We start from the raw sequence: 113148 nt of genomic DNA, 5'->3' as shown, positions 1-113148 counted from the left end.
TTGGAGCCGAGGCCGCTCTCGGGGGAAGCGAAGTCCAGATAGTCGATCGGGGTGTGCTCGATCACCGTGATGTCCCGGGCGGGATCCATCTTGGTGCTGATCGCCCACATCACGTCCTTCCAGTCGCGAGCGTTGATGTCGTCGTCCACGACGATCACCCACTTGGTGTACATGAACTGGCGCAAGTAGCTCCAGACGCCCAGCATCACGCGCTTGGCGTGGCCGGGATAGGCCTTCTTCATCGACACCACGGCGATGCGGTAGCTGCAGCCCTCGGGCGGCAGCCAGAAGTCGACGATCTCGGGGAACTGCTGGCGGATGAGGGGAATGAACACCTCGTTCAGCGCCTCGCCCAGCACCGAGGGCTCGTCCGGCGGCCGGCCGGTGAAGGTCGTCAGGTAGATCGGGTCCTTGCGCATGGTGATCGCCGTCGCCTGGAAGACCGGGAACTTCTCGACGCTGTTGTAGTAGCCGGTGTGGTCGCCGTAGGGGCCTTCGTCCTCGAACTCGTCGAGCAGGACGTGGCCCTCGATGATGATCTCAGCGTGGGCCGGGACCATCAGCGGCACGGTCTTGGCCGGCACGAGATCGACCTTGGCGCCGCGCAGCAGGCCGGCGAACTGGTACTCCGACAGAGTGTCGGGCACCGGCGTCACGGCGGCCAGGATGGTGCCGGGATCGGCCCCCAGTACGGCGCAGGCGGGCAGGGGATCCTTGTTGCCCGCCTTCTTGTGGCGGGCGTAGTGCTGGGCGCCGCCGCGATGGGCCAGCCAGCGCATGATGCACTTGTCCTTGCCGAGGACCTGCATGCGGTAGATGCCGAGGTTGAAGTCGTCCTCGCGGTCCTTGCCCGGACCCTTGGTGACGACCAGCGGCCAGGTGATCAGCGGCGCGGGCTCGCCCGGCCAGCAGGTCTGCACCGGCAGCTTGGTGAGGTCGATCTGGTCGCCGGTCAGGACGACCTCCTGCACGGGGGCCTTCTTCACCGTGCCGGGACGCATGCTCATGACCGTCTTGGCCAGGGGCAGCATGTCGATGGCGTCCTTCAGGCCCTTGGGCGGCTGGGGCTGTCGCAGGAACGCCAGCAGCTCGCCGACCTCGCGCAGCTCGCCGGCCGTCTCGCGCGGTTCGCCGCCCAGCGTCACGCCCATGGCCACGCGCTTGACCGTGCCGAACAGGTTGGCCAGGGCCGGCATTGACGAGCGCGAGCCGTCGGGCAGCAGCACGTGCTCGAACAGCACGGCCGGGCCGCCGGTGGCCAGCAGGCGGGTCTGGATCTCGGTCATCTCCAGCACGCTGGAGACCGGCTCGGTGACGCGCACCAGCTCGCCCTTGGCCTCCAGGACGTCGATGAATTCGCGCAAGGAACGGTAGGCCATGGGGTACTCGCCTATGGGGGTCTAGTTCGCGACGGCCAGGTCGTCGGCGTGGATCATCGGGCCTTCGGTGAAGCCGAGTTCGGCCTCGATAGCGTCGGAGCGCAGGCCGGCGATGCGGTGAGCGTCGGCGCTGTCGTAGCGGACGAGGCCTCGGGCCACTTCCTGGCCGGTCTCGTCGCGGACGCGGACGGCGTCGCCCTTCTCGAACGGGCCCTCGATGGCGCGGACGCCGGCGGCCAGCAGGCTCTTGCCGGCAGCCAGCGCGTTGGCCGCGCCGGCGTCGACCGTCACCCAGCCCTGCGGCGCCAGCGAGCCGGCGATCCAGGCCTTGTAGGCGGCGGCGGGCGAGGCTCCGGCCTCGATCAGGGTGGCCTTCTCGCCGTCGGCGATGGCGGCCAGCGGGCGCGGGCGCGAGCCCAGGGTGATGAGCGTGGCGCAGCCGGCGGCGCGGGCGATGCGGGCGGCGGCGATCTTGGTGGCCATGCCGCCGGTGCCGACGCCGGCGGCGGCGTTGGCGCCCTCGGCCATGCCGGCGATCTCGTTGGTGATCTCGCCGACAAGCGGGATGTGCGCGGCCTTGGGGTTCTTGCGCGGATCGGCGGTGTAGAGGCCGTCGATGTCCGACAGCAGCACCAAGAGGTCGGCGCCGGCCATCTGGGCCACGCGGGCGGCCAGGCGGTCGTTGTCGCCGTAGCGGATTTCTTCGGTGACGACCGTGTCGTTCTCGTTGACCACCGGCACCACGCCTAAGCCCATCAGGGTCTCGGTGGTGGCGCGGGCGTTCAGCCAGCGGCGGCGGGTCTCGGTGTCGTCGCGGGTCAGCAGGATCTGGGCGACGCCGATGCCGTGCGGCTCGAAGGCCTCTTCCCAGGCGCGCATCAGCAGGGACTGGCCGGCGGCCGCGGCGGCCTGCTTCTCGGGCAGGGTCGCCTTGCGGCCGGTCAGGCCGAGGCGCCGGCGGCCCAGGGCGACCGCGCCGGACGAGACCACCAGCACCTGCTTGCCGGCGTCGCGAAGGGCGGCGGCGTCGGCGCAGAACGCCTCCAGCCAGGCGCGGTTGGCCGCGCCCGTCTCGGCGTCGACCAGCAGGGCCGAGCCGACCTTGAACACGATGCGGCGGGCCTTCGAGAAGGCCTCCCTACTACCGCCTAAAGGGGCTTGGCTCACGGCGTCCAGCCCCCGGGGGTCTCCTCGATGTGGTCCTCGTCCTCGTCGATATCCGCCTCGAGCTCGCCGCGACGGATGCGCACCTGCTTGTAGGCGGCGCGCAGCAGCTCGGTGACGCCCTGGCCCGAGACGCCCGACACAAGGAACGGCTTGATCCCGGACACTTCGGTCAGCTCGGCGATCTTCTCGGCGAGGGTTTCCTCGTCGAGGGCGTCGATCTTGTTCAGGGCCAGGATCTCGGCCTTGTCGGCCAGATCCTCGCCATAGGCTTCCAGCTCGCCCCGGATCGTCTCATAGGCGCCGGCGATGTCGTCCTGGGTGCCGTCGATCAGGTGGATCAGCGTGGCCGAGCGCTCGACGTGGCCCAGGAAGCGGGTGCCCAGACCCGCGCCTTCCGACGCGCCCTCGATCAGGCCGGGGATGTCGGCGATGACGAAGCGCTCGTCGGTCGACAGGTCGACGACGCCGAGGTTCGGGGTCAGGGTCGTGAACGGATAGTCGGCGATCTTCGGCTTGGCGGCGCTGGCGGCGGCCAGGAAGGTCGACTTGCCCGCGTTGGGCAGGCCGACCAGGCCGACGTCGGCGATCAGCTTCAGCCGCATCCAGATCCAGCGCTCTTCGCCTTCCTGGCCGGGATTGGCGTATTTCGGGGCCTGGTTCACCGGGCCCTTGAAGTGCAGGTTGCCCCAGCCGCCGTTGCCGCCCTTGGCCAGCAGCAGGCGTGCGCCCGCGTGGTCGAGGTCGGCGATCAGCGTCTCCTTGTCCTCTTCGAGGATCTCGGTGCCCACCGGAACCTTCAGCAGCACGTCCTCGCCGGCGGCGCCGTGGCGCGCGCGGCCCATGCCGTGGATGCCCGTGCCGGCCTTGAAATGTTGCTGATAGCGGTAGTCGATCAGGGTGTTGAGGCCCTCGACGGCCTCGATCCACACGTCGCCGCCGCGACCGCCGTCGCCGCCGTCCGGGCCGCCGTACTCGATGTACTTCTCGCGGCGGAACGACACCGATCCGCCGCCGCCGTTACCGGAGCGGATGTAGATCTTGCATTGGTCCAAGAATTTCATGGCGCTCTTTAGTCCCAAGGGGTCCCGCGCGTCGAGCCAAAATGGCTCCAGGGCTTACGCAACGGCATCCACACCCGTCCTTCGAACTGTGACGCTTGGCCGCTACGAAAAGCGCGACCGCTGTTCGTCGTCGTGACGAAATGTTAAAACACATGGTGCGACAAAGTGTCTTGGCAGCGTAACCGCCGTAATATCTCGGCGGAGTGGGAGGCTGACCTTGGCTACGGCAGAAGACAACAAGGCGATACTGGCGGGGGATCTGCGCGATTTGTCGACGCAGGAGCTTCACCGTAAGTATAGCGCCGAGGCGTCGGTCCACCGCAACATCTTGATCGCCCGGGGCACCGGCGTCGCGCCGCAGTGGCGCGAGTTCAAGACGTTCGTCGCCGAGGTGGGGCTGCGGCCCTCGCCCGATCACAGCCTGGTGCTGGTCAACCGCTATGAGCGCACCTACGGCCCTGGCCGCGCCAAGTGGATGACGGCCGAGGAGCAGGCCGCCCACGAGATCGAATTCGACCGCCTGCGGGCGGAAAAGCAGCGCGAAGAGCAGCTGCTGATGCACAAGACCGCCGCGACCAAGCGGGCCAGCGCGCCGAACGCCCCGTCGTTCGGCCAGTTCACGCCGATGGCCGGCAAGCACGTGGCCTTCACCGACGTCGCCCGCAAGCTGGCCATCCCGGTCAACGCTCTGTCCAAGACCATGCCGGCCGGCACCTCGGCCGACGAGCTGGTCAAGCGCTCGGCCGTGGTCAACGAACTGATCAACGAGCAGGCCACCTGGCTGCCGCCGGATCCGGTGCGCAAGGCCGGCTTCTTCGAGGCCTATCGCATCTGGCACCTGCAGGTGCAGCCGCAGTTCGGCCGCGCCGCCACCCCGACCTTCCTGTTCCTCTACATCGCCCTGCCGGTCATGAAGCAGTGCCGCGACGAGCTGATGGACCTGGACCTGTGGAACCCGCTGGGCCAGCGCGCGATGAGCGCCCGCGACGCCCACATCTCGTGGAAGAAATACACCGAGTTCATGCCGCGGGCTCAGGTGGCGCTGATGGAGATTCCCATCTACGCGACCTACTCGCTGCTGTCGGACCTGGACGCCCTGTGCGAGCGGATCGTCACCGCCGAGAAGCGCTTCCGCGAAGGCCCGCAGAAGGTGATCCACACGCACCGGGCGGCTTAGAGCCCTAAGCCAACCACACCATCATCCGCGTCGCCGCCGGCTCGCCGCGCGCGATCGAGGGCTTGTGCTCGACGACGCCGGTGTACAGGAACCCGGCCTTGACCAGCACGCGGCCCGAGGCGTCGTTGTCGGCGAAGTGGCCGGCCACGACATAGCGCTTCTTCCAGGCCTGCCGGGCCCAGTCCAGCGCGCCGCGCGTCGCCTCGGTGGCGAAGCCCTGGCCCCAGTAGGGGCGGCCGATCCAATAGCCCAGCTCGACCTGGCCGTCGGCCGTGGTGAACATGCCGATGACGCCGACCAGGCCCTCGCCCTCCAGCTCGATAGCGAAGGTGTTGTCGCGCGCGCGGTCCTGCGTGCCGCAGCGGGCCACGAAGTCCTCGGCGTGGTCACGGGTGTAGGGCGAGGGCATGCGCGTGGTCATGCGCGCCACGTCCGGATCGACGCAGAAGCTGGCCACACGCCCGACGTCGGCCTTGGCCGGGGCGCGCAGCGTCAGCCGCTGGGTCGCGATGACGGGTCTTTCTTCGATGACGCACATCGGCGCCTCCCAGAGTTCTCGGCCCCTCGTTTGATCGGGAACCGTGACGCCGCCATGGCGAAGTTCGTATCAGAAGGCGGCGAGACAAAACAAAAGCGGGGAGCCCGGCGTTCCGGACTCCCCGCTAGAGATCGTCTGTCCGGATCGTCTTCTTTGTGAGAAGCACGACCCGAATGAACTCTGGTTCGTGCTTACTCGGCCGGTTGCGCGGCCGGAGTCACCGTCACGTACGTACGGTTATGCTTCTTGGTCACGAAGCCCACGGCGCCTTGCACGAGGGCAAAGAGGGTGTGGTCCTTGCCGATGCCGACGTTGGTGCCCGGATAGAACTTCGTGCCGCGTTGACGCACGAGGATGTTGCCGGCGAGAACCTTCTCGCCGCCGAACTTCTTCACGCCAAGGCGCTTCGATTCCGAGTCGCGACCGTTGCTGGACGAGCCGCCTGATTTCTTGTGAGCCATCTTGCTCTCCTACCTTTAGAAAGCGTCGCCCTTAGGCTTCGCCTTCCTCCGTGGTGGCGGCTGCCTTCTTAGGGGCGGCCTTCTTCTTCGGGGCGGCTTCAGCGGCCGGCTCGACGGCGGCGTCAGCAGCCTTCGGAGCCTTGGCGGCCTTCTTCGGAGCGGCCGGAGCCGCTTCGGTCGAGCCGGTCGGGATGCTGAACGGCACGGCGGCGTCGCCGAGGCCGCGAGCGCGGGCGTCCAGGATGACCTTCGGGGTCAGGTCGATAGCGCCTTCCCACTTGGCTTCCTGACCAGCGCCGACGACCGACGTGACGCGCACGACGGATTCGAACTGGCGGTGACCGCGGGTGCGGCGGTAGCCCTGACGGCGGATCTTCTTGAAGATCTTCACCTTCTCACCCTTGCGGGTTTCGATCAGGGTGCCGGAGACGACAGCGCCGTCCACGAGAGGGGCGCCGACCGTCACGGCCTCGCCTTCGCCAAGCATCAGGACTTCACCGAAGGCCACGGCAGCGCCGGGTTCACCTTCGAGCTTTTCGACCACCAGCAGGTCGCCGGCTTGAACCCGGTACTGCTTGCCGCCGGTTTTGATCACCGCGTACATAGGTTTAGCGCCTTAAAAACGTGCGTTCGCAAAATAGGGAACGCCCGCTCGGAAACCCGGCGGGCGAAGAGGGCGCGACTTATACAGCCAGAAGGGCGGGAGTCAACGCCGTTAGGGCGGATTCAGCCGACCACGGCGCTTAAGTGCGATTAGCGCGCCACGCCCTCTGTGTTGTTACTTTATAACGCGCTATATGCCGTGACGTGAACTCGACCTTCTTCACCTCCATCGCCGTCACCGGTTTCGCCGTGGCCTTCCTGCATGCGGCCCTGCCCACGCACTGGCTGCCGTTCGTGCTGGTCGGCCGCGCCCAGAAGTGGTCGACGGGTCGCACCCTGGGTGTGACCCTGCTGGCGGGCCTGGGCCATGTGGGCCTGACGATCGCGCTGGGCCTTGGCCTGGTGGTCGCGGGCCTGGCGCTGGAGCCCAAGCTGGGCGGCCTGTTCCACTGGGTCGTGGGCGGTCTGATGGTGGCCGTGGGCGTCTTCTATATAGCGCGAGGCCACAACCACGCGCTGCCGGAAGCCGGCCGCAAGGCCTATGCCTCCGACCGCGCCGCGATCATCGCCCTGGTCACCCTGCTGACCCTGTCGCCCTGCGAGGCCTTCCTGCCTTACTACCTGGCCGGCATGCAGCACGGCTGGCAGGCGTTCCTGGTGCTGAGCGGCGTGCTGATGGCCGCCACCTCGGCCGGCATGCTGATCTTCACCAGCCTGTCCCTGGCCGGCTTCAAGCGCCTGGGCCTGCAGTGGGTCGAGCGCTACGAGGAGACCATCCTGGGCGTGGCCCTGGTGCTGGTCGGCCTGGCGGTTGCGTTCTTCAAGACGTAGCCGCTTCCGCTAGGGCCTCGAGGCTCCTAAATAGCGGCCATGACCCAAGCTTCTCCCGCTCCGACCGGCAAGATCCCCGTCACCGTGCTGACCGGCTATCTCGGCGCCGGCAAGACCACGCTGCTCAACCGCATCCTCACCGAGGAGCACGGCAAGCGCTACGCCGTGATCGTCAACGAGTTCGGCGAGGTCGGCATCGACAACGACCTGGTGGTCGGCGCGGACGAGGAAGTGTTCGAGATGAACAACGGCTGCGTCTGCTGCACGGTGCGCGGCGACCTGATCCGCGTCCTCCAGGGCCTGATGAAGCGCAAGGGCGGGTTCGACGCCATCATCGTCGAGACGACCGGCCTGGCCGATCCAGGCCCGGTGGCCCAGACCTTCTTCGTCGATGACGACGTCAAGGCCCGCACGGCCCTCGATTCGGTCACCGCGGTGGTCGACGCCAAGCACATCATGCTGCGCCTCTCCGACAGCAAGGAAGCCGTCGAGCAGATCGCCTTCGCCGACCAGATCGTGCTGAACAAGACCGACCTCGTGTCGGAAGACGATCTGCGCCACGTCGAGGCCCGTATCCGCCGCATCAACCCGCTGGCCCCTATCCACCGCGCCCAGCGTTCGAACGTCCCGCTGGACGCCATCCTGGGCAAGCACAGCTTCGACCTGGAGCGGATCACCGAGCTGGAGCCGTCGTTCCTGAACCCGGCCCACGGCGAGGCCGGTCACGTGCACGACGAGCACTGCGGCCACGACCATCACCACCATGATCACGACCACGGGCACGTCCACGACGAACACTGCGGTCACGACCACCACGACCACGACCATGATCACGGTCACGACCATGGCCACGCCAGCGCCATCCACGACGACGGCGTCAAGGGCATCTCCCTGACCCTGGACAAGCCCGTCGACGGCCAGAAGATCACCGCCTGGCTCAACGACCTGCTGGCCAAGCGCGGCCCCGACATCCTGCGCGCCAAGGGCATCATCGACGTGAAGGGCGAGAACAAGCGTCTCGTCTTCCAGGCCGTCCACATGATCCTGGAAGGCGACTTCCAGCGCGAATGGACCGACAAGGACAAGCGCTACAGCCGCATGGTGTTCATCGGTCGCGACCTGGACGAAGCGGAGCTGCGCGCCGGCTTCGAGGCGACGGCGGCTTAGTCACCCGTTTCCCTCTCCCCTTGCGGGAGAGGGTGGCCCGCGCAGCGGGTCGGGTGAGGGGTTGAAGAACGTATCCGCCGCGACCGGCCCATCGGCTAGTCGCGGCGGTTTTCGTTTGCGCGACCTCTCATCCGTCGCCTCTGGCGACACCTTCTCCCGCAAGGGGAGAAGGGAACGGGCCTAGTGCAGGTCCTCGTTGACGATCCCCACCTTGGTCCAGCCGTTGTCGTGGACTTCGTTGATGACGCCCATCAGCGCCTCGTAGGGCACGTCGGCCTGGGCGCTGATCATCACCCGCTGCTGGCCGCGCGCGAGGGTCTCGCCATTGGCCTTGAAGCTGGCGTTCAGGTCGCCGGCCAGGGTGTCCAGCCGCGTCGCCTGGCCGGCCAGGAACAGCCCGCCGCCATTCTGGATGGCGATCACCACCGGCTTGCTGAGCGAGGCCTCGTTCGAAGACGGCGGCAGGTCCAGCTTGATCGAGGTCACGGCCGTCGGCACGGCGACCATGAAGATGATCAGCAGCACCATCAGGATGTCGACGAAGGGCGTGACGTTGATGTCCGCGTTCTGGCGCACCGCATAACGGCCGCCACCGCCGCCCGAGAGTTTCACCGCCATGGTCTTTCCCTCCTCGTTCCGAAGTTACGTTTGTAGATTGCGCTTGTTTCTACAATTGTAAAGTCGCGAGTGCGTCGTAGGGATTTGGACACGAAAAAGGGGCCCGGCGTCGCCGCCGGGCCCCTGATTTTCGAGATCGTCGAAGCTGCTAGTGCAGGTCTTCGTTGATCAGGCCGACCTTGAACCAGCCCGAGGTCTGGAGTTGGTTCAGGACGCCCATGAAGTCGGCGTACAGCACGTCGGCGTCGGCGCGGATCATGACGCGTTGCTCGTCCTTCGGGCCGGTTTGGCCGGTCGAGGCGAACTTGGCGTTCAGGTCGGCTTCCAGGCCGTCGAGGCTGGTTTGCTTCTCGGCGATGAAGATCGCGCCCGACTTTTGGATCGAGATGAAGACCGGCTCTTTCGGCTTCGGCGCGTTCGGGGGCGGCGGGACCGCCGGGGGCAGATCGATCTTGATGGAGGTCACGGCCATCGGCACGGCGACCATGAAGATGATCAGCAGAACGAGCAGAATGTCCACGAAGGGCGTGACGTTGATTTCGGAATTCTGGCCCAGCGAATAGCGGCCACCACCGCCGCCAGCAAGTTTAGCCGCCATGCCTGACTGTCTCCCAGAAGGTCGCGCCGCTCGGGGCGCGCCTGAAATGTCGTTACCTTGCCACGTCTGGCGCAGACGAGCGCGGAAGTAAAGCCCGAGGACGCGCCGCAATGGCAACCCCCTTTTCGAGTCTTTTTTGCCGAACGCCGTTCGAACGTGCAGCTTCCTGGGTACGGCTTCGCCTGAGGCGCGAAATGAGCCTCGGGGGCGGGCTTTCTGAAAGAGTCTGGTCGTCGGGGCTCTCGTGTCTTATCTCGCGCGCATGATCTTTTCTTTCGACGCCTTCGTCACCGACGCCCTGTTCGACCGCTCCGGCCGCGCCATGTTCGCCCTGGGCGACGGCACCGTCCGCCTCCAGACGCCGGAGGGATTCGTCACGGTCGAGGCCCATGGCGGTCCGATGGGCGGCGCGGTCCTGGCCTCGGCCGTCCACCCCAGCGGCAATGGCGTCGTCACCGGCGGTGACGACGGCAAGGTGGTCTGGAGCCGAATCGAGGGCGGCGAGGTGGTCGCCACCTTGATCGCCGAGGTGAAGAACAAGTGGATCGAGCACGTGGCCGCAAGCGCCGCCTCGGGCCTGATCGCCTTCACGGCCGGCAAGGAGGTCCACGTCCGCGACGTCGCCGATCCGGCCTTCGCCCGCACCTTCACCCATGAGAAGACGGTGTCGGGCCTGGCCTTCGAGCCCAAGGGTCGGCGCCTGGCCAGCGCTTCCTACGGCGGGGCCTATCTCTGGTACGCCCGGATCGCCGACCAGAAGCCGACCGTCCTGAAGTGGGCGGGCAGCCACATCGCCGTGGAATTCAGCCCGGACGGCAAGTTCCTGATCTCGTCGATGCAGGAGAACCAGCTGCACGGCTGGCGGCTGTCGGACAGCAAGGACATGCGGATGGGCGGCTACCCGTCCAAGATCAAGAGCGTGGCCTTCTTCGACAAGGGCGCCCTGCTGACCACGGCCGGCGCCTCGGGCGCGGTCATCTGGCCGTTCGCCGGCGCCAACGGTCCGATGGGCAAGGAAGCCGCCGAGATCGGCTTCTCCCGCGATTCGATGGTTGTCCGCGTGGCGGGTGTCGACGTCCAGCCGGTCTGCCTGGCCGGCCAGGACAACGGCAAGATCTGGGCCGCCCACATGCGCAACGGCCGCATCGAGACCCTGAAGGCCGAAAAGGGCGCGCCGATCAGCGCCCTGTCGACCAGCGCCGACGGCAAGTTCTTCGCCTGGGGCGACGAGAGCGGCGAGGCCGGCGTGATCGAGATCCCGGACCTGAGCGGGCCGAGGCAGTTCGCGGGCGGCTAGAACCCCTTCAGCTCCCCCCACTCCTCGAACGGAGCGCGCTGGGAGCGGAAGTTGTTCACCGGCGCGGCTTCGTCGCGATAGCCCAGGGCCATGCCGGAGAACAGCATATGGCCCTCAGGCAGGCCGACATGGTCGTCGACGATCTTGTTGTAGTGCGACCAGAACTCCTGCGGGCAGGTGTCGAGCCCGCGCTCGACGGCCAGCAGCATGAAGGTCTGCATCAGCATGCCGACATCGCTCCACTGCGGCGGGCCGCAGCGGCGGTCGATCGAGAAGAACAACTGTACCGGCGCCCCGAAGCCCTGGCCGTTGGTCGAGAACCACTGCAGGCGCTGCAGCTTGTCCTCGCGCGGGATGGCCAGCGCTCCGTACATGTCCTCGCCGACCTGGAAGCGGCGGCTGCGCAGCGGCTCCCAGAGGTTGGCCGGATAGACGTCGTATTCGGTCGGGTCGGGCGCGGCCACGCGGGCCAGCATGGTCGCCTTCAGCGCCGCCAGCGGTTCGCCAGCCACCGCCTGCACCCGCCAGGGCTGGAGATTGCCGCCCGACGGCGCGCGGGCGGCGGCTTCCAGCAGCTCGCGGACCACGGCCCCGTCGACCGGATCGGGCTTGAAGGCGCGCACCGACATGCGGCGGTTGACGGCGTCGATCACGTCCATCGAAGGCTCCCTTAACCCGTGTGCATTTATGCCGCGCGACAGCGACGGTCGCTCTGGTTAGCATCCGTCCGCAAGGTCAAGACAAGGGGTGAGCGTACGTGCGGCGGCTTCTGCGGAATATCGCGCTGGCTCTGTTCATCGTGCTGGTGGCCGGGCCGGTGGTGACGGTGATTCTCTATCGCTTCATCCCGCCGCCGGTGACGCCGCTGATGGTCATCCGCGCCGTCGAGGGCCGGGGCCTGGACCACCGCTGGAAGCCGATCGACAAGGTCGCGCCGGCCCTGCCGCGCGCCCTGATCGCCGCCGAGGACGCCCGGTTCTGCGAACACCACGGCTTCGACTTCAACGCCCTGCAGAAGGCCTATGCCAACAACGAGGCCGGCAAGAAGATCCGCGGCGGCTCGACCATCAGTCAGCAGACGGCCAAGAACGTCTTCCTGTGGCCGGGGCGCTCCTACGTCCGCAAGGGCCTGGAGGCCTGGTTCACGGTGCTGATCGAGCTCTTGTGGGGCAAGGAGCGGATCATGGAGGTCTATCTGAACTCCATCGAGTTCGGCTCGGGCATCTATGGCGCCCAGGCCGCCTCGCAGCGCTATTTCGGGGTCGACGCCGACAAGCTGACCCAGGCCCAGGCCTCGCGCCTGGCCGCCATCCTGCCCAGCCCGCTGAAGTGGCGGGTGATCAAGCCGGGCAAGTACGTGGCCAAGCGCACCCAGAAGATCGGCAAGGCCTCGGGGACGGTGCGCCGCACCGGCCTGGCCGAGTGCGTGGGCTAGACACCGACCTGGGTTAGGTAGGCCTCGACCGCCGCCTCATCGCCCGCCTGGCCGACCGTGGCGATGTAGCCGTCCGGGCGGACCAGCACGAAGCCGCCGGGCGGCAGGCCGTAGGCGTCTGCGAACCAACCGTCCGTGTCCGTCAGGTCGGCGACGACAAGGCCTGGGCGCGGCGCGATGGTGCTCTTGCCCAGGAGCGTCCAGTGCGGGCCGGCCAGCACCTCGAATACGCGCCGACCTTGGCACGGGGCGTCCGGGGCGCGGTCGCCCGGCGCCACCTTGGCCTCGACGCCGAGGTCCAGCGATAGCACTGAGCCTTCGTAGCCGAGGTCCAGTTGCCGGGCCTCGCGGCCGCGCTTCATGCCCTGGCGGGTCATGGCCTTGGCCAGCAGGTCTGTGGAGAGGCCCAGCACGCCGGCGGCGATCGGGCGACGCTCGGCCTCATAGGTATCGATCAGGCTTTCCGGCGCGCCGGCCAGCACGGCGGCCAGCTTCCAGCCGAGGTTGTAGGCGTCCTGGATGCTGGTGTTTAGGCCCTGGCCGCCGGTCGGGGGATGGATGTGGGCCGCGTCGCCGGCCAGCAGCACGCGCCCGACCCGGTAGCGGTCGGCCAGGCGGGCGTTGAGGCCGTAGACCGAGGCCCAGAACACCTCCTGGACGACGATGTCGTCGCGACCCGTCCGTTCACGGATCAAGGCGTTGAGGCCCTCGACGGTCAGGCCCGCCTCGCCGTCCTTCGGCGCGTGACCCTGGATCTGGACCATGTCGGTCCCGGCCAGCGGGCAGAACGACACCTGGGCCGTCTCGCGGGTCCCGAACACGTGCCAGGCGTCGCGCGACAGGCCGGTCAGCTTGGTGTCGGCGACCATGGCCTGGCCGGGCATGGTCTTGCCCGGGAAGCCGATGTCCAGCGCGTGGCGCACGAAGCTGCGGCCGCCGTCGGCCCCGACCAGCCAGCGGGTGCGGATGGTCCGGCCGTCAGCCAGGGTCGCGGTGACACCCTCGGCGTCCTGCTCGATCCTGGCCAGTTCGGCGGCGTATTCGGGCGTGTGGCCCAGGTCAGCCAGGCGCTGGCGCAGGATGGTCTCGGTCAGGAACTGCGGCAGCATCAGCGGCGCGGCGTAGGGCTCGGCGGGGGAGGGCGTTGCGCCTTCGCCGATCGCCGTCTCCTCGAAACTGCCGTCCGGGGCGTAGTTGCGCACCGGCGGATAGGGGCCGCCGGTGGCCAGCATTTGCGTGAGCACGCCGAGGTCCTCGAACACCTCCAGGCTGCGCGGCTGGATGCCCTTGCCGCGCGAGCCCTGGAACGCTTGCGGGGACTTGTCGATCAGCCGGAAGGCCACGCCCCGGCGGGCCAGGTCGATGGCCAGGGTCAGGCCGGCGGGCCCGGCGCCGGCGATCAGCACGTCGGTGATGAGGGTCATCTCGGAAATCCTTTCGTGTGCAAGATGCACATAAATCACGTGCAAAAGGCACATAAATCCAGGGCTGGACTGCGTCAACGAAAAACGTGCAAAATGCACGGATGAAATCCGAACTTCGCGACATCCACTCGGCGATGATGGACCTCGCCGGCTTCCTGAACCGGCCCCAGGCTGACGACCTGCTGTTGCGCGAGGCCGGCGTGTCGCTGGACCGGGCCCTGTTCCCGCTGCTGGGGCGGATCGGCAAGAAGGGGCCGATCGGCGTGGTCGAGTTGGCCGACCTCGCCGGCCGCGACCACTCGGTGGTCAGCCGCCAGGTCGCCAAGCTGGAGAGCCTGGGCCTGGTCGAACGCCGCCCCGGCGCGACCGACAAGCGCGTCCGCGAGGCGGCGGTGACGGAGAAGGGGCAGGAACTGGTCGACCGTCTGGACGCGGCGCGTCAGCGGCTGGTGGGCCCGATGATGGCCGACTGGAGCGACCAAGAACTGAAGGACCTGGGCCGGCTGCTGCGTAAGTTCGTCGACGGGGCGAACGCGGCGCTGAAGGGCTAGTCGACGGCCAGGATGATGTCGGCGGCGGCGATGTGGGCCTCCACCCGCGCTCCGACCGCCAGCGCCCACGCAGCGTCTTCCGGCCTCAGCGTCGCCACCAGCGACTTCCCCGCCGAGAGCGCGATGGTCACCTCGGCCGAGGTCTCGCCCGCCTCGCGATCGACGATCTCGCCCGGCAGGCGGTTGTTCCCGTCCCCTTCGCCGATCCGGACGAAGCTGGACTTGATCAGCGCGATGGCCGCGCGGCCGGGCGCGAGGCCCAGGTCCTCGACGCTGCGTTGGGTGATCGAGGCGCGGAGGACGAGGTCCTCGGCCAGCGACAGGGTCACGGTCGCCGTGACGCCATCGCCCTCGACCGCCGTCACCACGCCGCGCAGGGCGTTGCGGGCGCTGGTGCGCAGGCCGAGACTCCAGAGCAGTTCGGCGTCGCCCGACAGGTCCGCCTCCAGCCGCGCGAAGGCCGTCCCGACCTCCCGTTCTGCGGCGCGGAAGGCGCGGATCACCGCTTGGCCGCGCGGGGTGACCTCGGCGGTCCCGCCAGACTTGCCGCCCGGCGCGGCGCTGACCAGGGGCGCGTCGAACAGGTTGTTCAGCGCCTGCACCCCGTCCCAGGCGCCTTTGTACGAGAGCCCGACCTGCTTGGCGGCGGCGCTGATCGAGCCCAGGGCCGCGACGGCTTCCAGCAGGACGATGCGCTCCAGCCCCACCCGGGCTAGGCCGCCACGCTTCAGGATCAGGGAGGCGCTGAAATCGTCTTCGCGAGCCACTGTTTCACCGTTATGTACGAGGGCTACATAACCGCAGCGCCTTGATAGGATTATCAGATGATCGCCCGCCGTCCGATGCTGATCGCCGCGCTTCTGTCGCTGACCCTGGGCGGAACCGCCTTCGCCGGCGAGACCAAGGTGGCGGTGGCCGCCAACTTCACCGAGGCCGCCAAGGAGATCGCCGCCAAGTTCAAGGCCAAGACCGGCCATGACGCGACGTTGAGCTTCGGCTCCTCAGGCCAGTTCTACACCCAGATCGCCAACGGCGCGCCGTTCGAGGTGTTCCTGGCGGCCGACGTCGAGCGCCCGCAGAAGGCCGAGGCCGAGGGCCTGGCGGTCCCGGGTTCGCGCTTCACCTACGCCACCGGCCGCCTGGTGCTCTACAGCAAGACGCCGGGCCTGGTGGACGGCAAGGGGGCTGTCCTGAAGACCGGCAAGTTCGAGAAGCTGTCGATCGCCGACCCCAAGGCCGCGCCCTACGGCCAGGCGGCGGTCGAGACCCTGACCAAGCTCAAGCTCTACGACACGCTGAAGCCGAAGATCGTGCAGGGCACGTCGATCACCCAGGCCTTCCAGTACGTCCAGACCGGCGCGGCCGAGCTGGGCTTCGTGGCCCTGTCGCAGGTGATCACCGAGCAGGGCGGCTCGCGCTGGGTCGTGCCGGCCGCCAACCACACACCGATCGACCAGCAGGCGGTGTTGCTGAAGACCGGCGAGAACAGCGAGGCGGCCAAGGCCTTCCTGAAGTTCCTGAAGAGCTCCGACGCCAAGGCGATCATCAAGCGCTACGGCTACGAGGTCCGCTGATCGTGACCGAGGTTCTGTGGCTGACGGGCAAGCTGGCGGGGATCACCACGATCCTGCTGCTGGCCCTGGCCACGCCGCTGTCCTGGTGGCTGGCGCGCGGGCGCTCGCCCCTGCGCACGCCGGTGACGGCCCTGGTGGCCCTGCCGATCGTGCTGCCGCCGACGGTGCTGGGCTTCTACCTGCTGATCGCCCTGGGGCCGAAGAGCCCGCTGATGCTGCTGTTCCAGCCGTTCGGCATCCGGACCCTGGCCTTCACCTTCGAGGGCCTGGTCATCGGCTCGCTGATCTATTCGCTGCCGTTCGCGGTGCAGCCGCTGCGCAACGCCTTCCTGGCCGTTGGCGACGAGCCGCTGGAGGCCGCCGCCACCCTGGGCGCTACGCCGTGGCAGCGCTTCTGGCGGGTGGCCCTGCCGCTGTCGATCCCGGGCTATGTCGCCGCCGCGATCCTGGTCTTCGCCCATACGGTCGGCGAGTTCGGGGTGGTGATGATGCTGGGCGGCAATATCCCCGGCGAGACCACGGTGCTGTCGACCGAGATCTTCCGCCTGGTCGAGGGACTGGAGTGGGGCGAGGCGCATCGCCTGTCGCTGCTGCTGCTGGCCTTCGCGTTCGTGGTGCTGTTCACCCTGCTGGGGCTTGAGGCCCGGTCGAAGATCCTGCTGCGCACGCGGACGTAAAAAGAAGAGCGCGACGTGGGGACGCCGCGCTCCAGTGACCGAGATCGGGAAAGAACTCAGAACTTCCAGTTCAGCGACGCCCCCCAGGTCGTCGGCTTGCCCGGGAAGCGGACGACGACGTTGGCGTTGCTGCTCACCGCGCTCCAGTAATATTCGTCGGTGATGTTGCGGCCCCAGATCGACAGGTCCCAGCCCTTGTCCGGGTCGCCGATGCCGAGGCTGGCGTTGAGCAGGCCGTAGCTGTCGATCACGAACAGCGGATTGCCGTCGAGATCGGCCTGCGACTTGGACTGGTAGCGGCCGTTCAGGGCCGCGTTCAGCTCCAGCCCACCCCCGATCGGCTGGTGGAAGAGGGCGGTCAGACCGCCCTGGAACTTGGGGCTGTAGAGGAACGGCGCGCCGTCGAAGCTCTGGGCCTGGCCGGCGGCGTTGATGCCGGTATAGCCCTTCACCTCGGTGTGCAGCAGCGTGGCCGAGGCGATGAAGGTCAGGGCCCGGCTGGCCCGCCAGGTGATGTCGCCGTCCAGGCCGTGGGCCTCGGCCTTGGGCACGTTGGCCAGCCGCGCCAGGGCCGTATAGATCGGGTCGGCGAAATAGACCGACAGCTGCTTGTCCTGGTAGTCGTAATAGAAGGCCGACAGGTTGGCCTGGACCCGGCGGTCGAACAGGCCAGCCTTCACCCCCACCTCGTAGGCGGTCAGCATTTCCTGCGTCGCCGGGGCGTTCTGGGTGGCGATGTTGGCGGCGTTGATCGGGGTCGCCCCGGCCTTGGCCCCGCGCGAGATCGAGCCGTAGACCAGCACGTTCTCCGACGCCGTCCAGTCCAGCGCCACGCGCCAGGCCAGGTTGTCCTCGTCCAGCTTGGACTTCACGAGGCCGAAGCTCTTGGTCGCCGGGTCGAAGGTGTTGCAGCCGTTGGTCGTGATCGGCGCCACCAGGCCGTAGGCCCCGGCGAATAGGGCTCGGTTGACGACATTGACGTTGACCAGCATCGAGCCGTTGTAGTCGCGCGAGCAGCCGACATAGTCCTGTTTGTCCTGGCTGTAGCGGATGCCCAGGGTCAGCTTCAGGGCGTCGGTCAGCTTGCGGTCGACATTGGCGAACAGGCTCCAGGTGTCGGTCTCGATATTGCCGACGTCCTCATAGGTGCGGAACGCCTGGCTCATCTGCAGGGCGGTGTAGCCGAAGCTGTTGAACGGCGTGGCCAGCAGGGTCGAGCCGACATAGCGGATCGTGCCGACATTGGCGTTCTGGCCCAGCAGGGTGCGGTTCATGTCCAGGATCTTGTCGTGGGCGACATAGCCCCCGACCAGCCACGAGCCCTTGTCGGTGACGCCTTCCAGATGGAGCTCCTCGGCGGTCGACTCGATCTCGCCATGGGCTTTCTGGATCAGGATCTCGTAGGGCGCGCCGCTCCAGTCGAAGACAGCGTCGCGGGTCAGCTTGTTGTAGCTGGTCAGCGAAACGAGCGTGACGTGGTCGGCGACGTCCCAGGCGATGCGCAGCTTGCCGGCGTCGAACTTGTCGTCCTCGCGGTAGGGGTCACGGATGCCGACCCCGGCCCCCGCATCGGCCCCGCGCACCGACAGCGGCGCCCAGTCGGCCTGGCTGGCCTTGGTCGGCTTGTTGGCGGCGATGTAGCTGACGAGACCGGGCGCGTTGAACGGGCTGGCGGCGGTGGCGGGCGTGAAGCCGATGCCTTGCGCGGCCACGGTGTCGGACTTGTTGCGCCAGCCGGAATAGGAGAGGTCGATGTCGACCTTGTCGGTTGGCTGGAAGGCCAGCGAGGCGCGCCAGCCGTCGCGATGGTTCTCGCCCAGGCGCTCGCCGCGGGTGTTGCTGACCTGCCAGCCCTTGTCGCTGTCCTCGGTGCGGAAGGCCAGGCGGCCCTGGACGCGCTCGCCCAGGGCGCCGCTGACCATGCCCTCGAAATTGTGGGTCTTGTAGTTTCCGACTTCCGCCGTGAGGGAGCCCTCGAACTCCTGGGTCGGCTTGTTGGTCACGAAGTCGATCAGGCCGGCGGTGGTGTTGCGGCCATAGAGCGTGCCTTGCGGGCCTTTCAGCACCTCGACCCGCTCCAGGTCGAAGATCGGGCCGGTGTTCATGAACGGATAGGCGTAGGCGACCTCGTCCCAGTAGGTGCCGACGGTCGAGGTGGCCGACAGGTTGATGGTGTTGAAGCCGATGCCGCGCAGCGTATAGGTCGGCACGCCCTGATAGCTCTGGCTCACCGTGAAGCTGGGGGCCACGCTTGAGAGGTCCTTGGGGTCGGTGACCCGCAGTTGCTGCAAGGCCTGCCCGCTGAAGGCCTGGATCGGCATGCCGATGCTGTTGGCGGTCTCCTCGCGGCGCTGGGCCGTGACCACCAGGGTGTCGATCGTCAGGCTGTCTTCCGGCTTTTGCGGCGTGGTCTGGGCGAGGGCGGGGGCCGCCATCAACAGGGCGAGCGCCGACACGCTCAGGGTCAGGCGCGTGGGTCCTGGCATCCGATTACCTCCCTTTTGGCCGCGCCTGCATTGGGCGTTGGCTCTGAAGGGAGCGTGCGGTTGGGCCTCTCGCGTAACAAGCTATCGGAATCGATAGGTGAGGCGCCGTTACAACCCCCAGCTATAGGCCGAGCACTAGCTTGGCGATGATGTCGCGCTGGATCTCGTTGGAGCCGCCGTAGATCGAAGCCGCTCGGTTGTTGAGATAGCGGGCCATGGTCGTCAGGCCGTGCTCCGGTCCGACGGGCGTCTCGTTCGAGCCAGCCTCTCGGGCACTAGGCTGGTGCGGGGCGATGTAGGTCGCCAGGGCCTCGACGCCCAGTTCGTCCAGGCGCTGGAGCTGCTCGGAGCCCTGGAGCTTCAGGATCGACGAGGCTGGGCCCGGCTTGCCGCCGGCGGCCAGGGCGGAGAGCACCCGGCGCTCGGTGATGTCGATGGCCATGGCCCCGATCTCGGCCTCGGCCAGGCGGCGGCGATGGTGGGGGTCATCGAGGAGGTCCTCGGCCTGCGCCATGCTCCGCAACCGTTCGAGCCCGGCGTGCAGTCCAGCCGCGTAGCCGCCGCCGCGCTCGAATTCCAGCAGGTGCTTGGCGACGGTCCAGCCCTGGTTCTCCGCGCCGAGGCGGTCGGCCTGGGGCGTGCGGACGTCGTCGAAGAACACCTGGTTGACCTCGTGCTCGCCGGCCAGGGTGACGATCGGATCGACCTTGATCCCCTGTCGGTCCATCGCGATCAGCAGGAAGGTGATGCCCGCCTGCGGCTTGCCCTCCGTCGAGGTGCGGACCAGGCAGAACATGTGGCTGGCCCAGTGGGCGTGGGTGGTCCAGATCTTCGAGCCGTTGAGGACGTAGTCGTCGCCGTCGGGGACCGCGCGCATCTGCAGGCTGGCGAGATCGGACCCCGAACCCGGCTCGGAATAGCCCTGGCACCAGTAGTCCTCGCCGGAGAGAATTCGCGGCAGGTAGCGGGCCTTCTGCTCCGGCGTGCCGAACGCCATGATCGCCGGGGCCACCATCCGCAGGCCCATCGGCGCCAGGTTCGGGGCGCCGGCCCGGGCGCACTCGGCGAAGAACACGTGGCGCTGGATGTCGCTCCAGCCGGGGCCGCCGTACTCGACGGGCCAAGTCGGGGCGGCCCAGCCTCTCGCGTGCAGGATCTTCTGCCAGGCCAGGCTGTGGACCTTGTCGCAGAAGACGGAGGTCATCCGCCCGCCGGCCTCGCGCAGCGGCGGCGTCAGGTTCGTATCGAGGAAGGCGCGGACCTCGTCGCGGAAGGCCAGGTCGTCAGGCGACAGTTCCAGATCCACCCGCGTTTCCTTCCGCCAGCATCGTCGGGGAAACTTGCGAAGGGGCGGGGGCGGCGCGCAAGCTATCGGAACCGATAGGGGAAGCGGTCTCGATGCTCAGCAAGGCGGACGATATCGAACGCCTGAAGCGGGTCACGATCCTGGCGCAGCGGGTGCGCGACCTGGGCGCGGCGATCGGCCTGCCCTACGTGGCCGCCAGCGCCGACATCTCCAGCCCCGAGCCGATGCTGGGCGCCGACGGCAAGCCCCTGGCCGAGACGACCTTCGAGTGGCTGGACAACGCGGTGCGCTACTGGCGCGACCGGGCCTTCGCGCTGCGGGCTCCGTTCATCCTGGCCGCGCGCTATTCGGCCGAGCCGTTCTTCTATCACGAGGGCCGGTTCGCCAGCTGGCGGCCCCTGGCGCGGCTGGAGGCGATTGAGGTGCGCGAGGCGGCTCAGGCCTTCGGCATCGAGGCCGCGATCATCGCGCCGACCTACCTGACCGGCGGGGTGATCGGAGCGGTGGTCTGGGCCTCGTCCAAGCCGGTCGCGGACCTGCCGGCGCTCTATGCGGTGCGATCGGATGACCTGCATGGCGCGGCGTTGCGGCTGGTCTGCGCCTATCGCGACGGCCTGGGCGACGACGCCCCGCCCGTGCGGCTGACCAAGCGCGAGGTCCAGTGCCTGAAATGGGCCGCGGCCGGCAAGACCGACGCCGACATCGCCCAGATCATCGGGATTTCAGGTCCGACCGTGCGATTCCACGTCCAGAACGCGGCGCTGAAACTACGGGTGGCCGGCAGAGCCCAGGCGATCCACCGTGCGGCGGGCCTGGGCTATATCGGGGCTGGGCTCTAGTTACAGCCGTCCAGGTGGAACCTGATCAGCGCCTTGGCTGACCGGGCCACGGCCTTGACCGGCCCGCCGGCGCCGAGCGTCACGCGCGCCCCCGAGGCGCCTTCCATCAGCAGCATCAGGGAGTCGGCCAGGTCGTCGTCCTTGGCGCCGGCGGCGCGGGTCAGGGCGTTGATCCGGCGGTACAGCTCTTTCTTGTAGTTGACCGAGACCACCTGGGCCGGGTGGGTCTCCTCGTGCAGCTCGATGGCGGCGTTCGACAGCGGGCAGCCCAGGACGTCGGCGTTGCAGGCCTTGGTCTCGAAGGCGTCGAAAATCGCTTCCAGCTGGGCGCGCGGGTCGCTGCAGCAGCAGGCGGTGATGCTTTCCCACCAGGCCCAGTACTCGCGCTCCTGCTCGCGCAGCACCTCCGCGACCAGCTCGTCCTTGGACGGGAAGTTGCGATACAGCGTCATCTTGGTGGCGTCGGCCTCGGACGCGATGGTCTCGACGCCGACCGCGCGGATGCCGTGCTGATAGAACAGCTCGCGGGCGGTCTCGAAGATCCGGTCCCGCGCGGGACGCTTGGACACGGGCGCTCCGGGGGTAGCCCCCACAGCGGTTTCCGTGTCGCCCCCGACAACGTCCCCAGAATTTCTCGTCGCCATTTTGGCAGTGCTCTCCTTGACGTGGGAGTTACCGGTCAGTATCTCTCGCCTCGTGGCGATGATACCGAACGGTCTCGTCACATCACTAGATCGTCTTTCCGGTCGCCCGGGTCAAGTAACAGCCCTTGCGACATTTACTCCCTTAGACCCCAAAAAAGGAGCGCGCGCCAATGCCCCCGCAAACAAACGTTTACGACGCCGCCGCCCAAGCCAAGCCAGGCAAGGGTTTGATGGGTCTATTTAAATCTCAGGCCGGTCCCAATCGGCGCTGGTTCGGTCGCTTCTCTCATGGGCCGACCGTCCGCGCTTTGGGCGACACCTGGTCGACCACCCGACGCTCCGCCCGGCGGCCCGTCTGGGAATAGCCGACCCGACGCCTCCTCCTCCCCGTTTCTCCGTTCAGGGTCCTCCCCCCATGCGCCTCCAACCCGTCATCACCTCCTTCGCCGGCCTGGCCGCGGTGGCCGTGCTGGCCGCCTGCTCGGCCCAAGCCAAGCAGGAAGCCCCCGCCGCCGCCCCGCCGACCCAGGTCACCGTCGCCGACGTCGCCTTCAAGTCGCTCCGCCAGTGGGACGACTTCACCGGCCGCCTCGAGCCGATCGACACCGTCGAGATCCGCCCGCGCGTCTCGGGCTATGTCGACGGCGCCAAGTTCACCGAGGGCGCGCGCGTCTCGAAGGGCCAGGTGCTCTTCCAGATCGACCCGCGCCCCTACCAGGCCGAGGCCAACCGCGCCCAGGCCGAGGTGGCCCGCGCCAAGGCCCAGCTGGACCTGGCGGTGGTCAACCGCGAGCGCGGCCGTCGCCTGATCGAGCAGAACGCCCTGGCCCAGAGCGAATTCGATCGCCTCTCGGCTGAAGAGAAGGCCGCCCAGGCCAACCTGGCCGCCTCGCAGGCCGCGTATCAGACCGCTCGTCTGAACCTGGAATGGACCCGCGTGACCTCGCCGATCGACGGCCGGATCTCCAAGACCATCATCACCCGCGGCAACCTGGTCACCCAGGCGTCCTTGCTCACGACCGTGGTGTCCGACACCCCGATCTACGCCGAGTTCAACGCCGACGAGCAGACCTTCCTGAAGTACGCCGCCGCCGAACGCGGCAAGGGCAGCCCGGTCTATATGGGCCTGATGACCGAGGACGGTTATCCGCATGAGGGCAAGCTGGCCTTCATCGACAACGCCCTGGACGCCAAGAGCGGCACGATCAACGGTCGGGCGATCTTCGCCAATGCCGACGGTCGCTTCACCCCGGGCCTGTTCGCCCGCATCCGCATGGTCAGCGCCGAGAGCCAGACCGTCGCCCTGGCCCCCGACCGCGCCATCGGCACGGACCTGGGCAAGCGCTTCGTCGTCGTGGTCAACGGCAACAACAAGGCCGAGTACCGCCCGGTCGAGATCGGCCCGCTGGCCGGCAACCTGCGCATCATCCGCTCGGGCCTGAAGCCCGGCGACCGGGTGATCGTCGGCGGCCTGCAGAAGGTCAAGCCGGGCGACACCGTCGCCCCGGTCAAGGTCAAGACCGACCTGGCCGACCTGTCCCAGCTGGAAGTCGGCGGCCGCCAGATCGCGGCGGTCCGGTCCACCGGCCAGAACTAAGTTCAAGCGTAACGCCCGGCTCGCGTGACTGAGCCGGGCGTCTTTTTCCGGGGTTCCCAGGGGTTTCTGTCGTCCGTCGTTTGGCGGGGGAGGGGCCGCTTGTACCCCGCGCGTACCCGTTTTCGCTCTTCCTCCCCGGAACGACCGTCATGTCCTTTTCAAAGTTCTTCGTGAACCGACCGCGTTTCGCGGCCGTGCTCTCGATCATCATCTTCATCGCCGGCCTGGTGTCTCTGCCCCAGCTGCCGATCAGCGAATATCCGGAAGTCGTGCCGCCGACCGTGGTCGTGCGCGCCGCCTATCCGGGCGCCAACCCCGCCGTCATCGGCCAGACCGTCGCCGCTCCGCTGGAGCAGGCGATCAACGGCGTCGAGGGCATGATCTACCAGTCGTCCCAGTCGGCCGCCGACGGCGCCATGGTCCTGACCGTGACCTTCGCCCTGGGCACCGACCTGGATAAGGCCCAGGTGCAGGTCCAGAACCGCGTCGCCCAGGCCCTGCCCAAGCTTCCTCAGGAAGTGCAGCGGGTGGGCGTGACCACCGACAAGGCCTCTCCGGACCTGTCGCTGGTCGTGCACATGATCTCGCCGAACAACCGCTACGACATGCTCTATCTGAGCAACTACGCGCAGCTGAACGTCCGCGACCGCCTGAAGCGGATCGACGGCGTCGGCGACGTGCAGATCTTCGGCGCGGGCTCGTACTCGATGCGCGTCTGGCTGGATCCCGAGAAGCTGGCCGCCCTGTCGATGACCGCCGGTGACGTCGTCCGCGCCCTGCGCGAACAGAACGTCCAGGTCGCCGCCGGCCAGCTGGGCGCTCCGCCTAACGCAGGCAGCGGCGCCGAATTCCAGCTGTCGATCAACGCCCCCGGCCGTCTGACCGACGAGGAGCAGTTCCGCGATGTCATCGTCCGCTCGGGCGAAGACGGCCAGATCACGCGCCTCGGCGACGTGGCCCGGGTCGAACTGGGCGCCAACAACTACGCCCTGCGCAGCTTGCTCGATAACAAGCCCGCCGTGGCCATGCCGATCTTCCAGCGTCCGGGTTCGAACGCCCTGGAGATGGCCGCCAACGTCAAAAAGACGATGAAGGAGCTCAAGAAGGAGTTCCCCGAAGGCGTCGACTACGAGATCATCTACGACACCACGGCCTTCGTGCAGGAAAGCATCGACTCGGTGGTCCACACCCTGATCGAGGCCATCATCCTGGTCGTCATCGTGGTGGTGATCTTCCTGCAGGGTTGGCGCGCCTCGGTGATCCCGCTGATCGCCGTGCCCGTCAGCCTCATCGGCACCTTCGCGATCATGCTGATGCTGGGTTTCGGCCTCAACGCCCTGACCCTGTTCGGCCTGGTCTTGGCCATCGGCATCGTCGTCGACGACGCCATCGTGGTGGTCGAGAACGTCGAGCGGAACATCTCGCTGGGCCTGGCCCCGCCTGACGCCACCCGCAAGGCGATGACCGAGGTGACCGGACCGATCATCTCCACGGCCCTCGTCCTCTGCGCGGTGTTCATCCCCACCGCCTTCATCAGCGGCCTGTCGGGCCAGTTCTACCGTCAGTTCGCCCTGACCATCGCCATCTCGACGGTGATCTCGGCCATCAACTCCCTGACCCTGTCGCCGGCCCTGGCCGCCGTCCTGCTGCGCAGCCACGACGCGCCGAAGGACCGCTTCCAGAAGCTGATCGACGCGGCCCTGGGCTGGCTGTTCAACCCCTTCAACCGCTTCTTCGCCAAGGCCTCGAACGGCTATGTCGGCGGCGTCGCCAAGACCCTGGGCCGCTCCACCGCGGGCCTGGTCGTCTATGGCATCCTGCTGGCCCTGACGATCTTCGCCTTCTCCAAGACCCCGACCGGCTTCGTGCCGCAGCAGGACAAGGCCTATGTGGTCGCCGTCGTGCAGCTGCCCGACGCCGCCTCGCTGGATCGTACGGAGGCGGTGATCCACCAGATGGGCGAGATCGCCAAGGGCGTGCCCGGCGTGAAGCACTCGGTGGCCTTCCCCGGCCTGTCGGTGAACGGCCTGATCAACAGCCCCAACTCCGGCGCTGTGTTCTATCCGCTCGACGACTTCCAGGACCGTCGCAGCAAGGACAAGCAGGCCGGCGCCATCGTGGCCCAGCTGAACCAGAAGTTCGGCGCCATCCCCGACGCCCAGATCGCCGTCTTCCCGCCCCCGTCCGTCCAGGGCCTGGGCACCATCGGCGGCTTCCGCATGCAGATCGTCGACAAGGCGGGCCTTGGCCCCGACGAGCTGAACAAGGCCACCCAGAACCTGATGGACAAGGCGCGGCAGGACCCTGCCCTGGCCGGCATCTTCTCCAGCTATCAAGTGAGCGTTCCGAAGATCCAGGCCGACATCGATCGTGAGAAGGCCCGGGCCCAGGGCGTGTCCCTGACCGACCTGTTCGAGACGATGCAGGTCTATCTGGGCTCGCTGTACGTCAACGACTTCAACCGCTTCGGGCGAACCTACGAGGTCAACGTGCAGGCCGACCAGAACTTCCGCCTGCAGCCGGAGCAGATGCTGCGCCTGCAGACGCGGAATGCTTCGGGCCAGATGATCCCGCTGGGTTCGTTCGTGAACTTCCACGAGACGACCGGTCCCGACCGCGAGAGCCACTACAACGGCATGCTGACCGCCGAGATCAACGGCGGCCCGGCGCCGGGCTACTCGACCGGCCAGGCCCAGGCGGCGCTGGAGAACCTCGCCAAGAAGGAACTGCCTAACGGCATGGGCTTCGAATGGACCGAGCTGACCTACCAGCAGATCCTGGCGGGCAACACGGCGATCTTCATCTTCCCGCTCTGCGTGCTCCTGGCCTTCCTGGTGCTGGTCGCGCAGTACGAAAGCTGGAGCCTGCCGCTGGTCGTGATCCTGATCGTCCCGATGACCCTGCTGTCGGCCCTGGCCGGCGTGTGGATCAGCAAGGGCGACAACAACATCTTCACCCAGATCGGCCTGATCGTGCTGGTGGGGCTGGCGTGTAAGAACGCCATCCTGATCGTGGAGTTCGCCAAGGAACGCGAGGAGCACGGCGACAGCCCGCTCCAGGCGGTCCTGGAGGCCTGCCGCCTGCGCCTGCGTCCGATCCTGATGACCTCGATCGCCTTCATCATGGGGGTCTACCCCCTGGTGGTGTCGCACGGGGCCGGGGCCGAGATGCGCCGCGCCATGGGCGTGGCGGTGTTCTCGGGGATGCTGGGCGTGACCGTGTTCGGCCTGATCCTGACGCCGATCTTCTACTACGTCATCCGTCGCACCACGGCCCGTCGGGCCGCGGCCAAAGCGGCGCGGATTGCGGCGGCTCCGGCCGCGGAGGCTCACTGATGTTTGTCCTTAAACACACCCTGCGCGCCGCGCTGATCGCCGGCGTCGCCCTGACCGCCGCCGCCTGCGCGGTGGGCCCGAACTACAAGGTTCCGGCGACCCCGCCGGCGGCCTTCCAGAACGCCGACCCGGCCGTCTTCACCGCCGCCAATCCCGAGGCGGAGTGGTGGAAGGCGTTTGGCGACCCGGTGCTGGATCAGCTGGTCGGACAGGCCCTCTCGGGCAACCTCGATCTCAAGATCGCGATCGCCCGGGTCGGCGAGGCCCGCGCCCTGTTCACCGAACAGAAGCTGGACCTGCTGCCGCACGTCACGGCTGACGGGACCTATACCAAGAGCAAGCAGCAGCAGCCGGGCTTCACCACCGACCGGGTCGAGAACCAGAGCTACCAGGCCGGCTTCGACGCCGGTTGGGAGATCGACCTGTTCGGCCGCGTCCGTCGCGGCGTGGAAGCGGCTGGCGCTGAAGCCGGGGCGGCGCAAGCCGACCTGCGCGACGCCCAGGTTACCGTCGCGGCCGAGGTGGCCCGCAACTACCTCGAACTGCGCGGCGCCCAGGCCCGCCTGAAGGTCGCCAACCGCAATCTCGAGACCCAGCGCGAGACCGTCCGCCTGACCAAGGTGCGGTTCGACGCCGGGGCCGGCAGCCCGATCGACGTCGCCAGCGCCCAGGCTCGCCTGAACGCCACCGAGGCGGCGATCCCGGGCCTGATCACGGCCGAGAAGCGCGCCAACTACCGCCTGGCCGTGCTGACCGCTCAGCGGCCGGGCGCGCTTGATGCGCTCCTGGTGCCGCGCGAGACCGACACCCGGCCGCTGGTCACCGCCCTGCCGATCGGCGACGCGGGCGACCTGCTGCGCCGTCGTCCGGACGTGCAGGCGGCCGAGCGCCGGCTGGCCGCCCAGACCGCTCAGGTGGGGGTGGCCACGGCCGACCTCTTCCCGCGCGTCTCGGTGACCGGCTTCGTCGGCTTCCTGTCGGGGACCTCGGCCGGCTTCGGCAACGGGGCCAGCAAGGCCTGGTCGGTGGCCCCCAGCGTCAGCTGGCCGGCTCTCGACCTGGGCAGCGCCCACGCCCGCCTCCGCGCAGCAAAGGCTCGCGACGACGCCGCCCTGGCCAACTACGACCAGACGGTGCTGCGCGCGCTGGAGGATCTGGAGAACGCCCTGGTCTCCTACCGCCAGCAGCAGTCCCAGCTGGTCAGCCTGACCAACCAGGCCGCCGCCTCGCGCCGCGCGGCCGAGCTGGCCCGCATCCAGTACAAGGAAGGCGGCATCGACTTCCTCGTCCTGCTGGACGCCGAGCGCACCCTGCTGGCCGCGGAAGACGCCCTCAGCGTCGCCGAGACCGGGGTGAACACCGACGTCGTGGCCATCTACAAGGCCCTGGGCGGCGGCTGGAAAGCTTAGGCCCATCGTGATCCCGGCCGTTCCGACGGCCGGGATCATTAAATTTCACGGCTCCGCTTGCGTTAGTACAGCAAACTCAATACCACTTCCGGCAACATGTGCCGGAGGTTGAGTCATGGCTACGCTTCAAGTTCTGAAATCCGCCTATAGCGACGTCTCCCGTCTGCCGTTCTCGGGCATCCCCGCGGCGGACCTCACGACCCTTCAGACCCTGGCCGGGCGCGTCGACGCCTCGACCCTGACCCTGGCCGACGCCCGGATCGAGATCGCCAAGCTGGTGACCGCGTCCACGACGGTGGCCAATCTGTCGTACAACTTCTTCACGGGCGCGACGCCCAGCGCGCTGGGCCTGGACTATCTGATCTCGCCGACCGGCGGGAACAGCAACAGCCTGAACTCGGCCTACTACCAGTCGTTCTCGGCCGAGAACCGCTTCATCAACTTCTCGGTCAATCTGGGCAAGAACGGCGCCGGCAAGGACGCCTTCACCGCCGCCTATGGCGCGCTCAGCCTGGCCGATGCGGCGACCAAGGCCTACACCGAGATCTTCGGCTTCGCTCCGGCGGCCGGCCTGATCAACACCATCCTGACGGCGCAAGTGCCAAACGGCACGGGCGGGACCTTCGCCCGCGCCGACTACTTCGCCTATTACGGCGGCGACGGCGCCAACGGGGCGGGGACCAAGGCCGCCATGGTCGGCTTCCTGCTGGCGGTGGCCGCCAACGAGCATATCGGCGTCTATGCCAAGGCCAACGACGCCTTCCTGGCCGACCTGGCCAATGACGGCCAGGCCAAGTTCAACACCAGCCTGGTCGGGACCTATGGCGATCAGCCGACCTTCACGGCCGGCGCGACCATCACGGTGACCGACACCCAGAGCGTCGCGCCCGACGCGACCAACGCCGCCCTGCGCTCGACGGCCAACAACGACACGGTGACGGGCACGACCAACAGCGGTTCGATCCTCGTCAGCGGCGGCCATGACACCGTGACCTTCTCGGGCGCGGTCGGCGGCTATATCGACGGCGGCGACGGCAACGACACCATCAGCGTCGGCCAGCTGAACGCGGCGGTGGACGTGCTGGGCGGCGCGCCGAACGGCAAGATCAGCGGCGGCGCGGGCAACGACCTGATCACCGTCGGCAAGATGATCAACGGCGCCGTCGTCGACGGCGGCGCGGGCGACGACACCCTGGTGATGGGCGCCGAAACCGACAGTTTCGACAAGACCAAGATCACCAATGTCGAGCACCTGGTGCTGGATACCTTCAGGATGACGTTCACCGTGCCGGGCACGGGCGAAGTCGTGATCTCGCCCTTGGTGGCCACCGGCTATACCGGTCTGCAGGATATCACCCTGAAGTCGTCGATCTCGACGCGGATCGACAACCTCGCCCAGAACGTGGCGCTGAAGATGGACGGGGTCACCGGCGGTACGCTGGAGGTCAACTACCACGTCGACCTGGTGATCACCGGCATGTCCTCCAAGCAGGTCGGCGCGCCCGTCGTGAACGCCTATCTGAACGGCGTCACCAGCAGCAACGCCACGCCGACCAAGCTGGTGGTGACCGGCAATGACGGGCCGCTGGTCGTCCACGTCCAGAGCGACAGCACGCTGGCCCTCATCGGCTCGCAGACCTCCAACGGGACCAACACCCCCACCAAGGTCGTCGTCGTCGGGACCGGCCATCTGACCACCGACTTCATCGGCAGCCACCGCGGCGTCGGTTACGTGACGCACGACCTGGACGCCTCCAGCTCGGCGGGGATCGACGTCCTGGGGATCGGCGGCTCGGGCGGCGTTCCGAACACCGTCGTGTTGTCGGGCTTCAACGACAGCGTCGCCGCCGACCTGCGAGGGGCGTCCGTGTCGACCTTCACCCTGGGCGCCGGCTCTGACGTCTTCAAGCTGTACCAGGACGGCCTGGCCACGCCGCGCTTCTCGAACCTGAATGTCGAGAACAACAAGGTGACGACCTTCGCCACCATCACCGACTTCGAGAAGGGCGTGGACCACGTCAATCTGGGCGTCGAGATCGCAGCGGTGACGACGGGGATCAACGCCGGTTCGGCCACCACCCTGGAACAGGCGCTGATCAACGCCTCCAGCCAGGTGTCGGCCAACGGCACGGGCGTCTTCGAGTGGAACGGCGACACCTACATCTACCACCAGGACGCCACGGTGGGGGTCAATGCCGGCGACGGCCTGATCAAGCTGGTCGGGGTCACGGGCCTCTCCGTCGGGACCGGCGCGACCGTCGCCGACATCCATTACGGTTAAGGACGGTGCACGCCTCGCGCGTGCGGTGATCTGTCGCAGGAGGGAAGGCTCACGGGTGATCCGGAGAGTTTTCCCTCCTCTCGACATTGAGGGCTCCGAAAATGTCGCCCTCTCGACACGGTTAAGGAATGGATTTCCCTCCGGCGGCCGGCAACGGCCGAACAGGGTTCGATACGCCCGGTTGCGGCGCAGCTTTTGGTTAACGATCACCGGCGCATCTCCCGCTGAAACGACGCGGGAACGACCGATGACCTGGACCATCAAGACGAGACTGCTGGGCTGCCTGGCGGCCCTGGGCGTGGGCATGGCGGCGATCGGCCTGGCCGGCTTCGTGGCCAACAACGTCGCCAACCAGCGCATGCAGTCGGTGATCAGCGACCGCGTCGAGCCGATGCAGCAGCTCAAAGCCGTCAGCGACATGTACGCCGTCAACATCGTCGACAGCGCCCACAAGGCGCGCTCCGGCGAGCTGTCGATGGACAAGGCGCTGGAGCACGTCCAGGCCGCCAAGTCGACGATCACCCAGAACTGGCAGGCCTACGCCGCCACCGACATGACCGACGAGGAGAAGGTGCTGGCCGACAAGGTCACCGCCGCCCTGCCGGCCGCTGACGCCTCGGTCGATACGCTGGAAGGCCTGCTCAAGGCGCATGACGCCGCCGGCCTGCAGGGCTTCGTCGACGGCAAGCTCTATCCCGGCATCGACCCGGTCACCGCCAATGTCGGGGCGCTGGTCGACCTGCAGACCCGCGTGGCGCACGAGGACGGCGCGGCGGCCAAGGCCGCCGGCAACATCGCCACCGCCGTCATGGGCGCGATCGCCCTGATCGCCGCCGGCCTGATGGCCTTCGCCACCAACGTGGTGATCGGCAAGGTCTCGGCGCCGCTGCAAGCCATGACCGCCGCCATGCTGCGCCTGGCCGGCGGCGACAACGCCGTCGCCATCCCCGCCGTGGGCCGCAAGGACGAGCTGGGCCAGATGGCCGGGGCCGTCCAGGTGTTCAAGGACAACGCCATCGCCAAGCTGGCCGCCGACGCCGCGGCCGCCGAGGCCAAGGCCCGCTCGGAAGCCGAGCGCCAGGCCATCGCCGCCAAGGCCATCGCCGAGCAGCAGGAACTGGTCGTCCAGTCGTTCGGCGTCGGCCTGGACCGCCTGGCCGGCGGCGATCTGACCTATCGCGTCAATGACGACCTACCGGTCGAGTACGAGACGCTGCGCGCCAACTTCAACGCCGCCCTGACCCGCCTGCAGGACACCATGACGGTGATCATCGGCAATGCCGACGGCATCCGCGCCGGCAGCCGCGAGATCACCAACGCCTCCGACGACATGGCCAAGCGCACCGAACAGCAGGCGGCCGGCCTGGAAGAGACCGCCGCGGCGCTGGAAGAGATCACCGCCACCGTCAAGCGCACCGCCGAGGGCGCCAAGGAAGCCCGTCGCGTGGTCGGCGCGGCCAAGACCGACGCCGAGACCGGCGGCCAGGTCGTCGCCGACGCTGTCGCGGCCATGGGCGAGATCGAGAAGTCCTCGGCCCAGATCGGCAACATCATCGGGGTGATCGACGAGATCGCCTTCCAGACCAATCTGCTGGCTCTGAACGCCGGGGTCGAAGCCGCCCGCGCTGGCGAGGCTGGCCGTGGTTTCGCGGTCGTCGCTCAAGAGGTGCGGGCCCTGGCCCAGCGCTCGGCCGACGCCGCCAAGGAAATCAAGGCCCTGATCACCGCCTCGACCGATCAGGTGGACGCGGGCGTGGATCTGGTCGGCAAGACCGGCGAGGCCCTGGCGCGCATCGTCGCCCAGGTCGGCCAGATCAACGGCGTCGTCGCCGAGATCGCCGCCTCGGCCCAGGAGCAGGCCACCGGCCTGGAGCAGGTCAATGTCGCCGTCACCCAGATGGACCAGGCCACCCAGCAGAACGCCGCCATGGTCGAGCAGAGCACGGCCGCCAGCCACGCCCTGTCACGCGAGGCCGACAACCTCACCCAGCTGATGGGCCAGTTCAGCGTCGGCCAGACCGCTCGCGCGACGGGCCGCCGCGCCGCCTAGAACCAGCCGGCCGCGCGTAACGCCTTGGCGTAGGCGCGGCTGACCGGGGCCTCGACACCGCCCTTGAGCTGCAGGGTCGCCCGGCCGTCGCCGCGCTGGGCGCCCTCGACCGCGTCCTTGGCCACCCACCACGAGCGGTGGGTCTGGGCCCCCTCGATGCCCTCGAGTTCCGCGACCGCGTCGGACAGCCGCATCAGGATCAGGTCCTGGCCGCGCGAGGTGTGCAGGCGCAGATAGTGGTCTTCGGCCTCGACGGCGTAGAGTTCGGCGCCACGCAGCTTGGCCGGCAGGCGATCGATGAAGCGGGGCGCGGGGGCGCCCACTGGCGCGGCGTGGGTCGCCATCGGCTCGCGCTGGACCAGGAAGTTCAGGCCCGTCATCGCCACGGTCACGATCAGCACCGGGACCAGGTAGAACGGCAGGGCCCCCGGCCGCAGGTGGCCGTAGAACACGTGCTCGCTGACCAGCCAGACCACCACGGTGAAGGGCAGGGTGACGCCGACCACGGTCAGGCCGCCATAGAGCCAGGGCCGGGCATCTGCGCGACCGTCGCGGCCGATGACCTGGCTGACCGCCGTGCCGACGATCGCGCCCGCCACGCACAGCCCCACCCAATAGGCCAGGCGGATCCCGATCGGCAGGCTGCCGGTGCCGAAGCCGCCCAGCAGCGCCAGGAACGTGCCGGCCACGGCCGAGACCGCGAAGCCGCGCAGGGCCTCCTTGCTGGTCATGGTCGTTCGCGAAGCGTGAATGGCGTCCCCCAGCCGTTCACGAAACGAGGCCGGCGACTGGCGCAACGACGATTGAGACACGGACCCGCCCACTCCACTGAAGGTTCTCGACGGCGAGGCGATCGGACGCCCCGCCCGGACCGGGAGTGAAGGACAATGGCCGCGCACGGCAAGACAATTTCGCAGGGCAACCCCTGGGTGCCGCTCCGCACCGGCCTGATCGCCGCCGGCGTGGCCAGTGTGATCGTCGCGACCATCTCGCCGAAGTTCAGCGGCTATGTCGCCCACTTCCAGCCGCACGCTCCGGACTTCGCGCGCATCGCCGAGGCGCCGCTGGTCATCCGCGTCCACCTGTTCGCGGCCCTGACCGCCTTGGCCATCGGCACGGTGCTGATGATGCGGGTGAAGGGCACGACCCTGCACAAGCTGCTGGGCTGGACCTGGGTGATCGCCATGGGGACGACGGCGGTCAGCTCGCTGTTCATCCGCACCATCAATCCCGGCCACTTCAGCTTCATCCACCTGCTGTCGGGCTGGACCATCGTCGGCCTGCCCGGCGCGGTCTACGCGATCAAGCGCGGCAAGGTCGGCATCCACCGCCGGGCCATGACCGGCATGTTCGTCGGCGGCCTGCTGCTGGCGGGCCTGTTCACTCTCATCCCCGGCCGCCTGCTCTGGACCGTGTTCTTCGGCTGACCCCTCCCTTCGAAAGGATCCCACCATGTTCAAGACCCTGACTCTCGCAGCTCTCCTGCTGGCCTCGGCCGCCCACGCCCAGGACGCCGACCTGACCCTGACCTTCCCCGCCCTGGCCTCGAAGTCGGGCAAGGTGATGATCGCTGTCTATGACAGCGCCCAGGGCTGGAGCTCCGGCAAGCCGGCCCGCATCGCCCAGGCCAACGCCGCCGACGCCGAGCCCTCGGCCAAGATCGTCGCCCTGCCGCCGGGGACCTATGCGGTCCGCGCGTTCCAGGACGTCGACGGCGACGGCAAGATGGGGACCAACCCCTTCGGCATGCCGGTCGAGCCCTACGGCTTCTCCAACGACGCCAAGCCGAACATGGGCCCGCCCAGCTTCGACGCCGCCGCCTTCGCGGTGAAGGCCGGCGCGGCCGCCCAAGCCATCCACCTGCACTAGGGAGCGGAAGCGATGAACCGGCGTGACATCCTGCGCGGCGCGGCCCTGCTGGGCGGCGCCAGCCTGCTGACCCCCGAAGCCGTCTGGGCCGCGGCGGCCAATGACTGGGCCCTGGGCCTGGCTGACGTCGAGGCCGACATCGCGCCGACCGGCCTGACCCGTCTGCACGGCAAGGCGCCGGCCGACCTCAGCGGGACCCTGTTCCGCAACGGTCCCGCCAAGTTCCGGCGTCCGGGAGGCTCGGTCGGCCACTGGTTCGACGGCGATGGCATGGTCCGCAAGTTCCAGATCGCCGGCGGCCAGGCGCGGATGTCCGCCCGCTTCGTCGACACGGTGAAGCGCCGCAACGACACCGCCGCCAACGCCGCCATCACCCCTGGCTTCGGCACCCTGCCGGGCAAGGGTTCGGTGATCACCGGCCCCGACGACGCCAACGCCGCCAACACCTCGGTGATGATGGCCGGCGGCGAGTTGTGGGCCCTGTGGGAGAGCGGCTCGGCCACGGCGCTGGACCCCGTCAGCCTGGAGACCAAGGGCTTCAAGACCCTGCGGCCGGACCTGAAGGGCATGCCGTTCTCGGCCCATCCGCGCGTCCAGCCGGACGGCGTGGTGTGGAACATCGGCCTGGGCGGCAAGCAGGCGGTGATCTGGAAGCTGGCCCCCGACGGCGCGCTCCAGAAGGCCGAGATGATCACTCTGCCGCGCGCCAGCTACATGCATGACTTCACCGCCACGGCCCGCCATCTGATCCTGGTGCTGCAGCCCTGGGTGCAGGATCACTTCGCCGTGCCGGTCACCGCCTCCATGACCTGGAAGCCGGAACTGGGGACCCAGGTGCTGGTGCTGGACAAGGACGACCTCAGCAAGCGCCGGGTGTTCGAATTGCCGGCGTTCTTCTTCTTCCACCTGGGCGACGCCTGGGAGGAAAGCGACGGCACGATCCGCTTCGACGCCTGTGTCGACCAGGACCCGTCCGGCACGGCCGCCAACGGCGGGGCGATCCTGCGCGGCGAGCAACTGCGCGCGGCCCCGCCGCGCCGGGCGCTGATCACCTTGCGCGCGGACGGTCGCGGCGAGATCGCCAAGGAGGCCGTCAGCGCCGAGTTTCCGCGTGGCGACGCCCGCTTCGCCGGCCTGGGTCGTCGCTATTCCGTCCACGTCACCAATGAGCGACCCGACCGTCCGCTGTTCCAGGGCGTGGCCGTCCGCGACTGGAAGAAGGACCGCGACCAGGTGTTCGACTTCGGTTCGCGTCATCTCGTCGAGGAGGTGGTGTTCGTCCCGCGTCCGGGGTCTTCAGCGGAGCTGGACGGCTGGCTGGTCGGCACGACCGTCAATCTCGACGCCAAGGCCACCGAGCTGCACGTGTTCGACGCGCGCCTTGTGCAGCAAGGCCCCGTGGTCTCCTGGCGGGCGCCGGTGGCGCTGCCGGTGACCTTCCACGGCGTGTTCGTCTAACGAGGGTCACTTGCCAGGCCCGCCGCGATGCGCCTATCCGAGGACGGAGCGCAACCACGGCGGACCTCCCACTCCATGACCGCAGCCAAGACTCGCGTCAGCGGGCGGGGCCGACCGTCCAAGGCCAAGGGCCTGGATCTGAAGGAAACCATCCTCGACGCCGCCGAGGGGCTGTTCGCCCGTCACGGCTTCCATGGGGTGACGACGCGCCAGGTGGCGGCCGAGGCCGGCGTCGATACGGCGCTGATCCACTACTACTTCGGGGCCAAGCGCGAACTGTTCGACGCGGTGTTCGTGCGTCGGGCCGAGATTCTGAACCAAGCCCGCGAGGCGTCGATGAACGCCTATGTCGCCGCGCACGATGCCTCGTCCATGACGGTGGAAGGCGTGATCGAGGCCTTCATCGATCCGCTGCTGCGCATCTCGCAAGACGGCGGGCCGGGCTGGAAGAGCTACTTCGCCCTGGTCGCCCAGGTGAACAACACGCCGGCCTGGGGCGGCGAGACGATGGCCCGGTTCTTCGATCCGGTGGTCCATCAGCTGGTCGAGACCCTGAAGACCGTCCGTCCCCAGGCCGAGTACCGCGACCTCTACTGGTGCTACCAGTTCCTGACCGGATCGATGATGCTGTCGCTGTCCGAGACCGGACGGATCGACAGTCTGTCGGAGGGCGAGTGCCACTCGTCCGACCTGGAAGCGGTCCGCCAGCGATTGTTCTCGTACTGCGCGGCGGGCTTCGAGGCGGTGATCGCCAAGCACGCCATGGCCTAGTCTCTCTTCCTGACCATCCGCCCACCGCTCTTTTTCATCACTTGATGAAAAAGTTCTGGCGCTCGCCGCCGGTTCGGGTGATGGTGCTTGCAATTCGCTGTTCGATGAAATGGCGAACCCCGAGCACGCGTCCGCACAAGACGGATCCGGCTCGGACGGGCGGAACGCAAGGGAGGGGAATCCCCATGACTTCGATGTGGAAGGCCGCGCTGCTGGCTGGCGCGGCGTGGAGCACGATCGCGAGCGTCGCGTCGGCGCAAGACGCTCCGACGACCAACACCAACGTCTCGGTCGACGAGGTGGTCGTCACCGCCCGTCGTCGCGAGGAAAACCTCAAGGACGTGCCGGTGGCCGTCTCGGCGTTCTCGGCCGAGAAGCTGGAACGCTCGGGCGGCACGGACATCACCGTCCTGTCCCAGACCACCCCCAACATCACGGTGCAGACCGCCCGGGGCTCGAACTCGACCCTGATCAGCTATATCCGCGGCGTCGGCCAGCAGGATCCGCTGTGGGGCTACGAGCCCGGCGTCGGCCTCTATGTCGACGACGTCTACATCTACCGCCCGCAGGGCGCGGTGCTGGACATCTTCGACGTCGAGCGCATCGAAGTGCTGCGCGGCCCGCAGGGCACGCTGTACGGCCGCAACACCATCGGCGGCGCCATCAAGTACGTGACCAAGAAGCTGGGCGACGAAGCCGGCGCCAAGGTCCGCGCCACCTATGGCAGCTACAACCAGACCGACGTGATGGTCTCGGGCCAGACGCCGGTCGGCGGCGGCCTGTCGGTGGGCGGCGCCTACGCCATCTACAAGCGCGATGGCTACGGCACGAACCTGACCACGGGCGCCGAGCACTACGACAAGGACGTCCAGGCCTATCGCCTGAGCGCCGAGTACAAGCCCACCGACGACCTGTTCTTCCGCCTGGCCTATGACAAGGTCACCGACAAATCGAACCCGCGTCACGGCCACCGCGAGACCCTGCCGACGGTCGGCAACTATCCGATCCTGGGCGTCTATGACACCCAAGCCGGCCTGGGCGACAAGAACCGCGTCGAGACCGAGGGCCTGTCGCTGACCGGCCAGTGGGACGCGACCCAGAACCTGACGTTCAAGTCGATCACCGCCAACCGCAAGGGCCACACCCAGACCCTGATCGACTTCGACGGCACCCCGCTGCCGACGCTGGACGTGCCGGCCACCTATGACGACCGGTCGTTCTCGCAGGAACTGCAGGCGGTCTATTCGGACGAGAACGTCCAGGGCGTCTTCGGCCTGTACTACATGAACAGCCAGGCCTCGGGCGAGTTCGACACCATCGCCGGTAACCTGGGCGTCTCGATCGCCGACGGCGGCAAGGTCAACACCCAGAGCTTCGCGGCGTTCTTCGACTTCAGCGCCAACCTGACCGACCGCCTGAAGGTCTCGCTGGGCGCCCGCGCCACCCGCGACCACAAGCGCGCCAACGTGTTCCGCTTCTTCTACCTGGGCGCCACGCCGTCGCCGTATCAGGGCGGCGCCAACCGTCCGATCCTGCAGGTGCGCACCAACTACGACGCCGCTCGCACCTTCGAGCAGTTCACCCCGCGCATCTCGGTCTCGTACGAGCTCTCCGACGACCTGAACACCTACGCCTCGTTCTCGAAGGGCTACAAGTCGGGCGGCTGGGACATGCGCGGCGACGCGTTCATCACCCCGCAGACGACGCAGGGCTACCTGCCGGAAGTCGTGAAGACCTACGAGGCCGGCCTGAAGGGCTACGCCCTGGACCGTCGCGTGTCGTTCTCGTCGGCGATCTTCCTGTCGAAGTACACGAACCAGCAGGTCACGACCCAGGTCGTGGTGCCCTCGGGCATCGCCAGCTCGGTCGACAACGCCGGCGCCTCGACCCTGTACGGCGCCGAGTTCGAAGCCACCGCCAAGTTCAGCCAGTATCTGACCGGCAATGTCGCCCTGGGCTACATCCACGCCAAGTACGACACCTTCAGCCGCTTCGTGCCGGCTGGCGCGCCCAACCCGCTGAACCCATCGACGACCCTGGCCACCGGCCAGGTGATCAACGTCGCCGACCTTTACGGCTTCCAGAACACGCCGGAATTCACGGGCAATGTCAGCCTGACCTGGCGTGCGGACCTGGCGGGCGGCGACATCGCCATCACCCCGATGGTCAGCTACCGCGACAAGTACCAACAGTTCGAACAGCCGCTGCCGGCCCTGGACCAGAAGGCCTTCACCCTGGTGGACCTGACGGCGATCTGGACCGCTCCGGGCGGCAAGTACAAGCTGGCCTTCACGGGCAAGAACCTGACCAACGAGAAGTACCGCACCGGCGGCTACAACTTCGCGGGGGCCACCTACAACAACTCGGTGATCGGCTTCTACGGTCCGCCGCGCACCTTCGCCGGCTCGATCGAGGTGGCGTTCTAATTATCTAGGCGAAAACGCTGGGGCGGGACTTGCTGCAACAAGTCCCGCCCTTTCTTTATGTAGGCAGTGGCGTAACGGGGGCGGGCGATGAGCGAGCAGCAGACGGCGACGAAGACCCAAGGGTCCGGTTATCGCTACGTGGTCCTGGCGATGCTGATCCTCGCCTACACCTTCAACTTCCTGGACCGGCAGATCCTCGGCATCCTCGCCAAGCCGATCAAGGACGAGTTCGGCCTGACCGACGCCCAGTTCGGCCTGATGGGCGGCCTGGCCTTCGCCCTGCTCTACACCACCCTGGCCATCCCGATCGCCTGGCTGGCCGACCGCTTCAGCCGCGTCTGGATCATGACCGCCGCCCTGACCCTGTGGAGCGGCTTCACCGCCCTGTGCGGCGTGGTCGGCAGCTTCTCTCATCTCTTTTTGGCGCGCATGGGCGTGGGCATTGGCGAGGCGGGCGGCGTGGCTCCGGCCTATTCGCTGATCTCGGACTATTTTCCCAAGCACCAGCGAGCGCGGGCGCTCGCGGCCTACGCCTTCGGCATCCCGCTGGGCACGGCGGCCGGCACGCTCGTGGGCGGCCTCTTGGCCGTGCACTACGGCTGGCGGACGGCCTTCATCGTCGTCGGCGCGCTGGGCGTGGTGCTGGCCCCGATCTTCCGCCTGGTGGTCCGCGACCCGCCGCGTGGCGGCGCCGACCGCGCGCCTGACGCGCCGCCGGTCGCCCCGGCGCCGGCCGCGCCAGTGGGCGAGGTGGCCCGCCTGCTGGCGGCCAAGCCCAGCTTCTGGCTGCTGGCCCTGGGCGCGGCCTCATCCTCGGTCTGCGGCTATGGCGTCGCGGCCTGGCTGCCGTCGTTCTTCATGCGCAGCCTGGGCCTGACCCTCTCCCAGACCGCCTGGTACTATTCGGGCATCGCCTTCCTGGGCGGCGTGGTCGGCATCTGGATGGGCGGGGTCATGGCCGACCGCCTGGGGGCCAACTCCAAGGCCGGCTATCCGCTGACCCCGGCCGTGGCCTTCCTGATCTCGGTGCCGTGCTTCCTGCTGGCCATGAACAGCGGATCGCTGGTCGGCGGGCTGGGTGGGACCGCGTCCCTGGCCCTGGCCTTCGTGATCTTCCTGGTCCCCACCGGCCTGAACCTGGCCTGGCTGGGTCCCATCACGGCGGCCGTCCAGCACCTGGCCCCCGCGCCGATGCGGACCACGGCCTCGGCCCTGTTCCTGCTGATCAACAACCTCTTGGGCATCGCCGTCGGGGTCTATTATTTCGGGGCCATGGCCGACTTCCTGAAGCCGACCTTCGGCGCGGAATCCCTGCGCTGGGCGATCTATACCGGCATGGGCTTCTACCTGCTGGCGGCCCTGCTGTTTTTCCTGGCTTCGCGTCGCCTGGACCGGGATTGGGTAGAGTAGGGCGCGCCAACTCGCCGCACCCCAATCACACGCAGGTATAGCGCCACGGTTCGGTCAATTTCGGGTATCAAAGGGCGCGAAACCAGAGCGCCCGAATGACACCCGAAGACCGCCACATCTTTCACGATCCCTCCGGCAAGCGCGAGCGTCGCGCCAAGCTGGTCCTCGGCATTGTCATTTCACTGGTCGCGGCGATCGTGGCCGGTTTCGTCGCCACCCTGGCCTTCGCCCCGCGCCTGCCCGACGCGCCGCTGAAGGATCCGCACATCCTGACGTCGCTGCACCAGGACACGCCGCGCAAGACCAAGGTCGTGAAGTCCTGGCGCCGGGTGCCGCGCCCCAAGGCCGCGCCCAACGACGCCGCCGCTCACCCGCTCTCGGTCGGCTTCTACGTCGCCTGGGATGAGGACAGCCGCGAGAGCCTGCGCCGCAACATCGACAAGCTGGACGTGGTCTCGCCCCAGTGGGTGGCGATCAACGGCGCCAAGGGTGACATCAGCCTGGTCGACGATCCGGAAGGCGTGGCGCGCATCGCCAACGCCCCCAACAAGCCGGCCGTGCTGCCGCTGGTCCACAACTCGGCCAACGCCGCCTTCAACGGCCCGCTGGCCGACACCCTGCTGACCGACCCGGCCGCCCGCGCCAAGCTGATCAACAACCTGAAGGTCCTGGCCGACCAGCACGGCTATGGCGGCTATGTCTTCGACTTCGAGAACCTTTCGGCCAAGGGCCTCAACGCCTATCCGCTGTTCCTGAACGAGGCCCGCGCCGCCCTGTCGGGGACCGGCCGCGAGGTCTGGGTCACCGCCCCGTTCGACGAGGAAGGCTGGCCGCTGAAGCGCCTGGAGCAGGCCTCCGACACCCTGGTGCTGATGGCCTATGACGAGCACTACGCCCTGGGCGATCCTGGCCCCAACGCCGGCCAGGACTGGTACGAGACCGAGCTGGAAAAGCGCTTCGCCAAGCAGCTGGATCCCAACCACACCGTGCTGGCCCTGGGCGCCTACGGCTACGACTGGACGCTGAACAAGGACGGCAGCCGCTCGTCGGGCGCACCGGCCACCTTCCACGAGGCCATGCGTAACGCCCAGGATGCCGGGGCGACGATCCGCATGGACGACAACGCCTTAAACCCGACCTATCAGTACACCGACGACAATGGCGACGAGCACGTCGTCTGGTTCCTGGACGCGGTCACCCTGTTCAACCAGATCAAGGTCTCCGACCCGTGGAAGCCGCGCGGCTACGGCCTGTGGCGGATGGGCATGGAGGATCCGGGCGTCTGGTCGCTGCTGGGCAAGCCCTACGGCCAGGCCCCGGCCGGCGGCCTCACCACGCTGGCCAACGGGCAGGGCGTCGACTTCGACGGCGGCGGCGAGGTGCTGCGCGTGGCCCAGCTGCCGACGCCGGGCAAGCGCTCGCTGGAGTTCGATCCCGACACCGGCCTGGTCTCGGGCGAGAGCTACGACGTCATCCCCAGCAACTATGTGATCGAGCGCTACGGCCAGAAGAAGGGCCTGGTGGCCCTGACCTTCGACGACGGTCCCGACGGCCGCTGGACGCCGAAGATCCTCGACATCCTCAAGAAAAAGAACGCGCCCGCGACCTTCTTCGTGATCGGCCAGAACATGCAGCGCCGCCCCGACCTGGTGCAGCGCGAGGTGGACGAGGGCCACAATGTCGGCGGCCACAGCTGGACCCACCCCAATATCGGCGAGACGCCGCTGCCGCAGGTGCAGGTCGAGCTGAACGCCACCCAGCGCCTGTTCGAGGTGATCACCGGCCGTTCGATGCGCCTGTTCCGGCCGCCGTTCTTCGGCGACGCCGAGCCCTCGACCCCGCACGAGGTGGCTCCGCTCGTGATCGCCCAGACCCTGGGTTACATGACCGTCGGCCTGCGCATCGACCCGGACGACTGGCAGAAGCCGACCCCGCAGCAGATCATCGACCGCACGCTGGATCGCCTGGACAACCCCGGCAACCGGCCGGGCCAGGTGGTGCTGTTGCACGACGCCGGCGGCGACCGTAGCCGCACGGTGGCGGCCCTGCCGGAGCTGATCGACCAGATCCGCGCGCGGGGCTATCGCTTGGTCACCATCGGCGAGCTGGCCGGCATGACCCCGCAGCAGGTGATGCCGCCGACCTCGCGTACGGCCGCCGACCTGTTCCTGGACCGCCTGGGCTTCGACTTCTTCCGCTGGGCCCAGACGGCCATGGTGGCGCTGTTCATCACGGCGATCTTCCTGGGCGTCGCGCGCCTGGTGTTCCTGGCCAGCCTGGCCCTGGTCCACCGCTTCTGGACGCATGAGGAGCCCGCCGATCTCGACAGCGAGAACGGTCCGCTGGTTTCCGTGCTGATCCCCTGCTTCAACGAGGAGAAGGTCATCGCCGCCTCGGTGGCGCGGATCCTGGAGAGCGACTGGAAGAACCTTGAGGTCCTGGTCCTGGACGACGGCTCCAAGGATCGTACCGCGCAGGAGGTCCGCGACCACTTCGCCGATGACCCGCGCGTGACGCTGCTGAGCTTCGAGAACGGCGGCAAGGCGCGGGCGGTCAATCGCGGCCTGGCCGTGGCCAAGGGCGACTATGTCGTGGCCCTGGACGCCGACACCCTGTTCCCGCCCGAGACCATCGGGCGCCTCGCCCGCTGGTTCCAGGACGAGGACGTCGGCGCCGTGGCCGGCAACGCCATCGTCGGCAACCGGGTCAATATCGTCACCCGCTGGCAGGCCCTGGAATATGTCACCGCCCAGAACCTGGAGCGCCGGGCGCTGTCGGCCCTGGGCGCGGTGACCGTGGTGCCGGGCGCCGTCGGCGCGTGGCGCAAGAGCGTGCTCGACGCCCTGGGCGGCTATCCGGCCGACACCCTGGCCGAGGACCAAGACCTGACCATCGCCTGCCAGCGCGCCGGCTGGAAGGTGGCCTTCGACCCCGAGGCCCGCGCCTATACCGAAGCCCCGGACACGGTCGGCGGCCTGCTGAAGCAGCGCTTCCGCTGGTCGTTCGGCACGCTGCAGTGCGTGTGGAAGCACCGCAAGGCGATGTTCAGCGCCAAGACGCCGGTGCTGGGCTTCGTGGCCCTGCCGCAGATCTGGCTGTTCCAGATCATCCTGGCCGTGGCCGCGCCGCTGGTCGACCTGGCGGTGGTCTGGAGTCTGATCGCCGGCCTCTATGGCGCGGTGGCCCACCCGGTGGAGTGGCGTCCCGACGACATGCTGCTGGGCCTGGTCTACTGGGCGGTGTTCATCGCGGTGGACCTCTCGGCCGGCGCCCTGGGCATGGCCCTGGAGAAGCGCGCACCGTGGGCGGACCTGCCGTTCCTGCCCGTGCAGCGGTTCGGTTATCGCCAGCTGATGTACTACGTCGTGGTCAAGTCGGTGGTCATGGCCATCCGCGGCGGCCGGGTCGGCTGGGGCAAGCTGGAGCGGCGCGGGTCGGTGTCCGTGGGCAAGAGCGGCTAGGCTTGCCACGGTCGCGCCGGTAGGGCCAATCTCCGGCCCTGTTTTCAGGGGGAGCGACCATATGCGGGCGATGATCACGGCGGCGATGCTGCTGGCGGCGAATGGGGCCTGGGCGGCCGACGGCCATCCGATCCTGCAGGTCCAGGTCGGGCCTCAGATCCAGGGCCAGGTCTCGGGCCGTCTGCTGGTCTTCGCCCAGCCCCTGGCTGCGGCCAAGGAAGCCGCCAAGGGCGGCGAGATCGAGAGCGTCGAGGCCGATCCGTTCTCGGGCGAAGGCCAGGTCGCGGCGCGCGAGGTCGGCACGATCAAGGCCGGCGCGAGCGTCGACATCGACCTGGACGGCATCGCCGCGCCCAAGCTCTTCTCGCAGCTGCCGCCAGGCCAGTACGCCGTGCAGGCCGTGCTCGATCAGAACCACAGCTACAACTACAACGGCCGGGGCGGCGGCGACCTGATCAGCCCGGTCACCACCGTGACCCTGCCGCTGGCCGCCGGGACCAGGCTGGTCCTCGACAAGGTCGAGCCGGCCTATGACCCGTTCAAACTGCCGGCCGACGCGCCCAAGGAGGCCGTGGCCCGCCTGGCGGCCGCCAAGCCGCATATCGCGCCGATCAATTTCGTCAGCCCGTCGCTCAGCGGCTTCTTCGGTCGGTCGATCGCCATGAAGGGCTGGGTCCTGACCCCGCCCGGCTACGAGGCCGGCAAGGACCGCTATCCGACGGCGTACTACACCCACGGCTTCGGCGGCTCGAACGAGTACCTCGTGAGCCAGGCGACCCGGATGTACGACCTGATGGCCAAGGGCGAAGCCCCGCCGATGATCTGGGTCTATCTGGACGAGAGCAGCGCCACCGGGACCCACGAGTTCGCCGACAGCCTCAACAACGGTCCCTGGGGCAAGGCCCTGACCGAGGAGCTGATCCCGGACCTGGAAAAGCACTGGCGCATGGACGCCAAGGTCGGCGGTCGCTTCCTCAACGGCCACTCGTCGGGCGGCTGGGCCACCCTGTGGCTTCAGACCCGCTATCCCAAGGTGTTCGGCGGCACCTGGTCGACCTCGCCCGACCCCAGCGACTTCCATGACTTCACGGGCGTCGATCTCTACGCCCCCAACGCCAACGTCTACTACAAGCCCGACGGCTCGCTGCGCCCCATCGCCCGCGACCACGACAAGGTCCTGGCCAGCCTGAAGGACATGGTCGCGCTGGAAGAGGTGCTGGGTGAGTACGGCGGCCAGTTCGGCTCGTTCGACTGGGTGTTCTCGCCGCGCGGTCCCGCCGGCCGGCCCGTGCCGATGTTCGACCGGGCGACCGGCGCGGTCGATCCGGCCGTGGTCGCCTACTGGAGCCAGCACTACGACATCGCCGCGCGCCTCAAGGCCAACTGGCCGGCCCTGAAGCCGGACCTGGACGGCAAGGTCCGCCTGATCGTCGGCACGGCCGACACCTTCTATCTGGATGGCGCGGCCCACAAGCTGGAGGCGGTAATGAAGGGCCTCGGGGCCAAGACCGACTTCCGCTACCTGAAGGACAAGACCCACGGCGATCTCTACGCCGTCGGCGACGACCGCCAGGCTCTGATGAAGACGATCGCCTGGGAGATGTACGCGGTGGCCCGTCCGGGCTCGAAGCCACCCGCGCCGATCCCGACCGCGCTGAGAGGTTGAGATAACGCCGATCTGTGGCAAGCTCCGCCGGGTCGCCTAGCCGACGCTCGGGGGAGCTTGCCATGAAGATCATCGCCATCGCCGTTTCGTTCGCCGTCGCCCTGGCGGCTGTCGCTCCGGCCCAGGCCGCGCCGCTGGCCGGGACCGAGAAGATCAAGCTGTCGGGCAAGAAGGGCCCCAGCCTGTTCCGCCCCGGCTTCCAACTGGGCGAGTACGACGGCAACGCCACGGTCAAGAGCAGCAAGAGCTCGGTCACCGGCGTCTTCGAAGGCGGCAAGGCCAGCGTCGAGATGACGGTCAACGGTCCGGGCCTGGGTCCGGTCGAAGTGGCCTGCGGCGGCGGCCAGAGCCGGCTGGGCCTGGGCTGGATCACCTTCGACCGCGACAAGCTGCAGTTCTTCTGCACGCTCACGGGGCCGGGCGCTGGCTCTGATGCGAGCTTCGCCCTGGCCAGTTCCAAGGGCGGCGGGCTACTGAAGAACCTGCAGCAGCCGCAGCGCGCGGCCGAGCTGCGCTTCGGCAACCTCAACATCCGGGCCCGCACCGAGCAGGTCGGCGGCATGCCGATCGGCGGCGGAGCCACGATCGGCTACGTCTTCAGCCGCGACGGCGTCGACATCGGCGGCGTGGACCTGGCCGCCATGCAGCCGACCGCCTACCTGCCGCCCAAGGGCTCCAAGGACCGTGACGCGGTCGCGGTGCTGTCGCTGATCCTGATCTTCTTCAAGGATCCCGGTCGCCAGCGCTGACCTTTGCGTCAACGGCATAGGCGATTTCTGACACCGGTAGACAGCGGTTCAGTCGCCCAAAAGGTGTGACCGGTAACAGTTGGGCGCGGTCAAGGGCTTCCCGTGCCCGGAGCGTGCAGATGCCCGGTCCGGGTGTCTTGTTGGACAAGATAACGGCGCAAGGCCTCACCTTATCGTCTTCGCGCGGTTGCGCCTGCGAAATAGCGCTCCTATAACCCGGCCACATTTCAGAAAGCCGTCGTCGAGACCGGGCCCTCATGAACATCCACGAACATCAAGCCAAAGCCGTACTCGCCGAGTTCGGCGCTCCCGTGCCGCGCGGCTTCGCCGCCTACACGCCCGCCGAAGCCGCGGAAGCCGCCGAGAAGCTCGGCACGCCCGTCTTCGTCGTGAAGAGCCAGATCCACGCCGGTGGCCGTGGCAAGGGCAAGTTCGAGGGCCTGGGCCCCGACGCCAAGGGCGGCGTCCGCGTCGTCAAGTCGGTCGAGGAAGTCCGCACCAACGCCGAGGAAATGCTCGGCCGCGTGCTGGTGACCCACCAGACGGGCCCCAAGGGCAAGCAGGTCAACCGCCTCTACATCGAAGAAGGCGCGGCGATCGCCAAGGAATTCTACCTGTCGCTGCTGGTCGACCGCGCTTCGAGCAAGGTCTCGGTGGTCGCTTCGACCGAAGGCGGCATGGACATCGAAGAGGTCGCCCACGCGACCCCGGAGAAGATCCACACCTTCACCATCGACCCGGCGACCGGCGTGTGGCCGACCCACGCGCGCGCCCTGGCCAACGCTCTCGGCCTGACCGGCGGTCTCGCCAAGGAAGCCGCCACGCTGCTGACGCAGCTCTATACGGCGTTCATGGCCAAGGACATGGCCATGCTGGAGATCAACCCGCTGATCGTGACGGCGGATGATCACCTGCGCGTCCTCGACGCCAAGCTGTCGTTCGACGGCAACAGCCTGTTCCGTCACCCGGACATCAAGGCGCTGCGCGACGAGAGCGAAGAAGACCCCAAGGAAATCGAAGCCTCGAAGTACGACCTGGCCTATATCGCCCTCGACGGCGAAATCGGCTGCATGGTCAACGGCGCTGGCCTGGCCATGGCCACCATGGACATTATCAAGCTGTACGGCGCCGAGCCGGCCAACTTCCTGGATGTCGGCGGCGGCGCCTCGAAGGAGAAGGTCACCGCGGCCTTCAAGATCATCACCGCCGATCCGGCCGTGAAGGGCATCCTGGTCAACATCTTCGGCGGCATCATGCGCTGCGACATCATCGCGGAAGGCGTCATCGCCGCCGTGAAGGAAGTCGGTCTCCAGGTTCCGCTGGTCGTCCGTCTGGAAGGCACCAACGTCGAACTCGGCAAGAAAATCATCTCGGAAAGCGGCCTGAACGTCATCGCCGCCAACGATCTGTCTGACGGCGCCGAGAAGATCGTCGCCGCTGTGAAGGGCGCCCGCTAAATGTCGGTTCTGATCGGTTCGCAAACCAAGGTCATCTGCCAGGGCATCACCGGCGCTCAAGGCACCTTCCACTCGGAACAGGCCATCGCCTACGGCACCAAGATGGTCGGCGGCGTCACCCCGGGTAAGGGCGGCCAGACCCACATCGGCCTGCCGGTGTTCAACACCGTCGCCGAAGCCAAGGACCGCACCGGCGCCGACGCCTCGGTGATCTACGTCCCGCCGCCCTTCGCGGCCGACTCGATCCTGGAAGCCATCGACGCCGAGATTCCGCTGATCATCTGCATCACCGAAGGCATTCCGGTGCTGGACATGGTCAAGGTGAAGAAGGCTCTGGCCGGTTCGCGTTCGCGCCTGATCGGCCCGAACTGCCCGGGCGTCCTGACGCCCAACCAGTGCAAGATCGGCATCATGCCGGGCGGCATCTTCTCGGAAGGCTCGGTCGGCGTCGTGTCGCGTTCGGGCACCCTGACCTATGAAGCCGTGTTCCAGACGACCAACGCTGGCCTGGGCCAGACGACGGCCGTCGGCATCGGCGGCGACCCGGTCAAGGGCACCGAGTTCATCGACGTGCTCGAACTCTTCCTGGCCGACGAAGCCACCAAGTCGATCGTCATGATCGGTGAAATCGGCGGCTCGGCCGAAGAAGAAGCGGCCCAGTTCCTGAAGGACGAAGCCAAGCGCGGTCGCAAGAAGCCCATGGTCGGCTTCATCGCCGGTCGCACGGCTCCTCCCGGTCGTCACATGGGCCACGCCGGCGCCATCGTGTCGGGCGGCAAGGGCGGCGCCGAGGACAAGATCGCGGCGATGGAAGAGGCGGGCATCCGCGTCTCGCCGTCGCCGGCCAAGCTGGGCGAGACCCTGCTGGAAGTCCTGAAGGGCTAACTAGATACCGAAACCCCGCCCCGCGCGGGGCCCAGGTTTTTTGCGACCGCCAGTCGACGATCCGAAAAAATCACCTGGGCCCCGCCAAGCGGCGGGCGCTCGGGTGATTGAGAGACTATATTTACGGGCAGTGCGGTAGCGCTCCCGTAGAGCACCGGATCCGAAGGCACAGAACGATGGCGGACGACGCAGGCATCATCAACCAGGTCTTGACCGAGACCAGCTTCCTCTACGGCGCCAACGCGGCGTTCGTGGAAGACCTCTACGCCCAGTGGGCGGAGAACCCTGGATCGGTCGAACCCTCGTGGAACGCCTTCTTCGCCAGCCTCGCCGAGCAGGCCGACCAGGTTAAGCGCGCCGCGCAGGACCCGGCCTGGACGCCGAAGAAGGTGCCGTCGGTTCGCCCCGACTGGCTGTCGGCCCTGGATGGCCAGTGGGCCAGCGTCGCCCCCGCCGTCGAAGCCAAGATCAGCAAGGCCGTCGAGGGCAAGGCCCCCGGCGCTTCGGCCGAAGCCGTCCGCGCCGCCACGCTGGACAGCCTGCGCGCCATCATGATGATCCGGGCCTACCGGATGCGCGGTCACCTGGCCGCCAATCTCGACCCGCTGGGCCTGGAGCCGCCGAAGGCCGCTCCGGAACTGGATCCGGCCACCTACGGCTTCTCGGAAGCCGACTACGACCGCCCGATCTTCCTGGACTTCGTGCTGGGCATGGAGACCTCGACGATCCGCGAGATCCTGTCGATCCTGCGCCGCACCTACGCCGGCAATGTCGGCGTGCAGTACATGCACATCTCGGACCCGAACGAGAAGGCCTGGCTGCAGGAGCGCATCGAGGGCCGCGACAAGGAAATCACCTTCTCCAAGGAGGGCAAGGTCGCCATCCTGAAGAAGCTGATCGAGACCGAAGGCTTCGAGAAGTTCCTGCACAAGCGCTTCCCCGGCACCAAGCGCTTCGGCCTGGACGGCGGTGAATCCATGGTCCCGGCCATGGAGCAGATCATCAAGCGCGGCGGCGCGCTGGGCGTGAAGGACATCGTCCTGGGCATGCCGCACCGTGGCCGCCTGAACGTGCTGGCCGCCGTGATGGGCAAGCCCTACCACGTGATCTTCCACGAGTTCCAAGGCGGCTCGTCGGTCCCCTCGGACGTCGAGGGCTCGGGCGACGTGAAGTACCACATGGGCGCCTCGTCGGACCGTGAGTTCGACGACAACAAGGTCCACCTGTCGCTGACGGCCAACCCGTCGCACCTGGAAATCGTCAACCCGGTCGTGATCGGCAAGGCCCGCGCCAAGCAGGCCTTCACCCTGCGCGAACAGCCGGACGCCGGCCGTGGCCACGTGCTGCCGCTGCTGCTGCACGGCGACGCCGCCTTCGCCGGCCAGGGCGTGGTGGCCGAGTGCTTCACCCTGTCGGGCCTGAAGGGCTACCGCACGGGCGGCACCATCCACTTCATCGTCAACAACCAGATCGGCTTCACGACCAGCCCGCGCTACTCGCGCAGCTCGCCGTACCCCAGCGACATGGCGCTGATGGTCGAAGCCCCGATCTTCCACGTGAACGGCGACGATCCGGAAGCCGTCGTCTTCGCGGCCAAGGTCTCGACCGAGTACCGCCAGAAGTTCGGCAAGGACGTGGTCATCGACATGGTCTGCTATCGCCGCTTCGGTCACAACGAAGGCGATGATCCGACCATGACGTCGCCGATCATGTACGCCAAGATCAAGGGTCACCCGCCGACCCGCGAGCTCTACGCCAACCGCCTGATCGGCGAGGGCGTGATCACCCAGGAAGAGTCCGACGCCTGGGTCGGCGAGTTCGAGAAGTTCCTCGACGTCGAGTTCGACGCCGGCAAGAGCTACAAGGCCAACAAGGCCGACTGGCTGGACGGCAAGTGGAAGGGCCTGGCCCTGCCGGGCGACGAAGAGCGTCGCGGCAAGACCGCTTTCCCCAAGACCCGCCTGCTGGAAATCGGCCGTCAGATCACCACGGTTCCGGACCGCATCAACGCCCACAAGACCGTCAAGCGCGCGATCGACAACCGCCGCGACGCGATCGAGAAGGGCGAGGGCATCGACTGGGGCCTGGGCGAGCACCTGGCCTTCGCGACCCTGCTCGACGAGGGCTTCCCGGTCCGCCTGTCGGGCCAGGACTCGGTGCGCGGCACCTTCACCCAGCGCCACTCGGACGTCATCGACCAGACGACCGAAGAGCACTACACGCCGCTGAACAACATCCGCCCCGGCCAGGCCCACTATGAAGTGATCGACTCGGCCCTGTCGGAAGAGGCGGTGCTGGGCTTCGAATACGGCTTCTCGCTGGCCGACCCGAACACCCTGACCCTGTGGGAAGGCCAGTTCGGCGACTTCGTGAACGGCGCCCAGGTGGTGATCGACCAGTTCATCAGCTCGGGCGAGCGCAAGTGGCTGCGGATGAGCGGCCTGGTGATGTTGCTGCCGCACGGCTACGAAGGCCAGGGCCCCGAGCACAGCTCGGCGCGCCTCGAGCGCTTCCTGCAGTCGTGCGCGGAAGACAACATGCAGGTCGTCAACTGCACGACGCCGGCGAACTACTTCCACGCCCTGCGTCGCCAGATGAACCGCGAGTTCCGCAAGCCACTGATCGTGATGGCCCCCAAGAGCCTGCTGCGCCACAAGCGCGCCGTCTCGAACATCGCCGACTTCGCCGAAGGCTCGACCTTCCACCGCGTGATGGTGGACGGCGCCGAGGCCGGTTGCGACGTGGGCGGCATCACGCTGAAGAGCGACGATCAGATCAAGCGCGTCATCATCTGCTCGGGCAAGGTCTACTTCGACCTGGTCGACGCTCGCGCCAAGAACGGCCGCGACGACGTCTATCTGCTGCGTCTGGAGCAGTTCTATCCGTGGCCGATGAAGTCGCTGATGAACGTGCTCGGACGGTTCAAGAACGCCGACCTGGTCTGGTGCCAGGAAGAGCCGAAGAACATGGGCGGCTGGACCTTCGTCGATCCGTGGCTCGAGCTGACGCTCGACAAGCTGGACATCAAGGCCAAGCGCGCCCGCTATGTGGGTCGTCCGGCCTCGGCGTCCACCGCCGCGGGCCTGATGAGCCGCCACCTGAAAGAGCTCGAGACCTTCCTCAACGAGGCCTTCGCGTAAGCGTCGCGCCCTCGTTCTAGACATCCGCCGGACCAAACAAGAGAGACCTGGAAAGCCCCATGGCCGACATCAACACCCCCGCCCTCGGCGAATCCGTCACCGAAGCGACGGTCGCCCGTTGGACCAAGAAGGTCGGGGAGGCCGTGAAGAAGGACGAGATCCTCGTCGAGCTGGAAACCGACAAGGTTTCGCTGGAAGTGGCCTCGCCCGCTGACGGCGTGCTGTCGGCCATCGGCGCCGAAGAAGGCGCGACCGTGGTTCCGGGCACGATCCTGGGCGTGGTGACCGAAGGCGGCGCCGCGACCGCTGCTCCGGCCGCGCCGAAGGCCGCTGAAGCGCCGAAGCCGGCTCCGGCTCCCGCCGCCGCCCCGGCGCCCGCGCCGGCCCCGGTCGCCGCCGCTGCTCCGACCGCCGCGCCGGTCAGCCCGGCTCCGGCCCGCATCGCCGCCGAGAACAACCTCGACCTGTCGAAGGTCGCGGGCACCGGCAAGGACGGTCGCGTGACCAAGGGCGACGCTCTCGCCGCCCTGGAAGCCCGCTCGGCCGCCCCGGCTCCGGCCGCCGCGCCGGCCGCGCCGCGTCCGATCCACGAGCGCGAAGAGCGCGTGAAGATGACGCGCCTGCGTCAGACGATCGCCCGTCGCCTGAAGGAAGCCCAGAACACGGCCGCCATGCTGACGACCTTCAACGAGGTCGACATGACGGCGGTCATGGCCCTGCGCGCCCAGTACAAGGACGTGTTCGAGAAGCGCCACGGCGTGAAGCTGGGCTTCATGTCGTTCTTCACCAAGGCCGTCGTGGCCGCGCTGAAGGCGATCCCGGACGTCAACGCCGAGATCGACGGCACCGACATCGTCTACAAGAACCATTACGACGTCGGCGTCGCCGTCGGCACCGACAAGGGCCTGGTGGTTCCGGTCGTCCGTGACGCCGACACGCTGAACCTGGCCGAGATCGAAAAGGCTATCGGCGCTCTGGGCAAGAAGGCCCGCGACGGCCAGCTGTCCATCGAGGACATGCAGGGCGGCACCTTCACGATCACCAACGGCGGCATCTACGGCTCGCTGATGTCGACCCCGATCCTGAACGCGCCGCAGTCGGGCATCCTGGGCATGCACGCGATCAAGGAACGCGCCATGGTCGTCAACGGCAAGATCGAGATCCGCCCGATGATGTACCTGGCCCTGTCCTACGACCACCGCGTCGTCGACGGCGCCGGCGCCGTGACCTTCCTGGTCAAGGTCAAGGAAGCCCTGGAAGACCCGCAGCGCCTGCTGCTGGACCTCTAAGAGACCCTTCTAAGAACCAACGAGAAGCCCGCCCTCACCGGCGGGCTTCTTCGCTTCTGGAGCCGGTGATGGCCAAGGACACCCTCTACCTGCTGGCGATGGGCTTCGACAAAGAAGGCCAGCAGCGCTTCTGCCCCGACTGCGCGATGATGGAAGGCTACCTCGCCGCCTTCCCGCGGTTGCGCGACGTGCTCGACATCGTCCGCGTCGACTACCCCCGCCCGCGCCCGGCCCTGGTCGAGCGCCTCGGCGAAGAGCACCAGAACGCCCCGACCCTGATCCTGGCCGAAGTCTCCGCGGACGCCGGCCCACACGGCGAGATCCAGTCGGCCAACGGCCTGAGCTTCCTCAGCGACGCCCGCCCGATCACCCGCTGGCTGGCGGCGAAATACGGACTGCCGGCGCCGCTCTAGCGGCTGGCCCGCAGCACCGCTTCCCCCAGCGCCGCGTAGTCGCCGTTGAAGTGGTGGCCGCCGGGGAGGCGGACCTTGGCGACCTCCGTGGAGGGCAGGTCGGGGCAGACGTCGTGCCGTTCCTTGTCGCCGTAGACGCAGGTGATCTTCGGACCGTTCAGCGCGGCGATGGCCGGGACGACGGGGAAGGAATCGTGGCTGGCCCGGTTCAGCCAGCTGGCCGGGTGGAACCGTAGGTCGCCGTGCGGGACGGTCCCGATCAGCACCACGTGGCCGATCTCGGCGCGCAGGTCTTCCGGAAGGCGCGGGATGATGGCCGGCAGGGCGGCCGCGCCGAACGAGTAGCCGATTAGCACCACCTTCGAACGGCCCCACTGGCGGCCGTAGTCGCGCAGGTCGGCGGCGAGGTCGTCGGCCACGGCCTGCGGCGAGCGCTTGGCGCTGAAATAGGCCAGCGAATTGATGCCGACGGTCGGCACGCCGTCGGCGGCCAGGCGCTTGGCCACCTTCTGGTCCAGGGGACCCCAGCCGCCGTCGCCGGAATAGAACACCGCCAGGCTGTCGCTGGCCCGGTCGCTCGGGGTCACGACCACCGTCTTGGCCGACACGGGCGCGGCGAGCGTCAGGGCGAGGGCGAAGAGGGCGGCGGCGAAGGGAACGCGGGTGGTCATGGTCTCAAAACTCGGGGCCTGGCCCTAGCGGCTGGCCTTCAGCACCGCCGCGCCGAGGGCGGCATAGTCGCGGTTGAAGTGGTGGTCGCCGGCCAGGCGGACCTTGTCGACCTGGGCGTCGGGCAGGCTGGCGCAGATGTCGGCCTTTTCCCGGTCGCCGTAGACGCAGGTGATCTTCATCCCCGCCAAAGCCGCGATCGCCGGCCGGACAGGATAGGAGTCCGGCGTGGCGATGTTCAGCCAGCTGGTCGGATGGAACTGCAGGTCGCCGTTCGCGCCCGTGCCGATCAGCACCAGGCGGCCGATGTGGCTACGCAGGTCGGCCGGCAGCTGCGGGATGATCGCGGGCAGGGCGTCGGCCCCGAACGAATAGCCGATCAGAGTCACCTTCGTGCGGCCCCACAGGCGCTCGTACTCGCGCAGGGCCTGGGCCAGGTCGGCGGCGGCGCCGGCCGGCGAGCGCTTGGTCGTGAAATAGCTCAGCGAGTTGAAACCCACCGTCGGCACGCCGTTGTCCGCCAGGTACTGGGTCACGCCCTGGTCCAGGGCCGCCCAGCCGCCGTCGCCGGAATAGAACACCGCCAGGGTGTCGCCGGCCTTGCTGCTGGCCACCGGGATCTGGTCGGCAGCGGCGGCGGGCATTGCCAATCCGGCGCTCAGAGCAACGGCGGCGAAGGCGGCGAGGAGGCGGGCGCGCAGGGTCATGCTGCTAAGACGCCACCAAGCCGTGACGCTCTCCAGGCAGTCTGATGTCAAGCTTGTGGCAAAGCCTGCGGCAGGGCGTCGCGGCCCGTTTGCACGAACCGGCCATTCTCCTTGATTTTCAAGGCCGCGCGCGTCGAAAGCGGGTTCCGTTTTGGGCCGCTTACCTCTAAGGAACACCCGCCTCCAGAGGTCTGACAATATGGCCGGCGAGGCCTTATATTTTGTCCGGCGCCGCTATCGGCGCGTCCTGAAGGCGAAAGACCCATGGCTCAGTACGACGTCGTCATCATCGGTGGTGGTCCCGGTGGCTACAACGCGGCCACGCGCGCCGGTCAACTGGGTCTGAAGACCGCGATCGTCGAAGGCCGTGGCAAGCTGGGCGGCACCTGCCTGAACGTCGGCTGCATGCCGTCGAAGGCCCTGTTGCACGCCTCGGAAATGTACGAAGCCGCCAGCGGCGGCGAGTTCGCCAAGCTGGGCATCGAGGTCAAGCCGAAGCTGAACCTCGTGCAGATGATGGCCCAGAAGGCCGAGAGCGTCGAAGCCCTGACCAAGGGCGTCGAGTTCCTGATGAAGAAGAACAAGGTCGACTACGTGAAGGGCTGGGGCCGCATCGACGGACCCGGCAAGGTGGTCGTGAAGGCCGAGGACGGTTCGGAAACCGTGCTCGAGACCAAGAACATCGTCATCGCCACCGGCTCCGAGCCGACCCCGCTGCCGGGCGTGACGATCGACAACAACCGCATCGTCGACTCGACCGGCGCCCTGTCGCTGCCGGAAGTGCCGAAGTCGCTGATCGTCGTCGGCGCCGGCGTCATCGGCCTGGAGCTGGGCTCGGTGTGGAAGCGCCTGGGCGCGGAAGTCACCGTCGTTGAATATCTGGACCGCATCATCCCCGGCACCGACACCGAGGTCGCCACCGCCTTCCAGAAGATCCTGACCAAGCAGGGCTTCAAGTTCTCGCTGGGCGCCAAGGTCACCGGCGCCGTGGCCTCGGCCAAGGGCGTGAAGCTGACCCACGAGCCGGTCGCCGGCGGCGAAGCTGCGACGATCGAGGCCGACTACGTGCTGGTCGCCATCGGCCGCCGTCCGTTCACTCAAGGCCTGGGCCTGGAAACGGTCGGCATCACGCCCGACAAGCGCGGCATGATCGCCAACGACCACTACAAGACCGGCGTCGACGGCATCTGGGTGATCGGCGACGTGACCTCGGGTCCGATGCTGGCCCACAAGGCCGAAGACGAGGCCGTGGCCTGCATCGAGCTGATCGCGGGCAAGGCCGGCCACATGAACTACGACATCATTCCGGGCGTGATCTACACCAAGCCGGAAGTCGCCACGGTCGGTAAGACCGAGGACGAACTGAAGGCCGCGGGCGTTGCCTACAAGGTCGGCAAGTTCCCGTTCCTGGCCAACAGCCGCGCCAAGATCAACCACGAGACCGACGGCTTCGTGAAGGTGCTGGCCGACGCCAAGACCGACCGCATCCTGGGCGCCCACGCCGTGGGTCCGAACGTCGGCGACATGATCGCCGAGATCTGCGTGGCCATGGAATTCGGCGGCGCCTCGGAAGACGTGGCCCGCACCTGCCACCCGCACCCCACGCGTTCGGAAGCCTTCCGCCAGGCGGCGATGGGCGTCGAAGGCTGGACCATGCAGGCGTAACTGGGCAGGCCTAAGGCCGGCGTAACCCGCCTTAACGATAGTTGATACCCGCGTTCGTCAATCGGACGTAGAGTGGCGGGGTTCCTCAGGAGCCCCGCCATGCTTTTGTCCGCATTGACCCTTGCCGCCCTGCTGCAGGCCGCGCCGTTGGTCGAAATCCCCGCCGCGGCGCCGGTCCAGTTGCCGCCTCCGCCGATCGCCAAGGAAACGCGGGGCGCCAAGCAGCTCGCGGCTTGGCAGGCGAGAACCTTGCGGCTCGTCCAGTGCAACCGGTTCGGCGTGCAGAATGCCCAAGGCGCGCCATCCGAAACGCCGGGCTCGGTCGAGGCGCTGGCGCGTCGATCTTCCGGGAAGGCCAAGAAGCTGGGTGAGATGCCACGGGCGCATGGCGAGTGGGCCGTTGCGCGCACGGTCGACGGCTGCCCCGTCAGCACGCCGATCGTCCAGCGGACTCCGGCGCCCTAGGCCCGCGTCCTGAACGTCACCGAATAACGCCGCGCCTCCAGCGGCGGGATGCTGTGCTCCCAGTCGGTGCGCGAGGGACCCGACAGTAGATAGGCCGAGCGCGGCGCGGCCTCGAAGGTCTTGCGCTCCCAGCCATCCTCGACCGGACGGCGCAGGCGGAAGCGGCAGGGCGTCAGGAACGAGACGCCGGCCACATCCCTGAACTCGGGCCGATCGCGATGCCAGCCGATCGCCGCGCCGGGCTCGTACAGCGACACCAGCGCCTGCTCGAAGGCCTCCGGCGCATGGCCGGTGAAGGCGGCGACCTTGGCCCGCAGCGGCAGCAGGAACTCCGGGATCGGCGTGGTGGGATCCAGGCTGCGGCGGCTGAAGTCGTAGCGCCAGCCGAACGATGCGACCTGGCGATGGCCGGTATAGCCCCTGAACTCGAACGGCTTGAACGCCAGGGCCTCGAACGCGGCGACGAGAGCGCGCTCTTCGTCCGGCGTGATCAGGTCGGGGCGATAGCGGAAACCCGCCGGCAGGTCGGGCGGCGGGGCGGGATCGAACAGGCTGGGCTGCATCCCGCTGAGATGGGCCCGTCACACCCCAAGAAAAAGCCCCGCCGGCGGACCGGCGGGGCTGTACGCGTCCTAGAGGGGAGGAACGCCCGAGGGGGGGCGGGCGCTTACGCTACGCTTACTGAACCTCTGTCCGCCAATCCTTGGGGGGCTAGGGCGGGTCTCAGAATTCTTCCCAGTCGTCGCTGGCGCCGACGGCCTTGGCCAGCTTGGCCTGGGCGGCGGCGACCGGGTTGACGCCCGGACGGCTGGTCGCGGCGGCCAGGGACGGACCCCGGCTCGGAGCCGGCGCGGCGGCGCGGGGCGCCGCCGGGGCCGGAGCGGCTTGGCGGTGCGTCGAGCGGCCGACGGCCTTGGTCTGGGCCACCGCGCCATTGACGCGGAAGCGGCCGATCATCTGCATCAGGTTGCCGGCCTCGCCTTTCAGGGCGTGCGAGGCGGCGGTCGACTGCTCGACCATGGCGGCGTTCTGCTGGACGGTCTGGTCCATCTGGTTGACGGCGGCGTTGACCTGGTTGAGGCCGGTGGCCTGCTCCTGGCCCGAGGCCGCGATCTCGCTGACCAGGGCGTCGATCTCACTGACCTTGCCGACGATCGACTGCAGGGCCTCGCCGGTCTGGCCGACCATCGAGACGCCTTGGTTGACCTGCTGCGACGAGGTCGAGATCAGGGTCTTGATCTCCTTGGCGGCGTCGGCCGAGCGTTGAGCCAGGGCGCGAACTTCCTGGGCGACGACCGCGAAGCCGCGACCGGCTTCACCAGCGCGCGCCGCTTCGACACCGGCGTTCAGGGCCAGCAGGTTGGTCTGGAAGGCGATCTCGTCGATGACGCCGATGATCTGGCTGATCGACTGCGACGACTTCTCGATCTGGTTCATGGCCTCGACGGCGTTGCGCACGACGACGCTGGAGCGCTCGGCGTCGCCACGGGTCGAACCGACCACCTTGGAGGCTTCCTGCGCGCCGGCCGACGAGCGCTTCACCGTGGCGGTGATCTCGTCCAGGGCGGCGGCGGTTTCTTCCAGGCTGGCGGCCTGCTGCTCGCTGCGGCGCGACAGGTCGTCGGCCGCCGAGGCGATCTCGTCCGAGCCCGAGCCGATGCTGTTGGCGGCATGGACGATGGAGCCCACGACCTCTTCCAGCTGGGTGATGGCGCCGTTGAAGTCGCTTTGCAGGCGCTTGTAGGCTTCCGGGAACTGCTGATCGAGGCGGTAGGTCAGGTCGCCGTCCGACAGGCGGGCCAGGCCGCCTGCGATGGCTTCCATGACGAAGGCCTGTTCCTTGGCCGAGGCCTCGGCGATTTCCTGATTGCGGCGACGCTCGGCTTCCGTCTCGGCGCTGGCGCGCAGCTGGGCGGCTTCGGCGGTGCGCAGGGCCAGGGCGTTGTCCTTGAACACCTGGACCGAGCGGGCCATGGCGCCGACCTCGTCCTTGCGCTCGGCGCCCTTGACGTCGACGTCGACGCTGCCCTGGGCCAGGACTTCCATGGTCTTGGACAGGTTGGTCAGCGGCTTGGCGATCTTGGCCGAGCCGACCCACATGGCGTACAGCATGGCCGCGCCGGCCGAGAGCAGGCCGAACAGCAGCAGGACGATCGCGCCGGCCGCGGCGTCCTTCTTGGCCTTGTCGACCATGCCTTGGGTCTCGACGCTGTGATGGTCGATCCAGTCGGCGACGTCCTTGGTCAGCTTGGCGATGTCGGTGTCGATGCCGCCCATCATCATGACGGCGGCTTCGTTGGCGTTCTGCAGGCCCATGTCGGCGCCGGCGCGGGCGTTGTCATGGACGGCCTTGAAGCGGGCGCGGAAGGCGTTCAGGTCCTTGACCGCGGCCGGGTCGGCCTGGGCGGCCTTGTCCAGGAAGGCGTTGCCGCCGGCGAAGGCCTTCTCGATGTCTTCCGAGCCGGACTTGGCGGCTTCCGACGTCCCGTCGTTGGCGACGGTGCGGTAGGCGGCGTAGCCGACGGTGGCGACCTGACGGTTGAAGCGAGCGGCGTTCAGTTCGGTGGGCGCGCGCTGGCTGACGAGGACCTGGGCGGCCTTCTCGACCTTCTTGACCTGCCAGACGCCGGCGCCGACGCAGGCCAGGGCGACAAAGGCCAGGACGATGGCCGGGGCCATAACCTTGGTGGAAATCTTCAGGTCGTCGAACTTCATCACAGCCTCATGCGGCGCGGGCGACGGGTACAGGCCCGGCTAGAACACACGTTTCGCCGCTAGAAGACCCGAACCCCGTAAAATCGCGGTTAATGCTCAGGCTTGGCTCAACGATAGCGACAGTCTGACGCAGCCGATCTGACGCTGAAATGCCCTGATAAATGGCAGTCCTGGAATCTTCAACTTTTCAGGGTATCGTGGGGGCCGCGCCCGCGAGGCGCCAACGGATCACATCGGGGTAGGAAGCCATGAGCGACGCGGCCGGTCGATACAACATCCTGCTGATCACCTGCGATCAGTACCGCTTTCCCCGCTTCTCGTACGGCGCCGACGCCGGGCTGGCCGAACCGCTGAAGCGGATCCTGGGCTTCCAGCGCGAGACCGAGAAGAACGACTACGCCAAGTACTTTCCCGGCCTCTTGGCCCTGCGTCAGAACGCGGTGCTGCTGCGCAACCACACCATCGCCTCCAGCGCCTGCACGCCCAGCCGGGCGGTGATCTATACCGGCCAGTACGGGACCAAGACCGGCGTCACCCAGACCGACGGCCTGTTCAAGAACGGCGACTCCTACAACTTCCCCTGGCTGGCGGCCGACGGCATCCCGACCCTGGGGACCTGGATGCGCGAGGCGGGCTATTCGACCCACTATTTCGGCAAGTGGCACGTCAGCAATCCGCCCGAGCACTCGCTGGACCGCTACGGCTTCGACAACTGGGAGGAGTCGTATCCCGAGCCCCACGGGGCGGCGACCAACAATCTGGGCCTCTATCGCGACGCCGGCTTCACGGACTCGGCCTGCGCCTTCCTCCGTAGGAAGGCGCTGGGGCTGGACTACAACCGGGCCCAGGCGCTCGAGCAGGCCAAGAACCCCTACGCCTCGGGGCCGAACCCCGAGGACGCTCGGCCGTGGTTCGCCGTGGCCTCGTTCGCCAATCCGCACGACATCGCCACCTATCCGGCCGTGGTCTCCCAGGCCCTGCCGCTGCCGGACGATTCCGGCCCGCAGCCGGTGACGGGGCCGCTGACCGTGCCGCTGACCGGCCAGAAGGCCACCGCCCCGACGGCGGGGACGGCCCTGCTGCCGCTCAATCCGCAGGACTTCCCGCAGGACTGCGCCAAGGTCCCGCCGACCTGGGACGAGTCCCTGGCCGACAAGCCCGTCTGCCAGCACGACTACAGCTACAAGGTGGCCCTGGCCCTCAACGCCAAGACCGGCTTCAACGCCGTGCTGCGCGGCCAGACGAAGTTCCCGAACGTCCCCGTCGACCATGAGCGCGCGGCCCGCGACGCGGTGAAGGTGGCGCTGAAGAGCACCATCCCGTTCCAGCTCAGCGACAAGCCCAAGGAATACACCGCGCAATTCGTCCAGCTCTACGGCTGGCTGCACGCGGTGGTCGACGCCCATGTCGACGCGGTGCTCAAGACGCTGGAAGAGACGGGCCTGGCCGACAACACCATCGTCGTCTTCCTGACCGACCACGGCGAATATGCCGGCGCCCACGGCATGATGATCGAGAAGTGGCACACGGCCTATCAGGAGGCGCTGCACGTGCCCGTGGTCGTCAAGTTCCCGCCCTCGATCCAGGTCCAGAGGACCGAGCCGGGCCAGGGCGACGGGCCGATCGCCGACACGCCGCGCCAGCTGGACGCCCTGACCAGCCACATCGACATCCTGCCGACCATCCTGGGCCTGGCCGGGGTGGGCAACGAGCAGCGCGAGACGATCGGCAAGACCCTGGCGGCCACCCGGCCGACGCCGCCCCTGCCGGGCGTCGATCTGGCCCGCCTGCTGCGCGGCGAGACCGACCAGGTGATCGAGCCCGACGGCCGCGAGCGCCAGGGCGTGCTGTTCATCACCGACGACGAGATCACCGCCCCCTCGGCCTCGAACGGCGATCCGGCCAACGAGAAGTGCGACAAGGAGTTCGAGGTCTACAAGCTGCTGGTCGACGAGGTGCGGACCACGGTGCCGACCCTGGCGACCGGCTCAGTGCGCCAGCCCAACCACGTCCGCTCGGTCCGGACCCAGGACTACAAGCTGAACCGCTACTTCGACCCGTCCGGCCAGGAGGCCCAGGAGTGGGAGATGTACGACCTGAAGCGGGACCCGAACGAGACGACCAACCTGGTGAAGGTGCACGGCTCGCCGCCGACGGCGCGGGATGACCTGCCGTCGCCGTTCGTGAAGGCCGCGGTGCAGACCGAGGCGGACCGGCTGGCGAAGCTGCTGGCGGAGCTGGAGGTGCGGGATTTGTAGGGACGCCCCCTCCGTCTCGCCGCCTATCGGCGTCGATCCACCTCCCCCGCAAGCGGGGCAGGAGGGAGTGTCTTATCCTCACCCGTGAAACGGGGGAGGTGGCGCGATGCGGATACGCATCGTGACGGTGGGGGCGCTAGGCCCCCGCCTCACCCCTTCGGGTGCGCCGCCGCATACGCCGCCAGCAGCCCCGCCGCATCCACCTGCGTGTACCGCTGGGTCGTCGACAGCGACGCATGCCCCAGCAGGTCCTGGATCGCCCGCAGGTCCGCGCCCGCGCCCAGCAGGTGGGTGGCGAAGGCGTGGCGGAAGGCGTGGGGGGTCACGCGGTCGGAGAGACCCAGGCGGCCGCGCAGGGTCTGGACCAGGCCCTGGACGTGGCGGGGCGACAGGGGGCCGCCGCGCTTGGCGCGGAACAGCGGCTCGTCGGCGGTCAGCACGAACGGCAGTTCGTTGAGATAGACATCGACCGCCTCGCGCACGGCGTCCAGCACCGGCACGATCCGGGTCTTGCCGCCCTTGCCGGTGATGCGGATGGCCTGCCCCAGCGGCGCGGCGCCGAAGGTCAGGGACAGAGCCTCGCTGATGCGGAGACCGCAGCCCCACAGAAGGGTCAGCACCGCCTCGTCGCGGGCGGTCTCCCAGGGATCGCGCTCGGTGTCGCCCGAGGCTTCGGTGATCAGGTCGCGGGCCTGGTCCTCGGAGACGGGGCGCGGCAGGCCGACCTTCAGGCGCGGGCCGCGCACCAGCTCGACGGCGGCGTTGGCCACGCCGTGGCGCTGGTCGAGATAGCGGTGGAAGGCGCGGATCGAGGACAGGGCCTGGCTGATCGAGCGCGGGGCCAGGGCGTCGTCACCCTGACGGCGGAAGGCGAGATAGCCGCGCAGGTCGGCGGCCGAGATCTCGCCCATCGCGGAGAGGCTCACGCTCTCGCCGCGATGCCGCTCCAGGAAGTTCAGATAGGCCAGGACGTTGTCGCCATAGGCCCGCACCGTGCGCGGCGAGGCCCGGCGCTCCAGCGTCAGGTAGTCCAGCCAGGCCGTATATGCCTGGCGGGCGCTCACAGGACGGGCCAGCGTTCGGCCGTGCGCTCGACCACGCGGGCCAGGAAGTTCACGAGCTCGGTGCCCATGTCGGCCAAGAAGCCTTCCGGATCGGTCGAGCCGAAGGCCACCAGGGCTTCGCGGCGCGGCTCCCAGATGGCCATGCGGACCAGGGCCATGCTGCGGATGGTCTCGGCCTTGTCGCCGAACAGCGGCAGGGCCGGGGCGAAGAAGCCCATGCGGGCGATCGGCGCCTCGCCCAGGATCATGTCAACCTGACCCTCGGCCAGCACGTGCCAGCCGGCCGGCACGCGGTGCGGGCCTTCCAGGGCGATGGTCCCGGTGGCCAGGCCAAAGCGCAGCTGGGTCATCTCGTCGACGCGGCGCGCGAGGTCCGAGTGATTGCGGGCGTCCAGCAGGTCGATGACCGCGGCGTGGGTCTGGGCCTGGGCCGAATAGTTGGCGCGGGCGTTGGCTTCGATCGCCTGGCGGACGCTGGCCTCGCGCTTGTGGGCGGCGGCGGCGCGGGCGAGCGCCCGGGGCCCGAAGTCGACGACATTGGCGGCATCGACCCGCAGGCCCAGTTCGCCCAGCAGGTCTTCGTCCTGGCGCAGGAATTCCGGCTGGACGCGCAGGAAGTCGCGGACGCTGTCGGCGTCGACCGGTTTCCTGCTGGCGTTCGTCGCGTCGCTCATCGTCGTCCCCACGGTAAAAAGCACTCCATGCGGATGAAGCGGGCAAGACGGTTAATGTCCGCTTGATGACGACCGCGACGCCGCTCTCGACCTGGGGAGCGTTTGGCGGCAAAAGCATGCCGTCATGTCCCGTATCGCTTCCGTTCTGCTGCCGATGCCGTTGCCGGAGGCCTTCGACTACGCCGAGCCGGACGGACTCGATCTGAGCATTGGCGACCATGTGGCGGTGCCTCTGGGTCCCCGTGTGATTCGCGGCGTGGTCGTCGCCCTGCGCGACGGGACCGGCGGCAATCGGCCGCTGAAGGTGATCCAGGGTCGGGTCGACGACCCGCCGCTGCCGCCGGGCGTGCTGGCCTTCGTCGAGTGGGCGGCGCGCTATTCGGTCGACCTGCCGGGCTGGCCGCTGGCCATGGCCCTGCGCGGCCTGCGCCATCCGCCGCCCAAGCCCGACAAGGTGCTGGTGCTGAGCGGGACCCAGCCGGCTCGGATGACGCCGGCGCGCCTGAAGGTGCTGGCCGCCGCCGAGGGCGTGAAGCTGTCGAGCACGGCCCTGGCCTCCGCCGCTGGCGTCTCGGCCGGGGTCGTGAAGGGCCTCGTCGACGAGGGCGTGCTGGTCGCCGACTATGTGGAGCCCGAGCGCGGCCTGCCGCAGCCGGACCTATCCCTGCCGCCCCGCACCCTGAACCCCGGCCAGGCCGCCTGCGTCGATGTACTCAAGGACATGCTGGACGCCGGCGGCTTCCAGGCCGCGCTGCTGGACGGCGTCACTGGCTCGGGCAAGACCGAGGTCTATCTGGAGGCCGTCGCGGCGGCGCTGGAGGACCCCGAGGCCCAGATCCTGGTGCTGCTGCCCGAGATCGCCCTGACCCAGGCCGTGCTGGCCCGCTTCGAGCAGCGCTTCGGCGCCCTGCCGGCCGAGTGGCACTCCGGCGTCTCGCCGCCGCGCCGCCGGCAGGTCTGGGAGGCGGTGGCCAGCGGCAATGCCCGCATCGTGGTCGGCGCCCGCTCGGCGCTGTTCCTGCCGTTCAAGAAGCTGCGCCTGATCGTGGTCGACGAGGAGCACGACAGCTCGTTCAAGCAGGAAGAGGGCTTCATCTACCAGGCTCGCGACCTGGCCGTGGCCCGCGCCAAGATCGAGGGGGCGTCCGTGCTGCTGGCCTCGGCGACCCCATCGCTGGAGAGCCTGTTCAACGCCCAGGCTGGCCGTTACCGCTGGCTGCGGCTGTCGGCTCGCCATGGCGCGGCGCAGCTGCCCGACATCGATCTGGTCGACATGCGCCTGACGCCGCCGGAGCCGGGCCGCTGGCTGTCGCCGCCGCTGATCAAGGCCATGGCCGTGACGTTGCAGCGCGGCGAGCAGGCCATGCTGTTCCTGAACCGGCGGGGCTATGCGCCGCTGGTGCTGTGCAAGGCCTGCGGCGAGAAGATGAAGTCGCCCGACACCGACAGCTGGCTGGTCGAGCACCGCTACACCGGGCGTCTGGTCTGCCACCTGACCGGCTTCTCGATGAAGAAGCCCGAGGCCTGCCCGCACTGCGGGGCCAAGGACTCGCTGGTCTCGATCGGCCCCGGCGTGGAGCGGGTCGAGGAGGAGGCGCGGCACATCTTCCCCGACGCGCGGATCGCGGTGTTCTCGTCCGACACGGTGATGGACGCCGAGGCCGCCAAGACCCTGGTGGCGACCATGGCGGCGGGCGAGATCGACATCCTGGTCGCCACCCAGGCGGCGGCCAAGGGCCACAACTTCCCGAACCTGACCCTGGTGGGCGTGGTCGACGCCGACCTGTCCCTACGCGGCGGCGACCTGCGGGCCGGGGAGCGGACGTTCCAGCTCTTGGCCCAGGCCGCCGGCCGCGCCGGGCGTCACGAGAAGCCGGGCCGGGCGCTGCTGCAGACCTACTCCCCCGATCATGCGGTGATGCAGGCCCTGAAGGCCCAGGACCGCGACGCCTTCGTCGAGGCCGAGATGTCGATGCGCCAGGACGCCGGCTTGCCGCCGTACGGACGCTTGGCAGCGGTGATCGCTTCCGGGCCAGACGCGGCGGCGCTCGACGCCTATGTCGAGGCCCTGGCCGCCGTGATCCCCAATGCCGAGGGCGTCGAGGTGTTCGGCCCCGCCGACGCGCCGCTCGCTTTGGTGCGCGGCCGCCGCCGCAAGCGCTTCCTGGTCCGCGCCGAGCGCACCGTCGACCTGCAAGGCTTCATGGCCGCCTGGCGGGCGCGGGCCAAGGTCCCGAACTCGGTGCGGGTGGTGATCGACGTCGATCCCTACAGCTTCCTGTAGCCGTCAGTTCGTCGGCTCGTCCTTGACCAGCACCGGGGCGCCCGCCGCCGGCTGGTGCGAGCGCAGGGGCAGGGCGGGGATGAAGAGGATCGTCACCAGGCCGGCCAGGATCACGAACAGCGCGGCGACCATCACGCCGCTGACGGCGTTGATCAGCGCGCCTTGCAGCACCGGGTCGGCGTGGGCCGCCTGGCCCTTGGCGGCGGCCTGGACGGCCATGCCTTCCAGCTTGCCGAGATCCAGGCCGCCGCCGGGCAGGCTGGCCAGACGCGCGGTCAGCATCGTCCCAGCCAGCGCCGCGCCGACGGTCGAGCCGATCTGGCGGAAGAACTGGTTGGAGCTGGTGGCCACGCCGATGTCGCGCGGGTCAACGGCGTTCTGGGTGGCGATGTTGAACAGGCTCTGGCCGGGGCCAAGGCCAAGACCCACGAAGGCCAGCAGGGCGCACAGCAGCGGCAGGCTGTGGATCTTCGACAGGTCGTGCAGCAGGAACACCGCCACCAGCAGGATGGTCGCGCCGCCCAGCATGTAGGGCTTGTACTTGCCGGTCTTGGAGACCAGCTGGCCGGCGACCGTGCTGCTGATGATCAGGCCGGCCATCAGCGGCAGCATGGTCATGCCGCTGACCGTGGCGGGCACGCCCCGGCCCAGCTGCAGGAACAGCGGCAGGAACATCACCACGCCCATGAAGGCCATGGAGATCAGGAAGCCGGCCAGGTTGGCGGTGGTGAACACCTTGTTCTGGAACAGGTGCATGGGAAGGATCGGGTTGCTGACCTTTGTCTCGGCCACCACGAAGGCGGCCAGCGACACGGCGGCCAGGGCGAACAGGCCCAGGCTCTGCGGCGAGCGCCAGGCGAAGTTATGGCCGCCCAGGCTCAGCGCCAGCAGCAGCGGCACGAAGGCGGCGATCAGCAGGGCCGCGCCCAGGAAGTCGATCTTGCCGGCCCGGCGGTGCTCCAGCGGCGGCATCTTGACGATGACCATGAACAGCGAAAGCAGGGACAGCGGCAAGTTGATGTAGAACACCCAGCGCCAGCCGGCGATCGTCTGGGTCCCGATCTGCACGGTGCCGTGGTCGGTGAAATAGCCGCCGATGATCGGACCCAGCACGCTGGCCAGGCCGAACACCGAGCCGAAGATGCCGGCGAACTTGCCCCGCTCGCGCGGCGGATAGAGGTCGGCGATGATGGCGAAGGCGGTGGTGAACAGCGCGCCGCCGCCGATGCCCTGCAAGGCGCGGAACACGATCAGTTGGACCATGCCCGGCATGCCCAGCACCGTGCCGAACTCGCCCGCGAGACCCGACAGCCAAGAGCCGGCCAGGAAGATCGAGATGCCGGTGATCAGCACGGGCTTGCGCCCGAAGATGTCGCCCAGCTTGCCCCAGATCGGCACCATCACCGTCGAGGTCAGCAGGTAGGACGTCGTCACCCACGAATAGAGATTGAGGCCGTTCAGCTCGGAGATGATCCGCGGCATGGCCGTCGAGACGATCGTCTGGTCCAGGGCGCTGAGCAGGAAGACGATCATCAGCGCCGTCAGGGTCAGGCGGCGCTCGGCGTCTGTGAAGGTCTGCGAGGTCATCGGGGCCCTGGGAAGCGTGATAAGCCGGGCCGCCGACCTATCACGCTCCTGGACGCGGATGTAGGGGCTAGTGCCCCTTCTTCGCCCCGCGCTTGCGCGACAGCATGTTCAGGCCCTCGACCCCGGCCGAGAAGGCCATGGCCGTGTAGATGTAGCCCTTCGGCACGTGGGCGCCGAAGCCCTCGGCGATCAGCACGGTGCCGATCATCAGCAGGAAGCCCAGGGCCAGCATCACGACGGTCGGGTTGTCGTTGATGAAGTTGGCCAGCGGGTCGGCGGCCAGCATCATGGCGGCCACGGCGATGATCACGGCGGCCACCATGATCGGCAGGTGGTCGGTCATGCCCACGGCGGTCAGGATCGAGTCGATCGAGAACACCAGGTCCAGCAGGATGATCTGGAAGATCGCCGCGCCGACATTGGAGATTACGACGGTGGCCTTGTCCTTCTCCAGCACGTCGTCGCTCTTTCCGGGATCGACGCTGTGGTGGATCTCCTTGGTCGCCTTCCAGATCAGGAAGACGCCGCCGGCGATCAGGATCAGGTCGCGCCACGAGAAGGCGGTCTCGAAGCCGGGCTCGCCGTGCGAACCGACCGGGCCTGCGATACCCAGATCGAACACCGGAGCGGTCAGGCCGACGATGAAGGCGATGGTCGACAGCAGCACCAGACGCATGATCAGCGCCAGCGAGATGCCGATGCGCCTGACCTTGGTGCGGTGCTCGGGCGGCAGCTTGTTCGACAGGATCGAGATGAAGACCAGGTTGTCGATGCCGAGGACCACTTCCATGACCACCAGGGTCACCAGCGCGGCCCAGGCGGCCGGGTCGGCGACGAGGCTAAGGAGTTCGTTCATCGGTCCTCTCTAAGGTTATCGGCCAAGCCGTCGTTTCGCGTACGCATACATGTAACACAGCGAGATAGGCGGGTAACGCTGATCTTTCCACCGTGGGGGCGGAAGGGTCGGGCCCTTAAGGAACGCCGTCGATGCAGGACGCCGCCCACATCAAGCCCCTGACCGCGCTGCGGTTCTTCGCCGCCTTCTGGGTGGTGATGTTCCACTATTGGCCCAAGCTGGACGTCGGCTTCACGCCGGCGATCGCGGAAAAGGGCTATCTGGGGGTCGAGGCGTTCTTCGTCCTGTCGGGCTTCATCCTCTGCCACGTCTATCTGCGCGGCTTCGGGGAAGCGCGGTTCCGCTATGGCGACTTCCTGTGGAACCGGCTGGCGCGGGTCTATCCGCTGCACCTGGCCACCCTGGCCGGCGTCGGGGCCATGGCGATCATCGCGGGCCTCGTCGGCATCTCCGTCGACGCCAACATCCTGGCCTGGAAAGCCCTGCCGGCCAATCTGCTGCTGATCCACGCCTGGGGCTTCGCACCCGTGTCGGGCTGGAACCACGCCTCGTGGTCGATCTCGGCCGAGTGGTTCGCCTATCTGACCTTCCCGGCCTTCGCCTTCGCGGCGTGGAGGCTGCGCGATCGGCCGCTGATCGCGGTGCTGGGCGCCCTGGCGTTCATCGCCGTGATCTATCCCGTCTTCCGGGCCCTGGCCGGTTTTCCGCTGACCGAGGCGACCATCCAGTGGGGCGCCTTGCGGATCGTGCCGTGCTTCGCCTTCGGCTGCGCCCTGCACGCCTTGTGGCGCTCGGACCGATTCCCCAGCCGACTCAGCGGCTACGGCGCCGCTTTATTGGGCATGGCCACGCTTGCCGCGATCCAGTTTTCCGCACCCGATCTGGTTATTGTGATGCTTCTCGGGGGGCTTATTTTCATGCTCGCGAGCCTCGCCAAGACCGGTTTCGAGTTTGCTGGACAGGCAGTCTTCGTCTATCTCGGCGAGATCAGCTACTCAACCTATATGATCTGCATCCCGTGGAAGATCCTGGCCATCAATGGCGCGACCAAGCTGTTCAATATCGAGGGCGACAAGCTGCCGGTGCTGATCTGGGTCGGGATTGTCGCCGCGCTGATCCCGCTGTCGGCGATCTCCTACCACATCATCGAAAGTCCGTGCCGGGAGCGCATGAAGACTTGGGCCGCTCACTGGAAACAGCGCCGTTTGGCGCTCGCGGGTGCGGCATAAACACTCTTTTCACGTCTATCTGGGAAGGTTATCCCTTGCCCAGTGACGCGGGGGAGTACCCACAGCATGACGAAACGGACCAGGGCCCTTCTGGGTTCCCTGCTTGCCGCCGCCATGATCAGCTTTGCGCCGGTGACGGCCAGCGCTGACGGCTATTGGCAATGCGTACCGTTCGCCCGTCTGATGTCGGGTATCCAGATCTTTGGCGACGCCCGTACGTGGTGGGGCCAGGCCGCTGGCAAGTATGACACCGGTTCGGTGCCGAAGATCGGCTCCGTCCTCTCCTTCAAGCCCACCGCCCGCATGAATCTCGGCCATGTGGCCTTCGTGAGCCAGGTGCTCACGGACCGGGTCATCCAGGTCACCCATGCCAACTGGTCGATCATCGAAGGCGATCGCGGCCAGATCGAAAAGGACGTCACCGTCGTCGACGTCTCGCCCAACGGCGACTGGACGCAGGTCAAGGTCTGGTACGATCCGATCCGCGACCTCGGCACCAGCGTCTATCCGACCAACGGCTTCATCTACCAGGACGCCCAGGCGACCAAGATCGCCGTCGCGACCAGCAAGATCGCCATGGCCCAGAACGCCGTGGTCTCGGCCGCCAAACAGGCCGCCAACCAGGTCGCCAATTCGGTTCGTTCCTCGCCGCTGGACATCATCGGCCAGGCCGCCGACTCGACCGATCGTATCGCCGCTCTGATCGAGGCCGCCGCTGGTGGTGGTTCGTCGAGCGACACGAGCAACAAGCAGAACGCCCCCCGCTAATTGGGAGCGCGTTGACCTTGAACGCGGGTCGGGGCACACCCGACCCGCAGCAAGGGCGGCTCAATGCTTAGAATTCTCCGTCATGGCGCTCCGGGCTTCGAGGCCGGCGGTCTGTCGCCCGATTGGCGGGTTCCCGCCGACGCCGTCTGGATCGAGCTGGTCGAACCCACCCGCGCCGAGGAAGTCGCCGTCGAGCAGTCGATCGGCCTGCTGCTGCCCACGCGGGAAGAGATGGCCGAGATCGAGGCCTCCTCGCGCCTCTACCAAGAGGACGGCGGCACGTTCATGACCGCCACGGTGCTGGTCAACGCCGACGGCGACCTGCCGACCGCCGCCCCCGTCACCTTCGTCCTGGCCGGGGCGCGGCTGATCACCATCCGCTATGTCGAGCCCAAGGCCTTCTCGGTGTTCGCCGCCCAGGCCGAGCGCCAGCCCAGCCTGTGCCCCAACGGCCTGCAGACGTTCCTCGGTTTGCTGGACGCGATCGTCGACCGCACCGCCGACATCCTCGAGCGCACCGCCGCCGAGGTCGAGATCCAGTCGCGCGCCATCTTCAGCCGCCCGCGCGGCACGGCGTTCGAGAGCATCCTCAACCGCCTGGGCCGGGCCCAGAACGTCAATTCCAAGGCCCGCGACAGCCTGGTCAGCCTGGCCCGCCTGCTCAGCTTCGCGGCCCTGGCCGACCAGTTCGACGGCTCCAAGGAACTGCGCGATCACCTGAAATCGCTGCAGCGCGACGTCCAGTCGATCACCGACCACTCCAGCTACGTGGCCAGCAACATCACCTTCCTGCTCGACGCGGCCCTGGGCCTGATCAACATCGAGCAGAACTCGATCTTCAAGGTGTTCTCGGTGTTCTCGGTGATGTTCCTGCCCCCGACCCTGGTGGCCGGCATCTACGGCATGAACTTCGTCCACATGCCCGAACTGCAATGGCTGGAGGGCTACCCCATGGCCATCGGCATCATGATCCTGGCCGCGGCCGCGCCGCTGCTGTGGTTCCGGCGGAAGGGCTGGCTCTAAAGAATCCGCGTGGCGCCGCGACAATCCACCGCGCTCTAAACGATGGCTTAAAGCTGATCTGGCACCTTGGGGACTGTTTCCCAGTTCACCGCGTACCCGCCGGAGCGTTCAGCGACCGCCCATGCCGCCCGCCGCGTCTTCACGACCGAGCCTGATCCGCAACCTCCACCCGTCCGCGGTGCGTGAGGCGCTGGAGAGCCATGCTCGTTACCTGAAGGGCCTGCCCAAGGGCCGCCGCGCGGTGCTGCAGTACGTCAACCTGAACAATTACGAGCTGGACGGCGTCGACCTGTCGGAGGCCGACCTGACCGGGGCGCTGCTGGGCGGGGCCTCGCTGCGCCGGACCAAGCTGACCCGCGCGGTGCTGTATGGCGCCGATCTTCGCGACTCCGACCTGCGCGACGCCGACCTGTCGCGCTGCGACATGCGCGGGGCCTGCCTGCGCGGGGCCAATCTGGGCGGGGCCAACCTTTCCAACTGCGACCTGCGCGAGGGCGTCACCGCCGTGCAGGACGGCGAGAAGGGTCTGCGGATCCTGGAGCACTCCAAGCGGCCGGGCGAGCTGGACTACGCCATGCTGCAGGGGGCCAACCTGAACGGCGCGCAGATGTCCGGGACGTTCGCGCGCCAGGCCGACTTCACCGACGCCGACCTCTCCAACGTCACCCTGCAAGGCGCCAAGCTGACCAACGCGGTCATGGACGGAGCCGACCTGTCGGGCGCCAACCTGCACAATGCCGACATGGCCAAGGTCTCGCTGCGCCGGGCGATCATGGTGGGCGTCGACGTCAGCGGCGCGGACCTGACCGACGCCGACCTGACCGAGGTGCTGCGCGCCCCGCCGCCGATCATCTATGTCGACGACCTGCCCCTCAACGAGGTGCTGGAAGCCCACGAGCTGTTCTGCAAGTCCGACGGCCGCGAGGGCTGGGCGGCCAAGGCGGCCGAGGTCGACTTCCGTCCCTTGCGCCGTCTGAAGGATCGCCGCCTGTCGGGCCTCTACGCCCCCAAGGCGGTGTTCTTCGGCATGGACCTGGACGGCGCCCAGCTGCAAGGCGCCAACCTGGCCGGCGCGGACCTGCGCGGGGCCAAGCTGCGCGGGGCCGACCTGCGCGGCGCGCGCCTCGTGGACGCCCAGCTGACCCGAGCCGACCTGACCGGCGCCAAGCTTGGCCCGCTGAAGATCGCCGAGGACCGGGTCATCCGCACGGACCTGACCCGCGCCATCCTGCGCGGCGCCAACCTCAAGGGCGTCAGCGCTCCGCGCGCGCGCTTCATCGAGGCCGACCTGAGCCGCGCCAACCTGACGGGCGCGGACCTGACCGACGCCGAGCTGCCGCCCAGCCTCTAGCCTCTCGCCTTGCTTCCCGATGGGGGACCGCCGCCGTGGCGGCGTCTATGGGCGAGGAGGCAAGACATGATCCTTTTCCCCGCGTCAGGCGGTGCGCCCGAGGCCGCCGCGCCGGCGTTCACCGTCCCGGCGTTGATGCACGACCGGACGGTGCTGGGCGTGGCCGTCGTCAGCGCGCCCCGCTACCAGGGATCGGACCGCTACCGCGTCGTCGCCGTGCCGGTGATCGAGCTGCGGTACGGCCGCTTCTTCGCCAATCCGCGCAAGGGGATCGGCTATCAGGTCGTCAAGACCCGCAAGCTGACCGTGTCGGCGGCGACGACCTATGTGCGCGGCTATCGCCAGGCGGACACGCCGGTCGGGATCGGGCGGCTGGGCAGCGGCGTCGGCGCGCGGGTCGCCGTCGACTACAAGACCCACGGCGTGCGCCTCACCCTGGGCGGGACCAAGGTCCTGTCCGGCGGCGTCGACGGCGCCCTGGTCGACGGCGGGGTTTCCGTCCCCGTCCCGCTCACGCGCCGCCTGGTCCTGATGCCCAGCGTCACGGCGACCTGGGCCGATCGCAGCTATAACGACCGTTACTTTGGGGTGACTGGGGTCCAGTCCACAGCTTCGGGCCTGCCGGTCTTCCATCCGGGCGGCGGGGTCAAGGACGTGACGGCCAGCCTGGCGGCCATCTACCGCGTCAACGACCGGATCAGCGTGGTGGCGACCGGCGCGATGGCCAATATCGTCGGCGACGCCAGGAACAGTCCGATCGTCCGCGACCGGACGCAAACCTCGGCCGTCGTCTCGATGACCTATCGCTTCTAGCACCGCTTTGGGCGAGAGGTCTTGCGGTGGGCATTAACCTTGGTGTTGATGCACCAAAACCGTGGGAGTTCTCGATGTCGCGTTTGTCCTGGATCGCCGCCGCCGGCGCTCTGGCCTTGACCTGTCTGGGCGCGAACGCCCACGCGGCCGCGCCCAAGCTCGAGAAGACCGCCTGCGTCGGCGACTACAAGGCCAGCGGCCTGAAGGTCGACTGCATGAACCTCGTCGTCGACGAGACCCGCGACAGCGCCAAGAGCCGCCGTATCAAGGTCGCCTTCGCCGTCGTCCATGCTTCGGAGCCCAAGGCCGGCCTGCCGCCGGTGATCTATCTGCACGGCGGTCCGGGCGGCTCGGCCCTGAAGGGCCTGCCGCGCATGCTGGCCAGCAAGACCTCGCGCGAGTTCGTGGCGCTGGATCAGGACTGGGTGTTCATCGACCAGCGCGGCGGCGGCTTCTCCAGCCCCAATCTCGACTGCCCCGGCACGCACCTGACCGACGCCGGCCCGCCCACCGACCAGGACGCGCAGGGCATCGTCGCCTGCCTGAAGGCCTTCCAGGCCAAGGGCGTCGACATCTCGCGCTACAACGCCGTCGAGGTGGCCAAGGACGTCCAGGACATCCGCAAGCTGCTCGGCTACCGCCAGATCGACCTGTTCGGCGGCTCGTACGGCACCCGCATCGAGGCGGCCATCCAGGCCCATGAGCCGCAGGGTGTGCGGGCGGTGGTGCAGGACTCGCCGTGGCCGCCCGAGGCCGACTGGACCGTCGGCGGCCCGGCCATGGTCTCGACCTCGATCGACATCGTCATGGCCAAGTGCGCGGTCGTGGCAGAGTGCGCCAAGCGCTACCCGGACCTGAAGGCCAAGCTGGCCGTGGTCGCCGAGCGCTTCCTGGCCGGTCCGCAGACCATCGGCGGCAAGACCTACACGGCCGACGATCTGGGCGGCTGGCTGATGGACGCCAGCTACTTCACCGCCGGCGTGCTGCCGCGCGACATCTGGAAGGTGATCGAGGGCGACATGGGGCCGGTCGCCGACTTCGTCGAGAGCCGCGACTACTACAGCGAGGGCCAGTTCATGACCCACCTGTGCAAGGAGGAGATCCCGTTCGAGAGCCGCGCCGCCGTGGCGGACGGCACCCAGAACGATCCGGTCGCCCGCCTGATGGTGGTGTCGATGCAGCGCATCCACGACGTCTGCAAGGCGCTGGACGTGGGTCCGATCTCCAAGGCCGAGCAGGCGCCGGTCAAGACCGCCATCCCGACCCTGTTCCTGGCCGCCGAGATCGACCCCGGCTGCCCGCCGCCCCTGACCCTGGCCGCCGCCAAGGGCTACCAGGGCTCGCAGGTGGTCATCGTGACGAACGCCACGCACGGAGTGAGCCGGAGCAGCCCGTGCACCCGCAAGATGATCCGCGGCTTCTTCCAGGATCCGACGAAGGCGGTGGACCGTAGCTGCCTGCCAGCGGCGGACACGCCGATGGCGTTCACCTACGCGGGGTAGGGCCTACATCTTCTTCTTCAGCGGCAGCAGGTCCGGATACACCGCGTCCCGCTTCTGCGCCTTCGCCGTGAACGCCTCGGCCATGTGGGCGCCGGAGAACATCCCTGTCTGCCAGGTCGCGATGTAGTCCAGGGCATCCGCGATCGAGTGGTCGCGGGCGTAGTTGATCATCACCTTGCTGCCGGCTACGGCCAGCGGCGACTTCTCGGCGATCTCGCGGGCTGTCGCCAGGGCGTGGTCGACCAGGGCCTCATGGGTGTCGAACACCTCGTTGACGAGGCCGATCTCCTTGGCGCGCTGGGCGGGCAGGCGGCGGCCCGTATAGGCCAGCTCGCGCACCCAGCCCTCGGGGATCAGCTTGCACAGCCTTGGGAAGGTGCCGACATCGGCGGTCATGCCGATGTTGATCTCCTGGATCTGGAAGAAGGCGTCGGCGCTGGCGTAGCGGATGTCGCAGGCGCTGACGAAGTCGACCGCCCCGCCGATGCAGCCGCCCTGGATGGCGATGATCACCGGCATGCGGGCCTTGTCCAGGCAGCTGAAGCTGTCCTGCAGCACGTGCACGAAGCGACGGAAGCTCTCGCCGGCCACGTGGCGGTCGCCGTCGCGGCTGGCGGTGACGCCCTCGTCGTCGGTGAACACCGAAAGATCCATGCCGGCGCTGAAGTGCTTGCCGGTCGAGGAGATGACGATGCAGCGGGCCCGCGCATTGTCATCAATATCTTTTACAATTGCGGGAAGCTCGTTCCAGAAGGGCCGTGTCATGGTGTTCATGGCTTCGGGGCGCTTCAACTGGATGTGCGCGACGCCGGCCTCGATCTCGACCTTGAAACAGCTATACTCGTCCTGATCGTGGCCGCTCATGCCTTTGGTCTCCCTTATCGTTGATTAGTCACTATCAACTGGGCGGGAGACGACCACAACACTGACCTGACGGAAGAGGAACTCCGCCAATGACCACCCGCAAGATGTTCTCCGCCCTGGCCATCGCCGCCACGGCTTCCAGCCTGGTCGCCGCGCCGGCCCCGGTGCTGGCCCAGTCGCGCGGCCTGGGCGGCCTGTTCGCCTGCGAGGGCTCGGGCGGCAAGCAGGAAGGCGGCGCCCTGATCGGCGCGGCGGCCGGCGCCCTGCTCGGCAACAAGGTCGGCGGCAAGAACAAGACCCTCGGCACCCTGGTCGGCGCGGCCGCCGGCGCGGCGGCGGGCGGCTATATCGGCTGCCGCATGCAGTCGACCGACGCGGCCCTGGCCGAGCAGGCGACGAAGAAGGCGCTGGAGACCGGCGTCGCCCAGACCTGGTCCAACAGTCGCACCGGCAATTCGGGCCGCATCTCGGTGCTGTCGTCCAGCTATGGCCCGCCGATCGACGGCCGCAACATCCGCTACGGCGCGGGCGTCCAGAGCCTGCCCAGCTACGAGGCCGCCGGCGGCGCCTATGTCGCCAGCTCGAACGCCAATCTGCGCGCGGGTCCGTCGACCAGCGCCAAGGTGGTCGGCAAGGTCGCGGCGGGCGAAAGCTTCGACGCCCTGGGCCTGGCCCCGAACGGCGGCTGGGTGCTGGTGGGCCGCAATGGCTACGCGGCCGGCTACGCCGCCGCCTCGCTGGTGCGTCCGTACGGCCAGCAGGTCGCCAGCTGCCGCGTGATCGACGCCTCGGTCGCCGGCGGCGGCCAGCGCGCCTCCAGCCAGCGCTACAGCGCCTGCAAGGATAACCGCGGCGAGTGGCAGGTCACCCAGGCCTAGGGGCCTAAAGGTCCACCACCTCGCACTTCAGGGTCTGGCGGATACGGTCCGCCACGATCCGACGGTGACAACAGTTCGGGTCGTCCTCGTAGCAAAGGAGGGCGACCCGTTTTGCTTTGGCGAGCTCCGTCGCTTGGGCCAGGGCCAGCACGGCGTCGGGCTCCTCCAGGTGGGCGTTGAAGATCGCGCGCATCTCGTCGGTCCGGCCGGCGCGGGCGGCCTCGCGGCCCGGCTTGGGCGTGCCCAGGGGCCGCAGGTGCAGGTAGTCGATGCCCTGGTCCTTGAGGCTGTTGCCCAAGAGCGTCTTGGAGAAGCCGGCCTTGCGCGAGCTGGCCACGGCGCGGACGTCGAGAACGAGTTCGACATCGGCCGCCTTCAGCCGATCGATCATCCCGCCTTGGGTGCCGGTCTCATAGCCGATGGTCGCGAGCTTATTCACGTGAGCCTCCATGGACGCGCGGTCGTCGCGGGCCTAACTTAACGCCCAACAGTCCCAAGGAGCCAAGTCGATGGACGCGGCCGTCTTTCGCGAACCTCGCAAGCGCTCCGTGGCCGTTCCCGGCGGCGAGATCGCGGCCCTGGAATTCGGGCCGACCGACCGGCCGATCGACGTGGTCTTCGTCCACGCCAACGGCTTCAACGCCCAGACCTATCGCGTGCTGCTGTCGCCCCTGGCGGCGGGCCTGCGCATCCTGGCCATCGACCAGCGCGGCCATGGCGACACGACCCTGCCCGCCGTCCCCGAGGGCCGCCGCTCGTGGCGCGATCTGCGCGATGACCTGACCGGCCTGCTGGACGCCCTGGACGGGCCGCCGCTGGTGCTGGCCGGCCACTCGATGGGCGGCACGGTCAGTCTCCTCGCGGCGGCCGAGCGTCCGGACCGGGTCAAGGGCCTCGTCCTGCTGGACCCGGTGATCATGCCGTGGCTGGCCACCCTCTACGCCAAGGCGCCCTGGACCTCGGGGCGGCTGTGGAAGCACATGCCGCTGGTCCAGTCGGCCCTGCGCCGCCGGGCCGTGTTCGACGACCGCGAGCAGGTGTTCGCCGGCTACAAGGGCCGCGGGGCCTTCAAGACCTGGCCCGAGACCATGCTGGCCGACTATGTCGCCGGCGGCTTCGTCCAGCGCCAGGACGGCAAGGTCGAACTGGCCTGCGCGCCCGCGTGGGAGGCCTCGAACTACGCCGCCCAGGCGCATGATCCGTGGCGGGCGGTGAAGGCGGTCAAGGTCCCGGTGCGGATTCTGAAGGCGGAGAAGCACTCGACCTGCATGGCCGGTGATGGTTTCGCGCGGCGGGGTAGGGACGTGAAGATCGAGGTGGTGGCGGGGACCAGCCACTTCCTGCCGATGGAGCGGCCGGATGTGGTGCGGGATGTGTTGTTCGATATGGCGACGGCTTAGCGCCCCCTCCGTCACGGCGCGTATTCGCGCCGCGCCACCTCCCCCGCAAGCGGGGCAGGAGGGAGTTTCTTCTCCTCCCCCGTGAAACGGGGGAGGTGGCCCGAAGGGCCGGAGGGGGCGCTAGAGCGCCAGCCCCTTCACCTCGTGCCTGCTCAACGCCTCCCGCGCCGCCTCGCTCACCGGCACAACCTTCCGCGCATCCAGATCGAACGTGATCGCCACCGCCTCGGAGGTCCCCCACGGTTCCCCCGTCGCCGGGTCGAGCAGCCAGTGGGCCACCCGCATCGTCCGCGCATCCGTCCCGATCAGCCCCGAACGGATCTCCACCCGATCCCCCGGCCGTGGCCAGGCCAGGTAGACGATCCGGTACTCCAGCACCGCGCCGCCGGTCCGTGTCGGCTTGCTGTCCGCGTGCGCCACCACGACGTCGCGGAACGGGTGGATGAACGAGCCGATGCCGTCCGAGACCCGGCCGATGAACTGCTCGGCGCGCATCCGTCCGTACACGTCGCAATCGGACGGCAGGAGCCCGCCCAGGCCGATCCGCGAGAGGCCCAGCGTTTCGGCGCGGTCCAGGCTGGCGGTCGGTGTGAAGGGTGACAGGTCGATGCTACGGGCCTGGGCCTTCTCCGGGACCTCCACCTTCAGGGCCGCCGCGCGCTCGTGGGCGATTTTGGGCCACGGGAAGGGCTGGCCCTCGCGCGGGGTGGCGTGGACGACGGTGGTCTGGAAGGTCGCGGCCAGCTCGCCCGAGCCCGGATGGACCAGCAGCTGCAGCAGCCGCGCCTCGGTCTCGCCCATCTCGATCACCCCGCCCAGCATGGTCAGGGGCGCGCCGGCATGGGCCTCGCGCAGGAAGCGGATGTGGTGTTCCTTGACCAGCAGGGTGGCGTTGGCGTCCGGCGAGAACGCCTGCGGCATGCCCAGTTCGGCGGCCAGGCCGATCAGCCCCTCCTGGGCGCGGACGACATAGTGGCGCACGTTCATGTGCCCCATCTCGTCGCAGTCCCAGGTATTGACGCCGCCGCGCCAGATCTCGACGCCGGGGAGGGTCTCAGCGGTCATGCAGCGTCTCGAACGATGTGGAACGATCGTTCGAGCCTAACGGTGTTCGCTCAGCCTCTGCAATCGGCGCAGAGGCCGTGGGCCTCGATCGTCACCGCCGTCAGGGCGTAGCCGGCCGCGGCGCCGGCGGCGATGATCTCGGCGCTGGCCTGGGGCTCGATCTCGCGGGTCGCGCCGCAGCAGTCGCAGATCAGGAAGGCGGCGGCGTGGCCGTCGGCCTCCTTGCGGCAGGCGACATAGGCGTTGAGGCTCTCGATCCGGTGGGCGAAACCCTGCTTCTCCAGGAAATCGAGGGCGCGGTAGACCGTCGGCGGCTTGGCCGGCGGGCCATCGCCCCCGAAGGTCGAGATCAGGTCGTAGGCCTTCACCGGCTGGCCGGCTTCCAGCAGCAGCTCCAGCACCCGGCGGCGCGGAGCCGTCAAGCGTTGCTCGGCGGCCGCGCAGCGGGCCTCGGCCGCCGCCAGCTCGTCCGCGAGGGCCGAGCCGGCGACGCCGTGATGGTGATGATCGTGTCCGCAGGAAGCGCCTTGGGCCATGCCCAAGAGGTAGAGGCCCACGTACGCGTATGCAACCTTCGACTAGTAGGGCGACTTCGCGATCAACGCGGCCTCGGCGTCGCACTGGGCCGGGGCGGTAGCGCTTTCACGGGCCTTGGCGATCTCCTCGCGCACGCCGTCCAGGTCGTCACGGAACGCCTTGGAGCCGTGCAGGGCGGCGACCAGGGCCGCGCCGTTGGTGCGGCCGGCGTCGACGGCGCTGGAGTTGTGCACGCCGCAGACCAGGCGGCTTTCGCCGAAGCTGCGCGCGCGGGCCAGGATCGGCGTGGCATGGGCCGGGTCGGCCTCGGCCAGGATCAGGCCGACGGTCCAGCCCCAGGTGGTGTGGCCCGAGGGATAGTCCGGGCTCTTGGCCAGGGCCTCGGACTTGTCGACGCAGATCGGGCCCTCGTCGATCAGGTAGGGGCGCTTGCGCTGGTAGAAGTCCTTGGGTTTGTTGACGGCGTCACCGACGTCGAAGCGGATCTTCATCAGCAGGGCGGTCAGCTTGGGCAGCTTTTGCGGGTCGGGCGTGAAGCCCATGGAACAGGCGAAGTCGGCCACGATCTTGCGCTCGTCGACGTCGTTCTGGGCCAGAGCCCAGCGCGGGGTGTCCTTCAGGGCGCGGGTGGCCAGGAAGATCTTGCGGTCGTTCTCGTAGCGCGGCTCGCCTTCCTTGGGCGCGGGCGGCAGGACCTTCATCGTGTCCAGCGCGCCGGGCGGCAGGTAGCCCAGCTGCTGCGGCGCCGCCTGGCGGGCGACCGCGAAGCCGGAAGCGGCGATGACGACGGCCGCGCCGGCGGCGAGGGCGAGCTTGAAGCGCATACGGAAGATCTCCCCGAACTAGGTGCGGGGACCCTGCCTTTCGAACGTGACAACAGCAAGGCTAGGCTAGAGCAGCGGCGCGCTCAGCAGGTTGGCCTCGGCGGTGCAGCGGGCCGGGTCGGGCGGGGTGGCCTGGGCGCGGGTGGCGTCCAGCTCGGCGCGGACGCCGGCCAGGTCGCTCTTGAAGGCCTCGGAGCTCCAGAGGGCGGCGATCAGGTTCTCGGCGGTCTTGCGGCCGGCCTCGACGGCGCTGGCGTTGTGGACGCCGCAGATGATCCGGCTTTCGCCAAAGGCGCGGGCGCGGGCCAGGATCGCTTCGGAGCGGTCGGGCGCGGCCTCGGCGAGCAGCAGGCCCACCGTCCAGCCCCAGGTGGCGTGGCCCGACGGATAGTCCGGCGACATCGCAAAGCCGAGGCTGGGCTTGATGCAGATCGCGCCCTTCTCCGAGCGGAAGGGACGGGGGTGGCGGTACTTCAGCTTGGTGGCGGTCACCGCGCTGTCGACCTGACGGCTGAGACGCAGCAGCATGGCGTCCAGCTTGGGATTACGTTCGCGGGTCGGGGTGTAGCCCAGCGCGCAGGTGTAGCGCTCCAGCAGGTGCTCTTCGTTGTCGTCGGCCTGGGCGATCGCCCAGCGCGGCGTGCCTTCCAGCTTGCGGGTGGCCAGGAAGATCTGGCGGTCCTTCTCGGCCTCCGGCGAACCCTTGGCGGGCGGCGGACCCAGGTGGTCGCGGGCGTCGAACTGCGCCTTGGTCAGGTAGCGGCCCGTGGGGGCGTCATCACCGCTCAGGGTGGCGCAGCCGGCTAGGAGCAGCACCGCAGAAAGGGCCAGAACACGCATACGAAAAGGGCCCCCGGAGAAACTCCGGGGACCCTGCATTTTCGCTAGAGTCGGATCAAGCTTACTTGCCGAACAGCTTGTTCCAACGCGGCTTCTCGCGGCCCTTCCAGGCTTCGCGGTGATAGGCGTCCGAGGCGATCAGCGGCACGACCGTGGTGGCTTCGGCGAAGACCATCTGTTCGTAGGTGGTCGAGACCTTGCCCCACGAAGCGGCTTCCTTCAGCGTCGACGACGAGCAGGCGCCGTCGCGGACGTCGGCGACCGTGATCTGGATGGCGTACTTGTGCATGTCGGCCTCGACGCCGAGGATCTCGGCGCAGACGACGGTGTCTTGCGCGAAGTTCTTCGGCACGCCGCCGCCGACCATGAACAGGCCCGTGGTGCCGGCCGCGATCTTGATGTCGGTCAGTTCGCGGAAGTCCGCGACCGCGTCGATCATCAGATAGGGCTGCTTGGCGGCGATCTTTTCCTTCTGGTGCTTGACCAGGCCAAAGCCCGCCGAGCTGTCGACGAAGGCCGGGCAGAAGATCGGCACGCCTTCTTCATAGGCGGTCTGGATCAGCGAGCCGGGCTTCTTGGCGTTGCCTTCCGACAGCCACTTGCCCATTTCCCAGATGAACTCGCGCGACGAGTAGGCGCGCGGCTCCAGGCGGTTGCAGATCTCCAGGATCGTGTGATCGCAGTTCTGCAGCTCTTCTTCGTCGATATAGGTGTCGTAGATGCGGTCGATGTAGTTGTCGCGCAGCACGTTGTCGTCGACCGGGCCGGCGGCCTGGTAGTGCTTGAAGCCGAGGGCTTCGAAGAAGTCCATGTCGACGATCGAGGCGCCCGTGGCGACCACGGCGTCGATCATGCCGTTCTTCACCATGTCGCGGTAGACGTGCATGCAGCCGCCGGCCGAGGTCGAACCGGCCAGGATCAGCCAGGGCGAGCAGCCCTTGTCGGCCAGGGCCATGTTGAAGATGTCGGCGGCGCGCGCGGTGTCGCGGCTCGAGAACGACATCTTGCGCATGGAGTCGATGATCGGACGGGCGTCGAACGACGTGATGTCGATGTGCTCGACGACGTTCTGCAGCAGTTCGGCCTTGGTGTTGTTCGGAACGGGAGCGTTCATGACAGAGGTTCCTCTGAAGGTGAGCGCCCGTCGTGACCCGCGAGCACGCCGGGACGGAGCGACCGGCGAGGGGATAGGTTGCAAGGGCGCGCTATATAGAAGGTTTGCGACGATTATCGAGTCCCAATCGCGGTTTCCGTCTTTTCCTGCCGCGAGCGTCGCCAACGGACCACGATCGGGCCGATCAGCAGGCCCGCGACGGCCAGCAGCGCGAGGAGGGCGATGGCGTCGCTGACGCGCTCCACCGGGGTTGGGACCTGGCGGATGCGGTAGATGTGCCGGCCGGCCTGAGCCTGGAACGACACGAAGCGCCAAGGGCCGTCGGCCTGGGCCTTCAGCGGGGTCTTGGCGCGGCCGTCGACGCGTTCGGCATGCCAGGTGGGGAAGTAGAAACGCTTGACCACGACCTTGGCCGGGGCGGGCAGGTCCAGGTCCATGGCCACGCTGCCGTCCGGGAAGCCGGTGGCGGCCAGCACCTTGCCGCCGGCCCCGACATCGACCAGCGGGCGCTCGGGGAAGCCACTGACCAGGTTCGGGTCGGTGAAGTCCGGATAGTAGGTCGCATAGCCCATCGGCAGGTGCTCGTTGGGCGCGCGGCCCGCCGCGATCAGCGACTGGCCGACGGGATCGACCGGATAGACGGTGACCGCGCGCAGGGTCGGCCAGGCCAGGACCAGCGCCCAGCCCGCCAGGACGGCGGGCACGCTCAGCATCCCTAGCAGCCGTCGCGGCCGGCCCGAGGCCGCGGCCAGGGCGATGGCGGTGACGGCGCAGAACTCGCTGACCACGATGATCCGGTAGGAGAACTGCACCTGGGACAGCAGCTGGATCTTCCAGACCCACGGGATGGCGTGCAGCAGCGTGGCCAGCACGGCCAGGGCGCCGAACACCATGGCGGGGACGGCGGTCTGGCGGCGCGGGGCGTCGAAGGCCGCCAGCAACGCGGCCAGGCCCGCCGCGCCGGCCCCCCAGCTCGACAGGGCCACGATCTTCATGAAGTTCGCCGACGGCCAGCGGTCCCAGGCCAGCAGGCCCCAGGACGCGGCGTCGTTGGCCCATAGCCAGTTCATCTGCGCCGCGCCCTGCATCAGCAGCGCGGGACCCAGATAGCCGGTGGCCAGGGCCAAACCCAGCAGGCCGCCCGCGAGGCAGCGGCCGGCGATGGCGATCCGCTCGGGGGAGGGGGCGGTCCAGACCCGCCAGGCGACCACGACGGGGATGATGATCAGGCTGACCAGCAGGGCGCTGGGCAGGTGCGACATCACCAGGGCGGCATAGGCGAGCGCCAGGCCCGGGATCGCTCGCCAGCTGGAGGCCGCGCGGTCCAGGCCCCACAGGACCCACGGCAGCACGGCGGCGGCGGCCAGCTCGGCGAAGGCGCCGCGGATGTAGAAGTCGACCGTGTGATAGGGCGCGACCATGTAGGCGACGGCCGCGACCAGCGCCCAGCGGTCTCCGGCCCGCTCCCGCAGCCAGGCGAACATGCCGCCGCCGGACGCCAGCGACAGGACGAAGCACGCCCAGGCCGTCAGATGCAGCGCGTCCAGCCTGTGGCCGCTGACGAAGTCCACCAGGGCGGCGACGTGGAAGGCCAGCGGCGGGTAGTAGTAGAACGACGGCGCGCCCAGGCCCTGGAAGGCGCCGGCCAGCCAGCGCGGCGGCCAGTCGCCGCGGCGCAGGGCGTCGACGAACTCATGCACCCAGATGGTGTTGTAGACGACGCTGTCGCTGGGCCCGACGCCCTTGATCAGGGTGTTGGCCGCGACCAGCTGGCCGGCCAGCAGCAACACGATCAGGATCGCGAAGGGGTTCAAGCCGTCGTTGGTACGCATGCGCCCTCCACTCAACCTCGGGAGTCCCTTTGTCGGGCGGTCGAGCGAAAGTCCAGGCGCAATGTCCGGTCGAAACGAAAACGGCCAGGGACGAGCCCTGGCCGTTGAAGTCGTGTGCGGACGATCGGCCTAGCGGCGGCGCTTGCGCTTGCCGGCCGCGCCCTTGGGGCGCGAGAAGCGGACGATCTTGCGCTCTTCGTTCTCCTGGCGGACCGCCGGGATCGAGCGCTTGGCCAGGCCGTACATCGAGGCCATCGGGGCGTCGTGCACCTGCGCGGTGTCGGTCTCGCCGAAGCCGTTGAAGCGGGTGTTCATGGCGACGCCATAGGCGCCGAGCATGCCGATCTCGATGTAGTCGCCCTCGTCGACGCTTTCCGGCAGGTAGAACGGGCCGGGCATGTGGTCGACGCTGTCGCAGGTCGGGCCGTAGAAGCGGAAGGGCTTGAGGCCCTCTTCCACGACTTCGCCGTTCTTGCGGTACAGCTTCACGGGGAACGGCCACTTCATGTGCGCGGCGTCGAACAGCGAGCCGTACGACCCGTCGTTCAGATAGAGCGCGTCGCCCTTCTTCAGCTCGACCTTGACCAGCAGCGACGAGGCCTCGGCCACCAGGGCGCGGCCCGGCTCGCACCAGAGCTCGGTGGTCTCGTGGACCATCATCTCGGCGAAGCCGCGGTCGATGGCCGCCAGATACTCGGAGAGATCCGGCGGGACCATGCCCGGATAGATCGACGGGAAGCCGCCGCCGACGTCAACGACATCGGCCAGCACGCCGGCGCGGACCAGCGCCCGCGAGGCCTGGGCCATCGCCGCCTGGTACGCCGTCGGGCGCATGCACTGGCTGCCGACGTGGAAGCTCAGACCCATCAGGTCCTGCGTGGCGCGGCGCGCGGCCAGCAGCAGGCCCGGAGCGTTGTGCGGCTCGACGCCGAACTTGCCCGACAGGCTGTAGGCCGCGCCCTCGGCCTGCACGCCCATGCGGACGATCAGGTTGAGGTCCTTGGCGTTGCCTGTGGAGTCCAGGATCTTGGCCAGCTCTTCGTGCGTGTCGAACGAGAAGGTCTTCACGCCGTGGTCGAAATAGGCGGCCGAGATGGCCACCCGGCTCTTGACCGGATGCATGAAGGCCATGCGCGAGCCCGGGGCCTGTTCGGCCACGAGTTCGATCTCGTTCAGCGACGCGACGTCGAACGACCGGACGCCGGCGGCGGCCAGGTCACGGATCACCCACGGCGAAGGATTGGCCTTCACCGCATAGAAGACGTCGCCCTTGAATTCGGACTGGAACCAGCGCGCAGCTACGGAAACCGCGTCAGGCCGCACGAGTGCGACGGGACGTTCCGGTGACCGCTCACGGACCAGGTCCAGGGGAGATTGGTACGTGCGCAATTCACGTAACCCCCTGTTGGAAGTTAAACCCAGGCCGGCGTTAGCAGCGTTTTAGAGGACTTCGGGTCCGCCGGAGCGAGCGAAATAGGGTCATTGTCCCGGGATGTAAAGTCCCTTTTGCGGCCCCGTTTTGAGACCAAACGATCCACCGGTTGTCACAAATACATTGCTTACCTGCCCCAAACCGGAGAACGCATTTCCCAAGCACCGAAACCACGTTAAGGATTCGCCCCGACCATGACGTCGGACCCTGTTCTTTCGATCCGCGCCGCTTCCAAGACCTTCGGGTCGCGACGCGCGCTGGACACCGTCTCCCTCGACGTCGCTCGAGGCGAGATGATCGCGCTCATTGGGCCTTCGGGTTCCGGGAAATCCACGCTCCTTCGCTCCATCGACGGCCTGCAGACCATCGACGACGGCGGCCACATCGACGCCTTCGGCGGCCCGGTCCAGGCCAAGGGCCGGGTGTCGGGCGAGGTGCGCAAGGCGCGCATCCGCATCGGCTTCATCGCCCAGCAGTTCAACCTGGTCGGCCGGCTGTCGCTGTTCAGCAATGTCGCCCTGGGCTCGCTGGGCCGCATCCCGTTCATCCGCGGCCTGTTCGGCCAGTGGCCGAAGGAAACCCGCGAGGCGGCCATGGCGGCCCTGCACCGCGTGGGCGTCGCCGACTATGCCGGCCAGCGCGCCAACACCCTGTCGGGCGGCCAGCAGCAGCGCGGCGCCATCGCCCGCGCCCTGGTCCAGAAGGCCAAGATCATCCTCGCCGACGAGCCGGTCGCCTCGCTGGACCCCGTCTCGGCGCGCAAGGTCATGGAGATCCTGCGTGATCTCAATCAAAGCGACGGCCTGACCGTCGTCGTCACCCTGCACCAGGTGGATTACGCCCTGCGCTACTGCGACCGGGTCGTGGCCCTGAAGGCCGGCCAGAAGGTCTATGACGGCCCGGCGGACGGCCTGAAACGCGAACAACTCATCGATATCTACGGCCCGGAATTCGAAGACGTCTTCTGGGAAGGAGCCCCACAATGATCAGCCGCCGCTCGGCCCTCGTCATCGCCGCCAGCCTGTCGGCCCTGGCCCTCGCCTCGTGCGGCCAGAAGTCCGAAGCGCCGGCCGCCAAGGACACGATCACCTTCTCCATCCTGTCGACCGAGTCGGCGCAGAACATGGAGAGCTACTGGAAGCCGATCCTGGCCGACATGGAGAAGCAGACCGGCCTCAAGGTGAAGCCGTTCTTCTCGTCCAACTACTCGTCGCTGATCGTCGCCATGGGCGCCAAGCAGACCGACCTGGGCTGGTTCTCGAACCAGTCGGGCCTGGAAGCCGTGCGCCGCTCGAACGGCGAGGTGTTCGCCCGCACGTTCGACCCGTCGGGCACCGACGGCTACAAGTCGGTGATCATCGTCCCGGCGGGCAGCAAGATCCAGACGATCCAGGACCTGCTGAAGTGCGACAAGACGCTGAACTTCGGCATCGGCGACAAGAAGTCGACCTCCGGCACCCTGGCCCCGATGACCTACGTGTTCATCCCGGCCAACAAGAAGCCGGAAGCCTGCTTCAAGACCGTGATCAGCGCCAACCACCAGGCCAACCTGTTCGCGGTGGCCAACGGCAAGCTGGACGCGGCGACCAACAACTCCACCGCCATCGGCCTGTCCAAGGCGCGCGGCGAAGGCGTCACCGACAAGATCCGCGTGATCTGGGAATCGCCGACCCTGCCCGAGGACCCGATCGTCTGGCGCAAGGACCTCGACCCGGTCGTGAAGGAAAAGCTGCGCCAGTTCTTCCTGACCTATGCCCAGGGCGACACGCCGGAGGCCCAGCAGCAGCGCGGCTATTTGAAGAAGCTGTCCATCGGCGGCTTCAAGCCGGCCGACGACACTCACCTGCTGGTCGTGCGCGAGATGGAAGCCACCGAGCAGCTGGGCCTGGCCCGCGAGGACGGCGACAAGGCCAAGATCGAAGCCGCCCAGAAGGTTCTGGAAGGCATCAAGACCCAGCGCCTGGCGGCCGAGGGCAAGGCGGGCGTCGCCGCGACGCCCGCCAACTGAGGTCCTAGATGAGCGACGCTACTGTTCCCGCGCCGCCCAAGCGCTCGGCCTCGGCCCTGGCCTTCGACACCGCCCTCTGGGGCGGGGTCATCCTGCTGCTGATCCTCAGCTTCAAGCCGGCCGAGATCGACAAGTTCCCGCAGCTGTTCACCGACACCGAGCGGACCGGCAACTTCGCCAAGCTGTTCTTCAAGCCGTTCACCGACCCGGCGCTGTTCATGTCGATGGATTGGGGCCTGTTCATCGGCAAGATGTGGCAGACCATCCAGATGGCGCTGTGGGGCACGGCCCTGGCGATCATCGCGGCCATCCCGCTGGGCCTGCTAGGCGCGCGCAACATCGCGCCGGTGTGGATCCAGCAGCCGGTGCGCCGGATCCTGGACCTGATCCGCTCGGTCCCCGACCTGGTCGTGGCGCTGATCTTCATCACCGCCGTGGGCCTGGGCCCGTTCGCCGGCGTGATGTCGATCATGTTCAACACCGGCGGCGTGCTGGCCAAGCTGTTCGCCGAGGCCGTCGAGTCTATCGACAAGGCCCCGGTCGAGGGCGTGCGCGCCACGGGCGCCGTGAAGCTGCAGGAGATCGTCTGGGGGGTGATCCCGCAGGTGGCCCCGCTGTGGACCAGCTACGCCCTCTACCGCTTCGAGTCGTCGAGCCGCGCGGCCACCGTGCTGGGCATCATCGGCGCGGGCGGCATCGGCCAGATTCTGTTCGACTCGATCAACGCCTTCCAGTTCGATCAGACCGGCTGCATCGTGCTGGTCATCGTCGTCGCCGTGTCGCTGATCGACCTGCTGTCGCAGATCATCCGTACCCGTCTGCTGTAGGCGGCGTCCCCATTTTGTGGCGAGCACCCCCTGTGGCGTGTGCTCGCCCGGATGGACTGTTCCGTGTTCCCCAGATTCCAGGATCGCGTCGGCCAGTTGGCGGGGCGCGAAACCATGCATCCTTGCTTGTCGATCCTAGATTCCGGTAGCGGCGCGGGAGGTGTGCGTCCGTCGCGCCAAGATAATCGCAACCATACAATTCTAGTGGTGATTAGAAAAAGAAGCGGTACCCGATATACGAACCGCAATTTGCAGTTGTTCGGCGAACGTCATTCTCTGAAATGATCCAGAAACACTTTGACATAAACCACGATGTTTCTGGGCGCCGTGTTTGTGGCGCAAAATTATCACGTCGTAAAACGTACATATGGGCGTCACGGAAGCATCACTGCTGACGGCCTAATCCCCCGGTCACCAACAAGGGGATACCTCTAGATGCGTAAATATCTCGAAGGGGCGGCAGTGATCGCCCTCGTGATGGCCACGGCTCAAGCCGCCTACGCCGCCGACACCGCCGCCGCTTCGGACAACACCTCGCTGGACCAAGTGGTCATCACCGCGACGAAGCGTGAGACCAACCTCCAGAACACCCCGATCGCCGTTTCGGTGCTGAGCGCCACGGCCATGGCCGACCGCCACGCCGAGAGCCTGATCAGCCTGATGGACGGCGCGATCCCCTCGCTGCGCGTCGCCACGTTCGAAGCCCGCCAGTCGGCCCTGACCGTCGGCATCCGCGGCATCGTCCCCTTCGACGCCAACCAGACCGCCCGCGACCAAGGCGTCGGCGTCTATATCGACGGCGTCTATCTGGGCCGTCAGCAAGGCCTGAACGTCGCCCTGCTGGACCTGGAGCGCGTCGAAGTGCTGCGCGGCCCGCAAGGCACGCTGTTCGGCCGTAACACCGAAGGCGGCGCGGTCAGCATCGTCTCGAAGGGCCCGTCGGGCGTGGCCGGGGGCCGCATCGTCGCCGGCGTGGGCAACTACGGCGCCTACACCGCCGAGCTGCACCAGGACTTCCAAGAGTTCAACGGCCTGTCGATCAAGGTCGACGGCCTGCTGCAACACCAAGACCCGACCATCAAGAACCCGATGGCGGGCCAAGCCGGCTGGAACCAGTACGACCGCAAGGGCGGCCGCATCCAGGCGCTCTACAAGCCGAACGACAAGTTCAGCGCCCTGATCGCGATCGACTACGCCAAGGACGAGAACACCCCGTTCTTCAGCCAGCTGATCAACTACAACCCCTATGGCAAGCGCGTCCGCACCCTGGCTGAAGTCACGGCCACGGCCAGCGCTCCGGCCGGCACGATCAACCCGCTGGCCCCGCTGGTGAAGATCCACACCGACCGCCAGAAGGTCTCGGACATCGGCACCGTGCAACAGCCGAGCCTGGACGAGACGGGCGGCGCCATGATGACGCTGAAGTACAACGTCTCGCCGAACCTGCAGCTGCGCTCGATCACCGCGGCCCGCGCCGTCGGCACGAACCAGTGGGACAACTCGGGCGTCGAAGCCCGTAACGTCTTCGCCCCGAACGCCACGTTCGGCCGCTACAGCCTGTCGGACCTGTACCAGAACCAGTACAGCCAAGAGTTCCAGGCTGTCGGCGACTTCGGCGACACCTTCCAGTACGTCGCTGGCCTGTACTACTTCAAGGAACACGCCAAGGAATCGGCCGCCACGCCGTTCACCAACCAGTGGAACGCCGACGGCACCGCCTACACCATCCGCTCGTCGGCTGGCACGTCGAAGGCCGCTGCCGGCACCGCCGGCTGGGAGCGCGGCACGCGCTTCCTGACCCGCGCCTCGGAAGCCGACGCCGAGAGCTACGCCATCTACGGCCAGGGCACCTACACCCCGGCGACGATGGAAAAGCTGCACCTGACGGTTGGCGGTCGCTACACCAAGGACAAGCGCGACGGCACGCTCTACATCGTCAACGGCAAGGCCACGAACTTCACCTTCACCTACGACAAGGGCCGCTTCGACCCGCTGGTGAACCTGGCCTATGACGCGGCTGAAGGCGTCAACCTGTACGCCAAGTACTCGACCGGCTACCGCGCCGGCGGCGCCAACGACCGTTCGCAGACCTTCCAGGCGTTCGACGCCGAAAAGGTCAAGGCGTACGAAATCGGCGCCAAGATGGACTTCCTCGACAACCGCGTCCGTCTGAACCTGGCCGCCTACGCCATGAACCGCGACGGCACCCAGATCGACTTCGACAACGTCGACACCACCCCCGGCAGCCCGACGCAAGGCGCGCACACCGAGGAAACCCGCAATGCGCCGGGCACCTCGAAGATCCGCGGCTTCGAAGCTGACCTGACCGCCCAAGTGACCAACCAGATCGTGGTCGGCGTCTCGTACGCCTACACCGACGTGAAGGTCCCGGCCGCGCCGTTCCCGTTCACGGGCAACGCCGACGTCCCGCTGGGCACGCCGTTCCCGGTCAACGTGGTCTACACGCCGCCGAACGCCGCCTCGGCCTATGTCGACTTCAAGCAGCCGGTCGGCTCGATGACGTTCAAGGCTCACCTGGACGCCAACTACGCCGACGCCCAGTACTCGTTCCAGACCGAGTTCGCCGACGTTTCGCCGACCGGCAAGCTGGTCCAGAACGTCGCCGTCAAGGGTGACAGCAGCTTCATCGTCAACGGCAACCTGACCCTGGGCGACATCGCCATGGGCGACGCCGGTTCGGCCAGCCTGTCGCTGTGGGCTCGCAACCTGCTGAATGAATCGCACATCTACCGCATCTCGGCCGCCAACCGCGGCACGATCGGCGACTACGCGAACTTCAATCCGCCGCGCACCTACGGCATCGAACTGCGCGTGAAGTACTAGGATCCAGCTTCTGGTCCTGAAATGACGGAGGGCGGCTCAGCGATGAGCCGCCCTTTTTCTTTGCGCCAATTTCTCCACATCGGGCGCCTGCCGGAAACCATCTGCGCCCGGACTTTTCGCAATTCCGGGAACGTTAAATTTTGTTGCGGCCGCGACACAGCATAACCGGTTGAAAACACTTGTCATCGGTTCGTAACTCAACGTTCGCCGAACCGTCATATCCCACGTGTTAAGCCCGCAAGTGTCCTGATCCCGTCCGAGTACGGGCGTGAGAGTCAGGGTCTTCAAGGGGATATCTCACATGAGCATCAAGACCTCGCTGGTCGCCGGTTCGGCGCTGGGCGTCGCGCTTGCTCTGAGCCTGGGCGTCGCGGCCCAAGCTCAGGATATGGCTTACAAGTGGAGCGGCGCGCCGCAGTTCTCGAACGACGACACGATGTTCAAGTTTCGTGGTCGTATCCTGGTCGACTACGTCAACCAGGACGTCAGCCGCGACGGTCCGGGCGGTGATTTCAAGACCAGCAACTGGCGCGGTCGCCAGGTGTTTCTCGGCGTTGAAGGCAAGCTGAACAACTATTTCGCCTACAAGGCCGAAGGCGGCTGGGTGAACGGCGGCGCGGCCTCGTGGGACGACGTCGTCATCGAGTACAAGCCCAACGAGCAGGTCTCGCTGCTGTTCGGGAACATCAAGGCCGCCGGCCTGGAAAACCTGACCTCGACCCGCTTCATCACCTTCATGGACCGCGGTCCGTACGGTGACTTCGGCATCGACACCTACCTGCTGAGCGCGGTCGCCAAGTATCAGGGCTACAACTATTCGGCGACGCTGGCCGTCCAAGGCAACAGCATCAACACCGCCGACGTCGCCAACGCCGGCGCGGACAGCAAGGAGCGCTTCGGCCTGACGGCGCGCGGCCACTTCGCCCCGATCAACACCGACACCGACAAGCTGCACGTCGCCCTGTCGTATCGCTACCGCAACCGCGGCGACGAAGGCGCCTTCGCCTATACCGGCCGCACGACGACCGCCTACACCAACGGCACCACGTTCTACACCACGGGCGGCATCGGCAACCGTGACAAGACCCTGGCCGTCGAAGGCATGTACATCCATGGCCCGTTCTCGGTCCAAGGCGAGTACTCGAACATCGACATCACGCGCACGGGCGGCGCGGCCGTCGGCAAGGACCCGAAGGTCAAGGTGGGCTACGCCTTCGTGTCGTTCTGGCCGACCGGCGAGATGCGCAACTACGATCCCGTCGCCGGCGAGATCAAGCGTCCGAAGATCCTGAACCCGGTCACGGCCGGCGGCATGGGCGGCATCGAGCTGGCCGTGCGCTACGACTACGCCGACCTGACCGACGCCTATGACACCCTGAACGTCAAGCCGGCCGTCTCGCAGGCCGGCAAGTACACGGGCTGGACCCTGGGCGTGAACTACTACCCGGTCTCGTATGTCCGCTTCCAGGCCAACTACACCGACGGCAAGTCGGACAATATCGGCCTGAACCAGGACTACGACATCAAGCAGTTCCAGCTGCGCGCTCAGCTGGACTTCTAAGCCACACCGCGTTTCCGGGCGGGCCCACCGGGTCCGCCCGACCCATTTTGCTTCATCCTTAGGAAGTGACCATGAAGAAGCTCCTGTCCTGCGCGGCCGCCGCCGTCGCCCTGTCGGGCCTGGCCGCCGCCCCCGCCCACGCCGCCCGCGACTACGTGTGGGCCGCCGGTTCGTCGACGGTGTTCCCGTTCGCCACCCGCACCGCCGAGAACTTCGCCAAGAAGTCGGGCAAGAAGGCTCCGAAGGTCGAAAGCCTCGGCACCGGCGGCGGCATCAAGCTGTTCTGCTCGGGCGCCGGCGAAGGCTTCCCGGACATCGCCAACGCCTCGCGTCCGATGAAGAAGGCCGAGTTCGACGCCTGCGCCGCCAAGGGCATCAAGGACATCATCCAGATCAAGGTCGGCTTCGACGGCATCGTCATCGCCACCGACAAGGACGGCGCCGACTACAACTTCAAGACCGAGAACCTCTACATGGGTCTCTCGAAGGTCGTTTATAAGAACGGCCAGTTCGTCCCGAACCCGAACAAGAACTGGGACGACGTCGCCGGCGGCCTGCCGGGCAACCGCATCCAGGTGTACGGCCCGCCGCCGACCTCGGGCACCCGCGACGCCTTCGTCGAGCTGGCCATCGAGGCCGGCGCCCGCAAGTACCCGACCTTGGACGCCATCCGCTCGGACAACGAGAAGAAATTCAAGGCCCAGGTCGACCCGCTGCGTAACGACGGCTGGATCGACGCCGGCGAGAACGACAACGCCATCGTCGGCACCCTGACCAAGACCCCGGGTTCGGTCGGCGTCTTCGGCTGGTCGTACCTCGAAGAGAACATGGACAAGATCAAGGGCGCGACCGTCAACGGCGTGAAGCCCTCGGCCCAGACCATTTCGGACGGCAGCTACCCGCTGTCGCGCACGCTCTTCATCTACGTGAAGAAGTCCAACATCGGCGTCACCCCGGGCCTGGAAGACTTCCTGAAGGAGTTCACCTCGGACGCCGCGACCGGTCGTGGCGGCTACCTGCAAGGCCGTGGTCTGATCCCGCTGCCTCCGGGCCAGCACGAAGCCCAAAAGGGCGTCGTGGCCAACAAGACCGTGATGGCGCGTCCGGCTTCCTAATAGGCAGTCGAGCGTTTCAAAACGTGACGAGCGCCGCGGTCCTATGGGCCGCGGCGTTTTTCTTTGTATAGTAGACGCTGCCGGGCCTCCCCCATGCCCGCGCCGCGGTCGCCGTCCGGGCCCGCGTCCTTGACCCTGCAGGGCCATGATCCTCGTCGCGCTCGCCGTCGTCTTCCTCCTCGTTCTGTTGAACGGGGTCTTCTCCATGTCCGAACTGGCCGTCGTCTCGGCCCGCAAGGCCCGTCTGCAAGGCTTCGCCGAGCGGGGCGACAGGGGAGCCAAGCTGGCTCTCGACATGGCCGAGCACCCGACGCGGTTCCTGTCGGCCGTCCAGGTCGGCATCACCCTGATTGGGATCTTCGCCGGCGCCTTCGGCCAAGCCACCATCGCCAGCGCGCTCGACACCTGGGTCGAGACCACCATCCCGGCCCTCGCCAAATATTCCGAGGCCATCGCCACGACGATCGTGGTCATCGGCCTGACCTATGTCTCGGTGATCCTGGGCGAGCTGGTGCCCAAGCGCCTGGCCCTGATGTTCCCGGACGTGATCGCCCGCCGCATGGCGCCGTTCCTGGCCGTGGTCGCCACCATCCTGCGTCCGTTCGTGACCCTGCTGACCGTCTCCACCGCCGCCGTGCTGAAGCTGATGGGCGTGCGCGACGAGCGCAACAGCGGCATCACCTCCGAGGAGGTCGAGACCGTCCTGGCCGAAGGCGCCGACGCCGGCCTGATCGAGCCCGAGGAGCGGGCGATGATCAACGAGGTGCTGCGCCTGGGCGATCGCCCGGTGCGCGTGGCCATGACCCCGCGCCGCGACCTCTTCTGGGTGTCGCTGGCCGACAGCCCCGAACAGGTGCTGACCGAGATCCGCACCAGCGCCCACTCGCGCATCCTGGTGGCCGAGGGCGACCTCGACGGCGACATCGGCGTGGTGCTGAAGAAGGACCTGCTGGACGCCTGCCTGTCGAACGAACCGCTCGACCTGAAGGCCCACGTCCAGCAGCCGGTCGCCATCCCCGAGACCATGTCGCTGCTGAAGGCCCTGGCGGTCTTCAAGCAGACCAGCCTGCACATGGCCCTGGTGGTCGACGAGTTCGGCTCGCTGCAGGGCGCGATCACGCCGCTGGACCTGCTGGAAATGATCGCCGGCGACTTCCCGGAAGACCATGACGACGACGAGAAGCGCTTCATCCGCCGCGAGGACGGCAGCTGGCTGATCGACGCCCGCCTGGACATCCAGGAACTGAACGATCACCTGGGCGAGAACTTCGAGGCCGACGGCGGCTACCACACCGTGGCCGGCCTGATCCTGGATCGCCTGGGCCGCATCCCCGAGGAGGGCGAACACGTCGCCATCGGCGCCTTCGACATGGAGATCGTCGACATGGACGGCTCGCGGATCGACAAGGTGATCCTCAAGCCCTGCAAGCCGAAGAAGGGCGGGCAGGAGGGGTAGGTCGGCCGACCGACCGTCTTCCCCGGAGTACAGTATGCTTTTCCGTCACGTCCTGGCGCTGGCCGCCACGCTGATCGCCTTCGCCGTGTCCGCGCCGGCCAACGCCCTCGAGTACGGCTTCAAGGATCTCATCCAGGGCCCGGGCGCGCCGCGCGCCGGGGCGGCCGATCCGGACGTCATCGTCGTGATGTATGCCGACTACAACTGCGGCTACTGCAAGCGCATGGAGCCGGTGCTGGCCAACGCCTTGAAGACCGACCGCCGCCTGGCCGTGGTCCACAAGGAATGGCCGATCTTCGGCGAGGTGTCGGAGCACGCTGCGCGCGTGGCGTTGGCGGCCAACTATCAAGGACGCTACGACGCGGTGCATCGGGCCTTCATGCTCTCGCCCACGCGGCTGAGCGACACGGACATGGTCGACGCCGTCGCCAAGCAGGCCGGCGTCGACTGGGCCCGGCTGAGCAGCGACCTGAAGGCCCACGCCGCCGACATCGACGCCATCCTGCTGCGCAACGAGCGCGAGGCGGCTCTCCTGCGGCTGCAAGGCACGCCGGGCCTGGTGATCAACGGCTATCTGTTCCGAGGCGCCCTGTCGGACGAGCAGTTGAAGGACCTGGTCGAGAAGATCCGCACGGTGAAGCCGCCTGCCGCCTAGGGCGATGGCTTCGGAGCGTCGCCGGCTCCGCCATGCCGTCGCGCGAAGTCGATGAACGCCTTGAACGCGGCGGTCGGGTTGCGCCGGCTGGGATAGTAGAGACTCAAGGGCGCCAGGGTGGGCGTCCAGTCCTCGAGCACGCATACGAGGCGGCCGGCCTCGATGTCGTCGCGCACGTCGGACTCCATCGCCAGGGTCAGGCCGACGGACGCGAGGGCCGCCATGCGGGCCAGGCTCGCTTCATCGAGGGTGATGGCGCCCTCGACGTCGATATGGACCGACTGCCCATCCTTCTCGAACGGCCAGCGGTGGATCGCGCCATTGGGAAGCCGGACGCGGAAACAGGAATGCTCGGCGAGGTCCTGGGGGATCTTGGGCGTCCCGCGCGCCTTCAAATAGCTTGGCGAGCCCACCACGACATTGCGCCGCGCGCGCCCCAGCGGGAGGGCGATCATGTCGACCGGCACGAGGTCCGCGCTCCGGACGCCCAGGTCGAAGCCGCCCGCGACAATGTCCACCAGGCGGCCCTCCGTGACGATGTCGATGTGGACCTGAGGGTGCGCGCGCAGGAACGGCAGGACGAGCCAGGAGAAGATCTCCCGCGCCGCTGTCGGAAAGGCGTTGATGCGCAATGTGCCCGAAGGCGTGGCCTGTTGAGAGCGCGCGGCGTCCATCGCCTCATGGATATCGCGCACGGCGGGCGCGACTTGGGCGACGAACTGCTGGCCCGCCTCTGTCAGGGATACGCTTCGCGTCGTCCGGTTGAACAGCCGGACGCCGAGCGAGCGCTCCAGCTTTCCGACCGCATTGCTGAGCGCGGTCGTTGAAACCCCGAGCTCGAGCGCGGCCGTGCGGAACTTCCCCCGCCGGGCGACCATCAGGACGGCGTCCAGTTCCGTCAGGCTGTTCAGCGCCATTGTCCCGGTTTCCGTGATGAGGCGTTCCAGATTGTCCTGATTATCGCGCGATCTGTCCATCGCTACCTTGCTGACATCGCACGTCCAGCCGCCCCGGCCTCGCGTGCGGCCAGCAGGACAGAAACCATGTCGCTCGACCTTCCATCCCCGATCGCCGCGTATGTGGCCGCGAACGCCCGCCTGGACGCGGCCGGCATGCTCGAACCCTTCGCGGCCGACGCCGTCGTTCGCGACAACGGCGCCGTTCTTCGCGGCCACGCCGAAATCAGCGGCTTGTTCGAAGAGGCCGTGATCCCCGTGAAGGCGATCTTCACGCCGGACACCGCCCGCCACGAGGACGGCCAGGTCGTCGTCGAAGGCCCCGCCCATGGCGATTTTCCGGGCAGCCCGATCCGCTTCACCTACCGCTTCACGCTCGAGAACGACGCCATCACCGCTCTGGAGATCACCGCATGACCCTCAAGGCTGATCCGACCGAATTCGCGGGCAAGCGCGTGCTCGTCAGCGGCGGCACCAAGGGCGCCGGCCGCGCCACCGTCGACCGCTTCCTGGCCGGCGGCGCTCGGGTGATCACCGCCGCCCGCGGCGCCCAGGAGCCCATCGACGGCGTCGCGTTCGTCCAGGCGGACCTGACGACGGCCGAGGGCGGCGAGCTCGTGGCCAAGGCGGCGCTCGATCGCCTGGGCGGCGTCGATATCCTCGCCCACGTGATCGGCGGCTCGGCCTCGCCGGGCGGCGGCTTTGCCGCGCTGAGCGACGATCACTGGCTGGCCGAACTGAACCTGAACCTTCTGGCCACGGTCCGCCTGGATCGCCTGCTGGTTCCGCAGATGATCGCGCGCGGCGCCGGCGCGGTGGTGCACGTCACCTCCATCCAGTCGGTCCTGCCGCTTCCCGAGGCGACCACGGCCTACGCCGCTGCCAAGGCCGCGCTCAGGACCTACAGCAAGTCCCTCTCCAAGGAGCTGGGTCCGAAGGGCGTGCGGGTCAATGTGGTCTCGCCCGGCTGGATCATGACCGAGTCGTCCGTGGACCTGCTGAAGCGCCTGCAGGCCGCCAATGGCGGCACGATCGAGGACGCGCGGCAGGTCGTCCTCGACAGCCTGGGCGGGATCCCGATCGGGCGTCCGGCCGACCCCCACGAGGTCGCCGACCTCATCGCCTACCTGGCCTCGGATCGCGCCGCCGCGATCCACGGCGCGGAATTCGTCATCGACGGCGGGACGGTGCCGACCGTCTGATGGCAGGGAAGCGTCCAATCCCTCTCCCCTTGCGGGAGAGGGTGGCCGCCGAAGGCGGTCGGGTGAGGGGTTGCGCTCCGCTCTCCGGACAGGCCTTTCGACCCCTCATCCGTCGACGACGTCGACACCTTCTCCCGCAAGGGGAGAAGGAAGATGAGGCCGCCGTTGCGGACACCGGCCGCCCGGTGCGATATCGGGGCGATCAGGAGTGGCTCATGACCCAAGACCCCGTGAAGGGACCGGCGTCCTATTTCCCGTCGATCGAGAAGACGTACGGCCAGCCGATTAGCCACTGGCAGCAGGTCGTGCGTGACGGCTATCCCGCCAAGCATATGGAACTGGTCGCGCTTCTGAAGGACCAGCACGGCATGGGCCATGGCCACGCCAACGCGGTGGTCGCGCACACCCTGGCGCAGGATGGGCTGAAGTAGGCGTCCGTCCCCTTGCTCGCGCCCCTCAAGCTCCTGCTGCCCGCGCTGATCCCGTCGTGGAACTTCTTCGACGTGATCGCCCCGGCGCCGCGCGTCGCGTACGCTCTGCTGGCGTCGCCCGGTGACACGACCGGGACCTGGTTGGAGTTCCGGCCTCGGCCGCAAGGCGTGTCGCTGGTCACGATGCTCACCCGCCTGGTCTGGAACCCGCGCTGGAACCAGACCCTGTTCGTGATGAGCTGCGCCGAGCGCCTGGCCGAAGACCGCACGCCGGACCACAGCGAGGCCGAAATCTTCCGGCGCATCGCCGCCGATCTGGTGTCCGAGGCACAGGACCCCGCACGTCCGTGGCTGTGCTTCCGTCTGGTCTTCGTGACCCGGGAGACCGAGGAAGTGATGGTCCAGCCCGCGCCCCGGCTGCTTCAGGACATCGACGTCCGATGAGCCTCGAAGCCGCCGTCCGGCTGACCGAGATCCTGCTGGCCTTGGCCCTGATCCAGCAGAGCCTGGAGCACCTGCGCGGCTTCCGCGACGAGCGGGTGCTGTTCGGCGCGCGGATCGTCCTCTGCGGCCTGGTGATCGCCGGTCTCGCCGCGCCGTGGCCGCTGGTCGGGCTGGCGGGGCTGTCACTGCTGATCCTGCACCGCTTCCAGGGCCCCTATAACGGCGGCAGCGACCGCATGGGCCTCTTGGCCCTGTGGTGCCTGGTCCTGGCTCGCCTGCTGCCGACCCCGGCCTTGCGCGAGCTGCCGTTCGGCTATCTCGGGGCGCAGCTGATGCTCAGCTACTTCATCTCCGGCGGGGTGAAGATCGTGAACCCCGACTGGCGCTCGGGGAGGGCCCTGCGCGATGTCTTCCAGTTTTCGGCCTATCCGGTCTCGCAAGGCCTGCGCCGCTTCGCCGAGCGGCCGCGGCTGCTGCTGGCGATGTCGTGGGCGGTGATGGGCTTCGAGCTGGCCTTCCCGCTGACCCTGCTGTGGCAGCCCGCCCTGATCGCCGGCCTCGTGGTCGCGGCGGCCTTCCACCTGGCCAATGCCTGCCTGTTCGGCCTCAACCGCTTCTTCTGGACCTGGCTGGCGACCTACCCGGCCATCCTGTGGCTGCAGGGGCGACTATTCTAGGGACGCCGTGTCGGTTCGGGGACGGGGTGCGCGTCTTCAAGGAAAGGAGATCCACGCCATGACCGTGCGCGAACAGATCGACGGCTATATCGAGGCCCAGGCGCCGGCCAAGCGCGCGGAGCTGCGGGACTTGCACCAGCGCGTCCTGACGATCGCGCCCGACGCTCAGCTCTGGTTCCTGGACGGTCGTGACGAGACCGGCAAGGTCGTCACCAATCCGAACATCGGCTACGGCGCGGAGACGCTCGGCTACGCCGACGGAACCTCGCGGCCGTTCTACAAGCTGGGCCTCAGCGCCAACACGGCCGGCCTGTCGGTCTATGTCATGGGCCTCGAGGACAAGACCTACCTCGCCCAGACCTACGGCCCGCGCCTCGGCAAGGCCAAGGTCACCGGCTACTGCATCAAGTTCCGGTCGGTGAAGGACCTGGATCTCGGTGTGTTCGAAGAGCTCGTCGCGGACGCCCTGAAGGCCTAGGCCGCGGTTTTCTTCCGCAGCCGCGCCAAGCGCCGCAGACGCCGCCAGAACCGCGTCTTCTCTGGCTCCGGATAGGGCTGCAGGTTGCGGAAGAACTCCTCGGCGCAGGCGCGCCACGAGAACTTCTCGGCGAACTTGCGGACCACCGTGCGGTCGAGATCGAGGCAGGCCAGGCACGCCTCCTTCAGCCCGTCCGTCTGGCCGGGGGCCAGCACGCCGGCGTTGGAGCCGGGGATGATGTCCACCGGACCCGGGGCCGAGAACGCCGCCACCGGCACGCCGGCGGCCATGGCCTCCAGGATCACCAGGCCGAAGGTGTCGGTCAGGGACGGGAAGCAGAACACGTCCGCCCCGCCGAAGTAGCGGGCCAGCTCGTCGCCGAACTTGGCGCCCAGGAACTTCACCTCGGGATATTTCTCGGCCAGCTCTTCCAGCTGGGGGCCGGCGCCGATCACCACCTTGGTGCCGGGCAGGTCCAGGCTGGCGAAGGCCTCGATGTTCTTCTCGACGGCCACCCGGCCGACATTGAGGAAGATCGGGCGCGGCAGGCCCTCGAACGGGTCGGGATCGCCCTCGACGCGCGGCTTGAAGATGTCGGTGTCGACGCCCCGCGACCAGGGCGACAGGTTGCGGAAGCCGTGCTTGGCCAGCTCGTCGCGCATGGTGGGCGTCGCCACCATCAGCCGGCCCGACGGCTTGTGGAACCAGCGCATGTAGGTGTAGCCGGCCGCCAGCGGCAGCGGCAGGCGGGCCGAGACATATTCCGGGAACTTGGTGTGGTAGCTGGTCGTGAACGGCAGCTTCCACTCCAGGCAGATGCGACGCGCCGCCAGGCCGATCGGACCCTCGGTGGCGATGTGGATCGCCTCGGGCTCGAACTGCTTGAACCGCTCCTGCACCGGCTCGTACGCGCCGATCGCCAGCTTGATCTCAGGGTAGGTCGGCAGCGGGAAGGTCGGGAACTGTTCGGGGCTGACGACGTCGACCTCGTGGCCCAGGGCGCGCAGTTCCTCGGTCACCCGGCTCAGGGTGCGAACCACCCCGTTGACTTGAGGTTCCCAGGCGTCGGTAGCAAGCAGGATTCTCATCAGGCGGCGGCGGGCTCCGGCAACGTCTCTTCGGCGCCTTCAGCGGTCTGCGGGGTGAGGGAGCGGGCGCGATCGATCACCGACCACGAGCGCAGCTTGGCCCATTCCAGGATCTCGAGATGGCCGTCGGCGTGCTCGGCCAGGGCCGTGCAGCTTTCGACCCAGTCGCCGTCGTTGATGTAGCGGATGCCGTCGATGTCGCGCATCTCGGCCTTGTGGATGTGACCACAGATCACGCCGTCCACCCCCCGACGCCGAGCTTCATCGGCCACGGCGGCCTCGAAGTTCTCGATGAAATGCAACGCGTTCTTCACCTTGACCTTCAGATAGGCCGAGAGACTCCAGTAACCGAACCCCAGGCGACGCCGCAGGCGATTCACCACAGTGTTCAGCATGAGGATGGTTCTATAGGACCAATCCCCGAGGAAGGCGAGCCACTTGGCGTGCTGCACGACGCCGTCGAACTCGTCGCCGTGCACGACCAGGTAGCGCTTGCCGTCGGCCGTCTCGTGGATCACGTCGCGCGCCACGATCACCCCGCCGAAGTGCACGCCGCAGAAGTCGCGGATGCGGTCGTCGTGGTTGCCGGGGACGTAGATGACCTCGGTGCCCTTGCGGGCCATGCGCAGGATCTTCTGGACCACGTCGTTGTGGGCCTGCGGCCAGTACCAGCCGCTGCGCAGCTTCCAGCCGTCGATGATGTCGCCGACGAGATAGAGCTTGTCGCACTCGATGTGGCGGATGAAGTCCAGCAGCAGCTCGGCCTGACACCCTCGGGTGCCCAGGTGCAGATCGCTGATGAAGACGGAACGGTAGCGGCGAACGGCGACGTCGGCGCTCATGGTCAACCCCCGTTGAGGCGCCGCAAATCGTTCAGTCCCCGGATCGGAACGATGGCGGCCAACGGCTGGCGATTAAGCTGATTGCGTGTCGCTTTGATGAAATGGCGGTGCGGCGGATTCACCCGTTGTTAAGGCGCCGCTTACCGTTCCAGCCCTCTCAACTGCCCGAGAACTGCACAGTTTCGACGCAAACGTCAAAATTCTGGACGGATAAGCAATCCCTTTTGGCGCTTGGGGTTCCTCTCCTGTTGCGGTGCAGCAAGACGGGCACTAGATCACCCCTATGGACGCCGCCCGCCTCGCCAAGGACACGCCGAAATCCCAGAAGACGCGCGCGCGGATTCTGGACCAGGCGATGCGCCTGATCGCCGAGATCGGCTACCACGCCGCCACCAACCCGGTGATCGCCGACGCGGCGGGCCTGACGCGCGGGGCGATGCTCTACCACTTCCCGACCCGCGAGGCCCTGGTCGAGGCCGCCGTGGCCCACATCCAGGCCGAGCGCTCGACCCTGTTCCGCGCCGCCGCCGAGAACCTGCCCGCCGGCGCCGACGTCACCGAGCACGCGATCGACAGCTACTGGGACCTGCTGCACTCGACGCCCTTCCAGGCCTTCGGCGAGCTCGAGGACGCCGGCCGCACCGACCCGGCCATCCACGCCCTCCTGGCCCCCGCCCAGGCCGAGTTCGACCGCGCCCAGGCCGGCGACCACTTCCTGAAGATCCTCCACGCCGGCGCCGGCCCGAGGTTCCAGGCCAGCCGCGACCTGGCGCGGTTCATGCTGGAGGGCTTGGCGCGCACGACCCTGACCTACGACAAGGACGGCCGGAAGGAGCGCCTGCTGATGCTTATCAAGCGGGCGACGCACATGCTGAACCGGAAAGGTGATGTGCAGGATTTGTGGCCGGAGTAGGATTTGGCGGGTTGCGCCACTTCCAGACGTTGGGTCACCTGCCAGGAGGCAGACATTCGGCTCTTCATGCGCGGAGCCAGGACCGACCGCCTCGATCTCCAGCATAGCTTCCATCGTTGATTGCGCTCGATCATCCAAGCTAGGTTGGCCAAGGCTTCTGCTTAGAGCCGGACGTGGGTCTATTTTCGGAGAACGGCTTTGGCCAAAACGCGACGTCGCCGCACTAGCCAAGGGCTCCCCGTCACGCCAGCTGAGGCCGATGCCTTGCGTCTCGTGCAGTCGCAGGGGGCGCGTGCAACGTGCTTCTTCAACAACAAAGGCGGCGTTGGGAAAACTACACTCGTCGCCAATCTTGCTGCGGAACTTGCCCTTAGCTTCGGCGCAAAGGTGCTCGTCGTCGATGCCGATCCTCAGTGCAACTTAACGCAATACGCGTTGGGAGATGAAGACGCGCTGGACCTCTACGCTTCAGATGATCCTAGCAGCGTTTACAGCGTTATTCGTCCATTATCGCTTGGCAAAGGGTATGGCACCGAACTTCCAATCCGAAAGACTGACAATTTTGGATTCGATATTATCGTTGGTGACCCTCGGCTGGCGCTGCAGGAAGATCTCCTTGCAAACGACTGGCGCGACGCCAAAGGCGGGGGGATGCGCGGCATCCGAACGACCTATGTGTTTGCTGATCTAGTGCAAAAGGCTAAAGCGAACTACGATTTTGTGTTTTTCGATATGGGGCCGTCGCTCGGAGCAATTAACCGATCCGTCCTGCTCGCAATGGATTTCTTCGTTGTCCCCATGTCGATTGACATTTTCTCGTCATGGGCAATCAAAAATATCGGCTCAACAGTCAGCGTTTGGCAAAAGGAGCTCAAGACTGGCCTCGGACTTGCCGAAGACCCTGCAGAAATACCTTCGCTCGCAAACTCAGCAAATTTGCGCTTCCTTGGGTATGTTACTCAGCAGCACCGCGAGCGGACAGAGGTGGAAATCTCTGTATCTATAAATGATGCGGCGACCGAAGCCGCCGATATGCTGCAAGTTGAAGAGCGTCGCAGGACACGCATCGTCCAAGCCTATCAGGATATTAGCAACGCGTTCCCTCAAGACGTAGAGAATTATCTTCACAACTTCTATGATGCAAAAAAAATCCAACCTCATCTTGGAAACGTGAAAAACCTCGGAAGCTTAGCTCCGAAATCTCAGAGTCAGCACGCCCCAATGATGTCGGCCGGCGGAACTGGGCGATTCGTTCAGCTTCGGAAGGAGGCCAAAACCATTTATCGCGGCATCGCGAACCGCTTTCTTGAAAACGCCTCCCTGTCTTGATCGATGATCTTCAACAGCGATCTTGTTGATGATCTCGCGCGTCAGCGCGTCGTGCTATTTCTTGGCGCAGGCGTGTCAGCCAGCGCGCAGACCCAGTCAGGCGCCCGAATGCTTGGCTGGGAAGCATTTCTAGACGCCTGCCGTGCCGAGACATCGCCGGAAATCTCCGCGCAGGTTCGCGTCCTGCTGGATAAGAAGGATTACCTGCTCGCGTGCGAAGTTCTCCAGCGATCTCTAGAAGATCGTTGGCCAGAGAAGGTCAAAGGTGAATACGGGCAAAAAGCCACTCCTTCGCCGCTCCATCACGCAATAATAAAGCTTAAGCAAAGATTTTTGCTAACGACGAATTTCGACAAGCTTATAGAAATTGCTCTAGACGCTAGCGATAACAATTCCTCACATTATTATACGGTGATATCTTCCGTAGACGATAAGGTTTTTAGGGCTCTCAAGGATCACGCTGGTCGATATATTATAAAAATACACGGCACCGTGGATGATAGCGATGGTCTCGTATTTTCAAGGTCGGAATATATTAAGCTTGCCTTTGGAAATGCCAGATATTCTTTATTTTTGGAAAACTTGCTTTTAAATTATACATTTTTATTCATTGGGTTTTCAATGGATGATCCGGCCATTACATCATTAATGGAGATGTATGCTCTGAGGTATGAATCGGCGCGCCCTCATTACCTGGTTTCTAGCGAAGATGTACCTCAGAATATTATCGATATAAATAAGAAGCTCAGGAAGCTTAATTACATAAAGTACGATCCCGTCGAACATCACAAGAATCTGCCCCCATTAGTTGAGGAGCTTGCTGAACAAGCAGAAACACGTCGCCGCGAAATTTATGCGGCTGCCGTCGCTCAAAATGATCCAAACACCAACGTCACCACACAGACGTAGCCTCTGAAAATTACGGTAGGCGGACAGCTAGCGCTGCCATCAGCTTTCCGTTCGCAGGTGTCCTGCAAGCACGCCGTGGCTGACTCCAAGAAGCGACCCGTCCGAACGGAAGCGATGAGCCAAAATCCGACGCCCCACGTCGGCGCCCTCCTTAAATCTCTTGGAGGCTGCAGCGTGCAGGGCTGTCCAGGTCAGTCAAGGACCGCCTCCGGCGGCCGCGCTGCGGCGACGCGGAGCGTCGTCCTTGAGTGACCTGGACAGCCCTGCGATCGTCTCGCCGTGAGATGTAAGGAGGGCGCTCTTCCGGGGCGGAAGGCGTCCTTCACTGAGCTCTAAAACACCCCGTCATCCCGCGCTTTATGCGCGGGACCCATTTGTCCGCCGCACGGGCGGTGCGGGCCTGGGCTCTCACGTGGAAGCTGAACCATGGGTCCCGCGCATAAAGCGCGGGATGACGGTTGAGAGAGTTGCAGAGGGTGTAACCCCTCACCCTCCCGCGCTTTGCGCGGGTCCCACCCTCTCCCTGTGGGAGAGGGTGGCTACGGGGATCCAGCGGGCTGGGTCCTCGGAATTGGCGAGATCGAACCCCGCGAAATCAAGCGCTTGTCGATTTTACGCGACCCTGGATGATCCGCGTTCAGAACCCCCCCCATAATCATGGCCATCCCCGTCGCGGGGGAGGGCGTTTGGATCCGGCCCAAAACGGCGGCGGGGCTAGGTTGAGCGGGGTCGCCGAGCGGTCCCCGGAAGGTCCTGTCAGGCCGCGTCGCTTACTCTTTAGGAGCGCACGCGGGTGACGGGTCGTTCGGGATCAAGGCCGAGCGGCGGAACGACAGGGCGGTGATCGTACAAGCCGCCTATCGTGGATCGTCGGGCTGGAGACGGATGTAGCCGATCCAGTTGGTCCGCGCCCGTCCGGGGGCTAATGGGGACCCGAGCTGAAATACGCTCACGCCTCCCATCCTCACGGGCAAGAACAACCTGGCGGAGCGGTCGTCCGAGCCGAAACACAAACAAACCCTACGGTCTCCGGGTTCGCCCGGCCGCTCCGTCGCCTCCCCACACACCTTCAGCGGCCCGGCCGCGTGAAGCGGCGCCGCCGCGCGCGCGGCTTCAGGCCGGGCAGATCGGCAGGGCGGTGGTGAACTTGATCTGCTCCATGGCGAAGCTGGACGAGACGTCGGTCAGTGGGGCGGTGGCGATCAGGCGCTTGTAGAAGCGGTCATAGGCGGCGATGTCGCGGACCACGACCTTGAGCAGGTAATCGACCTCGCCGCTCATCCGGTAGAACTCGACGACCTCGGGCAGGGCCTTGGCGCCGGCGGCGAAGGTGGTCAGCCAGTCCTCGTCGTGGCGGCCGGTCTTGACGGCCACGAAGACGGTCAGGTTGAGGTCCAGGGCCTCGCGGTCCAGCAGGGCGACGCGGGCCATGATGACGCCGGCGTCCTGCAGGCGCTTGACCCGCTTCCAGCAGGGGGTCTGGGACAGGCCGACCCGCTCGGCCAGCTCGGCGATGGCGACGGTGGCGTCCTCCTGCAGGATGGCCAGCAGGCGGCGGTCGATCTGATCGAGATCAATCATCTCGCGATCCCACGATTGAGAGAATGGAATTCTCCTTAGCCCGCGAATGGTGACCTTTCAAACCATGTCTTTCTTCGAATCCTCGCCATCCTAGGAGGCTCGGACCAGCAAGCGGGGCACTACCGATGGACCTTTCCTTCACGCGTCATCCCAAGTCGGTCGGCGAAAGCTACGGCGAGCACATGGGCGTGGCCTGGAGCTTCGGCTTCACCCTGCTGGGCGCGGGCCTGGCCTGCATCGTCCACGGCATCCTGCCGTTCGCCTTCGAGAAGACCGGCAGCCAGACGGTGCGCCGGCTGAACGAGCGGCTGTCGAACCGTTGCGCGAAGGCCGACGCCCACTTCGCCCAAGGCACGATGTCGGGCGAGACCGCTCACTGATGACCGCAGCCGCCCTGCGCTTGAGCGCCGGCAAGCTCGGCCCCGGCCTGGTCGCCGGCCTGCTGCTGGCCGTGCTCGCCAAGCTGCTGGCCACGACCCAGCACGCTCCCGCGCCGCTGGTCGCGGTGATCCTGGGCATGATGCTGGGCGCGCTGGGCCTGCAAGCCCAGCTGGGCGCGGGTCTCGATCTCTTCGCCAAGCCCGGCCTGCGGCTGGGCGTGGCCATGATGGGCGCCCAGATCAGCTGGAGCGAATTCGCCGCCCTGGGCGGTCCGGCCATCGTCGCCAGCGGCGCCGTCGTGCTGGGCGGACTGGGCATCGGGGCGCTGGCGGGCACCGCCCTGGGCCTGCCGTTCGCCGAGGCCCTGATCGCCGCGGCCGCCTGCTCGATCTGCGGCGCGTCGGCGGCGCTGGCGGCCTCGCAGGCCGCGCCGGCCAGCCCGGCCAACCAGCGCACGACGGCGCTCGTGATCGTCGGGGTCAACCTGCTGTCGACCGTGGCCATGCTGGCCTATCCGCCTCTTGCTCAGGCTTTGGGCCTCTCGGCCCATCAGGCCGGCGTGTTCTTCGGCCTGTCGATCCACGACGTCGCCCAGGTGGCCGGGGCGGGGGCCTCGGTCTCGCCCGAGACCGCCAGCACCGCCGCCCTGGCCAAGCTGGCCCGCATCGTCTGGCTGGGCCCGGCTGTCATCCTGATCGGCCTGATGCTGACCCGCTCCAAGGACGGCGGCGTCGTTTCGGGGCTGAAAGCGCCGCCTCTCTTTGTTCTAGGCTTTGCGGCTCTCGCCGCAGCCCGGGGCCTGAACCTGATCCCGCCGGCGCTCGTGACGACCATGGCGACCTGCTCCAGCTTCCTGCTGCTGGCCGGCGTCGGGGCCATCTCGGCCAAGCTCGGTCCCAAGGCCTTGCTGGAGGTCAAGCCGAGGCTGGCGATCCTGCTGGGAACGGTAACGCTTGCCGTCGCGGTCCTGGCCTACGCCCTGACGAGGATTTTCTTCTAGGATCAAGGCTTGGCGTGGAACGAAACCCACTCCATGGTCCCGTCCAAGAGTCGGAGGGACCCTAAAGTGAGCTTCTGGACGCGTCGCAAGTCGATCGACACCATCACCGCTGGCCACGCGGACAGCCATCAACTGAAGAAGACCCTGAGCTGGTACCACCTGGTGGCCCTGGGCGTCGGGGCCATCGTCGGCACCGGCATCTACACCCTGACCGGCGTCGGGGCGGGCCTGGCCGGGCCGGGCGTGATCCTGTCGTTCCTGATCGCCGGGGCCGTCTGCGCCTGCGCGGCGCTCTGCTACGCCGAGCTGTCGACCCTGATGCCGGCGGCGGGCAGCGCCTACACCTACAGCTACGCGGCGATGGGCGAGCCGGTCGCCTGGTTCGTCGGCTGGAGCCTGATCCTCGAATACACCCTGGTCTGCGCGGCGGTCGCCGTCGGCTGGTCGGCCCACGCCCACGGCCTGTTCAAGATGGCGGGCTTCCCTGACGCCCTGCTGGCCGGTCCGCATGCCGGCGGCATCGTCAACCTGCCGGCCGTGATCATCTCGATGGCGGTGGCGGGCCTGCTGGCGCTCGGCACCCGCGAGAGCGCCACGGTCAACATGATCCTTGTCTTCGTGAAGATCATCGCCCTGATCATCTTCGTAGTGCTTTGCCTGCCGGCGTTCGACGCCAGCCACTTCACCCCGTTCATGCCCAACGGCTTCTCGGCCCACGTGCCAGCCGGGGCCGCGCCGGACTCGGCCAAGATCGGCGTCATGGCCGCCGCCAGCCTGATCTTCTTCGCCTTCTACGGCTTCGACGCGGTGTCGACCGCCGCCGAGGAGACCAAGAACCCCAAGCGCGACCTCACCATCGGCATCGTCGGCTCGATGGCCGCCTGCACGGCCATCTACATGATCGTCGCCGCCGCCTCGATCGGCGCGTCGCGTACGGAAGTCTTCTCCAAGAGCGAGGCCCCGCTGGTCTTCATCCTGGAGAGCCTGCAGCACGGCAAGATGGCCCAGCTGGTGGCCCTGGCCGCCGTGGTCGCCCTGCCGACCGTGATCCTGGCCTTCATGTACGGCCAGAGCCGGATCTTCTTCGTCATGGCCCGCGACGGCCTGCTGCCGCGCGCCTTGTCGAAGGTCAACGCCAAGACCGGCACGCCGGTGGTCATGACCCTGCTGACCGGCGCCCTGTCGGCGGTGCTGTCGGGCTTCCTGTCGCTGAAGGACATCGCCGAGCTGGCCAATGCCGGCACCCTGGCGGCGTTCATCGCCGTGGGCCTATCGGTGATCGTGCTGCGTCGTCGCGAGCCCAACCGTCCGCGCGTGTTCTCGACCCCGGCCTGGCAGATCGTGGCCCCGGCCGGCATCCTGGGCTGCCTGTATCTGTTCTACAGCCTGCCGGCCAAGACCCAGATCTACTTCCTGTTCGCCCACATCATCGGCGCGGTCGTCTACTTCGCCTACGGCATGCACAAGAGCGTGCTGGCCCAGGCCGAGAAGGCCCAAGGGTAAGGCTTCCATTCTTGAGGGCCATCGCTACAGTCGGCGTCAAAACAAGTGTTTGATACCGGGAGAAGCGCATGGCCCTCGATCTGGAAACCCGCGATCAGCTGATCGAGACGGTGGCCCGCTTCGTGGCCGAGCGCCTGCGGCCGATCGAGGCCAAGGTCGCCGAGGACGACGCGGTGCCCGCCGACGTCGTCGAAGAGATGAAGGGCCTGGGGCTCTTCGGCCTGTCCATCCCGGAAGAGTTCGGGGGCCTGGGCCTCAACATGGAAGAAGAGGCGCTGGTGGCCGTCGAGCTGGGCCGCGCCTCGCCGGCCTTCCGCTCGGTGTTCGGCACCAATGTCGGCATCGGCAGCCAGGGCCTCGTCATGTTCGGCAATGACGAGCAGAAGGCCAAGTGGCTGCCCGGCATCGCGTCCGGCGACATCATCACCTCGTTCGCCCTGACCGAGCCGGAGGCCGGCTCCGACAGCGCCGCGGTGCAGACCCGGGCCACGCTGGACGGCGACCATTACGTCCTGAACGGCGGCAAGCGCTTCATCACCAACGCCGGCAAGGCCTCGCTGTTCACGGTGATGGCCCGCACCAATCCCGATGTGAAGGGCGGGGGCGGCGTCTCGGCCTTCCTTGTCCCGCGCGACCTGCCAGGCCTGTCGGTCAGCAAGCCCGAGAAGAAGATGGGCCAGCAGGGCGCCCACATCCACGACGTCACCTTCGACAATGTCCGCGTGCTGGCCTGGAACCGCCTGGGCGAGGAAGGCGAGGGCTTTAAGGTCGCCATGCAGGTGCTGGATCGCGGCCGTCTGCACATCGCCGCCGTCTGCGTCGGCGTGGCCGAGCGGCTGATCGCCGACTGCGTGGCCTATGCCAGCGAGCGCAAGCAGTTCGGCCAGCCGATCGCCAGCTTCCAGCTGATCCAGGCGATGATCGCCGACAGCAAGACCGAGGCCCTGGCGGCCCGGGCGCTGGTCATGGAGACGGCCCGCAAGCGCGACACCGGGGCCGGCATCGTCCTGGAGGCGGCGGCCAGCAAGCTGTTCGCCTCGGAGATGGTCGGCCGGGTCGCCGACCGCGCCGTGCAGATCTTCGGCGGGGCCGGCTATGTCGCCGACTACGGCATCGAGCGCCTGTACCGCGACGTGCGGATCTTCCGGATCTACGAGGGCACCAGCCAGATCCAGCAGCTGGTCATCGCCCGCGAGACCCTGAAGCGCGGCGGCTGAGGTTCTGGGGCGGGTGCGGCAGGATGTCGCGCCCGACTTTGCCTTGGAGCTGCGGCGCCAGGTCGCATGGAGGGCGGTTTCCCTTCGGCGTGCAAAGGTTTTCAAGAACGTCGCTACTCGAACGGGCGCGCACGACTTAAAGGTGCGTGCGGCATCCTGTCGCCATCGTTGGGCGAATATTTAAGTTGGCATTAAGCATGCCGGACGAGGCTGTTCCCGCATTTTGAGACGGGGTGGCCATGAGCCAGGATCACGCGATCAGCGAACGCATTGGGTTCATGGGCCTGGACGACAAGGCGCGGGGCGCGTTGCGCGACCTGCAGCCGGTCATCCGCAAGACCATCGGCCCCGCGCTGGACGCCTTCTACGCCAAGGTCCGCGCCAACCCCGAGACCCGCAAGTTCTTCGGCGACGAAAAGCACATGCAGGCCGCATCAAGCCGCCAGCAGACCCACTGGGACGTTATCTCGCGCGCCGAGTTCGACGACACCTACGTCAAGGCCGTCCGCACCATCGGCCAGACCCACGCCCGCATTGGCCTGGAGCCGCGCTGGTACATCGGCGGCTACGCCGTGGTCAGCGAGCACCTGATCCGGGCGACGATCAACGACCAGTGGCCCAAGGGCTTCATGGCCAAGGGCGATCCGGACAAGGCCGGCGACGCGGTCAGCGCGCTGATGAAGGCGGTCATGCTGGACATGGACTTCGCCATCTCGATCTATCTGGAGACCATCGAGGCCGAGCGCCAGCGCCTGGAGACGGTGCGCCTGGCCAACGAGGCCAGCCAGAACGCGGTGGTCCAGGCGCTGGGCGAGGCGCTGGATCGCCTGGCCCAAGGCGACCTGGTCGGCCGGCTGTCGGCCGAGGTGACCCCCGAGTTCCAGAAGCTGAAGGACGACTTCAACAACGCCGTCGGCATCCTTGAGCAGGCGATGAGCCGGGTGACCGAGGCCACCGACGGCATCCGTTCGGGCGCCGACGAGATCGGCGTGGCCGCCGACGACCTGTCGCGCCGCACCGAACAGCAGGCCGCCAGCCTGGAAGAGACCGCCGCCGCCCTGGACGAGATCACCTCGACGGTCCGCCGCTCGGCCGCCGGCGCCAAGCAGGCGCAGGACGTGGTGGTCGGGGCCAAGGCCGAGGCCGAGAAGTCGGGCGTCGTGGTCGACCAGGCCGTGGCGGCCATGGGCGAGATCGAAACCAGCTCGCGCTCGATCGGCAACATCATCGGGGTGATCGACGAGATCGCCTTCCAGACCAACCTGCTGGCCCTGAATGCCGGGGTCGAGGCTGCGCGGGCCGGGGAGGCTGGCCGCGGCTTCGCGGTGGTCGCCCAGGAAGTCCGGGCGCTCGCCCAGCGCTCGGCGGATGCCGCCAAGGAGATCAAGACCCTGATCACCGCCTCGACCAAGCAGGTCGAGGCCGGGGTCGGGCTGGTCGGCCAGACCGGCGAGGCCCTGCGCGGCATCGTCGGCAAGGTGGCCGAGATCGACGCCCTGATCGTGGAGATCGCCTGCTCGGCCCAGGAGCAGGCCACGGGCCTCAACCAGGTGAACACGGCCGTCAATCAGATGGACCAAGTCACCCAGCAGAACGCCGCCATGGTGGAGCAGACGACGGCCGCGACCCATTCCCTCAAGGGTCAGACGCTGGAGCTGGTCAAGCAGGTGTCGGCGTTCTCGATCTCGGCGCGCCAGAAGGCCGCCGCGCCGGCCATGCCCACGCCGACGCGCGCGCCGCCAATGGAGCGTCCGGTCGCTCGTCCGGTCAGCCGTCCGGGCGCGGTCTCACGCGGCAATGCCGCCGTGGCGATCAA

At 67.7% G+C, this 113148-nt stretch carries 98 protein-coding genes and 4 pseudogenes (2 of these 102 cut by a window edge); 63 read left to right on the top strand and 39 right to left on the bottom strand.

What is annotated here, in order from left to right:
* The 3 genes in view from AC07NI_RS11835 to obgE are tightly spaced (at most 21 nt apart) and all read right to left on the bottom strand, a layout consistent with a single transcriptional unit that may run on beyond the window.
* Nucleotides 1-1379, bottom strand: the 5' portion of a protein-coding gene (locus AC07NI_RS11835) for a UbiD family decarboxylase (protein ID WP_494618997.1). Its footprint begins 151 nt before the window's first position; 1379 of the gene's 1530 nt are visible here — the first part of the coding sequence; it begins with the start codon at nucleotides 1377-1379; the stop codon falls past the left edge of the window.
* A gap of 21 nt (nucleotides 1380-1400) precedes the next feature.
* A complete protein-coding gene (gene proB / locus AC07NI_RS11830; RefSeq protein ID WP_494618996.1) occupies nucleotides 1401-2546 on the bottom strand; it encodes a glutamate 5-kinase in 1146 nt (381 codons plus the stop codon).
* Nucleotides 2543-3607 (bottom strand): GTPase ObgE, encoded by a 1065-nt coding sequence (obgE, locus tag AC07NI_RS11825; protein ID WP_494618995.1) that lies wholly within the window; start codon nucleotides 3605-3607, stop codon nucleotides 2543-2545. The genes proB and obgE overlap by 4 nt, the downstream gene beginning before the upstream one ends.
* Nucleotides 3608-3824: 217 nt before the next feature.
* Here obgE and AC07NI_RS11820 point away from each other — a divergent pair, with 217 nt between their 5' ends.
* Nucleotides 3825-4784, top strand: a complete 960-nt coding sequence (locus AC07NI_RS11820; protein ID WP_494618994.1) for a hypothetical protein — start codon at nucleotides 3825-3827, stop codon at nucleotides 4782-4784.
* Nucleotides 4785-4788: 4 nt separating this feature from the next.
* Here AC07NI_RS11820 and AC07NI_RS11815 read toward each other — a convergent pair whose 3' ends face one another.
* From AC07NI_RS11815 to rplU, 3 genes are all read right to left on the bottom strand, one after another.
* A complete protein-coding gene (locus AC07NI_RS11815; RefSeq protein WP_494618993.1) occupies nucleotides 4789-5322 on the bottom strand; it encodes a GNAT family N-acetyltransferase in 534 nt (177 codons plus the stop codon).
* 191 nt (nucleotides 5323-5513) lie between these two features.
* Nucleotides 5514-5783 (bottom strand): 50S ribosomal protein L27, encoded by a 270-nt coding sequence (rpmA, locus tag AC07NI_RS11810; RefSeq protein ID WP_096052697.1) that lies wholly within the window; start codon nucleotides 5781-5783, stop codon nucleotides 5514-5516.
* Nucleotides 5784-5814: 31 nt separating this feature from the next.
* Entirely contained in the window at nucleotides 5815-6387 is a 573-nt protein-coding gene (rplU, locus tag AC07NI_RS11805; protein ID WP_494618992.1) for a 50S ribosomal protein L21, read from the bottom strand.
* Nucleotides 6388-6590: 203 nt separating this feature from the next.
* Here rplU and AC07NI_RS11800 point away from each other — a divergent pair, with 203 nt between their 5' ends.
* A complete protein-coding gene (locus tag AC07NI_RS11800; protein ID WP_494618991.1) occupies nucleotides 6591-7217 on the top strand; it encodes a hypothetical protein in 627 nt (208 codons plus the stop codon).
* Between the two features lie 39 nt (nucleotides 7218-7256).
* Nucleotides 7257-8384: a CobW family GTP-binding protein gene (locus AC07NI_RS11795; protein ID WP_494618990.1), complete on the top strand. Its 1128-nt coding sequence runs from the start codon at nucleotides 7257-7259 to the stop codon at nucleotides 8382-8384.
* On the opposite strand, the gene AC07NI_RS11790 is transcribed toward AC07NI_RS11795, so the two are convergent.
* From AC07NI_RS11790 to AC07NI_RS11780, 3 genes are all read right to left on the bottom strand, one after another.
* Nucleotides 8385-8546, bottom strand: coding sequence for a hypothetical protein (locus AC07NI_RS11790; RefSeq protein WP_494618989.1), 162 nt, complete (start codon nucleotides 8544-8546; stop codon nucleotides 8385-8387).
* A gap of 18 nt (nucleotides 8547-8564) precedes the next feature.
* On the bottom strand, nucleotides 8565-9002 hold the full coding sequence (locus AC07NI_RS11785) for an ExbD/TolR family protein (RefSeq protein WP_494618988.1): 438 nt from the start codon (nucleotides 9000-9002) through the stop codon (nucleotides 8565-8567).
* Nucleotides 9003-9150: 148 nt separating this feature from the next.
* Nucleotides 9151-9600, bottom strand: a complete 450-nt coding sequence (locus AC07NI_RS11780; protein WP_494618987.1) for a biopolymer transporter ExbD — start codon at nucleotides 9598-9600, stop codon at nucleotides 9151-9153.
* A gap of 262 nt (nucleotides 9601-9862) precedes the next feature.
* Between AC07NI_RS11780 and AC07NI_RS11775 the strand changes: the two genes are divergently transcribed.
* Nucleotides 9863-10897 (top strand): WD40 repeat domain-containing protein, encoded by a 1035-nt coding sequence (locus AC07NI_RS11775; protein WP_494618986.1) that lies wholly within the window; start codon nucleotides 9863-9865, stop codon nucleotides 10895-10897.
* Here AC07NI_RS11775 and AC07NI_RS11770 read toward each other — a convergent pair.
* The gene (locus AC07NI_RS11770) at nucleotides 10894-11556 is read right to left on the bottom strand and encodes a nitroreductase (RefSeq protein WP_494618985.1); all 663 of its coding nucleotides are present in this window, start codon (nucleotides 11554-11556) and stop codon (nucleotides 10894-10896) included. The genes AC07NI_RS11775 and AC07NI_RS11770 overlap by 4 nt on opposite strands.
* A 98-nt stretch (nucleotides 11557-11654) precedes the next feature.
* Between AC07NI_RS11770 and mtgA the strand changes: the two genes are divergently transcribed.
* Entirely contained in the window at nucleotides 11655-12332 is a 678-nt protein-coding gene (gene mtgA / locus AC07NI_RS11765; protein ID WP_494618984.1) for a monofunctional biosynthetic peptidoglycan transglycosylase, read from the top strand.
* Here mtgA and AC07NI_RS11760 read toward each other — a convergent pair.
* Nucleotides 12329-13756, bottom strand: coding sequence for an FAD-dependent oxidoreductase (locus AC07NI_RS11760; RefSeq protein ID WP_494618983.1), 1428 nt, complete (start codon nucleotides 13754-13756; stop codon nucleotides 12329-12331). The genes mtgA and AC07NI_RS11760 overlap by 4 nt on opposite strands.
* Before the next feature lie 101 nt (nucleotides 13757-13857).
* On the opposite strand from AC07NI_RS11760, the gene AC07NI_RS11755 reads away from it, so the two are divergent.
* On the top strand, nucleotides 13858-14307 hold the full coding sequence (locus AC07NI_RS11755; RefSeq protein WP_494618982.1) for a MarR family winged helix-turn-helix transcriptional regulator: 450 nt from the start codon (nucleotides 13858-13860) through the stop codon (nucleotides 14305-14307).
* Here AC07NI_RS11755 and AC07NI_RS11750 read toward each other — a convergent pair.
* A complete protein-coding gene (locus AC07NI_RS11750) occupies nucleotides 14304-15074 on the bottom strand; it encodes a TOBE domain-containing protein (protein WP_494618981.1) in 771 nt (256 codons plus the stop codon). The two genes, AC07NI_RS11755 and AC07NI_RS11750, sit on opposite strands and share 4 nt — an antisense overlap.
* 57 nt (nucleotides 15075-15131) lie before the next feature.
* Here AC07NI_RS11750 and modA point away from each other — a divergent pair, with 57 nt between their 5' ends.
* Both modA and modB read left to right on the top strand, forming a co-directional pair.
* Nucleotides 15132-15881, top strand: coding sequence for a molybdate ABC transporter substrate-binding protein (modA, locus tag AC07NI_RS11745; RefSeq protein ID WP_494618980.1), 750 nt, complete (start codon nucleotides 15132-15134; stop codon nucleotides 15879-15881).
* Between the two features lie 2 nt (nucleotides 15882-15883).
* Nucleotides 15884-16558, top strand: coding sequence for a molybdate ABC transporter permease subunit (gene modB, locus AC07NI_RS11740; protein WP_494618979.1), 675 nt, complete (start codon nucleotides 15884-15886; stop codon nucleotides 16556-16558).
* 56 nt (nucleotides 16559-16614) lie between these two features.
* Here the strand turns inward: modB and AC07NI_RS11735 are convergent, their stop codons facing one another.
* Both AC07NI_RS11735 and AC07NI_RS11730 read right to left on the bottom strand, forming a co-directional pair.
* Nucleotides 16615-19044 (bottom strand): TonB-dependent receptor, encoded by a 2430-nt coding sequence (locus AC07NI_RS11735; protein WP_494618978.1) that lies wholly within the window; start codon nucleotides 19042-19044, stop codon nucleotides 16615-16617.
* 121 nt (nucleotides 19045-19165) lie between these two features.
* Nucleotides 19166-20350, bottom strand: coding sequence for an acyl-CoA dehydrogenase family protein (locus AC07NI_RS11730; RefSeq protein WP_494618977.1), 1185 nt, complete (start codon nucleotides 20348-20350; stop codon nucleotides 19166-19168).
* Nucleotides 20351-20442: 92 nt separating this feature from the next.
* On the opposite strand from AC07NI_RS11730, the gene AC07NI_RS11725 reads away from it, so the two are divergent.
* Complete coding sequence (locus AC07NI_RS11725) at nucleotides 20443-21189, top strand: helix-turn-helix transcriptional regulator (protein ID WP_494618976.1); 747 nt, start codon at nucleotides 20443-20445, stop codon at nucleotides 21187-21189.
* On the opposite strand, the gene AC07NI_RS11720 is transcribed toward AC07NI_RS11725, so the two are convergent.
* Nucleotides 21186-21833, bottom strand: coding sequence for a TetR/AcrR family transcriptional regulator (locus AC07NI_RS11720; RefSeq protein WP_494618975.1), 648 nt, complete (start codon nucleotides 21831-21833; stop codon nucleotides 21186-21188). The genes AC07NI_RS11725 and AC07NI_RS11720 overlap by 4 nt on opposite strands.
* Before the next feature lie 415 nt (nucleotides 21834-22248).
* On the opposite strand from AC07NI_RS11720, the gene AC07NI_RS11715 reads away from it, so the two are divergent.
* The 6 genes and pseudogenes from AC07NI_RS11715 to AC07NI_RS11690 form a co-directional block, all read left to right on the top strand.
* Nucleotides 22249-23430 (top strand): efflux RND transporter periplasmic adaptor subunit, encoded by a 1182-nt coding sequence (locus AC07NI_RS11715; RefSeq protein ID WP_494618974.1) that lies wholly within the window; start codon nucleotides 22249-22251, stop codon nucleotides 23428-23430.
* 149 nt (nucleotides 23431-23579) lie between these two features.
* On the top strand, nucleotides 23580-26765 hold the full coding sequence (locus AC07NI_RS11710) for an efflux RND transporter permease subunit (RefSeq protein WP_494618973.1): 3186 nt from the start codon (nucleotides 23580-23582) through the stop codon (nucleotides 26763-26765).
* A complete protein-coding gene (locus AC07NI_RS11705; protein ID WP_494618972.1) occupies nucleotides 26765-28174 on the top strand; it encodes an efflux transporter outer membrane subunit in 1410 nt (469 codons plus the stop codon). The genes AC07NI_RS11710 and AC07NI_RS11705 overlap by 1 nt, the downstream gene beginning before the upstream one ends.
* Before the next feature lie 115 nt (nucleotides 28175-28289).
* Nucleotides 28290-30455, top strand: coding sequence for a hypothetical protein (locus AC07NI_RS11700; protein WP_494618971.1), 2166 nt, complete (start codon nucleotides 28290-28292; stop codon nucleotides 30453-30455).
* 247 nt (nucleotides 30456-30702) lie between these two features.
* Nucleotides 30703-31659, top strand: a pseudogene (locus AC07NI_RS11695) (Tar ligand binding domain-containing protein); the annotation flags it as partial.
* Between the two features lie 189 nt (nucleotides 31660-31848).
* Nucleotides 31849-32496 (top strand): annotated as a pseudogene (locus tag AC07NI_RS11690) (methyl-accepting chemotaxis protein); the annotation flags it as partial.
* A gap of 5 nt (nucleotides 32497-32501) precedes the next feature.
* Here the strand turns inward: AC07NI_RS11690 and AC07NI_RS11685 are convergent.
* Nucleotides 32502-33329 carry a LytTR family DNA-binding domain-containing protein gene (locus tag AC07NI_RS11685; protein WP_494618970.1) on the bottom strand — a complete coding sequence of 276 codons (828 nt, stop codon included), beginning with the start codon at nucleotides 33327-33329 and terminating at the stop codon, nucleotides 32502-32504.
* 63 nt (nucleotides 33330-33392) lie between these two features.
* Between AC07NI_RS11685 and AC07NI_RS11680 the strand changes: the two genes are divergently transcribed.
* The 14 genes from AC07NI_RS11680 to AC07NI_RS11615 all read left to right on the top strand — a co-directional run bounded on the left by AC07NI_RS11680 (nucleotide 33393) and on the right by AC07NI_RS11615 (nucleotide 53499).
* Nucleotides 33393-33932: a DUF2306 domain-containing protein gene (locus AC07NI_RS11680; RefSeq protein WP_494618969.1), complete on the top strand. Its 540-nt coding sequence runs from the start codon at nucleotides 33393-33395 to the stop codon at nucleotides 33930-33932.
* Between the two features lie 25 nt (nucleotides 33933-33957).
* Nucleotides 33958-34374 carry a DUF2141 domain-containing protein gene (locus AC07NI_RS11675; protein ID WP_494618968.1) on the top strand — a complete coding sequence of 139 codons (417 nt, stop codon included), beginning with the start codon at nucleotides 33958-33960 and terminating at the stop codon, nucleotides 34372-34374.
* A gap of 12 nt (nucleotides 34375-34386) precedes the next feature.
* Nucleotides 34387-35832: a carotenoid oxygenase family protein gene (locus tag AC07NI_RS11670; RefSeq protein WP_494618967.1), complete on the top strand. Its 1446-nt coding sequence runs from the start codon at nucleotides 34387-34389 to the stop codon at nucleotides 35830-35832.
* Between the two features lie 75 nt (nucleotides 35833-35907).
* Nucleotides 35908-36603 (top strand): TetR/AcrR family transcriptional regulator, encoded by a 696-nt coding sequence (locus tag AC07NI_RS11665; RefSeq protein WP_494618966.1) that lies wholly within the window; start codon nucleotides 35908-35910, stop codon nucleotides 36601-36603.
* Nucleotides 36604-36788: 185 nt separating this feature from the next.
* Nucleotides 36789-39029, top strand: a complete 2241-nt coding sequence (locus tag AC07NI_RS11660; protein WP_494618965.1) for a TonB-dependent receptor — start codon at nucleotides 36789-36791, stop codon at nucleotides 39027-39029.
* A gap of 87 nt (nucleotides 39030-39116) precedes the next feature.
* Nucleotides 39117-40439, top strand: a complete 1323-nt coding sequence (locus AC07NI_RS11655) for a spinster family MFS transporter (RefSeq protein ID WP_494618964.1) — start codon at nucleotides 39117-39119, stop codon at nucleotides 40437-40439.
* Nucleotides 40440-40534: 95 nt separating this feature from the next.
* The gene (locus AC07NI_RS11650; protein ID WP_494618963.1) at nucleotides 40535-43900 is read left to right on the top strand and encodes a glycosyltransferase; all 3366 of its coding nucleotides are present in this window, start codon (nucleotides 40535-40537) and stop codon (nucleotides 43898-43900) included.
* 61 nt (nucleotides 43901-43961) lie between these two features.
* A complete protein-coding gene (locus tag AC07NI_RS11645; RefSeq protein ID WP_494618962.1) occupies nucleotides 43962-45566 on the top strand; it encodes an alpha/beta hydrolase in 1605 nt (534 codons plus the stop codon).
* Between the two features lie 62 nt (nucleotides 45567-45628).
* Nucleotides 45629-46315 (top strand): hypothetical protein, encoded by a 687-nt coding sequence (locus AC07NI_RS11640; protein WP_494618961.1) that lies wholly within the window; start codon nucleotides 45629-45631, stop codon nucleotides 46313-46315.
* Between the two features lie 257 nt (nucleotides 46316-46572).
* On the top strand, nucleotides 46573-47772 hold the full coding sequence (gene sucC / locus AC07NI_RS11635) for an ADP-forming succinate--CoA ligase subunit beta (RefSeq protein WP_494618960.1): 1200 nt from the start codon (nucleotides 46573-46575) through the stop codon (nucleotides 47770-47772).
* Nucleotides 47773-48657 carry a succinate--CoA ligase subunit alpha gene (gene sucD / locus AC07NI_RS11630; RefSeq protein ID WP_172270134.1) on the top strand — a complete coding sequence of 295 codons (885 nt, stop codon included), beginning with the start codon at nucleotides 47773-47775 and terminating at the stop codon, nucleotides 48655-48657.
* A 176-nt stretch (nucleotides 48658-48833) separates the two neighbouring features.
* Nucleotides 48834-51797, top strand: coding sequence for a 2-oxoglutarate dehydrogenase E1 component (locus AC07NI_RS11625; RefSeq protein WP_494618959.1), 2964 nt, complete (start codon nucleotides 48834-48836; stop codon nucleotides 51795-51797).
* 59 nt (nucleotides 51798-51856) lie between these two features.
* Complete coding sequence (gene odhB / locus AC07NI_RS11620) at nucleotides 51857-53086, top strand: 2-oxoglutarate dehydrogenase complex dihydrolipoyllysine-residue succinyltransferase (RefSeq protein WP_494618958.1); 1230 nt, start codon at nucleotides 51857-51859, stop codon at nucleotides 53084-53086.
* A gap of 68 nt (nucleotides 53087-53154) precedes the next feature.
* Nucleotides 53155-53499, top strand: coding sequence for a DUF3088 family protein (locus AC07NI_RS11615; protein ID WP_494618957.1), 345 nt, complete (start codon nucleotides 53155-53157; stop codon nucleotides 53497-53499).
* Here AC07NI_RS11615 and AC07NI_RS11610 read toward each other — a convergent pair.
* Together AC07NI_RS11610 and AC07NI_RS11605 are read right to left on the bottom strand one after the other, a co-directional pair.
* On the bottom strand, nucleotides 53496-54170 hold the full coding sequence (locus AC07NI_RS11610) for an AcvB/VirJ family lysyl-phosphatidylglycerol hydrolase (protein ID WP_494618956.1): 675 nt from the start codon (nucleotides 54168-54170) through the stop codon (nucleotides 53496-53498). The two genes, AC07NI_RS11615 and AC07NI_RS11610, sit on opposite strands and share 4 nt — an antisense overlap.
* Nucleotides 54171-54194: 24 nt before the next feature.
* The gene (locus AC07NI_RS11605; RefSeq protein WP_494618955.1) at nucleotides 54195-54812 is read right to left on the bottom strand and encodes an AcvB/VirJ family lysyl-phosphatidylglycerol hydrolase; all 618 of its coding nucleotides are present in this window, start codon (nucleotides 54810-54812) and stop codon (nucleotides 54195-54197) included.
* 327 nt (nucleotides 54813-55139) lie between these two features.
* Here AC07NI_RS11605 and lpdA point away from each other — a divergent pair, with 327 nt between their 5' ends.
* Nucleotides 55140-56540: a dihydrolipoyl dehydrogenase gene (gene lpdA, locus AC07NI_RS11600; RefSeq protein ID WP_494618954.1), complete on the top strand. Its 1401-nt coding sequence runs from the start codon at nucleotides 55140-55142 to the stop codon at nucleotides 56538-56540.
* Nucleotides 56541-56639: 99 nt separating this feature from the next.
* Complete coding sequence (locus AC07NI_RS11595) at nucleotides 56640-57005, top strand: hypothetical protein (RefSeq protein ID WP_494618953.1); 366 nt, start codon at nucleotides 56640-56642, stop codon at nucleotides 57003-57005.
* On the opposite strand, the gene AC07NI_RS11590 is transcribed toward AC07NI_RS11595, so the two are convergent.
* Together AC07NI_RS11590 and AC07NI_RS11585 are read right to left on the bottom strand one after the other, a co-directional pair.
* Nucleotides 57002-57568 (bottom strand): alpha-ketoglutarate-dependent dioxygenase AlkB, encoded by a 567-nt coding sequence (locus tag AC07NI_RS11590; RefSeq protein ID WP_494618952.1) that lies wholly within the window; start codon nucleotides 57566-57568, stop codon nucleotides 57002-57004. The genes AC07NI_RS11595 and AC07NI_RS11590 overlap by 4 nt on opposite strands.
* Nucleotides 57569-57728: 160 nt before the next feature.
* A complete protein-coding gene (locus AC07NI_RS11585; RefSeq protein ID WP_494618951.1) occupies nucleotides 57729-59720 on the bottom strand; it encodes a methyl-accepting chemotaxis protein in 1992 nt (663 codons plus the stop codon).
* A gap of 248 nt (nucleotides 59721-59968) precedes the next feature.
* Between AC07NI_RS11585 and AC07NI_RS11580 the strand changes: the two genes are divergently transcribed.
* The gene (locus tag AC07NI_RS11580; protein WP_494618950.1) at nucleotides 59969-61978 is read left to right on the top strand and encodes a sulfatase-like hydrolase/transferase; all 2010 of its coding nucleotides are present in this window, start codon (nucleotides 59969-59971) and stop codon (nucleotides 61976-61978) included.
* 23 nt (nucleotides 61979-62001) lie between these two features.
* Here AC07NI_RS11580 and AC07NI_RS11575 read toward each other — a convergent pair.
* The 3 genes and pseudogenes from AC07NI_RS11575 to AC07NI_RS11565 form a co-directional block, all read right to left on the bottom strand.
* Nucleotides 62002-62114, bottom strand: a pseudogene (locus AC07NI_RS11575) (hypothetical protein); the annotation flags it as partial.
* A gap of 13 nt (nucleotides 62115-62127) precedes the next feature.
* Nucleotides 62128-63042, bottom strand: coding sequence for a tyrosine recombinase XerC (locus tag AC07NI_RS11570; protein ID WP_494618949.1), 915 nt, complete (start codon nucleotides 63040-63042; stop codon nucleotides 62128-62130).
* On the bottom strand, nucleotides 63039-63716 hold the full coding sequence (locus tag AC07NI_RS11565) for a DUF484 family protein (RefSeq protein ID WP_494618948.1): 678 nt from the start codon (nucleotides 63714-63716) through the stop codon (nucleotides 63039-63041). The genes AC07NI_RS11570 and AC07NI_RS11565 overlap by 4 nt, the downstream gene beginning before the upstream one ends.
* A 124-nt stretch (nucleotides 63717-63840) precedes the next feature.
* On the opposite strand from AC07NI_RS11565, the gene AC07NI_RS11560 reads away from it, so the two are divergent.
* A complete protein-coding gene (locus tag AC07NI_RS11560) occupies nucleotides 63841-66000 on the top strand; it encodes a primosomal protein N' (protein WP_494618947.1) in 2160 nt (719 codons plus the stop codon).
* 3 nt (nucleotides 66001-66003) lie between these two features.
* Here AC07NI_RS11560 and AC07NI_RS11555 read toward each other — a convergent pair whose 3' ends face one another.
* Both AC07NI_RS11555 and AC07NI_RS11550 read right to left on the bottom strand, forming a co-directional pair.
* Complete coding sequence (locus tag AC07NI_RS11555) at nucleotides 66004-67587, bottom strand: MDR family MFS transporter (protein WP_494618946.1); 1584 nt, start codon at nucleotides 67585-67587, stop codon at nucleotides 66004-66006.
* Between the two features lie 67 nt (nucleotides 67588-67654).
* Nucleotides 67655-68443 carry a TerC family protein gene (locus AC07NI_RS11550; RefSeq protein WP_494618945.1) on the bottom strand — a complete coding sequence of 263 codons (789 nt, stop codon included), beginning with the start codon at nucleotides 68441-68443 and terminating at the stop codon, nucleotides 67655-67657.
* A gap of 131 nt (nucleotides 68444-68574) precedes the next feature.
* Between AC07NI_RS11550 and AC07NI_RS11545 the strand changes: the two genes are divergently transcribed.
* The 6 genes from AC07NI_RS11545 to AC07NI_RS11520 all read left to right on the top strand — a co-directional run bounded on the left by AC07NI_RS11545 (nucleotide 68575) and on the right by AC07NI_RS11520 (nucleotide 75129).
* The gene (locus AC07NI_RS11545; RefSeq protein WP_494618944.1) at nucleotides 68575-69672 is read left to right on the top strand and encodes an acyltransferase family protein; all 1098 of its coding nucleotides are present in this window, start codon (nucleotides 68575-68577) and stop codon (nucleotides 69670-69672) included.
* A 66-nt stretch (nucleotides 69673-69738) separates the two neighbouring features.
* On the top strand, nucleotides 69739-70440 hold the full coding sequence (locus AC07NI_RS11540) for a CHAP domain-containing protein (RefSeq protein WP_494618943.1): 702 nt from the start codon (nucleotides 69739-69741) through the stop codon (nucleotides 70438-70440).
* 63 nt (nucleotides 70441-70503) lie between these two features.
* Nucleotides 70504-71463, top strand: coding sequence for a magnesium transporter CorA family protein (locus AC07NI_RS11535; RefSeq protein WP_494618942.1), 960 nt, complete (start codon nucleotides 70504-70506; stop codon nucleotides 71461-71463).
* A 121-nt stretch (nucleotides 71464-71584) separates the two neighbouring features.
* A complete protein-coding gene (locus AC07NI_RS11530) occupies nucleotides 71585-72814 on the top strand; it encodes a pentapeptide repeat-containing protein (RefSeq protein WP_494618941.1) in 1230 nt (409 codons plus the stop codon).
* 66 nt (nucleotides 72815-72880) lie between these two features.
* Nucleotides 72881-73627, top strand: a complete 747-nt coding sequence (locus AC07NI_RS11525; protein ID WP_494618940.1) for a MipA/OmpV family protein — start codon at nucleotides 72881-72883, stop codon at nucleotides 73625-73627.
* Between the two features lie 74 nt (nucleotides 73628-73701).
* Complete coding sequence (locus tag AC07NI_RS11520; protein WP_494618939.1) at nucleotides 73702-75129, top strand: alpha/beta hydrolase; 1428 nt, start codon at nucleotides 73702-73704, stop codon at nucleotides 75127-75129.
* Nucleotides 75130-75132: 3 nt separating this feature from the next.
* Here AC07NI_RS11520 and AC07NI_RS11515 read toward each other — a convergent pair whose 3' ends face one another.
* Nucleotides 75133-75993 carry a crotonase/enoyl-CoA hydratase family protein gene (locus AC07NI_RS11515; protein ID WP_494618938.1) on the bottom strand — a complete coding sequence of 287 codons (861 nt, stop codon included), beginning with the start codon at nucleotides 75991-75993 and terminating at the stop codon, nucleotides 75133-75135.
* An 89-nt stretch (nucleotides 75994-76082) separates the two neighbouring features.
* On the opposite strand from AC07NI_RS11515, the gene AC07NI_RS11510 reads away from it, so the two are divergent.
* Entirely contained in the window at nucleotides 76083-76871 is a 789-nt protein-coding gene (locus AC07NI_RS11510) for an SH3 domain-containing protein (protein ID WP_494618937.1), read from the top strand.
* 4 nt (nucleotides 76872-76875) lie between these two features.
* Here AC07NI_RS11510 and AC07NI_RS11505 read toward each other — a convergent pair whose 3' ends face one another.
* The gene (locus AC07NI_RS11505) at nucleotides 76876-77310 is read right to left on the bottom strand and encodes a DUF488 domain-containing protein (protein WP_494618936.1); all 435 of its coding nucleotides are present in this window, start codon (nucleotides 77308-77310) and stop codon (nucleotides 76876-76878) included.
* A 70-nt stretch (nucleotides 77311-77380) separates the two neighbouring features.
* Here AC07NI_RS11505 and AC07NI_RS11500 point away from each other — a divergent pair, with 70 nt between their 5' ends.
* Nucleotides 77381-78271: an alpha/beta fold hydrolase gene (locus AC07NI_RS11500; protein ID WP_494618935.1), complete on the top strand. Its 891-nt coding sequence runs from the start codon at nucleotides 77381-77383 to the stop codon at nucleotides 78269-78271.
* Between the two features lie 120 nt (nucleotides 78272-78391).
* Here AC07NI_RS11500 and AC07NI_RS11495 read toward each other — a convergent pair whose 3' ends face one another.
* The 7 genes from AC07NI_RS11495 to AC07NI_RS11465 all read right to left on the bottom strand — a co-directional run bounded on the left by AC07NI_RS11495 (nucleotide 78392) and on the right by AC07NI_RS11465 (nucleotide 85872).
* Nucleotides 78392-79336 carry a thioesterase family protein gene (locus AC07NI_RS11495; RefSeq protein ID WP_494618934.1) on the bottom strand — a complete coding sequence of 315 codons (945 nt, stop codon included), beginning with the start codon at nucleotides 79334-79336 and terminating at the stop codon, nucleotides 78392-78394.
* A gap of 50 nt (nucleotides 79337-79386) precedes the next feature.
* Nucleotides 79387-79872 (bottom strand): transcriptional repressor, encoded by a 486-nt coding sequence (locus AC07NI_RS11490; protein ID WP_494620520.1) that lies wholly within the window; start codon nucleotides 79870-79872, stop codon nucleotides 79387-79389.
* 42 nt (nucleotides 79873-79914) lie between these two features.
* On the bottom strand, nucleotides 79915-80697 hold the full coding sequence (locus AC07NI_RS11485; RefSeq protein WP_494618933.1) for an acid phosphatase: 783 nt from the start codon (nucleotides 80695-80697) through the stop codon (nucleotides 79915-79917).
* Between the two features lie 66 nt (nucleotides 80698-80763).
* The gene (locus AC07NI_RS11480) at nucleotides 80764-81537 is read right to left on the bottom strand and encodes an acid phosphatase (RefSeq protein WP_494618932.1); all 774 of its coding nucleotides are present in this window, start codon (nucleotides 81535-81537) and stop codon (nucleotides 80764-80766) included.
* 61 nt (nucleotides 81538-81598) lie between these two features.
* On the bottom strand, nucleotides 81599-82651 hold the full coding sequence (locus tag AC07NI_RS11475; RefSeq protein WP_494618931.1) for a 1,9-bis(guanidino)-5-aza-nonane synthase: 1053 nt from the start codon (nucleotides 82649-82651) through the stop codon (nucleotides 81599-81601).
* A 113-nt stretch (nucleotides 82652-82764) separates the two neighbouring features.
* Entirely contained in the window at nucleotides 82765-84483 is a 1719-nt protein-coding gene (locus AC07NI_RS11470) for a 6-pyruvoyl-tetrahydropterin synthase-related protein (RefSeq protein ID WP_494618930.1), read from the bottom strand.
* A gap of 129 nt (nucleotides 84484-84612) precedes the next feature.
* Complete coding sequence (locus tag AC07NI_RS11465) at nucleotides 84613-85872, bottom strand: type III PLP-dependent enzyme (protein WP_494618929.1); 1260 nt, start codon at nucleotides 85870-85872, stop codon at nucleotides 84613-84615.
* A gap of 237 nt (nucleotides 85873-86109) precedes the next feature.
* Between AC07NI_RS11465 and phnC the strand changes: the two genes are divergently transcribed.
* The 8 genes from phnC to AC07NI_RS11425 all read left to right on the top strand — a co-directional run bounded on the left by phnC (nucleotide 86110) and on the right by AC07NI_RS11425 (nucleotide 96381).
* Nucleotides 86110-86901 carry a phosphonate ABC transporter ATP-binding protein gene (gene phnC / locus AC07NI_RS11460; protein ID WP_494618928.1) on the top strand — a complete coding sequence of 264 codons (792 nt, stop codon included), beginning with the start codon at nucleotides 86110-86112 and terminating at the stop codon, nucleotides 86899-86901.
* On the top strand, nucleotides 86898-87923 hold the full coding sequence (phnD, locus tag AC07NI_RS11455; RefSeq protein WP_494618927.1) for a phosphate/phosphite/phosphonate ABC transporter substrate-binding protein: 1026 nt from the start codon (nucleotides 86898-86900) through the stop codon (nucleotides 87921-87923). The genes phnC and phnD overlap by 4 nt, the downstream gene beginning before the upstream one ends.
* A gap of 8 nt (nucleotides 87924-87931) precedes the next feature.
* Complete coding sequence (gene phnE / locus AC07NI_RS11450; RefSeq protein ID WP_494618926.1) at nucleotides 87932-88750, top strand: phosphonate ABC transporter, permease protein PhnE; 819 nt, start codon at nucleotides 87932-87934, stop codon at nucleotides 88748-88750.
* Nucleotides 88751-89185: 435 nt separating this feature from the next.
* Nucleotides 89186-91594, top strand: coding sequence for a TonB-dependent receptor (locus AC07NI_RS11445; RefSeq protein ID WP_494618925.1), 2409 nt, complete (start codon nucleotides 89186-89188; stop codon nucleotides 91592-91594).
* Nucleotides 91595-91895: 301 nt separating this feature from the next.
* Nucleotides 91896-93155 (top strand): OprO/OprP family phosphate-selective porin, encoded by a 1260-nt coding sequence (locus tag AC07NI_RS11440; protein ID WP_494618924.1) that lies wholly within the window; start codon nucleotides 91896-91898, stop codon nucleotides 93153-93155.
* Nucleotides 93156-93226: 71 nt separating this feature from the next.
* Entirely contained in the window at nucleotides 93227-94270 is a 1044-nt protein-coding gene (locus AC07NI_RS11435) for a substrate-binding domain-containing protein (protein WP_494618923.1), read from the top strand.
* A gap of 145 nt (nucleotides 94271-94415) precedes the next feature.
* Nucleotides 94416-95726: a hemolysin family protein gene (locus AC07NI_RS11430; protein WP_494618922.1), complete on the top strand. Its 1311-nt coding sequence runs from the start codon at nucleotides 94416-94418 to the stop codon at nucleotides 95724-95726.
* 34 nt (nucleotides 95727-95760) lie between these two features.
* Nucleotides 95761-96381 carry a DsbA family protein gene (locus tag AC07NI_RS11425; protein WP_494618921.1) on the top strand — a complete coding sequence of 207 codons (621 nt, stop codon included), beginning with the start codon at nucleotides 95761-95763 and terminating at the stop codon, nucleotides 96379-96381.
* On the opposite strand, the gene AC07NI_RS11420 is transcribed toward AC07NI_RS11425, so the two are convergent.
* Nucleotides 96378-97358 (bottom strand): LysR family transcriptional regulator, encoded by a 981-nt coding sequence (locus AC07NI_RS11420; RefSeq protein WP_494618920.1) that lies wholly within the window; start codon nucleotides 97356-97358, stop codon nucleotides 96378-96380. The genes AC07NI_RS11425 and AC07NI_RS11420 overlap by 4 nt on opposite strands.
* Before the next feature lie 66 nt (nucleotides 97359-97424).
* On the opposite strand from AC07NI_RS11420, the gene AC07NI_RS11415 reads away from it, so the two are divergent.
* The 6 genes from AC07NI_RS11415 to AC07NI_RS11390 all read left to right on the top strand — a co-directional run bounded on the left by AC07NI_RS11415 (nucleotide 97425) and on the right by AC07NI_RS11390 (nucleotide 100569).
* Nucleotides 97425-97754 (top strand): nuclear transport factor 2 family protein, encoded by a 330-nt coding sequence (locus AC07NI_RS11415; protein WP_494618919.1) that lies wholly within the window; start codon nucleotides 97425-97427, stop codon nucleotides 97752-97754.
* Complete coding sequence (locus AC07NI_RS11410; RefSeq protein WP_494618918.1) at nucleotides 97751-98539, top strand: SDR family oxidoreductase; 789 nt, start codon at nucleotides 97751-97753, stop codon at nucleotides 98537-98539. The genes AC07NI_RS11415 and AC07NI_RS11410 overlap by 4 nt, the downstream gene beginning before the upstream one ends.
* A gap of 215 nt (nucleotides 98540-98754) precedes the next feature.
* Nucleotides 98755-98970: a DUF4287 domain-containing protein gene (locus tag AC07NI_RS11405; RefSeq protein WP_494618917.1), complete on the top strand. Its 216-nt coding sequence runs from the start codon at nucleotides 98755-98757 to the stop codon at nucleotides 98968-98970.
* A 12-nt stretch (nucleotides 98971-98982) separates the two neighbouring features.
* Nucleotides 98983-99414: a hypothetical protein gene (locus tag AC07NI_RS11400; protein WP_494618916.1), complete on the top strand. Its 432-nt coding sequence runs from the start codon at nucleotides 98983-98985 to the stop codon at nucleotides 99412-99414.
* Nucleotides 99411-100091, top strand: a complete 681-nt coding sequence (locus AC07NI_RS11395; protein ID WP_494618915.1) for an HTTM domain-containing protein — start codon at nucleotides 99411-99413, stop codon at nucleotides 100089-100091. The genes AC07NI_RS11400 and AC07NI_RS11395 overlap by 4 nt, the downstream gene beginning before the upstream one ends.
* A 58-nt stretch (nucleotides 100092-100149) precedes the next feature.
* Complete coding sequence (locus AC07NI_RS11390; RefSeq protein ID WP_494618914.1) at nucleotides 100150-100569, top strand: DUF1801 domain-containing protein; 420 nt, start codon at nucleotides 100150-100152, stop codon at nucleotides 100567-100569.
* On the opposite strand, the gene AC07NI_RS11385 is transcribed toward AC07NI_RS11390, so the two are convergent.
* The gene (locus AC07NI_RS11385) at nucleotides 100566-101657 is read right to left on the bottom strand and encodes a glycosyltransferase family 4 protein (RefSeq protein ID WP_494618913.1); all 1092 of its coding nucleotides are present in this window, start codon (nucleotides 101655-101657) and stop codon (nucleotides 100566-100568) included. The genes AC07NI_RS11390 and AC07NI_RS11385 overlap by 4 nt on opposite strands.
* Nucleotides 101657-102499: a UDP-2,3-diacylglucosamine diphosphatase gene (locus AC07NI_RS11380; RefSeq protein WP_494618912.1), complete on the bottom strand. Its 843-nt coding sequence runs from the start codon at nucleotides 102497-102499 to the stop codon at nucleotides 101657-101659. Before AC07NI_RS11380 ends, AC07NI_RS11385 begins: the two co-directional genes overlap by 1 nt.
* 283 nt (nucleotides 102500-102782) lie before the next feature.
* Between AC07NI_RS11380 and AC07NI_RS11375 the strand changes: the two genes are divergently transcribed.
* From AC07NI_RS11375 to AC07NI_RS11365, 3 genes are all read left to right on the top strand, one after another.
* Nucleotides 102783-103412 carry a TetR/AcrR family transcriptional regulator gene (locus AC07NI_RS11375; protein WP_494618911.1) on the top strand — a complete coding sequence of 210 codons (630 nt, stop codon included), beginning with the start codon at nucleotides 102783-102785 and terminating at the stop codon, nucleotides 103410-103412.
* Between the two features lie 273 nt (nucleotides 103413-103685).
* Nucleotides 103686-104741: a ParA family protein gene (locus AC07NI_RS11370; protein ID WP_494620517.1), complete on the top strand. Its 1056-nt coding sequence runs from the start codon at nucleotides 103686-103688 to the stop codon at nucleotides 104739-104741.
* 3 nt (nucleotides 104742-104744) lie between these two features.
* Nucleotides 104745-105650: an SIR2 family protein gene (locus AC07NI_RS11365; RefSeq protein WP_494618910.1), complete on the top strand. Its 906-nt coding sequence runs from the start codon at nucleotides 104745-104747 to the stop codon at nucleotides 105648-105650.
* Nucleotides 105651-105994: 344 nt separating this feature from the next.
* Here AC07NI_RS11365 and AC07NI_RS11360 read toward each other — a convergent pair.
* Both AC07NI_RS11360 and AC07NI_RS11355 read right to left on the bottom strand, forming a co-directional pair.
* Nucleotides 105995-106078: pseudogene (locus tag AC07NI_RS11360) on the bottom strand (hypothetical protein); the annotation flags it as partial.
* A gap of 685 nt (nucleotides 106079-106763) precedes the next feature.
* Nucleotides 106764-107231: an Lrp/AsnC family transcriptional regulator gene (locus AC07NI_RS11355; RefSeq protein ID WP_494618909.1), complete on the bottom strand. Its 468-nt coding sequence runs from the start codon at nucleotides 107229-107231 to the stop codon at nucleotides 106764-106766.
* A 125-nt stretch (nucleotides 107232-107356) separates the two neighbouring features.
* Here AC07NI_RS11355 and AC07NI_RS11350 point away from each other — a divergent pair, with 125 nt between their 5' ends.
* The 5 genes from AC07NI_RS11350 to AC07NI_RS11330 form a co-directional block, all read left to right on the top strand.
* Nucleotides 107357-107611 (top strand): DUF6356 family protein, encoded by a 255-nt coding sequence (locus AC07NI_RS11350; protein WP_494618908.1) that lies wholly within the window; start codon nucleotides 107357-107359, stop codon nucleotides 107609-107611.
* Nucleotides 107611-108612, top strand: a complete 1002-nt coding sequence (locus AC07NI_RS11345; protein ID WP_494618907.1) for a putative sulfate exporter family transporter — start codon at nucleotides 107611-107613, stop codon at nucleotides 108610-108612. The genes AC07NI_RS11350 and AC07NI_RS11345 overlap by 1 nt, the downstream gene beginning before the upstream one ends.
* Nucleotides 108613-108645: 33 nt before the next feature.
* On the top strand, nucleotides 108646-110115 hold the full coding sequence (locus AC07NI_RS11340; protein WP_494620514.1) for an amino acid permease: 1470 nt from the start codon (nucleotides 108646-108648) through the stop codon (nucleotides 110113-110115).
* A 68-nt stretch (nucleotides 110116-110183) separates the two neighbouring features.
* Complete coding sequence (locus AC07NI_RS11335; RefSeq protein ID WP_494618906.1) at nucleotides 110184-111332, top strand: acyl-CoA dehydrogenase family protein; 1149 nt, start codon at nucleotides 110184-110186, stop codon at nucleotides 111330-111332.
* Nucleotides 111333-111571: 239 nt separating this feature from the next.
* Nucleotides 111572-113148: the 5' portion of a methyl-accepting chemotaxis protein gene (locus tag AC07NI_RS11330; RefSeq protein ID WP_494618905.1), read on the top strand. Its footprint extends 22 nt past the window's final position; only the first 1577 of its 1599 coding nucleotides appear in the window; the start codon lies at nucleotides 111572-111574; its stop codon lies off the right edge, out of view.

The organism is Caulobacter sp. GW821-FHT10E02 (genome assembly GCF_059415225.1).
This window is presented reverse-complemented; position numbering and strand designations above follow the sequence as displayed.

What these genes read in the sequence shown, in the direction of transcription:
- obgE (WP_494618995.1), bottom strand. Translation starts at nt 3,607, where the DNA reads ATGAAATTCTTGGACCAATGCAAGATCTACATCCGCTCCGGTAACGGC.
- AC07NI_RS11815 (WP_494618993.1), bottom strand. Translation starts at nt 5,322, where the DNA reads ATGTGCGTCATCGAAGAAAGACCCGTCATCGCGACCCAGCGGCTGACG.
- rpmA (WP_096052697.1), bottom strand. Translation starts at nt 5,783, where the DNA reads ATGGCTCACAAGAAATCAGGCGGCTCGTCCAGCAACGGTCGCGACTCG.
- rplU (WP_494618992.1), bottom strand. Translation starts at nt 6,387, where the DNA reads ATGTACGCGGTGATCAAAACCGGCGGCAAGCAGTACCGGGTTCAAGCC.
- AC07NI_RS11795 (WP_494618990.1), top strand. Translation starts at nt 7,257, where the DNA reads ATGACCCAAGCTTCTCCCGCTCCGACCGGCAAGATCCCCGTCACCGTG.
- AC07NI_RS11785 (WP_494618988.1), bottom strand. Translation starts at nt 9,002, where the DNA reads ATGGCGGTGAAACTCTCGGGCGGCGGTGGCGGCCGTTATGCGGTGCGC.
- AC07NI_RS11780 (WP_494618987.1), bottom strand. Translation starts at nt 9,600, where the DNA reads ATGGCGGCTAAACTTGCTGGCGGCGGTGGTGGCCGCTATTCGCTGGGC.
- AC07NI_RS11775 (WP_494618986.1), top strand. Translation starts at nt 9,863, where the DNA reads ATGATCTTTTCTTTCGACGCCTTCGTCACCGACGCCCTGTTCGACCGC.
- AC07NI_RS11770 (WP_494618985.1), bottom strand. Translation starts at nt 11,556, where the DNA reads ATGGACGTGATCGACGCCGTCAACCGCCGCATGTCGGTGCGCGCCTTC.
- AC07NI_RS11760 (WP_494618983.1), bottom strand. Translation starts at nt 13,756, where the DNA reads ATGACCCTCATCACCGACGTGCTGATCGCCGGCGCCGGGCCCGCCGGC.
- AC07NI_RS11755 (WP_494618982.1), top strand. Translation starts at nt 13,858, where the DNA reads ATGAAATCCGAACTTCGCGACATCCACTCGGCGATGATGGACCTCGCC.
- modA (WP_494618980.1), top strand. Translation starts at nt 15,132, where the DNA reads ATGATCGCCCGCCGTCCGATGCTGATCGCCGCGCTTCTGTCGCTGACC.
- AC07NI_RS11735 (WP_494618978.1), bottom strand. Translation starts at nt 19,044, where the DNA reads ATGCCAGGACCCACGCGCCTGACCCTGAGCGTGTCGGCGCTCGCCCTG.
- AC07NI_RS11725 (WP_494618976.1), top strand. Translation starts at nt 20,443, where the DNA reads ATGCTCAGCAAGGCGGACGATATCGAACGCCTGAAGCGGGTCACGATC.
- AC07NI_RS11720 (WP_494618975.1), bottom strand. Translation starts at nt 21,833, where the DNA reads ATGGCGACGAGAAATTCTGGGGACGTTGTCGGGGGCGACACGGAAACC.
- AC07NI_RS11715 (WP_494618974.1), top strand. Translation starts at nt 22,249, where the DNA reads ATGCGCCTCCAACCCGTCATCACCTCCTTCGCCGGCCTGGCCGCGGTG.
- AC07NI_RS11710 (WP_494618973.1), top strand. Translation starts at nt 23,580, where the DNA reads ATGTCCTTTTCAAAGTTCTTCGTGAACCGACCGCGTTTCGCGGCCGTG.
- AC07NI_RS11705 (WP_494618972.1), top strand. Translation starts at nt 26,765, where the DNA reads ATGTTTGTCCTTAAACACACCCTGCGCGCCGCGCTGATCGCCGGCGTC.
- AC07NI_RS11700 (WP_494618971.1), top strand. Translation starts at nt 28,290, where the DNA reads ATGGCTACGCTTCAAGTTCTGAAATCCGCCTATAGCGACGTCTCCCGT.
- AC07NI_RS11680 (WP_494618969.1), top strand. Translation starts at nt 33,393, where the DNA reads ATGGCCGCGCACGGCAAGACAATTTCGCAGGGCAACCCCTGGGTGCCG.
- AC07NI_RS11675 (WP_494618968.1), top strand. Translation starts at nt 33,958, where the DNA reads ATGTTCAAGACCCTGACTCTCGCAGCTCTCCTGCTGGCCTCGGCCGCC.
- AC07NI_RS11670 (WP_494618967.1), top strand. Translation starts at nt 34,387, where the DNA reads ATGAACCGGCGTGACATCCTGCGCGGCGCGGCCCTGCTGGGCGGCGCC.
- AC07NI_RS11665 (WP_494618966.1), top strand. Translation starts at nt 35,908, where the DNA reads ATGACCGCAGCCAAGACTCGCGTCAGCGGGCGGGGCCGACCGTCCAAG.
- AC07NI_RS11660 (WP_494618965.1), top strand. Translation starts at nt 36,789, where the DNA reads ATGACTTCGATGTGGAAGGCCGCGCTGCTGGCTGGCGCGGCGTGGAGC.
- AC07NI_RS11655 (WP_494618964.1), top strand. Translation starts at nt 39,117, where the DNA reads ATGAGCGAGCAGCAGACGGCGACGAAGACCCAAGGGTCCGGTTATCGC.
- AC07NI_RS11650 (WP_494618963.1), top strand. Translation starts at nt 40,535, where the DNA reads ATGACACCCGAAGACCGCCACATCTTTCACGATCCCTCCGGCAAGCGC.
- AC07NI_RS11645 (WP_494618962.1), top strand. Translation starts at nt 43,962, where the DNA reads ATGCGGGCGATGATCACGGCGGCGATGCTGCTGGCGGCGAATGGGGCC.
- AC07NI_RS11640 (WP_494618961.1), top strand. Translation starts at nt 45,629, where the DNA reads ATGAAGATCATCGCCATCGCCGTTTCGTTCGCCGTCGCCCTGGCGGCT.
- sucC (WP_494618960.1), top strand. Translation starts at nt 46,573, where the DNA reads ATGAACATCCACGAACATCAAGCCAAAGCCGTACTCGCCGAGTTCGGC.
- sucD (WP_172270134.1), top strand. Translation starts at nt 47,773, where the DNA reads ATGTCGGTTCTGATCGGTTCGCAAACCAAGGTCATCTGCCAGGGCATC.
- AC07NI_RS11625 (WP_494618959.1), top strand. Translation starts at nt 48,834, where the DNA reads ATGGCGGACGACGCAGGCATCATCAACCAGGTCTTGACCGAGACCAGC.
- odhB (WP_494618958.1), top strand. Translation starts at nt 51,857, where the DNA reads ATGGCCGACATCAACACCCCCGCCCTCGGCGAATCCGTCACCGAAGCG.
- AC07NI_RS11615 (WP_494618957.1), top strand. Translation starts at nt 53,155, where the DNA reads ATGGCCAAGGACACCCTCTACCTGCTGGCGATGGGCTTCGACAAAGAA.
- AC07NI_RS11610 (WP_494618956.1), bottom strand. Translation starts at nt 54,170, where the DNA reads ATGACCACCCGCGTTCCCTTCGCCGCCGCCCTCTTCGCCCTCGCCCTG.
- AC07NI_RS11605 (WP_494618955.1), bottom strand. Translation starts at nt 54,812, where the DNA reads ATGCCCGCCGCCGCTGCCGACCAGATCCCGGTGGCCAGCAGCAAGGCC.
- lpdA (WP_494618954.1), top strand. Translation starts at nt 55,140, where the DNA reads ATGGCTCAGTACGACGTCGTCATCATCGGTGGTGGTCCCGGTGGCTAC.
- AC07NI_RS11595 (WP_494618953.1), top strand. Translation starts at nt 56,640, where the DNA reads ATGCTTTTGTCCGCATTGACCCTTGCCGCCCTGCTGCAGGCCGCGCCG.
- AC07NI_RS11590 (WP_494618952.1), bottom strand. Translation starts at nt 57,568, where the DNA reads ATGCAGCCCAGCCTGTTCGATCCCGCCCCGCCGCCCGACCTGCCGGCG.
- AC07NI_RS11585 (WP_494618951.1), bottom strand. Translation starts at nt 59,720, where the DNA reads ATGAAGTTCGACGACCTGAAGATTTCCACCAAGGTTATGGCCCCGGCC.
- AC07NI_RS11580 (WP_494618950.1), top strand. Translation starts at nt 59,969, where the DNA reads ATGAGCGACGCGGCCGGTCGATACAACATCCTGCTGATCACCTGCGAT.
- AC07NI_RS11565 (WP_494618948.1), bottom strand. Translation starts at nt 63,716, where the DNA reads ATGAGCGACGCGACGAACGCCAGCAGGAAACCGGTCGACGCCGACAGC.
- AC07NI_RS11560 (WP_494618947.1), top strand. Translation starts at nt 63,841, where the DNA reads ATGTCCCGTATCGCTTCCGTTCTGCTGCCGATGCCGTTGCCGGAGGCC.
- AC07NI_RS11555 (WP_494618946.1), bottom strand. Translation starts at nt 67,587, where the DNA reads ATGACCTCGCAGACCTTCACAGACGCCGAGCGCCGCCTGACCCTGACG.
- AC07NI_RS11550 (WP_494618945.1), bottom strand. Translation starts at nt 68,443, where the DNA reads ATGAACGAACTCCTTAGCCTCGTCGCCGACCCGGCCGCCTGGGCCGCG.
- AC07NI_RS11545 (WP_494618944.1), top strand. Translation starts at nt 68,575, where the DNA reads ATGCAGGACGCCGCCCACATCAAGCCCCTGACCGCGCTGCGGTTCTTC.
- AC07NI_RS11540 (WP_494618943.1), top strand. Translation starts at nt 69,739, where the DNA reads ATGACGAAACGGACCAGGGCCCTTCTGGGTTCCCTGCTTGCCGCCGCC.
- AC07NI_RS11535 (WP_494618942.1), top strand. Translation starts at nt 70,504, where the DNA reads ATGCTTAGAATTCTCCGTCATGGCGCTCCGGGCTTCGAGGCCGGCGGT.
- AC07NI_RS11530 (WP_494618941.1), top strand. Translation starts at nt 71,585, where the DNA reads ATGCCGCCCGCCGCGTCTTCACGACCGAGCCTGATCCGCAACCTCCAC.
- AC07NI_RS11525 (WP_494618940.1), top strand. Translation starts at nt 72,881, where the DNA reads ATGATCCTTTTCCCCGCGTCAGGCGGTGCGCCCGAGGCCGCCGCGCCG.
- AC07NI_RS11520 (WP_494618939.1), top strand. Translation starts at nt 73,702, where the DNA reads ATGTCGCGTTTGTCCTGGATCGCCGCCGCCGGCGCTCTGGCCTTGACC.
- AC07NI_RS11515 (WP_494618938.1), bottom strand. Translation starts at nt 75,993, where the DNA reads ATGAGCGGCCACGATCAGGACGAGTATAGCTGTTTCAAGGTCGAGATC.
- AC07NI_RS11510 (WP_494618937.1), top strand. Translation starts at nt 76,083, where the DNA reads ATGACCACCCGCAAGATGTTCTCCGCCCTGGCCATCGCCGCCACGGCT.
- AC07NI_RS11500 (WP_494618935.1), top strand. Translation starts at nt 77,381, where the DNA reads ATGGACGCGGCCGTCTTTCGCGAACCTCGCAAGCGCTCCGTGGCCGTT.
- AC07NI_RS11495 (WP_494618934.1), bottom strand. Translation starts at nt 79,336, where the DNA reads ATGACCGCTGAGACCCTCCCCGGCGTCGAGATCTGGCGCGGCGGCGTC.
- AC07NI_RS11490 (WP_494620520.1), bottom strand. Translation starts at nt 79,872, where the DNA reads ATGGCCCAAGGCGCTTCCTGCGGACACGATCATCACCATCACGGCGTC.
- AC07NI_RS11485 (WP_494618933.1), bottom strand. Translation starts at nt 80,697, where the DNA reads ATGCGCTTCAAGCTCGCCCTCGCCGCCGGCGCGGCCGTCGTCATCGCC.
- AC07NI_RS11480 (WP_494618932.1), bottom strand. Translation starts at nt 81,537, where the DNA reads ATGCGTGTTCTGGCCCTTTCTGCGGTGCTGCTCCTAGCCGGCTGCGCC.
- AC07NI_RS11475 (WP_494618931.1), bottom strand. Translation starts at nt 82,651, where the DNA reads ATGAACGCTCCCGTTCCGAACAACACCAAGGCCGAACTGCTGCAGAAC.
- AC07NI_RS11470 (WP_494618930.1), bottom strand. Translation starts at nt 84,483, where the DNA reads ATGCGTACCAACGACGGCTTGAACCCCTTCGCGATCCTGATCGTGTTG.
- phnC (WP_494618928.1), top strand. Translation starts at nt 86,110, where the DNA reads ATGACGTCGGACCCTGTTCTTTCGATCCGCGCCGCTTCCAAGACCTTC.
- phnD (WP_494618927.1), top strand. Translation starts at nt 86,898, where the DNA reads ATGATCAGCCGCCGCTCGGCCCTCGTCATCGCCGCCAGCCTGTCGGCC.
- phnE (WP_494618926.1), top strand. Translation starts at nt 87,932, where the DNA reads ATGAGCGACGCTACTGTTCCCGCGCCGCCCAAGCGCTCGGCCTCGGCC.
- AC07NI_RS11445 (WP_494618925.1), top strand. Translation starts at nt 89,186, where the DNA reads ATGCGTAAATATCTCGAAGGGGCGGCAGTGATCGCCCTCGTGATGGCC.
- AC07NI_RS11440 (WP_494618924.1), top strand. Translation starts at nt 91,896, where the DNA reads ATGAGCATCAAGACCTCGCTGGTCGCCGGTTCGGCGCTGGGCGTCGCG.
- AC07NI_RS11435 (WP_494618923.1), top strand. Translation starts at nt 93,227, where the DNA reads ATGAAGAAGCTCCTGTCCTGCGCGGCCGCCGCCGTCGCCCTGTCGGGC.
- AC07NI_RS11430 (WP_494618922.1), top strand. Translation starts at nt 94,416, where the DNA reads ATGATCCTCGTCGCGCTCGCCGTCGTCTTCCTCCTCGTTCTGTTGAAC.
- AC07NI_RS11425 (WP_494618921.1), top strand. Translation starts at nt 95,761, where the DNA reads ATGCTTTTCCGTCACGTCCTGGCGCTGGCCGCCACGCTGATCGCCTTC.
- AC07NI_RS11420 (WP_494618920.1), bottom strand. Translation starts at nt 97,358, where the DNA reads ATGGACAGATCGCGCGATAATCAGGACAATCTGGAACGCCTCATCACG.
- AC07NI_RS11415 (WP_494618919.1), top strand. Translation starts at nt 97,425, where the DNA reads ATGTCGCTCGACCTTCCATCCCCGATCGCCGCGTATGTGGCCGCGAAC.
- AC07NI_RS11410 (WP_494618918.1), top strand. Translation starts at nt 97,751, where the DNA reads ATGACCCTCAAGGCTGATCCGACCGAATTCGCGGGCAAGCGCGTGCTC.
- AC07NI_RS11405 (WP_494618917.1), top strand. Translation starts at nt 98,755, where the DNA reads ATGACCCAAGACCCCGTGAAGGGACCGGCGTCCTATTTCCCGTCGATC.
- AC07NI_RS11395 (WP_494618915.1), top strand. Translation starts at nt 99,411, where the DNA reads ATGAGCCTCGAAGCCGCCGTCCGGCTGACCGAGATCCTGCTGGCCTTG.
- AC07NI_RS11390 (WP_494618914.1), top strand. Translation starts at nt 100,150, where the DNA reads ATGACCGTGCGCGAACAGATCGACGGCTATATCGAGGCCCAGGCGCCG.
- AC07NI_RS11385 (WP_494618913.1), bottom strand. Translation starts at nt 101,657, where the DNA reads ATGAGAATCCTGCTTGCTACCGACGCCTGGGAACCTCAAGTCAACGGG.
- AC07NI_RS11380 (WP_494618912.1), bottom strand. Translation starts at nt 102,499, where the DNA reads ATGAGCGCCGACGTCGCCGTTCGCCGCTACCGTTCCGTCTTCATCAGC.
- AC07NI_RS11375 (WP_494618911.1), top strand. Translation starts at nt 102,783, where the DNA reads ATGGACGCCGCCCGCCTCGCCAAGGACACGCCGAAATCCCAGAAGACG.
- AC07NI_RS11365 (WP_494618910.1), top strand. Translation starts at nt 104,745, where the DNA reads ATGATCTTCAACAGCGATCTTGTTGATGATCTCGCGCGTCAGCGCGTC.
- AC07NI_RS11355 (WP_494618909.1), bottom strand. Translation starts at nt 107,231, where the DNA reads ATGATTGATCTCGATCAGATCGACCGCCGCCTGCTGGCCATCCTGCAG.
- AC07NI_RS11350 (WP_494618908.1), top strand. Translation starts at nt 107,357, where the DNA reads ATGGACCTTTCCTTCACGCGTCATCCCAAGTCGGTCGGCGAAAGCTAC.
- AC07NI_RS11345 (WP_494618907.1), top strand. Translation starts at nt 107,611, where the DNA reads ATGACCGCAGCCGCCCTGCGCTTGAGCGCCGGCAAGCTCGGCCCCGGC.
- AC07NI_RS11340 (WP_494620514.1), top strand. Translation starts at nt 108,646, where the DNA reads ATGGTCCCGTCCAAGAGTCGGAGGGACCCTAAAGTGAGCTTCTGGACG.
- AC07NI_RS11335 (WP_494618906.1), top strand. Translation starts at nt 110,184, where the DNA reads ATGGCCCTCGATCTGGAAACCCGCGATCAGCTGATCGAGACGGTGGCC.